The following is a 112032-nucleotide window of genomic DNA, read 5'->3' on the forward strand; positions in this document are numbered from 1 at the left end:
GTTGGCATCGCGCAGGTCCGGCACGGCCTCGATCTGGCGGGCCAGGCGCGAATCCTTGAGGATCTGGCGCAGGCCGACACGGGCGATATCGTGCGGTTCGACGATCAGGACATTGAGCATGGTGGGTGTTGCGGGTCAAACGCGGGCTCGCTTCGAGCTCTTCTTTCCGCCGGCAGGCCTTGGGCCGACTGGCGGGCTTGCAACTCCCCATCTGTGCCGTGTGTGGCGCTCTATATAGAGAGATGCAGGCGCCTATGAACTGGTCGAACGAGTATAGCCGAGGGCCTGCCGGCCAAGAAGCAGGCGCACCGCCTCTTTTGGAGGGGTGTCGGAAGTCAGGCGGCCGCAAGCCCAAACCGCCGCCGACGCACAAATTTGTCAAGGCGACCCTAAACTTTCCTCAGAGGCCACCGATAACCTGAGTACAACGCAGACCTGATCCCCTTCAAGTTGCAGGTCACGTTGCCCGGCCTAGCCGGAATTAGCAAACACGGGCAACAAACCATCGGGAAACTTAGGAGCCGTCATGTCCCTCAGCCTCAATACCAACATCTCGTCCCTGCAAACGCAGCAAGCTCTGTCGCAATCGCAGTCCGCTCTGCAAACGTCGCTGCAACGTCTGTCGACCGGCCTGCGTGTGAACAGCGCGAAGGACGATGCCGCTGCTTACGCTGTGGCTTCCAGCCTGACGACCACGCTGAACTCGCAAACCCAAGGTATCCAGAACGCCAACAACGCACAGTCGTACCTGCAAACGGCCGACTCGTACCTGGGCCAGGTTGAAAACAACCTGCAACGTATGCGCCAACTGGCTGTGGAAGCCAACAACGGCGGTCTGTCGACCACCGACCAGGCCAACCTGGACAAGGAATACCAACAGCTGGCCACGGCCAACAAGAACATCGAGACCAACGCCAACTACAACGGCGCCAAGCTGTTCGACGGCTCGGTCACCTCGACCACGTTCCAGTACGGCCAAAACTCGTCGACCGACGTCGCTACCGTGACCAACGCCAACCTGGCCAGCTTCGGTACGCTGTCGAGCACGAGCGTGACCTCGACCGCCAACGCAACGGCAGCCCAGGCCAAGATCGACGCCGACCTGGCCAGCCTGAAGGCAGCTCGCGCTGACCTGGGTGCACAGCAAAGCGGTCTCAGCTCGACGATCAACACGCTGACCTCGTCGAACACCGCCCTGTCGGCTGCAAAGTCGGCCATGGTCGATACCGACTACGCTTCGGAAACGTCGAACATGACCCGTCAGAACATCCTGCAGCAAGCGGGTACGGCGATGCTGGCGCAAGCCAACTCGGCACCGAACAGCATCCTGAGCCTGCTGAAGGGCTAATCAGGCAGTTGGATGCAGTCCAGCCGCTCCGGCGGTTGGGCCAAGGGCCGGCGCTCCTCGGGGCGTCGGCCTTTTTTCTTTTGTCGGATACCCCCCTTTTTCGTGGGTGGCGCCTGCATAACGTGCCCTAAAGAAGCGGCAGCCCGTGCCGTTGTGTAGAGAGACTTCCGCCGGCGCAGATGCTTATCGGACCCGATCATGGCGACTACCACTACCACCTCCTCGACCAGCAACTACGTTCCGCCGATCTCCATTCCCGGCATCGGGACGAGCATCGACGTCAACTCGCTGGTGACCAGCCTCATGAAGGTGGAAAGCCAGCCGCTGACGCAGCTGCAGACGCAGCAAAGCTCGTACCAGACGCAGCTGTCGGCGGTGGGCACGCTCAAGAGTGCGCTGTCGACCTTCCAGACTGCGCTGTCGAGCCTGACCAGTGCATCGAACTACAGCGCCATGAAGGCCAGCGGCTACGACACCTCGATGCTGAGTGCATCGGTGACGGGCTCGGCGCCTGCCGGTTCCTACGCCGTCAATGTCACGCAGCTTGCCCAATCGCAGGTGCTGGCGGCGCAGGGGCAGACGTCCACCACGACCGCCATCGGCAGCGGCGCATCGACCACGATTTCGTTCTCGTTCGGCGCGGTGTCGGGCGGCTCGCTTTCCGGCGGCAAGTACACCGGTTCGACGTTCACGCAGAACGGCAACCTCGCCGGCGGCTCGATCACGATCGATTCGTCCAACAACACGCTTGCCGGCATCCGTGATGCGATCAATTCGGCCAACCTGGGCGTCTCGGCCAGCATCGTCAACGACGGCAGCGGCAGCCCGTACCGTCTGGTGCTGACGTCCACCGCGGGCGGTTCCAGCTCGGAGATGAAGATTTCGGTGTCGGGCGACTCGACGCTGCAATCGCTGCTCTCGCAAGACCCGGCCGGCACGCAGAACATGACCGAGGTGACCACGGGCCAGAATGCCCTGGCCACCATCAACGGCATTGCCGTGCAAAGCCCAACCAACACGTTGTCGAACGTGGTGGATGGCACGTCGTTCACGCTGTCCAAGACAGGCAGCACCAACGTGACCGTGGCCAACGATCCGACCGCCACCACCACCGCCGTCACCAACTTCGTGAACGGCTACAACGCGCTGCGCACGCAACTGAATTCGCTCACCAACATCGACACCGCCAACAGTGCCAACAACGGCCCCCTGGCTGGCGATGTGAGTACCAAGACGCTGATCAACCAGATTACCGACGTGCTGGGCCAGGCGGTCGGCAACGGCAATTACCAGTCGCTGGGCAGCGTGGGCGTGACGATGAATTCCGACGGGACGCTGTCGGTGGACAACACCAAACTGTCGGCTGCCATTGCAAAGTCGCCCAGCCAGGTGGCCGGCTTGTTTGCCGGTACCGGCACGGCCACCGATTCGCTTGTCAGCGTGCCGACGTTCTCGAATTCCACGCAGGCCGGCAGCTATGCCGTCAATGTGACGCAGCTCGCCACGCAGGGCACGCTCACGGGTTCAGCGGCTGCCAATACGACCATCACCGCGGGTGTGAACGACACGCTCGCGTTCAACATCAGCGGCATGTCCGTCAACGTGACGTTGGCGGCCGGCAGCTACACCGCGACGACGCTGGCTGCGCAGATTCAAAGCCAGATCAACGCATCGACCACGCTGCAGAACGCCAAGGTCAACGCATCGGTGTCGGCCAATGCCAGCGGCGTGCTGAGCATTACCGACAGCCAGTTCGGCTCGGTGTCGGCGGTGTCGGTCTCGGGCGCGGGGGCTTCGTCGCTCTTCGGCGCAAGCCCGACGGCCACCAACGGTGTGGATGTCCAGGGCACCATCAACGGCGTGGCTGCGACGGGTTCGGGGCAGAACCTGTATGGGATCGCCGGTTCCGCCACCGACGGCCTGAGCGTGCAGATTGCCGGTGGCCCGCTGGGCGCCCGCGGCACGGTCACGGTCCAGCGCGGTTACGCCGCCCAGCTCAACACGGTGATGACCAATCTGCTGTCTTCCAGCGGCATGGTGCAGAACGAGACCGACTCGATCAACAGCTCGCTGACCTCGCTGGCCAACCAGATCACCGCCATGAAGACGCGCCTGGATAACAAGCAGGCGCTGTATTACACGCAGTTCAACGCGCTGTCCGCTGCGGTGGCCAGCATGACGAACACCAGCAATTACCTGACGACGCAGCTCGCGGCGATTGCAAAGCAGACTTCGAGCAACAACTAAGCCGCGTTTAGGTTTAGAGCACAACCCAAAACAAAACAGACTACAGCGAGGACCTTTTCCATGTACGCTGCACGCCGTGCCATCGGTGCCTATGCGCAAGTCGGCATCGAGACGTCCGTGGTTGACGCCAATCCGCACCGCCTGATCGCCATGCTGTTTGAAGGCGCGCGCGCCGCCATCAACCTCGCGAGCGCCGCCATCCAGCGCGGCGACGTGCTGGCCAAGGTGCGGGCGTTCGACAAAGCCATCTCGATCATCGGTCAGGGCTTGCAGGCCAGCCTGGACCACCAGCGCGGCGGCGACATCGCCGTGCAACTGAATACGCTGTACGACTACATGCTGCGCCGCCTGCTGGTGGCCAACGGCACCAACGATCTGACGATCCTCGCCGAGGTGGATGCTTTGCTGGTCCCGCTGCAGGATGCGTGGCTTGCCATCGGCCAGACCGGCCAACCGGCTGCCGCCGTGGCAAACAGCCACCTGAGCGTTGTGAGCTGATTGCCGGTCGTTTGTAGTCAGGCGACCTTTGACTGAATTCGGCCCAACTGGAGCCACTATGCACCGCAACATCCCGATCAAGGACAGCGAAAGTCTGTTCACCTGCTACGAAGCCATTGCGCGCCTGACCGCTGAAATGGTCAGCGCGGCCGAAGTGGGTAACTGGGAAGTCGTCAGTACGCTGGAACGCGAAAGCGCCGCCTATGTGGATGCGCTGCGCCGTTCCGAGCCGCATCCGCAGCTCTCGCGCGCAGACGTGGAGCGCAAGCGCACGCTGCTCGTGCGCATTCTGGAAGATGACGCACGCGTGCGCGCCATGGTGTATCCGCGCCTGGACCGCCTGCAGAAGCGCATCGACACGGCGCGCCGCGCCACCACCGCAAGCAACGCCTACGGCAGCATGGCGCGTTATTGAGACGACGCGTCTTGCAGCTGTTTTGACAGCGTCAGATAGTGCTCGGACTTGCGTGCGAGCGCTTGGCTCTGCATCTGGTACACGATCGCCAGTTGCTGCGCAGCGAGGAAGCTGCCCCGGCCGATGACGCTGCCGTCCATCTCCGGCTGATCGCCGATCTCCAGGCAGCGGTTGAAGACCTGTTCTGCCAACGGTAGCCACCGCACGCCTGCCTCGTCAGGGTGCTTGGCCGCCGCATCCAGCAAGACCAATCCCAGCGCAAAGCACAGATCCGGAAAGTCCGGCCACGTCTGGATGGCGACGTCGCCTTGCGCGAGTGCCTCGTCAACGCGGTCGGCCTTGCCCAGGCTGTACACATAACGCAGTGCCAGGTTGCGGCGGTACGGCGCATCTGCCGGCGCCAGGCTGAAGGCGCGCGCGTAGTACGTCGCGGCCTTTGCGTAGTCTTCGTGATGCAGCTCGGTTTCCTTGCCGAGCTGATACAGCACATACGGATCGTCCGGCCGATGCGCGAGTTCATCGAGCAGCAGTTGCGTATTGCGCTCGCCTTTCTTCTGCATCTTGGCCGCGGTATAGCCGTCGTGGCGCACCACGATCGGCACGCGCGTCGCCGGCAAGGACGACACCGGCTGCTCATGGATACGCCCCGTGTAGTGCACGCCACGCGGCAGCAGCCGCGGAATCCACGCAATCAACTGGCTGGCGGATTCGGTTGCATCGGTATCGTTCTTGACGCACACCACGCCGACGGACGGCTCCGCGCCGCCGAGCGTGCGCAGGTGCTCGCCGCCGCTTTCCAGCCATTCGTCTGCGTCGAGGATGAGGTTCCAGTCGGCATTGGCGGCCTGCAGCGCCGTGTTGCGCGCGGCCGAGAAGTCGTTCGTCCACGCCATGTGGCTGACAAGTGCGCCGCACGACTGCGCAATGGCGACGGTGTCGTCAGTCGACCCCGTATCCAGCACCATCATGCGATCGACAAACGGCTTGGCACTGAGCAGGCAGCGCGCAATGCTGGCGGCTTCATTGCGGGCGATGACAACCAGCGCCAGGTCGGCGGAAGCGGACGGTGCGCTCATTCGCGATCGTCCGCTGTGGCCAGTGCGTCGAGCAGCTTGCGCAGCACGTTGCGCGTGGCGCCGATCTCGTCCAATTCCAGCGGAATCTTGCAGGCCAGGGCTTCGGGCACCTTGGCGGCACGCTCGCGCAAGGCGCGGCCGGCCTCGGTCAACTCGATGACGACGCGGCGCTGGTCATCGGGATCGCGTGTGCGGGTGACGAGGCCTTGTTCTTCAAGCCGCTTGAGCAGCGGTGTAAGGGTGCCCGTATCGAGGTAAAGCGTGCGGCCGAGGTCACCCACTGCGCAGGGCGCCTGCTGCCAGCACGCCAGCATCACCAGGTACTGGGGATAGGTCAGGCCCAGTTCATCGAGCAGCGGGCGGTAGAGGCGCGTCAGCAAGTGGCCGGCGGCATACAAAGGAAAGCAGAGCTGCTGATCGAGCGCCAGCACGTCGTTCACGGAAAACTCCCGGGGGGAACGGCCTGGCGCTCGAGCGGCGAGTGCCGCGTCGGCCCAACAGGGCTGAGCGAGAGGCTCAGCGCGTGACCGTGTTCAATTGGACGTCAATATTGCCACGGACGGCATGCGAATAGGGGCATACGCCATGCGCCGCAGCCACAAGCGCTTCAGCCGTCGCCTGATCGACGCCGCCCAGGGTGGCCGACAGCGACACCGTCAGCGCAAAGCCGCCGTCTTCCCGCGGGCCGATGCCGACCGTGGCCGTGACCGATGTCGACGCCAGCTTGATCTGCTTGGCACGTGCCACATGCAGCACTGCATTTTCAAAGCAGGCCGCATAACCGGCGGCAAACAGTTGCTCAGGATTGGTGGCCGCACCGCCTGCGCCGCCCAGTTCGCGCGGCAGCGAGAGGGGCAGGTCGAGCGTGCCGTCGGCGCTGCGAACATGGCCGGCGCGGCCGCCCTCAGCGGTGACTTGTGTCTGGTAAAGCGTCTTCATGGTCGGGTCCTCTTATGGGGAAACCCGGTCGGCGACATGTCGGCCGGGAGATCGATCTAGAAATCGATGATGCAATTATATTGTGTGCAATATAAATGACAAGAGGAACCCGAAACCCTTCTCCGCGACGGGGAAAAGGGCGGGGCAGCGTGATGTCAGATCGACATGCTCATGATGCTTTGATAGGCCGAGACCAGCTTGTTGCGCACCTGCACGGCCGTCTGCATGTCGATGTTGGCCTTCTGCAGCGAGAGCATGACGTCGTGCAGGTCGACGTCGTTATTGCCCATTTCAAAGCTGCGGGAAATGGATTCGGCCTTCTGCTGTGAAGCGTCGACGCGGTCCAGCGACGACTTGAGCACGGAGCCGAAGTCGACGCTGGGTTTGCCTGTTTCGCCGCTGGCGGTGCTGCCGCCGACAGTGGAGGGCGCCAGCACGCTGTTCATCAGCGAGACCACGGAATGAGCGTTGGAGAGATCCATGTGGGTGTGACCAGTGACTCAGGGAAATTTGGCGAGCGTTTCGAGTTCCGACACGAAGCGGACTTCACGACCCGCCGGCACCGCAATGTCCATCGGGATCGGCGTGACGACGATGGTGTGGTGCGGAATGGCGTCATCGTCGTCGAGCACCAGAAGCTCGGTGTCGGCAAAGCCGTGCGCGTGGTGGAAGACCTGCAACGGTGCGCGGCGCAAGGTAGCGTACTTCGGCGGCTCGGGCTTGAACGGATCGAGCTTGGTCACGTATTCGAACGCGGCATTGACGCGGTACAGGTCATACGGCGCCGGCAGATCGGACACTTCGCCCAGCGCGCGGACGCGGTTGGCGATGTAGTAGTTGTCGATCCAATTGCCGCCTTCATGCGTGCGCAGGCGCAGCGCCACCTTCATGCGTGCCAGCACGAATTGGTTGATGGCGTTCAGCCATTCAGGGCGCTCGGCAGCCGGCAGCGTGTGCGAGAACTTGCCGAACAGGTATTCCAGGCCGCCGCGATAGCGGTCCCACGCGTGTTTCACTTCTTCGTTGCCGGCCTGCGCGCGGGTCTCGTCGGCAAAGTAGCGCGAGACCGAGCGATAGAACGGCGTCTTGCTGAAGTACACCGCGCTGGAGCCGAGCATTTCCGCCGCATGCACGAACGCGTAGAACGCAGGCTCGGGCGCGCTGAAGTAGATGCGGTCCATCACCTCGCGGCGCGCCAGGTAGATCTCCGGAAAGAGGTGGTGCGACAACACCAGCGCCAGCAGCTTGGCGTAGTCGTGCTGCTCGATCAGGTAGTTGTCGTCCTGGCGATAGAACATCGTGACGTCCTGCCGCGTCGGCAGGTCGTGAATGAACCACGGCGCAAAGATGACATCCACGCCCGGGTTGCGCTCGAAGATGTCGATGTTGTTGTTGATCTCGGCCAAGATCGGCAGGTCGTCGTCGGCGTGATACAGCACGTACTTGCCCTGCGCGCTGCGATAGAGCTGGTTCAGGTTTTCTGCCGAGCCGAGGTTCGACGGGCGGCGGAAATACCGGATGTTCAGCTTGTCCTGGTAGCGGCCCACGACTTCTTCGGTGGCATCGGTCGAGCAGTTGTCGCCGATCAGCAATTCGTAGCTGAACTTCAGCTCGCCGATCTGCGAGACGAGTTCTGCAAGCAGATTCTCGAGATAGCGGGCGCGGTTGTAGGTCGGGATGCAGACGCTCAGCGCAACCTGCTGGATGACCTCCGCCTGCTTCACGGGCGCCACGTCTTGCGGCGCTTCGGGTTGGATTGCTTCGATTTCACTCATTGGATGAACTCGCGCCAGTGGAGGGTCTGAGGGCACATGTACTGCTTGCCGGCCGGGCCATGATTGGCAATCAGGTCCAGGCTGCTGACAAACGGGGTGAACGCACCATGCAATTGCGGATACGGCCGCATGGCGTAGTTCATGTATTCGACGGCAACGCCTTGCTGCTCGAAATCGGCGTGGGCCAGGTAGTTCTTGGCGCCGTGTCCGGTGATGTAGGTGTCGCCTTGCAGCTTCTTCACGATGGCGAGCACGCGGTCGGTGTTGCGCCCGGGAATGTCCAGCTCCGGCGCGTCGACAAACTTGCGGTCCAGCTCGATGCCCAGGTAGCGGCACACCGCGCGCATGGACGCCAGTGCCAGCGCACCCATGTTGGTGTAGTCGGCTTCGTACACGGAGCGCACGAGCGCCAGCATGTCGCTTGCATGCGGCGCGGCCTCGTAGGCCTGCTCCAGCATGCGCAGATGCTGCGCTCGCCAGTCGACGTTGGTGGCGGGTTTGACTTCGTCGATGCGCGCACCGAGGTGAAACTTCTCCAGCGGCACCGTCATCCAGCGCGTGCCGGCGGGCTCCTTGATCTGCACGCGGTTGGTGAAGCTGCCCTTGGAGAACTGAACGTCAGCGTAATTGACGAGCACGTCGGCCAGCATGATCTGCTCGAGCAGACCGACCCACGGGAACAGCATCGGTTGTGTGATCACGACCTTCATGACGCGAGCATCCGTTCCATGAGGACAACGTCGTGCCAGCGGTTGTCTTGCAGGTAGTGGCCGGCCAACGTGCCGACGGTGCGGAAGTCGAGCTTCTCGTACAGCGCGATGGCGCGCGTGTTTTCGGCCAGCACTTCCAGCGTGATCTTGCGCAGGCACAGCGTTTCGCTGGCGTAGGCAAACGCGGCTTCGCATGCGGCCCGCCCGTGGCCCTTGCCTTGCGCGGATGACGCCAGGCAGATGCCAAGCGAAGCGTGTCGGTTGACCGCATCGATGTGGTTCAGCTGCAGGTAGCCCAGTACGCTGTCATCTGCCTGGCTGGCAATGACGAAGAGCACCAGGTCGCTCTGCTTCGATTTTGCGATCAGCCAGTCGCGCACGCTCGCGGCCGAGTTGGGCCGCGGACGCGTCATGAGTTGCAGCTGCGTCGGCACATCGTTGCGCAGCGGCAGCAGTTGGGCGATGTCGCTCTCGCGCCATTCCCGAAGGACGAGGGAGCCGCGCGCGATCATGGCTGGAAGCGGAAATAGCGGAAGCGATTCGGATACGCGGCTTCCACGGTGTGCCGCACTTCATCGGCAATGACCGGATTCACGGCCAGGTACACCACTTCGACTTCGTCCGGAATGCTGTCCAGCGCCACCACCGGTTTGCCCGCCAGGGAGGACCCTTGCAGGTACGGGTTCTGATCGACAAACGCGCGCAGGGCATGCGGCTGTTGCAGGTTGCTTGCCGTGTAGGCGCCATAGAAACCCGCGCCGTAAATGACGGCGGGGGCGCTGCCGTGCTGCGCTTCAAAGTCCGTCAGATGGCTGGAGGCCTGTTGCCAGAAGTGGGCGAGCTTGCGAGCGGCGCTCTGCGTGTCGGCCAATGCTTGCGCATCGAGCACCGGCGCGACTTTGCTGTCGCCAGGACGGCGTACGGCGGTTACGACGAACGCGCCACGGTGGCTGTTCGCGTCCGCCTCGAGCAAGTCAAACCCGTGGTTGGCCAGCAGCGTCTGCAGCGACGTGTGCGTGAAATGGTTGACGTGATCCGCCACCAGAAAATCCACCGAATTGGTGAACGTGTTCGGCACGATCGCGTACAGCACGCCACCATCGCGCAGCAACCCGTGAATGTTGTGCAGCGCCGTCGTCAGGTCGGGGATGTGTTCGAGCGAGAAGAACGAGCTGACGACATCGAAAGAACGCTGCCATGCCGTCGGGATCGTGTACGTCGCCCATTGTTCGGGGCTCAGGAATTTTTCCCAGAAGCCGACGTAGCGGTCGCTGATGTCGAACAGATGGACGTTCACGTCGGGGCGCTGCTGCTTGAGCAGGCGCATGGTGGCGCTCTTTGCGCAGCCGAAGTCGACTACACGCGCGCCCTCATGCAGCGCACCTTGCAAGGCCAGCTTGCGCTGGAACGTGGCGACCTGGTGATCGGCACGGAAGATCTTCTGGCCGTTTTCGACCGCATAGATCTGATCTTCTTCCTCGCTGTTGACGAGGATGTCGTACTCGGTGTCGTAGAAGCTGCCGTTGTCGCACAGCTCGGCGGTTTGGATGTGGCCGCACGCGGCGCAGCAGAACACTTCCAGCGTGCCGTCCATGGCACGACGCAGGGAAGACAGCGAGCTTTGCGGCGCCGCGCGGTAAATCGGCTCGGCCAGCGGCTGCTGGCAGACATTGCAGGGCAGTGCAGCTTGGGTCATGGTCAGGCTTCCACGGAGAGTTCGGGGTGGACGGTACGGAAGTCGACGCCGTTGGCGTACGAACCCTTCCAACCGTGCGAGCGCCCGGTCGGCTCGCAGAAATTGAAGTAGCGGAACTGCATCGACCAGCGCGAACGCTGGCTCGTGTTGTGTCCCGAGGCGTGCAGCACCAGGAAGTCGACCATCACCAGGTCACCCGGCTTGGTCAGCGGTTGCACGTGCGGATAGCGCGCGAGGTAGCTCGCCTCGTCCTTGATCAACAATGCGTAGGCGCCTTGCTTGCCCGCGTTGTCCGGGTCCGCGCTGAAGACGGGCAGCGGGCCTTCGACGTGCGAGCCGGGGCAGAACTCCACCGGCCCGATCTCGGGCGTGATTTCGACGAGCGGGCTCCAGAACACCACGCCGTCCAGGCTGCGCAACTGGGCCGGATATTCCTGATGCCAGTTGGCGCGAAATTTCTCTTCACGCGGGTTGTCGATGCGGATGCCGGAGCCCGCGTGCGCAATGCCCGGCAGCGCGCCAGGGCGCACGCTGCGAACGAGCTGCTCATGGCGCTCGTCGCCCAGCAGGCGGACAAACGCGGGGATCTGCTTGACGGCGTCATACACCTCGGCGCCGTATTTGCGATTGGCCTTGATGACCGCCTGATAACCGTCGTCGAACCGTTCCGGCGCAAACGGTGCGCGGTCGATGTCGAGACGGTATTTGTCGATCACCAGACCGATGATGTCGTAGATGGCGCGCTGGATCGGCTCGACCTGCGACGGCGCGTAGAAGTCGCGCAGGATCAGCAGTCCGTCGCGCTGGAAGGTCTCGATCTGGTCGGGGTTCAGGATGCCAGGCATGTCAGCGTCTCCTGGTGGGCTTTCACGAGATCGAGCACCACGTTGCACACCGTCGCGATGTTCTCGCTCGACATGTCGTGATACGACGGCAGGTTGATGGCGCGCTCGGCAATGGCGTAGCTGTTGGGTGCGTTGCGGCGCGCGGTGGCCTCGGACGTGCCGAACAATTCCGTCTGGCTCAGCGGATAAAAGAACACGCGTGCATCGATGCCGCGCCGCGAGAACGCGGCCAGCAGCCCGTCGCGCGTAATGCCCAGCGCTTCGTCGAACACGACGGTGGGCATCCAGTAGCTGTTGAGCGTGCCGGGTGCCTCGGGGTTGAGCGCAAGGCCGGCAACGCCGCCAAGGTGCACCTGATACTCGGCAAAGATCTCGCGCTTGCGGGCAACCAGCGCGTCGATGCGCTCAAGCTGCGCGCAGCCGATGGCGGCCTGCACGTTGGAAATGCGGTACTTGAAGCCGATGAAGTCGGACCAGAACTGCTTGCCGCCCGGCACGCGGCCATGGTTGTTCAGCGTCATGACGCGGTCGTACAGCGCGCGGTCGTTGGTGACGAACATGCCGCCTTCGCCCGTCGTCATGGTCTTGGTGCCATGAAACGAGAACGTGCCGAAGATGCCTTGCGAACCCGTTGCGTGGCCGTGCCAGCGCGAGCCCACAGCCTCCGCCGCGTCCTCGATGACGGGAAGGCCGTGGCGCTTGCCGATGTCCAGCAGGCGGTCCATCTCGCACAGGTTGCCGTAGAGGTGCGTGGCGATGATGGCTTTCGTGCGCGGCGTGATGGCTGCTTCCACGAGCGCCGGGTCCAGGCACCATGTGTCGGGCAGGATGTCGACAAACACCGGCGTCGCGCCCACGTAAGTGATGGGCGATGCCGTGGCGATCCAGTTCGTGTCGGCCAGGATCACCTCGTCGCCGGCGCCGATGCCGAGCGCGGCCAGGCCCATGTGCATGGCCCCGGTGCAGCTTGAGGTGGCAATGGCGTACTGCGTGCCGACAAATTCCGCAAACTGCTTTTCGAAGCGGTTGATGTAGGCGTAGCACTGGTCGCCCCAGCCGTTGCGTGCGGCGTCGGTGGCGTATTCGACTTCCAGCTCGGTGATCGACGGCTTGGAGTACAGAATTTTCTGGGTCATGGCTGTTCCTGCAGTTCAGGATTCTGGGCGCGCAACGTGATGCCCGCAAACGCGTCGGTCAGCGGCGGATGGTTGCGGTCCCGGTCGGAGCATTCGGTCATGTCGAGCGGCCAGGCAATGTTGAGCCGGCTGTCGGTCGGGTTGAGACCGTCTTCAGCGGCTTGCGCGTACGGCGTCGAGGTCAGATACAGCAGCTCGCAATCGTCTTCCAGCGCCTGGAAGCCGTGGGCAAACCCGCGCGGCACCAGCAAGCTGTTGTGGCGGTCGGCGGACAACTCCACCGCATGCCATTGCAGGAACGTCGGCGAGCCTGCACGCAGGTCAACGGCCACGTCGAACACGCGGCCGCGCACGCAACTCACCAGCTTGATCTCGGCATGCGGCGGGTACTGAAAATGCAGCCCACGCACGGTGCCGCGCTTGGCGGAATACGAGTGATTGATTTGCGCGATCGGGCTGTCAAAGCCGGCGGCGGCCAGTTCGTCTGCGCAGAAGAAGCGCGTGAAGTAGCCGCGATGGTCACCGATTACCTTGCGGTTGATTTCGACCACGCCGGCCAGCGGCGTCGGTTGGATGGCGAAGCGGCTCATGCGGCGCTCCTGCGTGTGGCAGCGGACGCGGCGGCGGTGAAGCGGTCGATCTGCTGGTCGCACAGCGTGCGCGCATCCGCGGTGTTTTCATGCAGATGCCGATACCACGCGGCGGTCTGTTCCAGCGCGGTCTCGAACGGCCACGCCGTCTGCCAGCCCAGTTGCTGCCGTGCCCGGCTGGCGTCGAGATGCAGCATGCCGGCTTCATGGCGGCCGGCGGCGGCATTGGCGTCCAGTTGCCAGATCAGCGCGGGCCAATGGTGTTGCAAGCCTTGCAAGACCTGTTCGACCGTGCGCGTGGCGGCGCTGTCCGGGCCGAAGTTCCAGGCGGTCGCGCACGCGGCGTCACCGGCCAGCAGCCGTTGCGCGAGCACCAGATACCCATGCAGGCAATCCAGAACGTGCTGCCACGGCCGCGTGGCGTGCGGTGAACGGATGACCAGCGGCGTACCGGCACGCATCGCGCGCTCGGCATCGGGAATAAGGCGGTCTTCCGACCAGTCGCCACCGCCGATGACATTGCCTGCACGGCCGGTGGCCAGCAGCGGGCCGTTGGCGAAAAACGCGCGCCGGTAGCTTGCGGCCACCAGTTCGGCGCAAGCCTTGGACGCGCTGTACGGATCATGGCCGCCGAGTGCGTCGGTCTCGCGGTAGCCCCAGGCCCATTCGCGGTTGTCGTAGCACTTGTCGGTGGTGGCCACCACGATGGCCGACAGGCCGGCGCAGGCGCGCGCGGCTTCCAGCACGTTCACCGTGCCCATCACGTTGGTGGCGTAGGTGCCGGCCGGGTCCTGATACGACGCACGCACCAGCGGTTGCGCGGCCAGGTGAAACACCACGTCGGGTCTCGCCGCGGTCATGGCGGCACGCAAGGCATCCGCGTCACGGATATCGCCCAGCGTGTGGCCGGCCAAGGCGGATTCCGCCTCCGCCAGCGTAAAGAGATTCGGGTGCGTTTCGGGCGCCAGGCTGTAGCCGGTCACATCGGCACCAAGCTGGCGCAGCCACAGTGCCAGCCAGCTGCCCTTGAAGCCAGTGTGCCCGGTCAGGAAGACGCGCTTGCCTGCCCACGCACGGGGGTCGAGCGTCACCACTTTTTCCACGGTGCACTCCCCGCTTGCCAAAGGGCTTCCAGACTGTTCTTGTCGCGCAGCGTGTCCATCGGCTGCCAGAAGCCGTGATGCTCGAACGTGTTCAGTTCGCCCATCTCGGCCAGGCGCGCCATCGGTGCGCCTTCCCACGGCGTGTCTTCGCTCGCGATGTATTCAATGACGGACGGATTGAGCACGAAGAAGCCGCCGTTGATCCAGCTGCCGCCGTCGCCGGGCGGCTTTTCGGTAAAGCCGGTCACGCGTGCGCCGTCGCGCTGGAGCATGCCGTAGCGGCCCGGTGGCTGCACGGCCGTCACGGTGGCCATCTTGCCGTGTGCGCGGTGGAAGGCGATCTTGCTCGTGATGTCGATGTCCGACACGCCGTCGCCGTAGGTGAAGCAGAACGGCTCGTTCGGGTCCAGGTAGGCGGCTACGCGCTTCAGGCGCCCGCCGGTCTGCGATTGTTCGCCCGTGTCGACCAGCGTGATGCGCCACGGCTCGGCATGGCGCTCGTGCACGGTCACTTCGTTCTTCGACATATCGAACGTCACGTCCGACATGTGCAGGAAGTAGTTGGCGAAGTACTCCTTGATGACGTAGCCCTTGTAACCGAGGCAGATGATGAAATCGTTGATGCCGTGGGCGGCATAGATCTTCATGATGTGCCAGAGGATCGGGCGGCCACCAATCTCGATCATCGGCTTGGGCCGCAGGTGCGATTCTTCGCTGATGCGCGTGCCGAGGCCCCCGGCCAGGATGACTGTCTTCATGATTGCGTACTCATGCGGCGGCGACTGCGCTGCGTTCCTGCATCTGCCGCGCGAGGTCGGAATATTGGTTCGACTTGATGGCCAGCGTGTCGGCCAGGGCGCGGTAGGTCAGCGCCAGGTACTTTGCGGCGGCAAAGCTGCCGCGCCCGAATACGGCGGCGTCCAGCTTGGGCTGCTCGCCAATCTCCAGGCACTTCAGGAAGGCGTTTTCCGCCATCGGCAGCCATTGTTTTTCGGCCTCGGCCGGGTGCTTGGCAGCGGCTTCAAACATGAGATGGCCGAGCAGGTAGAAGTAGTCCGGCGAGCCCGACCATTCGTCCATCCACTCGCCGGCCAGGGTGATGGCCTCGTCGAGTTGTCCGGTCTGGCTCAGGCACGCGAGCAGGCAGATACACAGGTCGTGCCGATAGGGCGACTGCTTGGGTGCCGTCGCCACGGCGCGGCGGTAATACTCTGCGGCCTGGGCGGCGTCGCCCTGGTTGATCTGGAAATCCTTGCCGAGCTGGTAGAGCACGTACGGATCGTCCGGACGCGCGGCCAGTTCGAGCTGGAGCAGGGTGTGGTTGCGCCCGCGCTTCTTCTCGAGCTTGACGTCCAGGTAGCCGTCGTGGCCGATCACCAGCGGCAGGCGAACGCGCTGCAGGTCGGCATCGGGCTGCTCGTGGATGCGGCCCTTGTAACGCACGCCGCGCGGCAGCAGGCGCGCAATCCAGCTGTTGGATTGCTCCACCTTGCCCGAGACTTCAAACCCGCTGCGGATGCACACCACGCCCAGCAATGGGCCGAAGGTGCAGGCGTCGCGCAGCTCGTCCGTGCCGGCCTCGATCCATTCGTCGGCGTCCAGCACGAGGTTCCAGTCCGCATTGGCGGCGGCCAGCGCGGCGTTGCGGGCGGCCGAAAAGTCGTCCACCCACGTGAAATGGTGCACCTGGGCGCCGCACGCCTTGGCGATCGCCACGGTGTCGTCGGTCGAGCCGGTGTCCAGCACGATCATGCGATCGACGTGCGGCTTGGCGCTCATCAGGCAGCGCTCGATGCAGGCAGCCTCGTCGCGGGCGATGACGACCAGCGCAAGACTGCCCCGGGCGGGCTTGGCGCGGTGTTTGGCGTGTTTGGACATGCGGCGCGAAGAAAAAAGTGAATCTATAGAAGTGACGTCAAATCGACATGCTCATGATGCTCTGGTACGCCGAGACAAACTTGTTGCGCACCTGCACCGCCGTCTGCATGTCGATGTTGGCCTTCTGCAGCGAGAGCATCACGTCATGCAGATCCACGTCGTTGTTGCCCATTTCGAAGCTGCGCGAGACGGATTCGGCCTTCTGCTGCGAGGCATCCACCCGGTCCAGCGACGACTTGAGCACCGCGCCAAAGTCGACGCTGACCTTGGCGTCGTCGCCGGAGGCGGCGCCGCCCGCGCCAATGCCGCCCACCTTGGTGGAGGGCGCCAGCACGCTGTTCATCAGCGAGACCACTGAATTGGCGTTCGTAATATCCATGTGAAGTCAACTCCTCTTTGCTCGTATTGCTTGCGGCGCCGCTGCTTGGCTGCCTGGGCCGGCTTTCCTGGGCGCTTTCCGCCCGGGCCGGCTGGTCGCTATGGCGCCACGGTGATGCAAAGGTAGCCGCCCGGCCGCCGTTCCCAAGCGCCCAAAAGAACGGGAAAAGGCCCTCTTCTTGGCAATTTGCTTGCGCACCCGCTGCCGATAATGGCAACCACGGAGCCATGCCCAGACGTTGGGCGAGCGCTCAAGCAACGTAGTCAGTCAGGAGATTTGGGATGCCAACGACAGCCGATTCGGTTGCTGTCGCCGACACGCTCGGTACGGTGGATATGCCGGCGGTGGGCCAGGGCGCGATGACGCGCCAGAACGCGGGAGGTGCAGGTGCGCTGGGCGCCCTGGGCCCGCTCGGCCGTCTGTCGCCGCGCCTGCTGATGATGATCGGCGGGGCAGCGCTGGTGGCCGTCATTGCCGCCGCGATGCTGTGGAGCCGCGGTCCGGACTATCGCGTCCTGTACAGCAATGTGTCCGACAGCGACGGTGGGGCGATCATCGCCGCGCTGCAGCAAATGAACGTGCCGTACCGCTTTGCCGAGGGCGGCACCGCCATCATGGTGCCCGAGACGAGCGTGCATGAAGCCCGCCTGAAACTGGCTTCGCAAGGTCTGCCCAAGGGCGGCCAAGCGGGCTTCGAGCTGATGGAGAACCAGAAATTCGGTACCAGCCAGTTCACCGAGCAAGTCAATTACCAGCGCGCCCTGGAGGGCGAACTGGCCCGCACCATCCAGGCCATGCAGGAGGTGCAATCCGCCCGCGTGCATCTGGCGATGACCAAGCCGTCGGTATTCGTGCGCGAGCAGGCCAAGCCCAGCGCGTCGGTGCTGCTCAAGCTCTATCCGGGCCGCATGCTCGACCGCTCGCAGGTGCAGGCCATTGGCCACCTGGTGTCGAGCAGTGTGCCGAACCTGCCGCTGGCCAACGTGACGGTGGTCGACCAATCCGGCCGTCTGCTGTCGTCGTCGTTCCAGGACAACGCCTCGGGTCTTGACCCGACGCAGCTGAGCTACGTGCGCGACGTCGAGCAGGGCTACATCAAGCGCATCGAAGCCATCCTCGGCCCCGTGGTGGGCGAAGACAACGTGCGCGCGCAGGTAACGGCCGACGTCGATCTGGACAACACCGAGCAGATGGCCGAGACGTATCGTCCGAACCAGGATCCGGCCAACGCTGCCGTGCGCAGCACGCATACCGCTGAAGCCACGCAGAACAAGGCCGACGCCCAGGGCGGCGTGCCGGGTGCGCTGTCCAACCAGCCGCCGACCGCGCCGCGCATGCTGCCGACCGCACCGGCTCCGGCCTCGGCGTCGCAACCGGCTGCGACCGGCCCGAACGGCCAACCGCAGCAAGCGGCCGCTGCCAACACGAGCGGTACCGCAACCAACGGCAATTCGTCGAGCACCCGCGACACCACGACCAATTACGAAGTCGACAAGACCGTGCGCCGCACCCGCGCCGCAGTGGGCACCGTACGCCGCCTGTCGGTGGCCGTGGTGGTCAACTACCGTGGCGACGGCAAGACCTGGAAGCCGTTGTCGGAAGCCGAGATGGTCAAGCTCAACGCACTGGTCAAGGACGCCGTCGGCTTTGACGCCAAGCGTGGCGACTCCGTGAACGTGGTCAACAGCCAGTTCTCGGGCACGCTGCCCACGCCCAAGGACGACCTGCCGCTGTGGAAGCAGCCGGAGATGATCCAGTACGGCATTCAGGGCGCCAAGTATCTGGCACTGGCCATCGGTTTCCTGATCCTGGTGTTTGCAGTGATCCGTCCGGCGATCCGCTCGATGGGCAAGAAGGACGAGCCGGCCACGCCCACGTTCGTGGGCCGCGAAGGCGAAGACCCGAACGCCCCGATCATCACCGGCGCCGCGGCTTCGGCCGGGCCGGAGCTGGAAGGCCCGGCGGCTGCCGGCGCCGAATCCGAAGAGCTGCCGGACGCGCTGCCGCAACTCAAGAACAACGACTTCGAGAAGAAGCTCGAGACCATGCGCCGCGTGGCGCAGAGCAACCCGCGCGCCGTCGCGGCCGTCATCAAACAATGGGTGAGTAACGAATGAGCGCCGAAGGACTCCAACGCAGCGCCATCCTCATGATGTCGCTGGGCGAAAGCGAAGCCGCCGAAGTGCTCAAGCACCTGGGCCCGCGCGAAGTGCAGAAGCTGGGCGCGACCATGGCCGCGCTGAAGAACGTCTCGCGCGAGCGTGTGCTCGATGCGTTTGACGCGTTCTTCGTTGAAGCCGAAGACCTGCCGCTGGACGTGGATTCGAACGAGTACATCCGCACCGTTTTCCGCAAGGCACTGGGCGACGACCGCGCCGCCAACATCATCGACCGCATCCTGTCAGGCGGCGACACCAGCGGCATCGAAGGCCTGAAGTGGATGGATGCATCGTCGGTGGCCGAACTGATCCGCAACGAACACCCGCAGATCATCGCCACGATCCTGGTTCACCTTGACCGCGATCAGGCTTCGGAAATCCTGACCTATTTCACCGAGCGCCTGCGCAACGACACCATCCTGCGTATCGCCACGCTCGACGGCATTCAGCCCAGCGCCCTGCGCGAGCTGAACGACGTGCTGACCAAGCTGCTGCAAGGCAACGACCACCGCAAGAAGAACGCGATGGGCGGCGTGCTCACGGCAGCGGAAATCCTCAACCTGGTGCCGAGCGCCGTGGAAAGCTCCGTTATCGAAGGCGTGCGTTCGCGCGATCCGGAACTGGCCGACGCCATCGTTGAAAAGATGTTCGTGTTCGACAACCTGATCGATCTGGACGGCCGTGCGCTGCAGACGCTGCTGCGCGAGATCAGCCAGGACGTTCTGGTGGTGGCGCTCAAGGGCGCCAAGCAGGAGTTCCGCGACAAGGTGTTTGCCAACATGTCGCAGCGTGCCGGCACGATGCTCAAGGAAGAGCTGGAAGTGCTGGGGCCCGTCAAGGTGTCGGAAGTCGAAGCGCAGCAGAAGGAAATCCTGGTCGTTGCGCGCCGCCTGGCAGACGAAGGCGAAATCACCATCGGCCGCAAGGCGGAGGACGCCTATGTCTGACCGTGCTGGCCGCTTTGCTGTGACGGGGCGCTGAGATGCCGCGTCCGCCGATCATCCCGCGCGACACGCTGGTCGAATACCAGGCGTGGGAGCCGACCGACTTCCGGCGACAGGCCGCAGAGGCCGCTGCTGCAGCCGCGCCGCCGCCTCCGCCGCCCGAGCCCGAAGAGCCGCCGATTTCCGAAGAGGAATGGCAGGCCGCGCTTGACGCGGAGCTTGCCACCGCCCGCGACGAAGGCCGCCGCGATGGTTTCGCGCAAGGCTTTCAGGATGGCTTTGAACAAGGCCGCCGCCAGGGCGAGGAAGATTCCAAACACATCGCCGCGCTCATGCAATCCGTGCGCGAGGCGATCGACCAACTGAACGGCAGCGTTGCCGAAGAGCTGGTCGATCTGGCGCTGCAACTGGCGCAGCAGTTTCTGCACGGCGCGCTGCATGCGCAGCCCGAACGGATCCTGCCGATGGTTCGCGAAGTGCTGGGCGATGCGCCCACCGCCCCGGCGCCCGCCATGTTGCGCGTGCATGCCGATGACGCCGAGCTGATTCGCCAGACGCTGGGCACGGAGCTGGCCGCCGCCGGCTGGACGCTCATCGTCGACGCCGCCATTGAGCGCGGCGGCTGCCGCGTGCAGACCCGCTTTGGCGAAACCGATGCCACGCTGCAAACCCGTTGGGCCGAATTGACCCGCGCGCTGGGCCGCGATACCGCATGGCTTGCCAGCGAACGCTCGGAAGCCGAACGCGTTGCAGGAGGCGCACTCCATGTCGCCTGAGACCGTGCAGCCCGCCGCCAACAATCCCAACCTGCGCGTGTGGCAAGCCCACCTGCAGCAGACCGCGCAGCGTGCGCGTCTGGCGCGCCCGGTGGTGACGTGCGGCAAGCTCACGCGCGTGGCCGGCCTGGTCATGGAAGCCGTTGGCCTGAAGCTGCCGGTGGGCAGCGCATGCCGCGTGGAACTCCCGCACGGCCGCCACGTGCTGGCCGAAGTGGTCGGCTTTGCCGAAGAGCGCGCCTTCCTGATGCCGCAAACGGATCTGGTGGGCGTGGTGCCCGGTGCGCGCGTGTTCCCGCTGGAGCCGCAACGCCTGCCGGTGTCGAGCGAAGACGGCGCCGACCCGACGATTTCGCACAGCAAGTTCCTGCCCGTGGGCCCGCGCCTGCTGGGCCGTGTGGTGGACGCCAACGGCGAGCCGCTCGACGGCAAGGGGCCGCTGGGCGCGCATGAAGATCTCGCCTGGGGCACGCTGAACCCGGCACCGCTGAACCCGCTCAAGCGCAAGCCGATCGAGCATGTGCTCGACGTGGGCGTGCGCGCCATCAATGGTCTGCTGACCGTTGGCCAGGGCCAGCGTCTGGGCCTGTTTGCCGGCTCCGGCGTGGGCAAGAGCGTGCTGCTGGGCATGATGGCCCGCTACACGCAGGCCGACGTGGTGGTGGTCGGCCTGATCGGCGAGCGCGGCCGCGAAGTGAAGGAATTCATCGACGAGATTCTTGGCGACGAAGGCCTGGCACGTTCAGCCGTGGTGGCTGCGCCGGCCGACACCTCGCCGCTGATGCGGCTGCAGGGCGCCGCTTACGCCCACACGATTGCCGAATACTTCCGCGACCGCGGCTGCAACGTGCTGCTGATCGTCGATTCGCTCACGCGCTATGCGATGGCGCAACGCGAGATCGCCCTGGCCATCGGCGAGCCGCCGGCCACGAAGGGCTATCCGCCCTCGGCCTTTGCCAAGCTGCCGGCGCTCGTTGAGCGTGCCGGCAACGGCATGGTCGATGCCAACGGCCGCGGCGGCTCCATCACCGCGTTCTACACGGTGCTGGCCGAAGGCGATGACCAGCAGGATCCGATTGCCGATGCGGCCCGCGCCATTCTGGACGGCCACTTCGTGCTCTCCCGCAAGCTGGCGGAGCAGGGCCACTACCCTGCCATCGATATCGAACAGTCGATCAGCCGTGTGATGTCGGCCATCGTGCCGCGCGAGCAGCTCGACACGGCGCGCCGCTTCAAGCAGCTCTACGCCCGCTACCAGCGCAACCGCGACCTGATTGCCGTGGGCGCCTACGCGCGTGGCAGCGACCCGGTGACCGACCAGGCCATCGCGCGCTACCCCGACATGGAAGCGTTCCTGCAGCAAGGCATGTTCGAGAACGAAAGCCGCGAGCACACGCTGGAGAAGATGCAGGGAGTGCTGGCGTGATGTGCCCGCTTGGCACTGTGAAGCCGCAAGCGTTGCGCAAGCCGAAGGCTAAAGCCGCCGGGTTTGCGTCCGATGGGTTGATGTAACGGGAAGCTGGAGGGTCCACCGATGACCACCATGAACAAGCCGTTCCGCCTCGAAACCGTGCTGGAACTGGCCCAGAAGGACACCGAAAAAGCCACGCAGGAAGTCGGCCGCCTGATGAATACGCGCGAGGCCGCCACGCAAAAGCTGGCACTGCTGTCCGACTACCGCAACAACTACCACCAGCAGATGCTGAGCACCGCTGAAGGCGGCATGGACGTCACGCGTTTGCGCAACTACGCGGCCTTTATCGACCGCCTGGGCAACGCCGTGCACCAGCAGAAGGGCACCATCAGCGCGCTGGAGCAGCAGCTTGCGATGAGCCGTGCCAACTGGCTGGAAAAGCAGCGCCGCGAGCAGTCGTTCGACATCCTGCGCCAGCGCCACATTGAAGAGCAGCGCCTGGACGAAGAACGCCGTGCCCAGCGCGACAACGACGAACACGCCGCCAAGGTGATCCGCATGCGTGCGGCACAGGGCGGCAATTGAAGACCAACGCGAACACGCAGTCGCAAGATGGAGTCAACGTGGGCTTGAGTGCCACCCCCAACGCCGCTGCCAAAGACCTGGGCGCCATGCTGTCGGCCGGCAATACTGCCGCCGCCGACAAGACGCAGGCTTCCTCGTCCGGCACCGATACCTTCGGCAATCTGTTGTCGGACCGCCTGGCCCAGGACGCCGCACGCCGTCGCGCGGACGCACAGTCGGCCGCCGACGAGGCCGGCCGCCGCGCCGATATCGCGCGCAAGGACGCGACGCGCACCAGCGCCGCGAGCAACGGTCAGGACGCCAAGCCGGCCGACGACAATACGCCCGTGCCGAGCATCACCACGCCTGCCGCCAGCACCGCCGATACGGCCAATGCCAAGCCGGCCCAGCCGGCCAGCGCCAAGGACCTCGATACCGCGGCACAGCAGGCGGTGGTCGACCCGGCTGCCCAACTGGCGGCTCAGATCGAAGCCGCACGCCAGGCCGCGCAGCAGGCGGCCGCAGTCGTGCAGCAGCCGGTTGCGCAACCGGCGCCCCAAACGAATACCAAGGCCGATACCGACGCCGCAACGCCGGTTGTCGCCAAATCGTCTGCAAATGACGCTGCTGCTCTGGCTGCCGCAAACGCCGCGGCAAACGGGGTGGCCAACGCGGCACAGGGCGCCGCTGACCCAGCCATGACTGCACAAGCGGCCCCGGCTGGGTTGCCGGCTGCGCAGGACGCCAAGGCCAACGCTGCAAACACGCCGACGCCACCGGCCACCGCGCTGCCCGACAGCGGCACGCTGGCCCAGACCATGGCCCGCACGCGCGCCGTTGCCGACAACACGCCGCCCGCCGTGCGCCAGCTCGGCAGCACGTCGTCTGCGCAGGGCGCGAATGCCGACCACGGCCTGCCGCGCCGCAGCGACCTGAGCGCACACAACACCGTCACGCAAACGGCCGCGACCGCCGTCGCTGATGCCACCAGCCACGCCAGCAATGGCGGCAACGCCGGCAACACGGACAACGCCGGTACGCAAGCCAATGCGCAGGGCAGCGGTACGCTGTTCCAGGGCGCACTGTCGCGTGCCAATGGCGATGCCGGCATGGCCGCCGCACCGACCTTTGCGGTGGGTGGGGCCAACGCAGGCGCTGCGACAGGTGCATCGATCACGCCGCAGCAAGTCCACACGCTGCCCACCTTTGGCGACGCCGCATGGCCGCAGAGCATGGCGAGCCAGCTCGCCTTCATGCAAGTGCACCGTCAATCGTCTGCCGAACTGCAGTTGAACCCGGCCGAGCTGGGCGGCATGCACGTCAAGCTGGAAGTGGACAACGGTGCCGTCAACGCGAGCTTCGTCTGCCAGCACCAGGCGGTGGCCGAACTCGTGCAGGACGCCATGCCGCGCCTGCGCGACGCCATGCAGCAAGGCGGGATGCAGCTTGCGCAAACGTCGGTCAGCACGGGTGACTTCAGCCAGCAGCAGAGCGCATCGCAGGGTTCATCGGCGCAAAACCAGGGCAGCGGTTCGGGCAGCGGGAATAGCGGCAGCCGTTATGGCGGCGGCTCGCAAGACCGCGCCGATACGCTGGCGGTGGCACCGCGTCGTGTGTCCACCCACGAAGGCGCTATCGACACGTTTGCCTGACCGGCCGCTGGCCCCGCAGCGTCTAAAGTTCGGTGCAACCCTGCCGTTAATACGCAGGAGTGCCATGCAAAAATGGCCAGCCGCAAGGCAATGAAAGAAGGACGGGAAATAACAACGCGAGCACGCCGCGCATAGGTTTGACGCGGCAGCGTTGCAAATGAATAACAAGGGGGTCAAGTCCGACTGGCGAAGAAGGGATCAAACGGGGATCATTTCGCCACATCCGTCTTCGGGCGGATGCACACGGACCGATGCGGGGTGTCCGAGCCGGGGGGCTGGCGCACCGCATGTTTGCCGTACTTACGGGAGAGCGCACCGCGAGGTGCGCTTTTTGTTTTTGTGCGTCTGCTTCGTCGCCGCGGCGCACATGCGGGCCAGCCTCAGGCGCCCGCTTCCGCCGTCGTCAGTGTGGCGGGCGTGACCGATACCACGTGCTCCACGCCATAGCCGCGCTCCACCCATGCGTCGATACCGCCATGCAGCGGACGCACGCGCTTGAAGCCGCGGCCCATCAGCGTGCGCGCCAGCATCACGGCAGACGCCTCGTTGGGGCAGGCGCAGTAGATGATGATCTCGCGGTCGGGGCCGTCGATCTCGATCGCGCGATTGCTGCTGGACATGTCATACAGCATGGCCCCCGGAATGCGTTGCGGCTGTAGCATGCGCGAGCTGTCTGCCCGCACGTCGATGATGACGGGTGCCGCGCCCGATTCGATCAACGCATGCAACTCGTCGGGCGAGATGCGCGCCATCTCCAGCATCTTGCGAAAGCGCCAGCGCTGCAACCAGCGCGCCGCTACATATACCGCTGCCAGCAACGCGATCAGCAGCACGGCGCGCGTGCCCAGCAGGTCGAGTTGGCGCAGCGCCTGGTCGATGCTGTCGTGCGCCAGACGGCCCAGCAGCAACCACAGCGTGGCCCACACCGCCGAGCCCACCAGGTTGTACAGCGCAAACGTGCTGAAGGGCGTGCGCATCGTGCCAAGCAGCGCTGACGACACGGTCGACAAACCCGGAATGAACTTCGCGATCAGCAGCATCGGGGCGCCCCAGCGCTCGAATTGCGTGCGCGTGCGTCGCACGCAGGAATCGGGCGACAGCGATACGCGGCACAGCAATGCCATGACGTGCCGGCCATAGCGCTTGCCGGCGAAATACCACAGGCCGTCGCCAAGCAGCGCGCCCGACACGGCGGCCGGTGCCAGTTCCATCACGTAAAGCGGTCCGTGGAAGGTGAGCGCGCCAGCCACGAGCAGCGTCGGCACGGCCGGCAGCGGCGCGCCGGCCTGCGTCAGCAGCACATTGAGGAACACGGCAAACGCGCCGTATTCGGCGATCAGGGGAAACAGGTCATGCATGGCAGGAAGGGCGCAGCGGGGCAAATGCGTTTGCCAAGTTACCGCATTCCGGCGCTGCCCGATAGCCATGTCACCGGAATGCGCTCGGCGATCTGCGGTTTGCGTGAAATTGGCGTGACAATGAACGCTTCACACCGCTTCCACATCCTGCCGCCATGTCTTCTGCAATGCCCATCGATGCTTCCCGGTCCGTACGCGAATCGGGTGCCGTTGCCATTCGTCCAGCCACCGAGGCGGATCTCCCCACTATCGTCGGTATCTACGCGCATCACGTGCGTACTGGCACCGCCAGCTTTGAAATCGATGCCCCCGATCTAGCCGAGATGACGCGCCGCTTCCACGCATTGCGGGATGCCGGCATGCCTTATGTGGTGGCCGAAGCGGGCGGCGTGCTGCTCGGCTACGCGTATGCCGGTCCGCATCGCGCGCGGCCCGCGTATCGCCACACGGTGGAAGACTCCATCTACCTTGATGCCACCGCGCAGGGGCGGGGCGTTGGGACATTGCTGCTGGAGGCGCTGATCCGCGAATGCCAGACGCGCGGTTTCAAGCAGATGGTGGCCGTGGTGGGCGGCGGCCGCGAAAACCCGGGGTCAGCCAAGCTGCACGCGCGCTGCGGGTTTCGGGAGGTGGGCGTGCTGGAGGCGGTGGGCTACAAATTCGGCCGCTGGCTGGATTGTCTGTTGATGCAGCGCGCTTTGTGACCCAAGGGTGGCGTTGCCGCGTCGCGCGGCCGGCAGGCCCCATGCTTTGCGGGTCGCTTCAAGAATCCGGTGGAGTGTTTCGGTTTCAGTCATTCGGTTTGCGTGAGGTGGCTGAGCGCAGCGCCCTTAAGGGGTGGCGCGCGCGAGTACGGTGAGGTGCGTTCTGTCCCGCTATTTTAGATATTTCTAACATTTTGTCAAGAAATGTCTACTGCGGCGGTTTAGAAGCACACCTTTGGGCAAGAAAAAACCCGCCGAAGCGGGTCTGCATGTTGAGAAGCGGGCGCGGGCGTCCGCTCAGAAATCGCCCATGCCGGACCGGTACTTGACCCGACCCACGATGTCGATGTGTTCGAGCTGGTCTGGTGTCACGATGAACGGATCGTGCTTCTCCTTGTTGTCGCTCACCACCCGGATCGAGCCGTCGGGCAGGCGGAACAACCGCTTCACCAGCATCTCGCCGCAGTAGACCAGGGCGAACACGCCGCCGCCCGTGGGGATGCGCCGGTCCGCCTTGTCGACGACCACCGTGTCGTCATCGAACAGGCGCGGCTCCATGCTGTCGCCGCGCACCTTTACCGCCACGAGGTGCTTGGGGCTGGCGTCCAGCCGGCGGACGTAATCGGCCTGGAACGGCAGCGGTTCCTTCTCTTCAACGTGCCAGGTTTCGCGCCCGTTGCCGGCAGAAAGGGCCACGTCGACATGCGTGATGAGGATGGTCGTCTCGCTCGGCAGTTCGTCCAGGCTGTTGTACGTGGTGATGGGCCGCGCGGGAAAGCCCTTGCTGTGCGCGGACGCGCCTGCGCTTGTGCGGACGAGATCGCCCGCGCTGCCGCCGGCAGCCTGCGCGGCCGCGTCGGAGAACGGGGTGTCCATCACACGGTCGGCAAACCCCAACTTTTTCTCAAGACGACGTGCGGCGATGTCGCCGATGCTGCGGCCATCCTGGTAGGTGCGCGACAGGAACTGCGCGACCTGCGAGCGCGAATACCCGTACAGACGCTCGAACGCCGAGCGGTCTCCGTTGACGAGGGTCTGGATCCAGTAGGTCAGCCACTGGCGGCGGTTGTCGTAGATGTCCATGGGTCGCATTAGAGCAAGAAATTTCTAATTTGTGTACCAGGAGTTTCTTGACGCAACAGTTTAGAACAATCTAAACTTCTCCGCACGACCTGATCTCCGCCGCTGCCTACTGCAGGCGGCCCGGGTCGAACCGAATCTGTTCAATCCGCGCGCCTGCTCGCGCCGACTGGAGCCTCTTCCCATGACTGTCACCCAAACTTCGATGGATGCTTTTCGACGTAACCGCGCCACGTCCACGGCCAAGCTGCAGTGCGACCGCATCGCCGACTACGTCGCCCGCAGCGGCACCGCCACGATTGCCGAAATCGCGCAGGCGCTGCGCATTGAGAAGTCGAGCGTCTCTGCGCGCCGCAGCGAATTGATCGCCGCCAAGCGGCTCGAGCTGGACGAGGAACGCAAATGCGGCGTCACAGGCCGCTGGGTGCAGTCGGTGCGTGCGGTGGGCGCCGGGCCTGCGCAGGTGCGCGTTTTCCAATAGGCGCATGCGTCATCGCGTTTTCGGCTGTCTTCGTCTTCCGTCAGTGCGGCGACAGCGCGAGAGGCGGGTGACGCAAGCCGATATCGGCATCCACACGCAACAAACATACGAGGACAAGGGACATGGGAATCGAAGACCGTTTGGAGAACTGGAGTCGCGTCGTGCGCGACCCGAGCTGGCAACCGCAGTACTGCGCATCGTGGGCACGGTTGGCCGTCGCCATGCGCGATGCAGAATGCGGCGCGCCGCAAGCCATCGTCAGCATCGACGTGAATGACGGCTGGCTGGTCGAGCAGGCGTGGCAGAAAATTGCCGACCCCGTAGCCAAGCGGCTACTGCAGTATCACTACGTGCATCGCATGCCGGCAGAGATGGTGTGCCGCATTCTCGTGCGCAAGTACGGCGCATCGCCGCATACGCTCAAGCACTGGAAGGTGCGACTTGCGAAGGCGCAGTCGATCATGTCGCACGTCATCGATTCGGAAGTGGCGCGCGCGCAGATGACGAAGGCCGTGCGTGCAGCGGCCGCTGCCGCGACTGTGACGGCGGCTCCGCTGGCCGCCTGAAAATTTTTTCGGAATTTTTTCTTCAGCCCACTTGCACGGTTTATATCCCCTTCGTATTCTGTTTCCCAGATGTTCGATTGCCCTCGCGGCGTAACCGGTTCAGACCGAGACATGCACCCCACTGGGGTGCATTGATTTACCCAGACGAAGCGCAGACATCGCGAAGAAAAGCCCGCCACGCAGCGGGCTTTTTTGTTTCTCGGCTTCGCTTGCTGACGTATTCCCACGCAATACATGCCTCGATGTCGCTACACGGTGACGAACCGTTCGCGGCTGTCTCAATCCTGGATACAACTCACTCGATCGATCACGCATTGCAGCGCGCATCGATGAAGGCGCTTGTCTTATGGCAGATCTCTCTGACGTTTCCACTGCACTCGTCACGCTGGTCACCGGCGTGGTTTATCCGAACGGAATCGGCCAGCCGTCGATCACGGGCAATCCTGTGGTGGTCTACAGCGGCTGGCCCAACATGACGCAACTGAAGACCGACCTGCAGGCCAACAAGGTCCATGTGTCGATCTTTCCGATCACGAGTCATCAACGTCACGCCAACACTGCGTTCTCGGATTGGACCGTCGCCACACCGCCGGCGAACACGCTGGCCTTGAGCGTGACGGCACAGACCGTCATGGTGAACGGTATCGTCAGCACGCCGCAGAACGTTGTGCTGTTGGTGGACGGCCGCGCATATGCCTATGCCGTGCAGGCCAGCGATACACCGGCCAACATTGCGACGTCGCTAGCCGCGCTGGTGGCTGTTGACCGCCCGGCAACGGCCACTGGCTCGTCGATCACCATTCCGAATGCGACATACATCTCGCCGCGCGTGGGTGGCATCGGCACCGTGCAGCGCGAGACGCGCAGGCAAGAGCGCACCTTCCTGATCTCGGCGTGGGCGAATGGCGCGGCGCCGCGCGACCTTATCGTCGGCAAGATCGATGCGGTGCTCTCGGGGATCGTGCGCCTGACGTTGCCCGATCAGGGCGCGGCGCTGCGTTACAAGCGCGGCCATCAGCATGACGACCTGACGAATGGCATCTACCGGCGCGACCTCCGGTATGCCGTCGAGTACGCAACCATCGTGACCGACACCGCGTACCAGATTGCGACTGGGGTCGAGAACGTGACAGCCGGGGCGTCAATGGGCGCGCAGTTTCCTGTCCGGGCCATCGCGCAGTAGCGCGGTCGTGGTCGCCCATGGCCGGGTTCGCCTGGCCGCATTGCAGTGGAAGTCCATCAACCGTAACCGTGCCGCCCTTTTTGTTCGGGCGGTTTTTTTATTGCCGGCCGCCTTCGTGCGGCCATTTTGTTCTCTCACTTGGAGGCACGCATGCCGATCGTCCAGCAGGGCAGCATCAATACCACTGCACTCATCGTTCCGGACCTGTACGTCCAAATTGTTCCGCCGCAGGTCACCCTGCTCAACGGCGTTCCCACCAACGTGCTCGGCGTGGTCGGTACCGCGGCCTGGGGGCCCGTCAACTCGCCGACGCTGATCGGCAACATGGCCATGTACGCGCAGACGTTCGGCGCGATCCAGAACCGCACCTACGATATGGGCACGGCCGTGGCCGTGGCGGTTCAGCAGGGCGCCAACAACTTCCGCTGCGTGCGCGTGACCGATGGCACCGACACCGCTGCCACGGTGGTCGCGCAGACGAACGGCGTGACGTTCACGGCCAAGTACACGGGTTCGCTCGGCAACACCGTCACGGTGGCGCTGGCGGCAGGTTCGGCTGCCAACACGTGGAAGGTGACCGTGGCCGCTCCGACGCTGGCGCCCGAAGTGTTCGACAACATCGGTGCCGGTCAGACCGGCAATGCGTTGTGGATCGCAATTGCCAACGCCATCAACAACGGCGTGAGCGTGATGCGCGGCGCGTCGCAAATCATCACTGCCACCGCCGGCGCGAGCACCACCGCACCGACGGCCGCCACGCTGCAACTGGGGGGCGGCACGGATGGCGCGGCCACCATCACCGGCGCCGTGCTGCTCGGTCAGGACACCGTGCCGCGCAAGGGCATGTACGCGCTGCGCAACCAGGGCGTGTCGATTGCCATGCTCGCCGACTGCACCGACGCAACGACCTGGCCGACCCAGGTGGCGTTCGGCCTGTCTGAGGGCATCTACATGATCGGCACGGGCCCGAGCGGCGACACCATCGCCAATGCCGTCACAGCCAAGAGCACCGCTGGCATCGATTCGTACGCCTTCAAGCTGTTGTTTGGCGATTGGGTGTATTGGCTCGATACCGTCAACGGTGTGACGCGCCTGGTGTCGCCGCAAGGCTTTGTTGCGGGCTTGCTGGCCAACCTGTCCCCGCAGAACAGCAGCCTGAACAAGCAGATCTACGGCGTGGTGGGCACGCAGAAAACGTTCGCCAACCAGAGCTACAGCTCGGCCGAGTTGCAGGCGCTGATCCAGGCCGGCATCGATGTCGTGACGAATCCGGTGCCGGGCGGTGCGTACTTCGGTTGCCGTGCGGGGCACAACACCAGCTCGAACGCGCTCACGCAGGGCGACAACTACACGCGCATGACCAACTACATCGCCAGCACGATCAACGCGGGCATGGGCAAGTACGTCGGCCAGCTGCAGTCGGCCACGGTGCGCGCGCAGGCGGCGGCCACGTTGTCGAACTTCCTCAGCTCGATGGAGCAGCAAGGGATGATCGGTGCGGTCAATGGCGGCCCGGCGTTCTCGGTGCAGATCGATGCGAACAACAACCCGATGAACCGCGTTGCGCTGGGCTACATGCAGGCCGATGTGAAAGTGGTCTACCTGTCCGTCATCGAGAAGTTCCTGGTGAACGTGGAAGGCTCGCAGGCCACGGTGATCCGCACGTCGACGGCAAATCAGTAACACACGCATCAAGCGCGTTACCCCTCGCATACCCATCAACCTTCTCGCCCCGCACGACGTGGGGCGTTTCTTTTGGAGAACGTTATGCCGATTCAAGGCTACTCCGTCGGTCGCGACTACACGCTGGTCATCCAGACCGCAAGCGGCACGCTGCAACCGAACAAGATCACCGCATTCAAGAGCAAGCAGGACGTAACCGACGTGCGCGTCAAACGCCTGGACGGCATCACCGACCATGTGCGCTTCTTCGACGGCTGGTCGGGTTCGTTCGACGTGGAGCGCCAGGACGCGACGCTCGACAACTACTTTGCGCAGCTCGAAGCGGGCTACTACGCGGGCCTGAACGAAGCCCCCGCGCAGATCTACGAAACGATCCAGGAGGCCAACGGCTCGGTCTCGCAGTTCCGCTATGACGGTGTGCTGATGACGCTGGCGGACGCAGGCAATCGCGCCGGCGACGCCACCATCAAGCAGTCCGTCAACTTCGTGGCTTCGCGCCGCATCAAGGTGTCCTGATGACCAACGTGACGACCACTCCCTCCGAACAGATCATCAAGGCCGCCACGAAAGAGCTGGTGGTTGACGATGCATTGGGCCGCAAGATCACGCTGCGCAAACCGAGCCCGCTGGCGAATCTCGACTTTGCCAAGGCCGCGGGCGGCAGCGAGCTGAACATGCTGTACCTGGCAGAGGTCGCGCATCTGAAGTTCGTCTGCGCCATCGATGGTGACCCGGTGCCGACGCCAGCCTCGGAAGCCCAGTTGCGTGCGCTGTATCAACGCCTGGGCGAAGAGGGCAACGAAGCCGCGCAGCGCGGTGTCGCGGCCAGCTTCATCAACGTTGCCACGTCGGAGTCCGAGCTAAAAAACTCCTGACGAACGGCCCGTTTCACGAGGCGATGTGGCTCGTGCATAACGGTGTTCCGTTCGACGTGGCGTTTTCGCTGGACGACACCATGCGGCAGGCGATGGCGATCAAATGCAGCGAATTCCATGGCGCGCAGTTCGACCTGAAGACGATGTCTTTCAAGGAGCGCGAATGAACCTTTCGTTAGCAGAGATGGCGCGTCGCCTGATCGAGTTGGAGGCGCGCGTGCCGCAAGCGTTGTCGCAGGGGCTGGACGCGGCCGCTGCGGCACTGGAGCTGGCAGCTAGCGCCAAGGCGGTGGAAAGCGCGGCGGCCGCCGGCATCGCAGATGCGGCGCTGGTGAATGCGCTGCGCGATTCCATCGGCCGGGAGGTCAAGGGGTTGGAGGCGGCCATCGGCTCCAACGCCAACCAGGCTGTCGTTCTGGAGCTGGGCAGTGTGCAGACGCCACCGCATCCATTTTTGGGTGCGGTGGCAAACGAGCACGCCGACGCTGTGCAACAGCGTGTGGGCGATGCGGTGACGGCGGTGCTGGAGGGCCGCCCATTGGCTTCCACCGCAAGCGCGCACAAGTGAGATCGGTGGCCTCAACAGACGAACAAGGATTCCTATGAGCCTCGATGCTTACAAGATCGGGATACAGATTGCGTTGGTGGACAACGTGTCGCGCGGGTTGTTGGCGATGGCCGCGCAGTTCGAATCCGTCAACAAGAGTGCGGAGAAGTTGGAGACCCGGCTGGAGAGGGTCAAGAAGCTCACCGAGTTCGGCAGCGGTCTGTTCAAGGCCGGCAACGAAGCCGCCCACATGTGGGACAAGCAAGTGGATGCTGCTTCGAAGTACCACGCAGTACTTGAACGGATCAGCCGTTTTGACGCCGGCGCTGCGGCGGCGAACGAGACGTTCCTCAAAGGGCTCGACATCAAGGGCATGTCGCTCACGGATGTCGGACAGCTGTTTGGTGGAGCACAGACCATTCTGCAGAGTTCGACCCAGGCGCAGGACGTGACGAAACTGCTGGCCCAGGCGCGGACGGCCTTTGGCTCGGCAACCGGCGTCAAGGACGGCGCGCAACTCGACAGCATGGCGCTGACTGCACTGAAGGTCGCGCAGATGCGCGACGGCGTGATCGGCAAAGACGGCAAGATCGATACGAAGAAGGTGGAAGAGACCTTCAACATGCTCGTCAATACGGCGCTGGCGAGCGGCGGTGGCGTGCTGCCCAAGGACTACCTGGAGGCCATGCAAGGCGGCAAGCTGTCCGGCGCACTGAAGCCGTCAGAGGCCGCGGTGTTTGGGCTGAAGCAGTTCATGCAGGCCAATGGGGGCTCCAAGGCTGGCGTTGACGCCATGTCGGCGCTCCAAGGCTGGGTGGCAGGGAATATGCCCGCCACGGTCGCGCGTGAGCTTGAACGCGTCAAGCTGCTGGACCCGAAGGCCGTGCATCGCGACAAGGCCGGGCACATCACCGGTGTGGATGCAACCGGCATGACGGACGCGCGGGCCTTCACCGAGAATCCGCTTCAGTACGTGACGAGTGTGATCGTGCCGGCGCTGCAGAAGAGCGGATACAGCGGAGATGCGCTCAACACGAAGTTGGGCAACCTGCTCGGCATGAAGGACGAGAAAAACATCCTGGAGCAGCTTCAGCATGACAAGGAGCGGGCCGGGTTGTACCTCGCGAACGCCGGAAAAGGACTTGGCGCAGCAAAGCTCTACGAGAAGGACAACGAAGGGCTCGAAGGCAAGCTGAAGGACTACGAGGCCAAGAAGACGAACCTCAATATCGCGCTTGGCGAACATGTTTTGCCGTTGGCGATTTCGGGCTTGGAGAAGTTCAATGGCCTGATTGAGCGCATCACACACCTTGCACAGGAGTTTCCGGGCACAACGAAGGCGATCATGGCGTTCGCCACAGGACTCGCTTTTCTGCACAAGGTCATCTCGACGCTGTCGCTGCCTTTGCCGGGCGGCGGAGGGAAGGGTGGCGGTGGTTTCGCGCGCGGCGTCGGGCGTATTGCGAAGTCAGCAGCCAACGGCGCGCTTCGCCTGGGGGCTGGCGTGGGGCGGTTTGGCCTGTCTGTGCTTCGCGCTGGTGGTGGCGTGGGCCGCGGTCTGCTGAGCGCGGCAGGAACGCTGATGGAATCGCCGCTTGCGTCGAAGGCTCTGGGAGTGCTGGGGCGGGGTAGCGGCCTTATCAGTGCGGCATACGGCGGCTACAAGCTCGGTGGCTACGTTAACGACAACGTCATTAGCCCATTGATCGAGCGGGTCAGCGGGGTCAAGGGAGCGACGCTGGGCACGTTCCTGTACGACGTACTTCACGGAGACACTGGCAAGAAATTGCCCGCCACCAAGCCGGACTCCAGCCATGGCGCAAGCGCGCCCAGCACCGCCGTGAAGGTCGCCGAGCCCAAGCTCGTCTATCTCAAAGGCGACGTGACCATGGACGGCCGCTCCGTTGGCCAGGTGGTCTGGAAGCAGATCGAAGGGCACCTGGCGCGCCCGCAGACTGGCTCCAGCACTTTCAATACCGGCATGCAGCTCATGCCATCCGGACTCTGATCGACCATGCCCGACTTCGCTCTTAAACTCGGAAACTTCCAGTTCAGGGATCTGGAGGTCCCTGAAAGCATCCCGTTTGGTGGGACGCAGAAACTCGCCATGCACGACTTGGTGGGTGGCACGCGCGTGATCGATTCGATGGGGGCGTTCTGCGGCCCCGTCGAATGGTCCGGGTGGCTGCTCGGCAAGGATGCGTTGGCGCGTGCGCGGCAGTTGGACGATCTGCGCGAACGCGGCGCATCGTTGTTGCTGCAGTGGTCCGAAATCTACTACGCCGTCGTCATTCGCGACTTTCGTGCGGATTTTCAGCGTGCCTACAAGATCCCGTACAAGATCACCTGCGAAGTGGCGAGCGATCTGTCGAAATTTGCAGGCAGTGATGCAGACCAGAGCATCGATGGCCAGATCAAGAGCGATGCAGCGGCCGTGACGGACATGGGCAGCGCGATTGGCGACGGCACGTTGTCTGGCCTGATCGATTCGGCGAACTCGGCGATCGATACCGTAGCGAGTTTTGCCAACGCAGCGCAGTCAACACTCAGCAACGTCCTGCAGCAAGTGACAGCGGTGCGTGATCGTGCTCAAGCGCTGATCGCATCGGCCAATACCACGCTGACAAAGGTGACGACGCTGGGCGGCATCCTGCCGAATAACCCGGTATCGCAGCAGGTGGAAAAGCTGGCTGGCCAGATGACGTCGGCATTGAACCTGCCGGTGCTGGTTCAGCTTGATCGTGTTGCCGGCCGCATGCAGAAGAACATCGAGTCCGTCTACAAGAGCGCCAAGCATGTGGTGACGGTGGGTGGCGATCTCATGAAGATGGCGGCCAAGGAATACAACGACGCGATGGCGTGGACGAGCCTGGCAAAGGCGAACCCGGATCTCCTGTGGGACCCGCTTGTGCAAGGGGTGAAAAACCTGATCGTGCCACCCAACAAGGACCGTGCCGGCGGCTTGCCAAAGCCCTAGCGAGCCGCTTTCATCAACCAGACAGCCCCGCAGCGCGGGGCTTTTTTCTTATGAGCCTGAACAAGCTACCCGTGATCGCCGGTGTGCGGCAACCGCGCTCGATCGTGAAGGTCGGCGGCGAGCGCATTCCGGCGTGTGTGAGCTGGTCGGTCCTGAGCAATTCGTACGAGCAGGCGGATACGTTCCAGGTCACGTTGGCAACAGCTGCCTTGCCGCCAGATCGCGATGCGAACTGGTTTTCCGGTCAGCGTGAATTGCTGGTCGAGATCTTCGCCGGCTTTCCCTCGAACCCCATGCAGTACGACGAGGCTAATCTCGAAAGCCTGATCTATGGCCGTGTCGACGGCGTCGAGCTGGATCCGGTTTCCGCCCAGCTCACGCTGAGCGGCCGCGATTTGACCGCGCTATTTATCGACGAGAAGGTCACGTTGCAGTTCCAGAACCTGACTGCCTCGGACGTGGCTGCGCGGCTGGCGAGTGCGCATGGTTTGCAGGTTGCAGGGCCGCCGACCAAACAGCGCATCGGTAAAGCCTATGCGCATGACAACGTAAGCCTGACGCATCAGCAAACCGAGTGGGATTTGCTGGCAGCGCTGGCGCGGGCCGAAGGGTTTATCTGTTACGTGGCCGGCAAGACGCTGCACTTCGAACCGCGTCCGCCGGCCGCTGCGGAACCGTACGAGCTGCGTTGGGGGCGCGATGAGAAAGGCAACGCCCAGGCCAACACGGCAACCCTGCAACTGTCGCGCGATCTGACGGTTGCAAAAGGCGTCACGGTCGAAGCACGCTCGTGGAATGCGAAGCAGGGCAAGCGATTCTCCGCCCGCTACACCAATGCGCCAGGTGGCGATCAGGGCCAGAAGCCGACGCACACCGTGGAGCGCAATGGACTCGACCAGGCCGGAGTCAAGCGCCTGGCCAAGCAGAAGTACGACGAAGTCGCACAGCACGAAATGAAGCTACGCGCCCGCCTGCCTGCAGATCAAATCCTCACGCCCACCGACACGCTCCGTCTGACAGGTACGGGCACCGGTTTCGATCAGGACTACCTCATCGACAGCATCACACGCAGCATGAGCCTGAGCGAGGGCTATGTGATGGACATATCGGCCAAGAACATCAACAAGGGAACGAGCACATGATCCAGCAGCTTCGCAACCAGATGGTGCTCGCCGCGATGATGGCGCAGTCCAATCGCGCAGAGAACCGCATGGGCATCGTCACCAGCTACGACCCCGGGACGGCGTCTGCGCGGGTACGCCTCCAACCTGAAGACCCCGCCGACCCAGCGCGCTCGCTGACCGGCTGGATGCCCGTTGCCTCTGCCTGGGTCGGCAATGGCTGGGGTATCGATGCGCCGGTCAGCCCGGGCGATCAGGTGGAGGTGCAGTTTCTGGGCGGCGACATCGAGAACGGCTACATCTGCGCGCGTTTGTTCAGCGATCAGGCGCGGCCGACCGGTGCGCAGTCGGGCGAGTTCTTTCTGACGCACGCGTCGGGCTCCAAGCTGCAGTTTCACAACGACGGCACGGTTACGCTCATCAGCGCGGGCACGCTCAGCAGCCAGGCGCCGCAGTGGAATCACAAGGGCCCAGTGCAGATCGACGGCGCGTTGCTGGTCACACAAACCATCACCGGACAAGCCGGCATGGCGGTGTCGGGCAACAACGGCACCGGCAACTCGATGAGCATCAGCGGCAATACGCAGTTCAGCGGTCAGGTCTCGGCAAATGGGCACCGGATCGACGATACGCATCGCCATACCGGTGTGCAGCCCGGGGCCGGCAATACAGGGAGCGTGGCATGACGCAGCAACTTCTGAACGACGTGAACCACTGGGTGGGGGGCGACATGACCGTGTCGCCCACTGGCGATCTAGGCCTTGCCAGTGCCGACCTGCGGACGCAGCAACGCATCGTGCGGCGCCTCGTCACCAACCCGGGCGACTACATCTTCCACACCGACTACGGCGCGGGGCTGCCGCAGAAGATCGGCGAGACGCTCGACGTGCCCGCGCTGCGGGGGTTGATCCGCTCGCAAATCCTGCAGGAAACCGGGGTCGCGCAAGACCCGGAGCCGCAGGTGGACGTGGCCGCCATCACAGGCGGCGTGAGCGTGCGCATCTTGTACAGCAGCGCGATTACGCGCGAGCCGGTGTCCCTTCAATTCAATGTGAGCAAGTGATATGTCCATTCAGACGCAAGACTGGGTGACGCTCGTGCGCAACCAGGTGGCGGCCATCCAGGGCTACGCCAAGGTGCTGGTCGACTTGACCGTCGGATCGGTGCTGCGCGCCGTCGTTGAGGCCAATGCGGCGGTCACGGTGTGGCTGCAAGGGTTGATCCTGCAGGTGCTGGCGATTACCCGGGCGGCAACCTCGAGCGGCGCCGATCTCGATACGTGGATGGCCGATTTCGGCTTGACACGCCTGGCCGCCGTGCCGGCCACGGGCAGCGTCACGTTCTCACGCTTCACGGTCACGCAGCAAGTGCTGGTGCCGCTGACGGCGGTGGTGCAGACGGGCGACGGCACGCAGCAGTTCAATGTGGTGATCGATACGACCAACCCCGCCTATAGCGCCACGCTTGGCGGCTATGTGATTGCCGCCGGTACGGCCAATGTGAGCGTGCCGGTCCAGGCCGTCACGCCGGGCGCAGCGGGCAATGCGGTGGCGGGCGCGGTGTCCACCATCGTAGGTGCCATCTCCGGTGTGGATACCGTGAGCAATGCAGCGGCCTTCGTCAACGGCGCGGATGCGGAGCCCGATACCGCATTCCGTTCGCGCTTTATCGCCTATGTTGCGAGTCTGTCGAAGGCGACGAAGACGGCTATCGGCTCCGCCATCGCCAGCGTCAAGCAGGGGCTGACGTATGTGATCCTGGAGAACCAGACCTACGCCGGCCTGCCGCAGAACGGCACGTTCATCGTGATCGTCGACGACGGCACGGGCGCGCCTACGTCAACGCTGCTTGTCAGCGTAAGCAACGCCGTGGATGCCGTGCGCCCTGTGACGAGCACGTTCTACGTATACGGACCTGTCGTCGTCAACGCCACTGTATCCATGAGTATCAGCACGGCCGCCGGCTACACGCATCAGGCCATTGCTGTACAGGTGCAGGCGGCTTTGCTGGCCTACATCAACAGCCTGCCGTTGGGTGCGGCGTTGACGTATTCGCGGCTGGCGCAGGTGGCGTATGACGCGTCGCCGGCCGTCACCAACGTCACGAATACGCTGCTCAACGGCAGCACGGCAGACCTGCCGGCCACGAGCCTGCAGGTCATCAAAACCACGGCCAACTCGATCACGGTGACGTAATGGCAACCGGTGACCAACAAGACATCTTCGCGCGCATACGCGGGTATCTGCCGCGCTGGTTTGGCGATGCGGCGCAGTCGCCGATCATCAACGGGCTGCTGCAGGGCCTGGCTTATAGCGGTGCCTACGTCTACAGCCTGTATGCCTATGCGAAGCAGCAGACGCGCATCCTGACCGCCTCCGATGGCTGGCTCGACATGATTGCGGCGGATTTCTTCGGCCTGTCGATCAAGCGCAGGGCCGGGCAGTCCGACGCATCGTTTCGCGCCAACATCGTCGCCAACCTGTTTCGTGAACGCGGCACGCGCAACGCGATCATCCGCGTGCTGACCGATCTGACCGGGCGCGCGCCAACCGTCATCGAACCAAGCCGACCCGCAGACTGCGGCGCCTACGATGCGCCCAACAGCGGCTACGGCATGGCGGGTGCATATGGGCAGGTCTCGCTCACGTATCAGGCCTTTGTGCAGGCGTATCGGCCGCTCGGCAGCGGCATCCCGAACGTGGCCGGCTACAGCATCGTCACCACCGGCTACAGCGCGCCGTCGCAAGGCGAATACGTTGACGCGTCGATGAGCAGCAACACCGTGTCCGACGCTGACATCTACGCCGCCATCGAATCGGTGCGGCCAGCGGCCTCGATCATCTGGACGCGCATCAGCTCCTAGGTGCGCACACACGCCTTCCTAACCACCGACAGCCCGGCACTACGCCGGGTTTTTTCTTTTGGAGAACAGTCTTGGATCGTCAGATTGTCTACAGCGGCCAGGTGCCGCAAACCACGGACCTGCTGAACACGAACCGGCAGACCATGATCGCGCTGGCAAAGCTCTGCGCTGATCTGTTCGGCACGTCCACCGTCATCTCGGGCCTGGGCTGCGTGCCCACCACGCCCGCCTCGATGAGCGTGACCGTCAACCCAGGGCAAATCTATCAGCTTGCCAATGTGGACGGCACGCCGTACAGCGCGCTGCCGCAAGATACCGCGCACAGCCTGCTGAAGCAGGGGATCCTGATGGACGCGCAGTCCTTCGTCCTTGCGGCGCCGGCCACGTCGGGCTATAGCCAGAACTACCTGATCCAGGCGGCCTACCTTGAGAGCGACGTCAACAACGTCGTGCTGCCGTACTACAACAGCGCGAATCCGTCGCAAGCGTTCAACGGGCCGGGCGGCAGTGGCAATGCGCAGCCGACCACGCGGGCGGGGCAAGTGTCGTTGCAGCTCGTGGCCGGCACCGCCGCAGCCACCGGCACGCAGACGACGCCTGCGGTAACGGCCGGCTATGTTGGTCTGGCGGTCGTCACGGTAGCCAACGGCCAGAGCACGATCACCAACGCCAGCATCGTCCCGTATCCGAACGCGCCGACCGCACCGACGGGCGGCTTCCTTGCAGCTATTGGTGAGCGATATTCCAGCATTCAGAACGTCGCCATATCGAGCACGCTCAGCACGGCGGCGCTCGGCGCACTGGTGAACGTCACGGCCACTGGCCAGACCGTCACGCTGCCCCCCGCATCGAACTGCCCCAACGGCACGAGCATCTGCGTGACGTACATGCAGGCGAGCGGTTCGACGACCGTCACGCGCAATGGCACCGACACGCTGGCGTTCGGCCAAGGCAGCAGCGCAAACAGCCTCACGCTCAATCCCGGCGAGGCGGTGCAGTTTGTGTCGAACGGCGTGAATGGATGGGTCAGTGCCGGCCAGACGTTGACGACGGGGGTGACGCCTGCGCAGTTTGATAACAGTACGAAGTTGGCTACGACGGCGTTTGTGAAGACCGCAGGTCTACAGCTGGGGGACTACGTCGGGTTCAGCGTGAGCACCACATTGCCTGCATCAGTCTGCGGCAAAGTGGTCACGGTTGTGGGTAACGGAATCACGTTGACATTGCCTCTGCTGTCGTCGGTTCCCGTTGGATCAACCATCACCTTTCACCCAGGTGGTGCTTCAGGAACCGTCATTCAGCGTCAAGGTGCGGACAATATCTTTGGCGCCGGTGGGAATGTGGCGTCGTTTCCATTGGGGGGGACCGATTCAGTCACCCTGCTTGCCTCGACCATTAGCTGGATTCCGATTTCGGGCTCTGGGCAGGCCCAGTTTTCATCTTTTTTTGGGGCGTCGCTGCAGGGGAACGGTTATCAAAAGCTGCCAAGTGGATTGATTTTCCAATGGGGGATGAACCAGGGAACTACAGCGTCCTATCAGACGTATTCGTTTCCGATTGCATTCCCGAACAACGTCTACTCGATGGTTGCCACCACCAACAACGTCACTACGTTGTATACCGGCCGCGTCAACGTCCTTTCACTTTCACAATTCCAAATCGGTAACTCCAACGGTCAGGGATCGTGGGCCGCCGACTTCGTTTCCTGGACTGCAATTGGACGCTAAATCATGAAAAAATTCGCAGCATACGATTCCCAAGGCCACATCACCGCCTACTACGACAGTATCGACAGCCCGGTTCCTCCCAGCGTGACCAACGTCATCGAGATTACACAAGACGAATGGCTCGCCTGTATCAATCAGCCCGGCTACACAGTGGTGAACGGTGCATTGGTCTCACCATTGCCGCCGACGAATAAGGAACTGCTGGCAAAAGCGAAAGCGTTGCAAACCACCAAAGCCAGCACCGCCTGCGCCTCAGCCCTCACCACCGGTTTCCCCTCATCCGCACTCGGCACAGCGCATATCTACCCATCCCAAGACGACGACCAACGCAACCTCCAAAGCGCCGTCAGCGCCGCGGTTGCCGCACCGTCAAACTGGACGACACCCATCTGGTGCGCCAACAGCAGCGATGCCTGGTCCTTCACGGCGCACACCACCGCGCAAGTCCAGCAAGTCAACGCCGACTGGCTGGCCCATCGCGTTGCCACGCAGCAGAAATACGCCGATCTGATCGCCAGGATCAACGCTGCAACCAGCATTGCAGAGGTGCAAACCATCGACTGGTAAGCACACCCATCTCAGCAACACAGCCCGCCTTTGCGCGGGCTTTTTCATTTCCGGGAGACACCATGTCAGAACCCATTACCAGCACCGCCGCAGCGGGGGTTGCCGGTGCGGCGGCCTTCAAGGCGCTTGGCGGGTTCGCAGCCGTGGCCGGCGCTGCGACTGTGCTCGCCACCATCGTCGTCATGGTGATGACGTTGCCGCGCGCTCGCGGCGAGTGGGCCGTTGCGCTGATCTCGACGGTCATCGCCAGCCTGGGCGGCGGCGCCACCGTCATCCAGTACTTCGGGGTGGCGCATTGGATCGGCTCGAGCAACGGCGCCATGGCGCTCGGCGGCATCTATTTCATCTGCGGCCTGCCCGGCTGGGCGTTTGTGCGCTGGGTCTTCAACTTCATCAACAAGCGGCGCGATGCCGACCTCGCCGAGGTCGTCGACGACGTGCGCGAGTCCCTGCATAAGGCAAACCATGGCTGAACCGCTTCTGACCGCGGCGCAACTGCGCGCCGTCATGCCCAACGCCGGCGGGCGCGCCGATGTGTTCGCCCCCATCCTGGCCGATGTGCTGTTGTTTCGGCAGATCAGCACGCCCGCACGCATCGCCGCGTTCCTCGCCCAGGTCGGGCACGAATCGGGGCAACTGCGTTACGTGCGCGAACTGTGGGGCCCGACACCTGCGCAGCGCGGCTATGAAGGGCGCTCCGATCTCGGCAACACGCAACCCGGCGACGGCAAGCGCTATCTCGGGCGCGGCCTCATTCAGATCACCGGACGCGCCAACTACCGTGCCTGCGGTATCGCGCTGGGCCTCGATCTGGAAGCGCAGCCCGAGCTGCTCGAGACGCCCGCGCACGCCACGGCATCGGCCGCGTGGTTCTGGCTGACCAACGGGCTCAACCGCTTTGCCGATCAGGAGACCGACACCGCGTTTGTGCAGCTCACGCGCCGCATCAATGGCGGCACGAACGGCCTGGATGATCGGCGCGCGCTGTGGTTGCGCGCCCGCGCTGTGCTGACTGGAGGGGCTGCCTGATGAGCCTGTTCGACCCGCGCTTCTGGGCCAGCGCCTTCCTGGCGTTGGTGCTCACCTTTGGCCTCGGCTATGGGGCTGGCGATCTGCATCGGCTTCGGGTCGAGCGATCCCACGCGTTGCAAGCCAAGGTGGCCGCCGCGCAAACAGAAACCCGCCAGGCCAACGTCAGCGCCCAGGTGGCTGATCAAGCCGCCCAGGCTCAGACGCGCATCCAGACCGTCTTCCGAGACCGCATCCTTTACCGAGACCGTGAGGTGCCCCATGAAATCGTTGTGCACGACGACGCTGCTTGCCGCATCCCAGGCCGTTTTGTCGGCATGTGGAACTCCGCCAACCGCGCCGAGCTTCCCACTGCCGCCGGCCTCCTTGATGAAGCCCCCAGTGGCGTTGTCCTCTCTGACGTTGAAGCCCAGCACGAGCGCGAGGCCGAAGCTTTCCACAGCAACGCCCGGCAACTGAAAGACTTGCAGGATTGGGTGACTCAGCAGGAGGAGGCCGCGAAGCCTCAATAGAGAATAGAGAAGAGACCGAGCTTGCTGCGCCCGGTCAGGCTCAATCAATCGATGATGTCCGCGCAGGCGTCGGTGGGCGCGGCCGCCACATGCCCGACCAGCGGCACCATCTTCAGGCCCGCCGATGCCACGCGGCACGGCGCGGCCACCACACCGCAGCCGGAAATGCATGCAGCACCAAGCAGGGACACAGCGAGCAGAAGGCGTTTCATCGTGGGCGAGTTCGAAAGCGAATGCCGCGCAGTGTGACACAGAGTCATTCACCAACCTGTGCGCGTTTGTATCGGGAAATGACAATCTGTGCGCGTTCCAAAACCATGATGCGATGCGTCAGAACGCAACAATGCGACACGTTCGAAGACCGCACAACGCTGACTTTAGGCGAAAAAGTCACATCCTCGGTTTGCGCAAATCGAACCGCCGGCCGTTGCTGCAGGCCGCAAAACCACTGTTGATGCGGGTTTTCCCGCAATTTCACAAACCGCAACAATAAATTGTCTGTCGCGACATTTATTGTCTGAACAGGCTCGCCTACGATGGGTTCATCGAATGCGGCGCCGCAGCGAAAAAGAAGACCCGGGAAACGCCCGGATCACCTGCCCGACGCGCTGCGCCCATCTGGAGAAGACATCATGAAAGCCCAACGCACCCTGATCGCTGCCCTGATCGCCCTGGCAAGTGTGCCGGCCCTGGCAGCAGCCAAGTTTGACGTGTACACGCAAGGCGCCGCGCAAGTCGGCCAACGCTTCGACGTGTATTCGGATGGCGCCAAGGTTGGCGACAAGTTCGACCCGTACACTCAAGGCGCAAAGGTCGGCGACAAGTTCGATCCGTACACCCAAGGTGCCAAGGCCGGCAGCAAGTTCGACCCGTACACCGAAGGCGCCCTGGCCCGCGTCGGCAAGTTCGATACCTATACCGAAGGCGCCAAGGCTGGCAGCAAGTTCGACCCGTACACCGAAGGTGCGCTGGCCCGCGCAGGCAAGTTCGACACCTACACCGAAGGTGCCAAGGCCGGTAGCAAGTTTGATCCGTACACCGAAGGCGCCGTGGCCTGAGCCCGGTTTCTTCCGCAAGGACGCCCGCACACAGCGGGCGTTTTTATTTGCGTCACCGGAAAGCGCAATGATTGCGAACTGAGTCGCCCTTGCTGCGTCTCACTGTCATCGCAACCAGGAAGCCATGATGATTCGTTTCCGTCGTCCAAACCGCTCCCACCTGTGCCTGGCGCTCGCTGCGGCCGCCATGCTGGCCGGCTGCGCGACCGTCACGCCGGGCCCATTCCAGATCACCGTGCGTGATGCCGATGACACCGTACTGGAGCAATTCCAGTTCCAGGCCGGCTCGCAGGGGTCGCTTGAGACCGCCATGATCGGCATGTGCCGCGTGTATCCGGACGCCACCGTCATCGCGGAGCAGCTCTCAACGCACGAGCGTCTGCAGGAGCGCTGCAAGCGCTCTTTCGCTTCCATGCTCTCGGCGTCCTGATGCGGCGCTGAAGCGGCTACCATGTCGCCTCATCGGCTGGCGTTGCCGGCCTTGTGTGAACACCCCCGAGGCACGCACTTGAGGCGCATGTGAACCCGCAAGACAAGTCTTCCGAGATTTCCCAGCTTTCCCGCTTCGCTGCGACGCGACCGCGTCTGTTGTCTGCGTTCGCGCTGGGCGCCGTCGCGGTCGCCGTCGTACCGGCGCATGGTTGGCTCGCGCGCCTGCTGCTCGGCTGGGACATCGCCGTGTGGGCGTACCTGATCCTGATCACGGTGATGATGTTGCGCGCCGATCCGCACCGCATCCGCGCCGTTGCCCGCCGTGAAGACGAGCGCGCTTCTGCGGTGCTGGCGGTGGTCTGCCTCGGCGTGGTGGCCAGCATGGTGGCCATTGCCTTTGAACTGGCCACAGCCAAGTCGGCGGGGCATGCGCAGACGTCGCACTATGTGTTTACCGGCATCACGGTGTTGGGTGCGTGGCTCATGGTGCCGATGATGTTCACGGTGCACTACGCGCATTTGTATTACCGGGCGCCGCACGAGCCGCCGCTGCGGTTTCCCGATGATCAGCTCGAGCCTGATTACTGGGATTTCCTCTACTTCTCCTTTACGATCGCGGTCGCCAGCCAGACGGCCGATGTCAGCATCCGTTCGGGCGCCATGCGGCGGGCGGTGCTGGGGCAATCGCTGCTGTCGTTCTTCTTCAATACGAGCATCCTCGCGCTCTCCATCAACATTGCTGCCGGCCTGTTTTCATGACGATGCTGCCTCCCGAGCTTCCACCCAACGCGCACACGCGCCCAATCAACGCCATCAGCTATGTGCTGGTGGCCGCCATGATTGGGGCCGTGCTGTGGCTGCATTTGCTGCCGGCCGCTATTGCCGGCTTTCTTGTGTATGCGTTGGCGCGCAAGCTGGAGGCGCGCCTGCGTGCGCGGCACACGGTTTCCAAGCGCGCCAGGGCGATTGCGGTGATCTGTGTGTTCGTGATTGCCGCGCTCATTCTTGCGGCGCTAGGCATCGGGATCGGCCGCCTCGTCGAGCACGGGCATGGGCTCGAAGGCATGCTCACACGCATTGCCGATGTGCTCGACAACCTGCGCGAGTCGCTGCCGGCGGCGGTCGTCAACTATGTGCCGCAGTCGGTGACCGAGCTGCGTGTGCAGCTGGTGCAGATGATCAAGGAGCACGGCCACCAGGTGTCGACCATGGGTATCGACGGCCTGCGCGCCAGCGCATTGATGCTGGTGGGGCTGATCCTGGGGGCAATGGTGGCCTGGTCGGAAACGCCTGATGCCGAGCACCACAAGCCGCTGGCCGCCGCACTGGTGAACCGGCTGAGCCGGCTGACTGATGCGTTCGAGGCCGTGGTGTTTGCGCAGGTGAAGATCTCGGCGCTCAACACGGCGCTCGCCGCCATCTACCTGCTGGGCGCGCTGCCGCTGTTCGGGCAGCACGTGCCGTATTCCAAATCGCTGATCCTGTTGACCTTCGTGGCGGGGCTGATTCCGGTAGCGGGCAACCTCATCTCCAATACAGCGATCGTGGTGATGAGCGTCACCGCCTCATTGGAGCTGGCAGTGGCATCGCTCATCTTCCTCGTGGTGGTGCACAAGCTGGAGTACTTCGTGAACGCGCGCATCATCGGCAGCCGCATCGATGCGCGCGCGTGGGAACTGATTCTCGCGCTGATCGTGATGGAGGCGCTGTTTGGCGTGGGCGGCGTGATTGCCGCGCCAGTGCTGTACGCCTACATGAAACGCGAGCTGACGGACGCCGGGCTGATCGGCTGACGCGTTTCTCGCTGATGCGCGGGGTGACCCGCCAGCGCCCCCGCGCTGACGGCATCGGCAGAAAAGAGCGCGCCCTACGGGACGAGGGGCGCGCAATAACTCGCTGACCGAGAGACGTCAGCGAGCCGAGGGTCGGTACACGGGGACGAAGCGGGCGGCGGGCGCGTGGCGTTGCCGGTGACATCCACGGCTTCGGACGTGACGAAGCAGCAGACGACCCGGTCGTCGAGCAGGGCTTGATAGAAAAGGTCTCCCATCGCGCGGCATAGCGTTCCCGTTAGCAGGATCATCATGGCTTCCCCTCCCATGTTGGCCGATGTGCGGCATCGTCGATGCGGGTCATCGGTTCGGGTTGCGGATCGTCGTGCGCGTGAAGTCGCTACGCATCGGTCTCCGTCAGGCCGTCGGCACTGGCGCCTGACTGGTATTCCGGCGTCGTGCTGCAGTCCATGCTGGCGAGTATAGAAAGCGTCTCCTGAGCGGCCATGCTCCGAACGGAGTAGCCCCGCGCGAGAAAACGGCTAACACGTTAGCTGCCTGCCAGGGCAAGCGGGGCAAGGGTTTGCGGGAAGATGCCCCATGTTTGGGTGAAACCGGCACGGCGTGGGGTGACGCTTCTGCCCCGACAATAAATTGTCCGGTTTGCGCTAATCGTTGTCGAATTTGCGGTAACACGCCTGCACCGTTTAGGCGCAAGATTGAGCGCTTCCTCGCCTCAACCTCGTGACCTTAAACATCATGCAAACCACCGCAAACGGCACGGCCGCTGCATCGGCGACGCCCGCCGCGCAGGCCGACAAGACCGGCTTTGGCGTGATCGGCGCCATCAGCTTCGCGCACTTCCTCAACGACATGATGCAGTCGTTGATCCTGGCGATCTATCCGCTGCTCAAGGGCAATTTCCATCTCGATTTTTCGCAGATCGGGCTGATCACGCTCACGTATCAGATCACCGCCTCGCTGCTGCAGCCGATGGTCGGGCTGTATACCGACAAGCATCCGAAGCCGTATTCGCTGGCGGTGGGCATGGGCTTTACGCTGGTGGGGCTGCTGCTGCTGTCGGTGGCGCCTAACTTTGGCACGGTGCTGCTGGCGGCAGCGCTGGTGGGCACCGGCTCGTCGATCTTCCATCCGGAATCGTCGCGCGTGGCGCGTATGGCGTCGGGCGGACGTCATGGGCTGGCGCAGTCGCTGTTCCAGGTGGGCGGCAATGTGGGCAGCGCGATGGGTCCGCTGCTCGCGGCAATCATCATCATGCCGTATGGGCAGCACAGCCTGGCGTGGTTCTCCATCGCTGCGCTGATCGCCATCTTCGTGCTGTATCACGTGGGCGGCTGGTACAAGCGTGAACGCGCTGCAGGCCACGCCCGCAAGGCGGGCGGCCGCGCACATGCCGCGGTCAAGCTGTCGGGCGGGCAGGTCGCGTTTGCGATGACGCTGCTGGTCGTGCTGCTGTTCTCCAAGTACTTTTACCTCGCGAGCCTGAACAGCTATTACACGTTTTTCCTGATCACCAAGTTCCACCTGTCGGCGCAGACGTCGCAGCTGTTCCTGTTCCTCTTCCTGTTCTCGGTGGCGGTGGGCACGATCGTGGGTGGTCCGATTGGGGATCGCGTGGGCCGCAAGGTCGTGATCTGGGTGTCGATCCTTGGGGTGGCGCCGTTCACGTTGCTGTTGCCGTACGCCAACCTGTTCTGGACGGCTGTGCTGACGGTGATCATCGGGCTGGTGCTGGCCTCGGCGTTCTCGGCCATTCTCGTGTATGCGCAGGAGCTGATTCCCGGCAAGGTCGGGATGGTGTCGGGCCTGTTCTTCGGGTTTGCGTTCGGGCTGGGCGGCATTGGCGCTGCGGTGCTCGGCAAGCTGGCCGATGCAACCGACATCTACAACGTCTATCACCTGTGCTCGTTCCTGCCGCTCATCGGCTTGCTGACGGTGTTCCTGCCGGATATCGAACGCAAGCGCCAACAGGCGGCGTAACGCGACACACGTCGCACACGGATGCAGCGCGGCGGACGTCCCCTCCCGGACGATCCGCCGCTTTGCTTTCTGCTGTTGGGCGTTACTTCTCGATGGCGTGAGTCGGGCCCGGCCACACGCCGGTCATCTCGATTTCGCGCCGGCCGGTCAGCCATTGGCCGAGCGGGCTGGGCCAGCGGAATGAATAATTGTCGCTGTTCACGACGCCCTGGAACTTCACGTCGACCTGGATATCGGTGGCGTTGAGCGGGATGTTTGCGACCGTTTTCGAGATGCCGCCGCTGAGCGAAAACTCATCGCTGCGCGGGCCTTGCGGCGTGTTGAAACGCAGCTTGATGTGCGTGACGTAGGTGCAGCCCGGCTTGTTGTTGAAGTAGATCTCGAAGCCGCCCAGGCGCGTGATCCAGTTCGGGATCAGCAGGTTGCCGTCGAACGACGCAAAGGTGTAGGCCACCGGAATGGGCGCGGGCGCCTGCTTGCCGGGCTCGAACGGCCACAGATGCTGATCGACGCTCTTGGTCTGGTTGACCGACACGAACGATCCCTTGCCGGTCGCGCTGCCGAGCATGTCATGCACAGCGCCCGCCGAGCCTGTGATCGAGAATGACGAGTTGTTGTCTTGCGAGCCCACGTTCAGCCCGCTGTTGGCCAGAATCACGCTGGTCACCACGCCGAAGCCCTGCGCGATGTTCCCGCCCGAACCCATGCTGACGGACTGGGCCTGCTCGGCCAGCCACTTGATCGTCTCGGGCCGCGTGAGCTGCGTGAGGTCGCTGATGTACGACTCCGAAGCAATGCCGAATTCCGAGGCAATCGACCCGACCGCCGAGAACTCCCATTTCACTTCCACGCCGGCGTTGATCTTCGTGCCGCTTTCAGGATCGGTGGCCGAGCCATCGAGCTTGACGTTGGTCTCGGTGCGGTGGACGTTGTTGGTCGACAGCTTCCATTGGTTCGGGACGGTGCGCGTGTTGATCGCCACGCCCGGTGTTTCGGGCTTGACGGGCGTGAAGTCGCCGGTGTCGGGCGACACAAAACCGACGGCGCCGGGTTTGATTGTGGGGGCAAGGGTCCAGTTGCCCCAGTAAGCTGCGCGGCCGTTGCGGATGAGGTCGGTGAAGGCGCGATTCCATTGCATGGTTGCACTCCAGGCTTGAGGTTGTGCTGCGAGTCAGCGGGTTTGCGCGGTGGTCTCCATCGCCACGTAGCGACGGGCAGGGCGCGAGGGCACTGTCTCAAACGGGCTGGCGCCTGTTAATGCAGCAGAAGACCTGGGATGGAAGGCATGGGCGCAGGCATGGGAAGGCCGCCGTGCGTGGCATCACGCAAGCCGCGCGAGCCCCAGCGCCAATCCCAATCCGATCAGGATCACGCCGATCACGCCGTCCACGATGCGTTGCCGTGCCAGCAGCGAACGTCGCAACGCGCCTGACGCAAACACTGCGGCCACCAAGGCAAACCACACCGCGTGCGCAGCCGACATGAACACGCCGTAGCCGAACTGCGCGAGCAGCGGCGTGCTCGCGTGAACAACCTGCGTGTACGTGCTGACCACGAAGAGCGTTGTTTTTGGATTGAGCGCATTGGTGAGAAAGCCCATGCGCAGCGCTGCGAGGGTCGAAAGCGTCGGGGTGCCGACGCTGTCACTGGCAGTCTCTCCGCTGGGCAACGGCTTGGCCGACAGCGTCTTCCAGCCAATCCACACCAGGTACGCCGCGCCCACCAGCTTGATGCCGTGCAGAAGCGTTGGCGCGTGCGCAATCAGCAGCCCCACGCCGAACATCGTATAGAACACGTGCACCTGCACGCCGAGCGCAATGCCCAGCGCGCACAGCACGCCGGCGCGCCGCCCATGCAGCAGGCTGTTGCGCGTGACCATGGCAAAGTCCGCGCCCGGGCTGATGACGGCCAGGATGGTGATGACGGCAACAGCAAGGAGTTCGGTCATGTCCGGCGCAATCGCAAAGTGGAGGTGCGCCGATTCTCGAGGCATCCGTCATCGCTGAAAATCGATTTATGATGCCGTTTTTCGGTGAGAAAAACTGACAGATGGCACTGCCTCCACTGAATACGCTGCGTGTGTTTGAAGCTGCGGCACGGCACGGCAGCTTCGTGCGGGCGGCGCAGGAGCTGCACGTGACACATGGTGCAGTTAGCCGCCAGATACGGCAGTTGGAAGCGTCGTTAGGCGTGGACTTGTTCGAGCGTCGCAATCGGGCGGTCTTCCTGACATCGGCGGGCGAACAACTGCATGCCGCTGCCACCGATGCGTTTGGAATTCTCACCGATAGCATCGACCGGATTGCCCGTCGGGCAACGTCATCGGCGCTGGTGGTGTCATGCGAACCGACGCTGGCGATGCGATGGTTGATCCCGAGGCTGTCGCGCTTTCAGGCCCGGCATCCGGCCATCCAGGTGCATCTGTTCGCGGCGGGCGGCCCGATCGATTTCGCACGCAGCGGTGTGGACGTCGCCTTGCGCCGTGACGACTTTGCATGGCCCGCGCACGTGCATGCAGCACCCATTTGCGACGAGTGGATCGGCCCGGTGCACGCGCCGCAAGCGGATCCCGCCGCGCGCCGACGGCTGCTGCACACCGCCACTCGCCCCGACGCATGGCAGGCGTGGTGGCGTGCCAGCAGCACGGCCCGACCGCGCGGCCGGTTGCCCGAGGCGCGCTATGAACATTTCTATTTGAGTTTGCAGGCGGCCCTGGCCGGGCAGGGCACGGCCATCGCGTCAAAGCTCATGGCCGGCGACGATTTGAAAGATGGACGGCTGATCGCGTCAGAAGGGTTCCGGCGCGACGGCTCTGGCTACTACTTGCTGGCCGATGCACCTATCGCTTCCGACAGCCCGGCCGGCGCTTGGCTGGCCTGGCTGCGTGAAGAGACGGCCGCCACGCTGGCGGATTAACGCAAACCGGCGTTACGCCGCCGCGTGCCCGCCGCCCAGAATGCGGCGAATGGTGGCCAGATAGGCTTCTCCCACGGCCCGGTTGAGCGGTCGCGCACGGGGTGCTGCGCGTTTGCGCGGCGGCGTCAGGCCCAGCGTGCGGCAGACTTCCGACGCATAGGGCCGCCCACGCACATCCATGCGCAACACGACTTCGTTCAGCGCCTGTTCACCCAGACGCTCGCGCAGCCAGAGCACCGTCTGGCGGTCGTACTCGTTTTCGATGCGGATCAGGTCGTCCATGGCAGTGCTGTATAAATTTACAGTTACTGTAAATATATACAGGTATCCACAGATTTCAAGGACGATGTTGCGGCCGCGCCGCACTAGCGTGACGGGCGGCTCAGTGGATGCTGTAAACGCCCAGTGTCAGACCGTCATGCCGCCATCGACGACGATGCATTCGCCGTTGGTGTAGCTCGCCGCATCCGACACGAGATAAAGCACCGTGCCCGCCATCTCGCGCGGTTCGGCGTGGCGGCGCAGCGGGATTTCGCTGATCCAGCGGTCGTATGTGGCCTTGTCTTCAAAGAGGGCGCCTGCGAACCTGGTCTTGGTCAGGCCCGGCAGCAGCGCGTTCACGCGAATGCCGAAGGGCCCGCATTCCTTGGCGAACGCGCGCGTCATGTGGGCCACGGCGGCCTTGGTGATGGAATAGATGCCCTGCTTGTCGCCCGGGTGCAGCGCGTTGACCGATGCGGTGTTGACGATCGCGCCGCCGCCCTGGGCCTTCATCATCTTGCCGGCTTCGACCGACATGAAGAAGTAGCCGCGGATGTTCACTTCCACCGTCTTCTCGTAGGCTGCCAGATCCGTGTCGAGGATGTGGCCGAAGTGCGGGTTGGCCGCGGCGTTGTTGATGAGAATGTCGAGCCGGCCGTGCGTGCGGCGGATGGTGTCGAACGCCGCGGCAATGTCTTCCATGCGGCCGACGTGGCAGGCGAGGGCTTCAGCTTTGCCGCCCGCGGCGCGGATGTGTTCGGCCACGATTTCGCAGTCGGCGAGCTTGCGGCTGGACACGATCACGTGTGCGCCTTGTTCTGCCAGCAGCTTGGCAATCTCTTCGCCAATGCCGCGGCTGGCGCCGGTGACCAGGGCGATCTTGCCGGTCAGGTCGAACAGGTTCGTGCTCATGGTGTGCTCCTCCAATGGTGATGTGTTGTGGGCGTCTGCGCGTAGGCGTTCAGCCGTAGGTCTGGAACGCGCGCCGCGCCGGGTCGTCCAGATGCGGGATGCCGTTGAAGGTGGCAAGCTGGAACGATTCGGCGTTGAAGAAATACTGCGAGACACTGCTGTTGCGGATCTGCAGGTTCAGCGCGATGGCGCTGGTGGGCGGTGCGGCCAGCACCTGCTGTGCGGTCACTGCAATGGGGCCGCCGGAACTGATCGCCAGCACACGCTGGCCGCCGCCAGCCTGGATGGCCGCGCGGGCATCGGCCACGCGCTGCTGGAAGGCGGCCCACGTCTCGGGCAGCGGCCCGCGGATCTTGTCGTCCGACCACAGATGCAGCACCTGCTTGAGCGCCCGGTAGTGATCGCGCATCGACCCCGAAGCCAGCTGTGTCAGCTCCGGAAAATCCTCGCCGAGGGCGGCAAACAGCCCTTGGAAGTCGTATTCATTCAGCCCGGCATGCTGCTCATACGCCGCGCCTGAAATGCCCATGCCCCGCAGGATGCCGTCGACGGTCTGCTCATGGCGCCGCAAGGTGCCGCAAATGACGCGATCAAAAACAATGTCCTGCTGCGCGAAATATTCACCAAGCCAGACGCTCTGCTGCTCGCCGCGCTCGGAGAGCCGGTCGTAATCTGCCGCGCCAAACGAGGCCTGTCCGTGCCGTACGAGATAAAGCTCCGCCATCGTCTGCTCGCCAAAATCAACAGGGGAGCCAGATTAGCGGTGCGACCATTATTTGTGAAATTTATTCTTTGAATGACCGGTAATGCATGCAATGAATAGTTGTGCGACTGCATGAGTTGCGCCGCGAGAGCAAGCTGCGGGTGACGACCGTGCGCCGCACGCAACATGGCTGCCCGTGCGCGCCGATCTTGTGTGTAATGGTTGTTTCGCCACTCGCTACAAAGGTCCTGTATGAAACCGTCTCGCCTTGCCGTTGCTGCGCTGCTGCTGTGTGTCTCAGGTCTGTCTTGTGCCGCCGATGCCAATCCCAAGGTGCTGTCCGCCGCCGAGGGCTACCGCGGCGATGCGCTGCAATTGCTGGAGCGCCTGGTGAACATCGACTCGGGCACGGGCAACGAAGCGGGGCTCAGCCAGATCGGCACCATCGTGACCGACGAACTGCGCAAGGCCGGCGCCCAGGTGGAAACGGTGTCTGCGGCGCCGGCAGTGGGCAACAACATCCTGGCGACCTGGAAGGGCACCGGTAAAACGCGCATTCTGCTGATGGCCCACATGGACACCGTCTTCAAGGACGGCACTGCCCGCGCCAAGCCGTTCACCATCAAGGACAAGCGCGCCTATGGCCCCGGCGTGATGGACGACAAGGGCGGCGTGGTGGCGGGTTTGTATGCGATGAAGATCCTGCAGCAGCTCGACTTCAAGCAATACGGGCAGGTCACGCTGCTGCTCAACACCAACGAGGAAACCGGCTCCAAGGGCACGCGCGCGTTGATCGAGCGCGAAGCCAAGCAGCATGACGTTACGCTCAATCTGGAGCCGGGCCGCCCCGCCGATGGGCTGGTCGTATGGCGCAAGGGCAGCGGCACGGCGGAGGTGGACGTGAAGGGCAAGGCGGCACACGCAGGTGTGGCGCCCGAATCGGGCCGCAACGCCGCTAACGAACTGGCGCACCAGGTGTTGCAGCTCGGCAAGCTGGGCGACAGCGCCAAGCAGACGACCTTCAACGTCACCGTACTCAAGGCTGGTGACGCGACCAACGTTATCCCGGACCACGCAACGGCTTACGCAGACGTGCGCGTGGCCGTGCCGGAAGAATTCGACCGCGTGGAGCGTGACCTGACGCGCGTGTCGGCCAACAAGCTGATCCCCGATACGGAAGTGAAGACCTCGCTGGTGCGCAGCTTCCCCCCGATGCCGCGCAATGCTGCGTCGGACCAGCTTGCCGCCCGGGCACAAGCCATCTACGGCGAGATTGGGCGCAAGCTCACACTGGAAGGCAGCGGCGGCGCGGCCGATTCCAGCCTGTCGGCCGGTGTCGGCACGCCCACGCTCGATGGCTTCGGGATCGTCGGCGGCGGCATCCACACGCCGGAGGAATACGCGGAAGTGGAGAGCGTCGTGCCGCGTCTCTACCTGCTGTCGCGCATGATCATGGAGCTTGCGGCGAACAAGTAAGCGCCGCGCCGACGGTAAGCAACAACGAACGGGTGACGGCGCCGCGCTGTCACCGGTTTTTTTTTTGACCGCGTGAGACGCTACGCAGGCACTGGTGAAAGCAGGCCAAGCCACGCCACCAGCGCCAAGATCAGCACGGCGAGGCAGGTTTCCGCCTGTAGGCTTCTATGCAGCGTTTTCACCGCACCTGTGGCATCGCCCGTGCGAATTGCAGCCGCAAGCCGCGGGCTCAATCGATAGCGATTGCCCGCCGCCAGCGCAAGCATCAGCGCAAACAGCACGAGCTTGCCGAGCAGCAACCGCCCATACGGCGTGGTGAACAGCGCATCGAACGTCGGGCCGGCAACCAGCACGTAGTTGACGACGCCCGTCGCAATCAACATCGCGACGATGCACGTGCCGATGGTCGCGAAGCCGCTGGCGGCACGGCTGAGCGTTTGCACCGTATGCGGCGTGCCGGTCCGGCGAGCCGACGACAGCACCACGAAGGCGACCAACGCACCCACCCACATGCCAGCCGCGAGCAGATGCGTCACGTCAGCGGCGAGATGCAGCACGCCGCGCAAGCCGTCGTCCATGGCGCCGTGCCCCGCCCATGCAAGCGTGGCCAGCGCGATGGCGCCCGACGCGGCCAGCCCGATCTGTCGGCGGCGCGCATTTCGGCGCCACGCGTTTGCCGCGACCACGCCCGCTGCAAGCACTGCTAGCCGCACCAGCCAGGCCGCGCCGACTGCCGTGCCGGTCAGGATCATGTCGAAAATATGGCTGGTCAGCTCGCTGTAGCGCGTCGCGCCGCTCATCGACTCGGCCATCGCCACCACGTCCCAGATCGACAGCACGATGCCAGCCAACGCCGATGCGTTGGTCATCCTGCCGTACAGCCGAGCGATGCCCGACGATGGATCGGTCGGCCCGAGCGCGTAAACGCTGAAAAGCGATACGCCAAAAAGCACCATCAAATCCAGATACAGCGCAAAGCGCAGGGTGACGGCCAGCCAATCCTCCGGCATCGCGTTACTTCACCTGGAACGTCAGGTTGCCGGCTACGCGGTGCGTGTCTGCGGCCACGACATGCCAGTCGACGCGGTAGGCCCCAGGCGCGAGCGGCTGCGTGGGCGAGACGGTCAGCGTCCGCCCGTCGGTGCTCGTGGCGACCTTGGCGGCCACATTCGTCGTCGAGCCGGAGCCTGCGTTCATGACCAGCGTGGCATCGCAGAACTGGGCAACGAGTTTTTCCGAGAAATGGAGCGCAATCTGGGCCGGTGCCGGGCCAACGGACTTGTCGGCGGGACTGGCCGAGAGCAGCTTCGGATGGGCCAGCGCCAGCGAGGCAGCGAGGGCAGCGGCAACGGCCACGCACGCGTGGGCGGTGCGTGAAGGGTTGAGCATCGGCATTGGAGACCTGCGGAGTTCGGGGCTGACGGCTAGCGTAACGCATTGTTTCGGCCCAGGGCGCCGAAGCGGGGATGCGCGCCCGCCCATGTGCGCGCTGCAGCGCAACGCCAAAGTAGATGTAAACGACCACATCCCGCAGCCCGCATTGCCGGGCCGATGTGCTATCGTCGCCGCCACGAAAAATTTACAAATTCCGGGTATGCACGACGTCGTCATCAGCGGCACGGGCCTGTGGGTCGCGCCCGAGGTCATCACCAACGAGGAACTGGTCGCCTCGTACAACGCCTACACCCAGCTCTACAACGCGCAGCACGCTGCGGCGATTGCGGCGGGCGAGCTGCCGGCGCTGGCGGAATCGTCGGCGGAGTTCATCGAGAAGGCTTCGGGTATTCGACAGCGCTACGTGATCGACAAGGCCGGCGTGCTGGACCCGATGCGCATGCGCCCGCATCTGACGCCGCGCCCGGACGATGCGCTGTCGCTGCAAGCCGAGATTGGCGTGGCCGCTGCGCGCGACGCATTGGCCGCTGCCGGACGCGACGCCGCCGACGTCGACATGCTGCTTTGCGCGACGTCCAACTTCCAGCGCCCGTATCCGGCGTTGGGCGTGGAAATTCAGAACGGCATTGGCGCGGGCGGTTACGCGTTCGACATGAACGTCGCGTGCTCGTCGGCCACGTTCGGGCTGGAGCAGGCCATCAACGCCGTGCGCAGCGGCACAGCGCGCGCCGCGCTGGTGGTGAGCCCGGAAATCACCTCCGGCCACCTCGATTGGAAAGACCGCGATTGCCACTTCATCTTTGGCGACGTGTGCACGGCCGTGCTGGTCGAGCGCGCGGAAGACACGCGCTCTGCGGACGCCTGGCGTGTGCTGGGCACCAAATGCGCGACGAGCTTTTCCAACAACATCCGCAACAACGCCGGCTACCTCTCGCGCAGCGAAGACCGCAACCCCGACGACCGCGATCAACTCTTCCGCCAGGAAGGCCGCAAGGTCTTCAAGGAAGTCTGCCCGATGGCGGCGGAGCACATTGCCGGCCATCTGCAGCAACTGGGCCACGCGCCGGCCGACGTGCGCCGCTTCTGGCTGCATCAGGCCAACCTGGCGATGAACCAGCTGATCGGCAAGCGCTTGCTTGGGCACGACGCATCGGCCGACGAGGCGCCGGTCATTCTGGATGAATTCGCCAACACGGCATCGGCGGGTTCCATCATTGCGTTCCACCGCCACCGTGCCGACCTGAAGTCGGGCGACCTCGGCATGATCTGTTCGTTTGGCGCGGGCTATTCGATCGGCAGCGTGGCGGTGCAGAAGCAGTAATCGATCTGCACCGAATCGCGGGCGACGCTCAGGTCTGACCGGGCAGCGTCGTCGCGAAAAAATCCAGCGCCCGGCGCACGGCCCGGGCATGCACCGCATCGCGATCGACGCCGGGGTTGTCGTTGCACAGCAGCGGCACATGGGGTGCGGCACCTGGCAGGCACGTGTCCACGAACGTGTAGTGCGACGCCCCCGGCACCAGCAGCAGATCGGCCTTGGGCAGCATCTTGGCGACGCGTCGTACGTTGGTGTCGACGGGCACGGTGACATCCGCGTCTCCGGCCATCAGCGAGACGGGGATGCTGATGTTGCCAAGCGACATGGCGTCCATCGCCATGCCCAGCGCGGGGCTTCATGCGGCAAAGCATAGTCGCCCCGCCGCCGTCGCGCGGTGCAGCGATTGCGCAAAATGCGCGTGCGGGAGGGGCGTCCCGCTACCGTCCGCCCGTGGCCCGCAAGGTGGAGGCGAAGGTCCGCAGCGCCTTCTTTGCGGCTGGATCGGCGAGCCGTGAATGCAGCACCACGCTGCGCGACGGAAGCGGCGGCAGGCCAAGCGCATCGCCCACATCGATGGTGCCGGTGGGTGCCACGCGTCGGCTCAAGGCCGCCACTGCAAGGCCGGCCGCCACCGCCGCGCCGATGGTAGCCACGCCACCACCGATAAACACCTCTTGCCAGGCGATGCCCGCGGCGTCCAATGCCGTCGTTGCCATCTGCCGGATGCGGCACGTTTCGGTCTGGTTGGCCAGGCGGACCGGTTCGCCCGCGCGGTGCTCAAAGTCGGGTGCGGCCATCCAGCCGAAAGGCTCTTCCATGAGGACTTCGCCGTCGGTGCGGCGGTTGTCGTGGCGCAGCACGATGGCGGCATCCAGCACGCCGCCTTCGAACATCTCCAGGACTTCCCAGGAACTGGCGATGCGGATCTCCAGTGTGAGCGTCGGTTCGGCCCGGCCCATCTGTCGCAACAGGCGCGGCAGTTCTGCGCCGACGATGTGGTGGCTCATCCCGACCGACAAGCGCCGCCGTTCCACGCCAAACGAGCCCAGCGCGCCTTCGTGCGCAGCGACCAGGTCACGCGCTGCCGCGAGAAACGCCGCGCCATCCTGCGACAGCCGCACCAGGCGCGGCGTGCGCTCCAGAAGCCGGCGGCCCAGTGCATCTTCCAGCCGCTTGATCTTCAGGCTCACCGCGGATTGCGTGGAGTCCATGGCCTCCGCCGCGCGCGTGAAGCTCTTCAGATCGGCCGTCAGCACGAAGGCCTGGACAGCCTCCAGGTCGAGCATTCTCATGTTCAATCATTTTGAAATCGAATGATTGAAATATCTTAGGATGTCTTTTTGCAATGAGCAATGTGAGGCATGCTGTGGTCACTGCAAACCAAGGAGTGGACCATGCCCCTCGTTCAAGTGTCGCTGCGGCGCGGCAAGCCTGCCGCTTATCACCAGGCCATTTTCGACGGCGTCTATCGCGCCATGCGCGAAACATTCAACGTGCCGGAAGACGACCGCTTCATGACGCTGACCGAGCACGACGCGAGCACCTTCAGCGTCAGCCCGACCTACTTCGGCATCGCGCGCAGCGACGACGTGGTGATCATCCAGATCACCGCCAACAACACGCGCAACCGTGAGCAGAAGCAGGCGCTCTATCGCCGCATCGTCGAGCTGCTGGGCGACAAGCCCGGCGTGCGGCCCGAAGACGTATTCATCAACCTCGTAGAAGTGCTGCCCGAGAACTGGTCGTTCGGCCACGGCATCGCGCAGTACGCAGTGGACCCGCGCTGAGAGGGGAGGGCGCCGCATGCTGCTCGCTCACTACGTCCACCATCTGCCTGCCGATTACGACATGGCGCGACTGCATGCGCGGGCAAGTCAACGCGGCCCGTTGTGGGATGACGCGCCTGCCTTGTTCTTCAAGGCTTTCCTGCTGCGCGAACGTGGAAAGGTGGGCGCGACGGCCAATCAGTATGCGTCGCTGTACCTGTGGCAGCAGGATGCGGCCTTCCGCGATTTCCTCGTCAACGGCCGCTACCACGTGGTGACGGAAAGCTTCGGCCGCGCCGCCATTCGCACACACGTTGCACTCGACGCGCGCAAAGGCCCCGCCCATGCGGCGCGCTTTGCGTACGTTGAAGAGGAAGACATCGCCCCCGATGTGGAACTCACCGGTGTCTTTCGCCAAGCCATCGAACGCAACCGTGCAGCGGCGGAGCAGGCGGGAACGGTGGCCGCGGTGATTGGCGTCGATACGGCGGCGTGGCGCTTGACGCGCGTGCGCTTGTCGGAGGCGCCGCCCGCTGACGATGAGATCGCGGCCTGCCACCAGTTGCTGCACCTCGCGCAGCCGTTGCTGGAGACCTTGCCATGACCACGCGTCAGATCCTGTTCGCCTATGTGGGCGGCTTGCTCTGGGGAATGCTGCTCATCGTCGGCGCGGCGGTCACGTTGGCGGCCGTCGCGCGCGACGTGTTGCCGAGGCTCAGTCCTTGAGCGAATTGCCCAGCATGTCGAGCAGGAACTGCGTGCCGCGCTCGCGCGATCCGGAATCGTCGTAGCCATCCAGGAAGGCGCCTTGCTCGGTCATGACGAGGTGCGTGCCGCCGGAGCCGTCCTTGGGCTCGCGCAATTCCAGCGTGGCGAGCGAGGCGGAGATCTTGCGATCGTCCAGGTGCATCACATACGAATAGACGACGCGTTCGTTCGGGATGACGTCGTGATACAGCGCCTCGAAGCTGGAGACGACACCGCTGTCCCACCGGCCCTTGACGACTTCGCGGCCGCCGGGCGTGGCATCCATTTCACGCACGAGCAGCGTGTAGCCGTTGCCGCCGGCAAACCACTTGGCCTTGGCGGCCGGGTCGGTCAGTGCCTTGAACACGCGCGAGCGCGGTGCGTCGTAGGTGCGTTCCACCGTAAAGGTGGCATGCACCACGGAGCGCTGGATGCCATCGGCCACCGGCACGCTTGCGGCTTCGCGTTCCAGCTTGTCGAGCGTCTGCTTCCAGCCCTCGGATGCGCCCTTGATCATCATCTCGGCAATCGGTGCGAGCGGCGTGTGGGTCTGCGTGACTTCCATGCGCGTGCCGCCGCCGGTTTCCTCGGCAAATGTGACGACGGTGTGGGCGTTCATCAGCGGGCGGTTGTCGCCGTCCACCACGTTCATGTCGATGACGAGCCGCGCGTTGGGCACGATCTCGAGAAAGTGGCCGCGCGACCAGTGGTCTTGCCCCTCGGGCGAGCGCATGCAGACGTCAAACTTGCCGCCCACGCGAAACTCGACTGTTGCGTCCGGCACCGTGAAGTGCGTCGGGCAGAACCAGCGCTTGATGTGGTCGGCGGTGCTCCAGGCCTTGAAGACCCAGTCGCGCGAAACGGGGAAGGTGCGTGAGATCACGAGGGGGCGCAGGGTCGTGCCGGCGGGGCTGTCAATGGTCGTCGTCATGCAAGTCTCCTTGGGTTTTGAGCGTTTCCAGATAGGCGCCCAGGCGGTCGAAGTGCTGTTCCCACTCCAGGCGTCGTTGGTTGATCCACTGCTCGGCGAGGCTCAGCGCCTCGGGTTCGATACGGCAAGTCCGCACGCGGCCCACCTTTTCCGATCGCACGAGACCGGAGTTCTCCAGCACCGACAGGTGCTGCATCACCGCGGGCAGCGAGATGTCGAGGGGTTGCGCAAGTTCGCTCACCGACGCCGGCCCGCGCACGAGCTGCACCAGCATCGCGCGCCGGTTGCCGTCGGCCAGGGCCTGGAAGGCGAGATCGAGGGAAGTGTCATGGTTAAGCATGTGGTTAACTATAGCGACTCTGAATAGTTAAGCAAGTACTTTATCTTTCTGTCGTTGACACACCGATTTACTTCGCATACAAAGTAAAACACTTCGCATGCGAACTAAACCGACGTCATGGACAGCACACCGCACACCATTCCCGCCACAGACGGCTATCGCCTCGGCGCCATGCTCTGGACGGCTGCCGGCGCGCCGCAGGGCGTGGTGGTCATGCACCCGGCCACCGGCGTGCCCCAGCGCATCTACCAAGCCTTTGCCAAGTTCCTGGCCGAGCACGGCTTCCACACGATCACGTACGACTACCGCGGCATCGGCGCATCGCGGCCCAAGAGCCTGCGGCGGTTTACTGCCCGCATGCGCGACTGGGCGCTGCTCGACGCCGAAGGTGTGATGCGATGGGCAAGGGTGCGCTATCCGGAGTTGCCGCAACTGGCGGTGGGGCACTCGGTGGGCGGCCACGCCATCGGCCTGTGCTGCGCCGACTGGGATGTCGCGGGCGTGGTGCAGGTGGCCTGCCACACGGGCAACTCGCGCTTCATCCGCCAACGCGGCGAACGTTGGCGCGTGGAGTTGATCCTGCGCGGTGTCGGCCCCTTGATGGCGCGGTTGATGGGCTACGTGCCGGGCAAGCGCATGGGCCTGGGCGAAGACCTGCCGGGCGGCGTCGCCATCGAATGGGGCGCATGGGCCGGCATGCAGCGCTACTTTTTCGATGATCCGACGCTCGGCGCCATCGAGCGCTTCAACCGCGTCACGCATCCGGTGCTCGTCTACGGCTTTGACGATGACCCGTGGGCCACGCCCGCCGCCATCAACGCATTGACGATGCACTTCACGAACACGTGGGTCGAGCGGCGGCAGATCACGCCTGCCCAGGCCGGCGGCGCGGTGGGGCACATGGGCTTCTTTCGCGCGCAGTTCGCCACCACGCTGTGGCCGGGTCTGGTGGATTGGCTGCGCGAGCGTGCCGCTGCCACACGCAGCGAAGCGGAGGCTGCATGACAGCACCCGACCGCCGCCTTGTGTATCTGATCAGCGTTGGACAACGCCGCTTGCAGCGCTGGATTCAATCGCGCACCGGCGAGGGCGTGACCGCCGCGCAATCCGGCCTGCTGTTCTTCCTGGAAAAGAACGACGGCGCGTTGATGCGCGAAGCCGGCGCCGCGTTGGACCTCGGCCCCTCTGCCATGAGCGGCCTGGTCGATCGCTCAGTCGACGCCGGCCTCATCGAGCGACGCGCCGATGCCAAGGATGGCCGCGCCTGGCAACTCTGGATCACCCCCGCAGGCCGCGACGCCTTGGCCGAAACACGCACCGGCCTGGCTGAGCTGAACGCGCGGCTGACCGACGGTTTTACCGACGCCGAGATCGACGTCGTCGCACGCTGGCTGGCCAGCCTGCAAACCAAGTTCCCCAACGGAGACGAGCAATGAGTGAACACATCCAGAGCCACAACGCCGACGGCGTGCTGACGCTCACCCTGGCGCGCGCCGACAAGAAGAACGCCATGACCGACGCGATGTACGGCGCACTGGCCGATGCGCTGGACGCCGCCGAGCGCGACAACACCGTGCGCGTGGTGCTGCTGCGCGCCGAAGGCGACATGTTCTCCGCCGGCAACGACATCACCGAATTCGCATCGATTGCCATGACCGGCGGCAAGGGCAACAAGGGTGACGCCGAGCGCAACGTCGTCCGCTTCCTGCATGCGCTGGCCAGTGCCACGCGCCCGCTGGTGGCGGCAGTGCAGGGCCGCGCGGTCGGTATCGGCACGACCATGCTGCTCCATTGCGACTTCGTGCTGTTGGCGGACAACGCGCAGCTGTCCACGCCGTTCGTCAATCTGGCGCTGGTGCCCGAAGCCGCATCGAGCCTGCTGATGCCGGGGCGCCTGGGCCACGTGCGCGCGTTCGAGATGTTCGCGCTGGGCGATGCGGTGAGCGCCGAATCGGCACTCGCGTGGGGTTTGGCGAATCGGGTGGTGCCGCTGTACCAGCTCGGCACGGAGGCGCAGGCCATTGCGGCGCGGTTGGCGCGCCAGCCGCTGGGCGCCCTGACCGAAACCAAGCGCCTGATGCGCGATGCTGAACTGCTCAAGCAACAGATGGATGCGGAGAGCGCCTGCTTTGCGCGGCGGCTGCAATCGCCAGAGGCGCATGAAGCCTTCCGGGCGTTTGCTGATCGACGGCCGCCCAATTTCAACGCCGTGGCGCACTGAGCGCGGCGGTGTCTCCTTCGGCGGCCCTGGTCCGGCCGCCTTTTTTCATTCAAACCGCCAATCGCCCTTGCGTGGCTGCCACGGAAATCGTCGCTTCCATGCCGGCGGTAAAACGCAGGTAATCGGCCTCCATGCCGTCGGAAAAGATCACGCCGTTCTCCGGCATGCGCGAGCGCAGCTTGAGCGGTTGGTCTGCATCCACACGGCCAAACACGAGCGTGGCCTGCGATGCGCGGCTCGGAAACGGCTCGCGCACAGCGAACGTTAGTTGCGGGGTGTCCCACGGTTCGGGTTCGTAGCGGAAGCCATCGCCGCCGGCATGCATGGCGCGTGCGACGCCCATCGAGCCGGTCACGATGCTCTTCAGCCACGCCGTCGAACCGAGCCCCGTGGCGACGATAATGCCCGACGACGATTGCGCTTCACGCCGCTCACCCAGTTCGATTTCATACAGCGCAGACGCATGCGTGCGCGGCCCGATGAACAGGTCGTTGACGGCGCGCAGCACCTGCCCGTCAGACAGCCGTGCTTCGGCCATCGTCACCGCTTTGATGGGGCGCCTGTCGCGCGCCACGTCGGCCAGCACGGTGCCGAGATTTTTCGGCTCGAAGGGCAACAGCACGCCGTCCCAGCGGCCGGGCTCCGGGTTCAGGCCAATCAGCGGCTGGCCATCGAGATACTTCATCGAGTTGGCGACCAGCCCGTCTTGCCCGAGCGCCACGACGATATCGTCCGGCGCAAAGATGAAGTTGGGCAGGTAGCCGCGATCCACCACCTGATAGCGGCCCCAGGCTTCCAACGCGCGCACGGTGATGTCGAGGCTGCGCGCGTAGGCGGCGTTCTCGGCCAGGTAGTCGGAAAAATCGGCGCCCAGGTGTTCGAGGTAGAACTTCGCCTGCGCCAGCGTGTGGTGGCGCGCCACCAGCTCTTCAAGCCGGGTGCGGCGCGTCACCAGTACGACCTTGCGGCCTTCGGTGCTCATGACGCGACCCGTGCGGTGGCGTTGGAGGCGGTGGCGTTCATCAGCCCTTGCAGCAGGTCCGGCGACACGTTCAATTGGCCGATGCGTTCTGCACGTTCGGCAATGCCGCCAAAGGCCTGCGCGATGAGCTGGCCAGGCTGCATGCCGGCTGCAGCCAGCGCGTTGACGATGCGCGGGTCTGCCTTTTCCAGCGCCTGCATGACGGCGGCCACGCGGTAGGCCTCGGCTTCTGCCAGCGTGCGGCTGTTTTCGGCCTGCCCGGCCACGAAGGCCTTGCGCTGGCCTTCGAGTTCCACATCGGCGGCCATCTGTTCGTTGCGCAGGGCATTTTCCTTGCGCATCAGTGTGGCCTTGGCTTCCATCTGCGTCTCGCGGATCTGGCGCTTCTTCTGCTCAACCGCAATGTCGGTGTCCAGCTCGTTCTGGCGAATGGCGCGTTCGTTTTCCACGGCCGACATGCGACGCAAGTAGACGGCGTCATCCGCGGCCTTGAGGTTGGATTCGCGAGCTTCGGCTTCCAGCGCGCGGGCGATGTCCGGGGTCGGCTTGACCGCCATGACCGACACGCCCAGGATCTCCAACCCCAACGCGGCAATTTCAGGCTGCGCAGCCAATTCGGCTTGCGCGGTGCGCGCGATGGCCGCCGATGCGCGCAGCGCGGCCTTCAGCTCCATCGCCTGCACGGCTTGCTGCACGATCACTTCCACTTGCTGAGCCACGCGATCGCCCAGACGCTTCGGGTCTTCCGACACGTAGGTCTGGCCGTTCTTGGCGAGCGAGAAATCCATCATCGCGGCGGTGCGGCGCGGATCGCTGATGCGGTACGTCACCTGGCCCTGCACGGTCACGCTCTGGAAGTCGGCCGTCACCAGTTCAAGGATGAAAGGGCGGTCCTGACTCGCTACCGGCACCGCCACCAGCGTGGTCGTCGGGCCGTAGTAGAAGAACGACAGGCCCGAGCCTTCGCGCACTACCTTGCCGGCGCGGAACTGCATGAGATGAACGGTGGGCTGTGACTTGATGAAGCGGATGCCGAACATGATGACCTCCTGTTTTGTAAGTTGTACAGTACAACTTGTATGGGTTGGACAATACAACTTACTATGGGGGCCGTCAAGACATTTGTGATGCGCCATGGCTACCCGAACTTCTGCGAAGACCTTCCCGCTGCCGTTCACCACCGTCGATGTCGTCATCTTTACGGTGCTGGACGACGTGTTGCGCGTGCTGCTCGTGCAGCGTCCCAATACGGAAGGGGAGCCTTTTCCCGGCGCATGGGCGCTGCCGGGGGGCTTTGTCGATACGGCTGTCGATGCCACGCTGGAAGACTGCGCGCGCCGCAAGCTGCTGGAGAAAACCGGTGTGGGCAGCCCGTATCTGGAGCAGTTGGGCAGCTGGGGCGGTGCGACGCGCGACCCGCGCGGCTGGTCTGCCACGCATGTCTACTTTGCGTTGATGCCCGCGCAGGGCGTGGCGCTCGCCAAGGGCGCCAATGCGGCCGACGTGGCGTGGTTTGCTGTGGACGACGTGCTTCGCGCGCCTGAACTGGCCTTCGACCACGCGGACATCCTGCGCGCCGCCGTTGAGCGTTTGCGCAGCAAGGTCGAATACACCTCGTTGCCCGCCTTTCTGCTGGCCGAGCCGTTTTCGCTGCCGCAGTTGCAGCGCATGTACGAAATCGTGCTCGGCCGCCCGGTCGACAAAAGCGGTTTTCGCACCCGCATGCTGGCCGCCAACTTTCTGGAAGAGTCCGGCGTGGCGGAAGGGGATTCGTACCGTCCTGCCAAGGGCTACCGGCTGATTGACCGCAGCCAGCCGGTCGTTTTTCCGCGCACGTTCAGCCCGCGCGGTGGTGATTCAAACGCCTGAGCGCGCCTGGGGCTCAGGCTCTGGGGGGCGGACGTGTTGAAGCGCCTGCTAAGGCTGCTCATCGTCTTCCAGCGAAAACCGCTGTGCAGCGCGTGTGCCGTTGCGGGCCGTTTCATCGACCACGCCTCGCATGACCACCCGCTGGCCGGGCTCCGCAGCGATGGTGGGGCGCCCCTGGTTGGGCCGGCTGTCGATCCCGGCGATGGGGGCTTCCGGGTCCGGCTCAGGGCGGCTGTTGTCGAGGGACGCATTCGAGTAGATGACGTTGTCTTGCCACTGTGACGCGCTCTTCGCAGCCTCCAGGCCCTTGCCGTCGGTGTCGACGGTGTTGTCCGTCGCTTCGGCGCCTGCAGCGTCGACGGAAAGGATGCGGCGGGAGGCGCGCGCAAGCGGGTCGTTGCGCGGCGAATCGGGTGGCGGTTGCGTCAGCTTGGCGCCTTCGGGCTGGCGCGTCACGGGTTCTTCGGGCTGAGGCTGCGCTTGGTTGTGCTCGGCGTTGTGCATGATCGGGCTCCTGCGCCGCTGCATGCGGCATGAACCCCTGCAGCACCGCAACGTGCGTGCCCGGCCTCGTACCTCAGGCGCGTTTGCGGCCCGGCCGGCGCCCGGCTTCTTGCAGGAAGGCCACCGCACGCGGCTCCGTCGCATAGGCGCTGTTGATGCGCACCCACGGCGAGACCTCCAGGTTCGGGCGGAAGTAATGGCCGGGCGCCAGCGTCACGCCGTGCTTTTCTGCGGTGGCTGCCAGATCGCGCGAATCGTCCACGTGCGGCACACGCGCCCAGAGGAAGTTGCCGCCCGACGGATGGTGAAACACCTCCCAGCCGGCATCGGCCAACACATCCAGCGAGGCGATGACAGAGTCACCTGCGCGGTGGCGCAGCCGCTCCACATATTTGCGATAGGCACCGCGTTCCAGCAGCGTGCTGACCACGGCCTCGGCAAAGCGCGAACCGCCCACGCTGGTCAGCATCTTCACGTTGGTCAGGTCATGTACCAGCTCGCGCTTGGCAATCAGGTAACCCACCGGCAGCGATGCCGACACCGTCTTGGAAAACCCGCCCACGTAGATCACATGATCCAGCTGGTCCAGCGTGGCAAGCCGTGCGGTCGGATCGGCCTGCAGGTCGGCAAAGATGTCGTCTTCGAGAAACGTGAAGCCGTGGCGCCGCGCCAGTTCAAGCAGGCGGAACGCGACCGGCGGTGACACCACCGAGCCCGTGGGGTTCTGCAGCACGCTGTTGATGAAGAACAGCTTGGGACGGTGCTCGCGCAGCATTGCTTCGGTGACTTCCACGTCGGGCCCGTCGCTGCGGCGCGGAATGCCGACCAGCTTCACGCCGTGCAGCCGCAGCAGCCCAAACACGGTGTAGTAGCCAGGGTCTTCCACGAAGACCGTGTCGCCCGGTTTGAGCAGGTGCCGCATCACCAGGTCGATGGCCTGGCTCGTACCGGCGGTGATGAGCACATTGGGCTGGTCGGCCTGGATGCCGAGCTGGCGGGCACGCATCATGACCTGATGCCGCAGCGCCGTGTTGCCCAGCGGGGAGGAATAGTCGATCACCGCGTGCGTGTCGGTGCGCGACACCTGGCGGATGGCCTGCGTCAGGCCGTCGACGTCGCGCCAGTCGGCCGGCACGAACCCGCCGCCGAGCTTGAGCATGCCGTCGGGGTAGCTGAACTGCTCGAAGATGTGTTTCGACTCGGCCTCCGCGCGGCGCGGGTCGGACCAGCCGCGCCCGTCGCGCCCGGTCAGGTTGCTCTCCGCCACGTAGAAGCCGGAGCCGTGACGCGAGTCCAGCAGCCCCAGCGAGACCAGCCGGTCATACGCCTCGATCACGGGGAAGCGGCTGATGCCGTAGTCGGCCGCCAGTTGCCGGATCGACGGCAGCTTGGCGCCGGGGCGCACGTCGTTGTCGCGAATCCACGCCTGCACGCCGGCCACGATCTGGTCGGCAATCGGTACGCGGGTACTGGCATCGATGAGGAGTTTCATGGCGCGGGTCGGGTCGGTGGGGCGGAAGATGCCGAACAGTCATCTCAAACTGTTCAGCAGTGTTCGTATTGTAGTGGGACCGCGTGCAACGGAAAGCCGATCGCCCGGGCGAGGCGCCGGGGGCTCGCTTATGCATTGGGCAACCATCGAAGGGCGGTTTTATTCGTTTTGGCAAATATCACCCACGGCTAGAGTGGGCTTGTCCGTCACTCATTGCGCGCTCGTTGCGATTATTCAGTCGGAGGTTCGATGTCTGCCACCACCATTCAAACTGCGCCACGCGACCCGGCTGTGCAGGCCGTGCTCGATAGCGTTCTGTCTACACCCTCGTCAACGCTGCTGGAGCGTGCACGCAGCCACGCCAGCGCGCAGGGGTTGCGCTATGCAGGCGGCCTGACGCCGGCTGAAGCGTGGGCCTTGGTCAGCCGTGGCGATGCCGTACTCGTGGACGTACGTACCGCAGAAGAACGGAAGTTCGTGGGTCGTGTGCCGGATACCCCGCATGCGGCGTGGCAGACCGGCCCTGCCATGATCAAGAACCCACGCTTCCTGCGCGAGCTGGAGAAAGCGGCGCCCAAGAGCGCCGTGGTGCTGCTGCTGTGCCGCAGTGGCAAACGCTCTGCTGCCGCTGCGGAAGCCGCCACCGCCGCCGGATTCCAGAACGTGTTCAACGTTCTGGAAGGCTTCGAGGGCGACCTCGACGAACAGCAGCAGCGCGGCGAAGCCGGCGGCTGGCGCCGCTGGGGCCTGCCCTGGCAGCAGGACTGAGCGCCGCGGCACCGCCAACAACCAAACCAACAAAACAGGGGAGCGACGATGAGCGATCGCGTCATCGCGGGGAGGCCTGCGCCCGCGCACGACCCAGGCTGGCAATTGGACCGCATCGTCAGCGAGCTGCGTGCGGCCCGGGCCGATTGGCGCGCCCGCAACGGCCGTACCGAAGTCACGGGCCGCGAGTTGCCCTCGCGCGAGGCGGTGCGGCAGATTCTCGAGGCGCTGCGTGGGGCACTGTTCCCGATGCGGCTCGGCCCCACGGACCTGCGTGAAGAAAGCGAAGACTTCTACGTCGGCCATACGCTCGACGCGGCACTCAATGCGCTCGTCGCACAGGTGCGGCTGGAGCTGCGTCACACGGTGCGCCAGGCGCGTGCCGTGGATCGCGATCCCGATGCCGAGGCGGTGCAACTCGTGCGCGACTTCGCGTCGGCACTGCCCACGCTGCGTCGCCTGCTCGACACCGACGTGCTGGCTGCCTACCACGGTGATCCGGCAGCGCGCAGCGTCGACGAGGTGCTGCTGTGCTACCCCGGCATCCTCGCCGTCATCCATCACCGGATTGCCCATCACCTGTACCGCGCAGGCTTGCCGCTGCTCGCGCGCATGGTGGCCGAGACTGCGCATGCCGACACCGGCATCGACATCCACCCTGGCGCGCAGATCGGCAGCGGCTTCTTCATCGACCACGGTACGGGCGTGGTGATTGGTGAGACCGCCGTGATTGGCGAGCGCGTTCGTATCTACCAGGCGGTGACGCTGGGGGCCAAGCGCTTTTCCGCCGATGCCGATGGCCACCTCGAGAAGGGCGCCCCACGCCACCCGGTGGTGGAAGACGACGTCGTCATCTACGCCGGCGCGACCATCCTCGGCCGGATCACCATCGGGCGCGGTTCCTCCATTGGCGGCAACGTGTGGCTCACGCGCAGCGTGCCGCCCGGCAGCAGCGTCACCCAGGCAAACGTGCAGAGCGGCATTCAGGACGGCGTTCAGGACGCCGTTCGGGAGGGCGTTCGGGACCCTCGGCCGCACACGCACAGCGACAGCGAGGCACACCCCGCCCGCCGATCCGTCTGACACGCCTTTCGCACCGGTTTTATCCACCGCACCCGCCAGAGAAACGGGGGCATTTTTTCAAATGAAGTTGGGAGTCATTGCATGGCAGAAGCAGATACCCAGGACGTGCGCACTGCGCTAGGCGACAGCGCCGCACGCCAATTGGCGAACGCGACCAAGACCGTTCCGCAGCTTTCCACCATCAGCCCGCGCTGGCTGGTGCACCTGCTGCAGTGGCAGCCGGTGGAGGCCGGCATCTTCCGCCTGAACCGCGTGAAAAATCCGCGCGATGTGCGCGTTGCCTGCTCGCAGCGCGACGAGGCAGAGCTGCCGCAGACCTTTGTCGACTACGACGAACATCCGCGCGAGTACTTCCTCAACGCGGTCACGACGGTGCTGGACGTGCATACGCGTGTCTCCGATCTGTACAGCAGCCCGCACGACCAGATTCAGCAGCAGCTGCGCCTGACCATCGAGACCATCAAGGAGCGTCAGGAAAGCGAGCTGATCAACAACCCCGACTACGGCCTGCTGGCCAACGTGGATGAAACGCAGCGCATCTCCACGCTCACCGGCGCGCCCACGCCTGACGATCTGGACGAGCTGATCACCAAGGTCTGGAAAGAGCCGGCGTTCTTCCTTGCGCATCCGCTGGCGATTGCCGCGTTTGGCCGCGAATGCACGCGCCGTGGTGTGCCGCCGCCGACCGTCAGCCTGTTCGGCTCGCAGTTCCTGACGTGGCGCGGCCTGCCGCTGATTCCGTCGGACAAGGTGCCCATCGACGAGAACGGCCGCACGAAGATCCTCCTGCTGCGCGTGGGCGACAAGCGCCAGGGCGTGGTCGGCCTGTATCAGCCGGGTGTGGCGGGCGAGCAGAGCCCGGGGCTGTCGGTGCGCTTCATGGGCATCAACCGGAACGCCATCGCGTCGTATCTGATTTCGCTGTATTGCTCGCTGGCCGTGCTGACCGAAGACGCGCTGGCAGTGCTCGAAGACGTGGAGATCGGCAAGTACCATGACTACCCCGACACCTACAAGTAATGCGCCCGGCGTGAGCGGTCTGGCACCGCCGGCGGGTTTGCCTGACCCGGCCGCGCTGGCGCAGTTGGCCAACGCGTTCTTCACGGCGCTGCCCGGTCGTGAACCCGAACCCGAGCCGGCACCCGCTATCGATCTGACACCGGTGGGCGCATCACCGCAACTCAGTGCGTTGCCCGTTGCGGAGACCGCACCGAGTGCACCACAGGTGCCTGTGCTGGGCGTGCCGACGCAGTACGCGGCAGCATTGCCGCAGGCGGCATCTGGCCACGGTTTGCCGGGGCCTGCGCATTCCGTCTCGGCACCGAGTTCGCCGTACTACTTCCTGGGTGAGGCGAGCGGCTATCAGTCCGCTGCGCCGCATGCGGGGGTGGCGGCGTCGGAGGTGGGTGTGCCGGAGGATCGTGTCTCGGCGCAGCCGTTTCAGCTGCCGGGCACCGATGCGCTGGCACGGCTGATCGATGGCGCATCCGGCACGCCGCCTGCGGGGCCGGAGGCATTGCGGCAGCCCGGCGGGGCTGCGCAGGCGGGGCAGTTCTACTTCCTCGCGCCAGCCGGCGGTCCGGCCGCACCCGCGCTGGAGGCACCGCGCAATACGAGGGACGAGCAGAGCCACCAGCCGCATCGCGTTGGCGCCTTCGATGTGCATGCCGTGCGGCGGGATTTTCCGATCCTGGCCGAGCGCGTCAATGGCCGGCCGCTGATCTGGCTGGACAACGCTGCCACTACGCACAAGCCGCAAGCGGTGATCGATCGGCTGGCGTATTTCTACGCGCACGAGAACTCCAACATCCACCGCGCGGCGCATGAGTTGGCCGCGCGTGCGACGGATGCGTACGAGGGTGCCCGCAACAAGGTTGCGCGGTTCCTCGGTGCGCGGTCGGCAAGCGAGATCATCTTCGTGCGCGGCGCCACCGAGGCGATCAACCTCGTTGCGCAGACGTTTGGCCGTCAGCACATCGGCGCGGGGGACGAGATCATCGTCTCGCACCTGGAGCACCACGCCAACATCGTGCCGTGGCAGCAGCTGGCCGCGCAGGTGGGCGCGCGCATCCGCGTGATTCCGGTGGATGACAGCGGCCAGGTGCTGCTGGATGAGTACCGCAAGCTGTTGAGCAGCCGGACGAAGCTGGTGTCTGTCACGCAGGTGTCGAATGCGCTGGGGACGGTGACGCCCGTGCAGGAGATCATCGCACTGGCGCATGCGGCCGGCGCGCGCGTGCTGGTGGACGGCGCGCAGGCGGTCTCGCACTTGCGTGTGAACGTGCAGGCGCTGGACGCGGATTTTTACGTGTTCTCCGGCCACAAGGTCTTCGGCCCGACGGGCATTGGCGTGGTCTACGGCAAGCAGGATCTGCTCGACACGCTGCCGCCGTGGCAGGGCGGCGGCAACATGATTGCCGACGTCACGTTCGAGAAGACGCTGTACCAGCCCGCGCCCGCGCGCTTTGAAGCCGGCACCGGCAACATCGCCGACGCGGTGGGGCTGGGCGCTGCGCTCGATTACGTCGAGCGCATCGGCCTGGAACACATCGCGCGCTACGAGCACGACCTGCTGGTCTATGCCACGCATGGGCTGTCGCGCATTCCTGGTGTGCGGTTGATCGGCACGGCTGCCAACAAGGCCAGCGTGCTGTCGTTCACGCTGGCCGGGTACCGCACGGAAGAAGTGGGCGCGGCGCTCAACCGCGAAGGCATTGCCGTACGGTCGGGCCATCACTGCGCGCAGCCGATCCTGCGGCGCTTTGGGGTGGAGGCGACGGTGCGGCCATCCCTGGCGTTCTACAACACGTGCGAGGAGGTGGATGAACTCGTGCGCGTGGTGGGGGCGCTGGCTCGGCGGTGAGGGGTTTTGGGCTGTTGAAGAAGAACGCCCTGTTGGTCCGATGCATCACGGGCTGGCGGGGCGTTTTTTTTGTTTTGGCTTTTGGCTTTTGGCCTTTGGCGGGGCGGGGGTTGGTGGTGCATCTCTTTTTCTCCCCCTGCCGGGGGCGACTTACTTTCTTTGTCTTGCCAAAGAAAGTAAGCAAAGAAAGGCGCGCCCGAGATGGCGACTTCCCCTTGGATTTTTGTAACCGGGCGGAGACGGGAAAAACTCGCTTCGCTCAGACAGTTTCCCGTCTTTTTTCCGCCCGCTTACAAAAATCCAAGGCGCCATCAAGGGCAGGAACGTCAAAGGCCACACCGACGGTGTGCTGGCCTCGGTGGCTCTTGTTCGTTGCGGTGTTGCTCGCTCTGCTTCGCGTTGTGCTGCGGAGTCCTACTGCACTCGTGGTCGATGGTTTGGCCTTTGACTTTCCCTGCCCTATGCGGCGCCTTGAATTTCTGTTGCAAGGAGGAAAAAGGAAGGGAAACTGTTTGAGCGAAGCGAGTTTTTCCCTTCCCCTCCTTGCGACATAAATTCAAGGAGGGGGTCGCCGCATCGGGCGCGCCTTTCTTTGCTTACTTTCTTTGGCAAGACAAAGAAAGTGAGTCAGCCCCGGCAGGGGATGAAACAAGGGATGCACCACTAGCAAAAAAAATCAACACGCCCTCAACGCGCTCTCAACGCGCCTTAAGCCGCCGCACCGAGACATCCCCCACCCACTGCACCAGGCTCACCAGCCCGATCAGCACCACGATCACCACCGCCATGACGGTGGTGTCGAAGCGCTGATAGCCGTAGCGGATGGCGATGTCGCCCAGCCCGCCTGCGCCGACGGCACCCGCCATGGCCGATGCGCCAATCAACGACACCACGGTCAGCGTAAAGCCGCCGATGATGCCGGGCAGCGCTTCGGGCAGCAGCACGTGCCAGACGATGTGGCGGCGTTCGCAGCCCATGGCCTGCGCGGCTTCCATCAGGCCGCGGTCGACTTCGCGCAGGCTGATCTCGGCAATGCGCGCGAAGAACGGTGTGGCGCTGATCGACAGCGGTACGACCGCTGCCCATACGCCAATGGTTGCGCCCACCACCAGCCGCGTGAACGGCAGCAGCGCCACCAGCAGGATGATGAACGGCGTGGCCCGAAAGCCGTTGATGAGCGCGCCCAGCACGCGGTGCACGCGCGGCGATTCCAGCGCATTGCCCGGCGCCGTCAGCACCAGGATGAGCGCCAGCGGAATACCGGCCAGCACGGCGATCAGCGCGGAGGCCGACACCATCGTGAGCGTGTCGAGCAAGCCCTGCCAGATGCGATCAATCGTGAGCGGCGACATAGCCGAGGCTCCGGGTGTGTTGGGACAACTGCAGCGCGGCGAGCGCGTCGGCCGACAGCGTGCTGCCCGCTGCTGCCACCAGCAGGCGCCCTTGCGTGCGGCCCTGAATGCGGTCAAGGTCGGCGCGCAGCAGGCGGGTGGGTTGGTGCAGGGCCTGGGCAATCTGCGCGAGTTCCGGCACAGCGGCGGCGCCGGTGTAGCTGAGTTCGATCAGTTGCTCGAACGGAGCGCGCGCGGGCGGCGTGGGCTGCAACCGCAAGGCCACGTCTTCGGGCAGGCCGCCGCGCAGCGGCTCGAGCAGTGCCCGTGTTGCGTCGTGCTGCGGGTCGCCAAAGACGCGCCAAACCGGGCCTTGCTCGGCAATGCGGCCAGCTTCCAGCACGAGCACGTTGTCGCAGATATCGCGGATCACGCCCATCTCGTGCGTGATGAGCACGATCGTCAACCCCAGGCGGCGGTTGATGTCGCGCAGCAGGGCGAGGATGGCGTCGGTCGTCTCGGGGTCGAGCGCGGAGGTGGCCTCATCGCACAGCAGAATTTCGGGGCGATGCACGAGCGCGCGCGCAATCCCCACGCGCTGCTTTTGCCCGCCGGACAGGCGCCCCGGATACACGTGCTGCTTACCCTCAAGCCCGACCAGTGCGAGCAGCGCATCCACGCGCTGTGCGATCTCGGCAGCCGGCACACCAGCCACCTTCAGCGGCAGCGCGACGTTTTCCCATACCGTCTTGGCGGAAAGCAGGTTGAAGTGCTGGAAGATCATGCCGATGCGCCGGCGCAGCTGCACCAGTGCGGCCCTGCCGAGCGTGCCGACATCGACGCCGTCCACCAGCACTTGCCCGCTGGTGGGCTGTTCCAGCCCGTTGATGGTGCGCAGCAGGCTGGATTTGCCCGCACCGCTGCGCCCGATGATGCCGAAGATGCCTCCAGCCGGAATGTCGAGGTCGATGCCTTGCAGTGCATGCACATCGCCCGCCGCTGCGCGATACGTCTTGCCGACGTTGCAGAACGTGATGGTGCCGGCAGTGGGGGCGGAGATTGCGGCATCGGCGTGTCTGGCATGCGGCGCGATCGCGTCGGTCCAGATGTGCGTGGGGTTCGAGACGAGTGTGGTCATGGCCTTGGCGCTTTACCGTTTTACCGTTTCACCCAGGGCAGAGTGAAGAGCTTGTCGTCGTTGGCATAGGACGTGCGCACTTGCTGGCGCACGGCTGGCGAATCCTGGTACAGCTTGATGAAGCGGGCGATGCGTGGGTCGTTGGCGTTGTCGTTGCGGGCAACGAAGCGGATGGCGAAGTACTCGTCGTCGATGCCCGAATACAGCAGGCCGGCGCTCGCGACGTCCGGTTTGCCGGCGTTGACGAAGTGCGCGGGGTAGCCCTGGGCAAGGTCCACGTCATCCAGCGCGCGTACAAGCTGCGGGCCTTCGATTTCGACAAACTTCAGCTTCTTCGGATTGCCGACCACGTCGTTGAGCGTGCCGCGCGCACCCACGCCATCGCGCAGTTTGATCAGCCCCGCCTTCTGCAGCAGCAACAGCCCACGGCCCTGGTTGACAGGGTCATTGGCCACGGCCACGCGCGCGCCGTCCTTCAGATCGCTCAGGCGTTTGATCTTGCTGGAATACAGGCCGATATTGCCCAGCACGCCGATGCCGACGCTCTTGAAGGCATAGCCGCGTTCCTTGATCGCGTTGTCGAGAAAGGCCTGGTGCTGGAAGTAGTTGAGATCCAGGTCGCCCGAGGCGAGTGCGACGTTGGGGGTGGTCCAGTCGGTCAACTCGACCACCTTGACTTCAAGCCCCTGCTTGCGGGCTTCGGCGGCGGCCACCTCCACGGAATCGGCCAGTGCACCCGGCGTGACGCCGATGCGCAGTGGCGCCGCCTGTGCGGCAGCTGTCATGCCGAGGACAGCGAGGGCCATCACGGCCGGAGCGATGAAATGCGCGAGTCGTTGTACGAGTTTCATGGGCGTGGGGCATGGTTGCCGCAAAAGGAACATGCGGTGATTCCAGCATGGCAACGCGCCCCATTCCCACGAATATTTGCGTAGATGGTTACTCGGTCTGGGTTAGGGCGATACTTGCGGTCGGCCGTGGTCGTTCAATCAAAAAGGAGGGGACTTTTCAATGCATGCATCTTTTAAACGTCGCCGGACAAGGACGGGGCGGGTGGTGGGGCGTCTGCTGTTGGCAATCGCCGTCATCCTGGTGGGCCTTGCGGCGGTTGTGGGGGTGAATACATGGCGACACGACTCGCGCCAGCTGGATGTGCCGGCCGTCACGCCGGTTGCGGTGGATGGCCCGGCCGCAGCGGCGCACCTGGCCGAGGCCGTGCGCGCACGGACCGTGTCGAGCGCCGCCGATGCGCAACTGAATGCCGACCAGTTCCGCCAGTTGCATGCCATGCTCGCGGCGCGCTACCCCCAGGCGCACGCCGTGCTGCAGCGTGAGCAGGTGGGCGACTTCGCGTTGCTCTACACCTGGAAGGGCACTGACCCGTCGCTCAAGCCCATCATGCTGATGGCGCACCAGGATGTCGTACCGATTGCTCCCGGCACCGAAGGCGACTGGACCCAACCGCCGTTCGACGGTGTGGTGAAAGACGGCATGGTCTGGGGCCGCGGCGCGTGGGACGACAAGGGCAACCTGATCTCGCAGATGGAGGCCATCGAGCTGCTGGCCGCCAGCGGCTTCAAGCCGCGCCGCACCATTCACCTGGCGTTTGGTGCCGACGAGGAAGTGGGCGGCGACCGCGGCGCCAAGCAGATCGCCGCACTGCTCAAATCGCGCGGCGAGCGTCTCGACTTCGTGATCGACGAAGGGCTGCTGATTACCGAAGGCGTGCTGCCGGGGCTCACCAAACCGGCGGCGCTGATTGGCGTGGCGGAGAAGGGCTTTCTTTCCGTCCAACTCAAGGTCGGGGCCACGCCGGGGCATTCGTCGATGCCGCCACCGCACGGGCAGAGCGCCATCGCCATGATGAGCGCCACGCTCAAGCGCCTGGATGACGATCAGTTGCCCGCCGGCATTCGCGGTGTAGCGCAGGAGATGTTTGCAACGCTGGCGCCCGAGATGCAGGGTTTCAGCCGCGTGGCACTGTCGAACCTGTGGCTGTTCGGGCCGCTGGTGCAGAAGCAACTGGAGGCGTCCGGCAGCTCCAACGCCATGCTGCGCACCACGACTGCGCTGACCATCGTGCAGGCCGGCAATAAGGACAACGTGCTGCCTGGCCGCGCCGAGGCCACGGTCAACTTCCGCCTGCTGCCGGGCGACACCATCGCCTCCGTCACCGCGCACGTGGAAGACGCCGCCAAGGCGGCAGCGCCCCACGGCAAATTCGAACTGAGCCGGCTGCCGGGTTCCAGCGAAGCCTCGCCGGTGTCGCCCACGCAGTCGGCGTCGTATCAGTTGATCAACAAGACGGTGCGCGAGCTGTTCCCGGGCACGGTCGTGGCGCCCGGGCTGATGATCGGTGCGACGGATTCGCGCCACATGATCGAGATTGCCGACCACGTGTATCGGTTTTCGCCGGTGCGCGCCAAGCCGGAAGACCTGCCGCGCTTTCATGGCACCAACGAGCGGATCACCGAGGCCAACCTGGTGGAGCTGATCCGGTTCTACCACCGGCTGGTGCAGCAGGCGGCTGGGGCTTGATATCAGTGGGTCAGTGGGCGTTGGCCACCAGCGTGTCGATGTGCGCGTCGTTGGTGGCTTCGGGGCGGCGCAGTTGCGTGCTGCGGCTGCCGTCCACTGAGATGGCTGTGTCGCCGTGCACGGTCACGCGGCGTACCAGGCGCGGCTGGTTGCCGTAATCGTTGATGGCGTAGTGCTGCGTGGCGCGGTTGTCCCAGATGGCGACGTCGTGCTGGCGCCATTGCCAGCGGACGGTGTTGTCCAGCCGCGTCACGCGGTTCTGCAGCAGTTCGAACAGCCGCGTCGATTCGCTGCCCGGCAGGCCGGTGAAGCGCTTGACGAAATGCCCGAGCAGCAGGGCGCGCTCGCTGGTCTCGGGGTGCACGTGCACCACCGGGTGCGAGGCTTCATACACCGAGGCGGTAAACACATCGCGGTGGTGCCGCAGGCGTGCGCTGTCGATCTGCGTGCGTTCGGCACCGTAGTCGTAATCGTTGGTGTGCACGGCCCAGAGCTGCTCGGCAAGCTGCTTGAGCGGGTCGGGCAACTGCTCGTAGGCGCGGGCGGTGTTGGCCCAGACCGTGTCGCCGCCGTAAGCCGGAATCGTCACCGCGCGCAGGATCGAGACCTTCGGAAACGCATCGAGAAACGTCACGTCGGTGTGCCACGAGTCGGCACGGCCGCCGCCCTTCGACGCGTCCAGTTCAAACAGGTGCGTGCCGGTGGGCGCCGGCACGGTCGGGTGGGCGACGATGCGGCCGAAGCGCTTGCCGAAGGCCTGGTGCCGGTCATCGTCCAACTGCTGCTGGTCGCGAAAGAACAACACCTTGTACTTGAGCAGCGCCGCATACAGGCTCGCGAACGTGTCTTCCGCCAAGTCGGCGCCGAGCTTGAGGTCGAGCACCTCCCCGCCGATATGTCCGGCCACGCGGCGTACGCGCAGGGTGCCGAACGTGGTGTCGATGGCGGTGTTGTGATCGTCTGGCATGGCGGCTCCGGCAGAAATGGCGATGGATCATGCTAGCCACCCGATGCCCAGCCGAAAACGAACGGTTTGACATATCCAAATGCAGTTCTGTCGGTCATGCCGATGAACTGTTCGCGAAAGATGCTGAACAGTTCAGCCAAACTGTTCACAACTGTTCATGTCAACTCGTTGCGCTGCCGCGCAAGATGGAACCGTGCCGATCCGCAGTCCCCATAAAAACCCACCACGAACCCCGGCACAGGAGTCTCAATCATGCGCGAAATCAGAATCTTCGAACTGGACCGGCCGGGCGTGCCGGTGAGCTGGCGGTCGGCACGGGCCCAAACCATCGCCGCACAAGCCGGGCTGTTGTGGGTCACGCAAGAGCATCAACGCCAGGACATCTGGCTCAAGCCCGGGCAGGCGATCGACGTGCCGGCGGGCGTGCGCTTCTGGCTATCGGGTGAGCCGGTGGACGGCACGCCGGCGCGCTTTTCAGTGACCGAAGACATCAATGCGCCGCGCCGCCTGCTGCGTTTTATCGGCGCGATGGTCGTGGCTGCATATCGGCAGGTTCTGCGCGACGACGGGCAGGATGCCGCGCGTATACCGTCGGCGCAGCGGATTGGCACCTGAAGCCTGGCGTCAAACCGGAAACACGAGCCGGAACTCGGTCCGCCCACCCGGCGGGCTGCTGGCCTGCACGCTACCGCCGTGCAGGTCCATGATGGTTTTGACGATGGCCAGTCCCAACCCGGTCGACTGGCTTGATTGCGCCCCAGACTGCGCCCCGGACTGCGCCCGCGAGGGGTCGCCCCGGTAGAACCGCTCGAACAGCAGCGGCAGGGCGGTCGGCGCAATGCCCGGCCCAGGGTTGTGCACGGCGATTGCGATGCCCTGCGGCGCTGTCTCGATCGTCACGTCGATGCGCTCGCCGGTGGGCGTGTGACGCAGCGCGTTGTCGAGCAGGTTGTTGATGGCCCGGCGCAGCAACGTGGCGTCTGCGTGCAGCCGCGCATCGCCGCGCACGTCGATGGCGATGTCGCGATCGGCAGCCACTGCCTCGAAATAATCGACCAGCACCTGCACCTCGTGGCGCGCATCCAGCGGCTCGATGGACAGCGCCACGCGGGCATGGTCGGCGCGTGCCAGAAAGAGCATGTCTTCGATCATGTGCGACAGGCGCGCGTATTCCTCCAGGTTGGATTCGAGCACGCTGCGGTATTCCTCGCCCGTGCGCGGGTGTGCGAGCGTGACTTCGGTCTGGCCCACCAGATTCGCCAGCGGCGTGCGGAAGTCGTGCGCCAGGTCCGCAGAGAACTGCGACAACCGCGCAAAGCCGTCCTGCAGGCGCGTGAGCATGGCGTTGAGCGATGCCAGCAGGTCGGCCAATTCGCGCGGCGCGCCCTGCAGGGTGAGACGCGTGTCGAGCTGGCTCGGCACCACGGCCGCAGCCTGACTGCCGATGCGCGCCAACCCGCGCAGCGTGCCCCGCACGAGCAGCAGGCTCAGCAGCGCCACCGCCGCCACGCCGCCCATGACGGCAAAGACGATGTGGCGCTGGTACTGGGTCAGCAATGCCGCGCGGCTATCGCCATCCTGCGCGACCAGCACGATCACTTTCGCGTTGTTCTGGCCCAGCCAGGCCTCCGCCGCTGCAGCGCGCGAGGCCATGCCGGTCATCGACGTCCATGTCTGTACGGACGACTCCGACGGCGGCACCGCAGCCGCAACCACGGGCGGCATCGTCACCTGTTCGCCCTCGGGGTTCACTTCGACCAGCGTGCGGCCTTCCGGCGTGGCAATGCGCAGGATCAATCCATCGTGGCCCGACACCACATCGGTATAGCGGTGCGCGGTACGCACCAGATCGTCGGCGCTGGGTACCTCGCTGGCGAGGTGGCGCAGCTGGGCGATCTTGCCGATCAGCATGGCATCGTCGGTCGCGCGCAGCTGTGCGTTGAGCGCGAAGTACAGATACGTGCCAGCTGCGGTGAGCGTGACCGATGCCACCACCACAAACGCCAGCACGAGCCTGCCCGCAAGCGATGTGGGCCAGCGCATGAGTGTGCCGTTGAGCGACGCCATCAACGGCCCACCGCGTCGAGCACGTAGCCCATGCCGCGCAAGGTGTGGATCAGCTTGTGCTCGAACGGATCGTCCACCTTGGCGCGCAAGCGCCGGATCGACACATCCACCACGTTGGTGTTGCTGTCGAAGTTCACGTCCCATACCTGCGAGGCGATCAGCGAGCGCGAAAGGACCTCGCCCGCGCGCCGCGCCAGCAGATGCAGCAGCGCGTATTCCTTGGCGGTCAGGTCGATGCGTTGTCCTGCCCGCGTCACGCGGCGTTTGATCGTGTCGATCGTCAGGTCGGCAATTTCGAGGATCTCGCTTTCGCGCAGCGGGCCGCGCCGCAGGATGGTGCGCACACGCGCCACCAGTTCGGCAAAGGCGAAGGGTTTGACGAGGTAATCGTCTGCGCCCAGCTCCAGGCCTTTCAGGCGGTCGGCCAGTTCGTCGCGCGCGGTCAGGCACAGCACCGGCGTGCTCTTGCGGCGGCGCAGTTCCTGCAGCACCTGCCAGCCGTCCATGCCGGGCAGCATGATGTCGAGCACGATCAGGTCGTACTGATGCTCCATGGCCTGGAAAAGGCCATCGGGGCCGGTGCGGGCCAGGTCGGCCACAAAGCCGGATTCCGTCAGGCCCTTGAGCAGGTAATCGCCCGCTTTGGGCTCGTCTTCAACAATGAGCAGTCGCATGGTGAAAAGTGGCGCGCTGGGTGTCTGCGCCAATGCCGCCAAGATATGCCAAAACCTCAGGCCCGGGCACAAAGATGACAAGTTTGTCATCTTCGAGTCATGCCCGCGTGGTGCACCGCTCCCTAGACTGGCCTCACTGACATCGCCCCCCAATCCCCCTTGTTTGCTGATGTCAGGCCTTTTCAAGGAGATCCTCATGGCGATTCGATTCCAACGCGTGCTTCCCCTGGTTGCCCTGGCCGCAATGCTGGCAACCGGCACGGCCGTGGCCGCGCAAGGCGATCACGATGCGTGCTGCGCGCCGCAGGCCACGTCGATGCCCGCGCCGCTGGCCAAGGCTGGCGCCCGCGACCCGTACACCGATGGCGCCCGGACCGGCACGCGCGACCCCTATACCGATGGCGCAAAGGCCGGCGCGCGTGATCCGTACACGGACGGTGCAGCGCAAACCGCGCTCGATGCCCGCGTCGGCACACGTGACCCCTACACCGATGGCGGCTTGAGCAACCCGCGCAGCCCGGATCCGTACACCGACGGTGCGATTGCGTAATGCGCGGTTTCCAGCTCACCGGGGCAGCCCTCGCATGCCTTCTGGCTGCCCCGTTGGCCACCGCAGCGGCGACTGACTCCGTCGCTCCGGTGGCCGTTTCCATGTCGGGTGCCTCCGTGGTTGCGGCAACGGAGCGCGTGACGCTGCAGCAGGCCGTTGAGCGTGCGCTGCAGACGCATCCGGCGCTGGCCGCTGCGGGCTATGAAGTGGCCGCCAGTGAGGGCGCGCTCGACCAGGCCCGTCGGTTGCGCAATCCCGAAGCGGCCTTCACGACGGAAGACGTCCGCCGCGACCGCGCCACGATGACGGCGCAACTGAATATCCCGTTGGAACTGGGCGGCAAACGCGGGGCCCGCACACGCGCCGCAGAAGTGGCACGAGACGCCACCACGCAGGATGCTGCCGTGCTGCAGGCCGAGTTGCGTGCGGACGTCACACGCGCGTTTTTCGATTTGGTGATCGCCCAGGAGCGCCTGTCGCTCGCGCAGGCGTCGGATGCGTTGGCCGCCCAGGCCGAATCCGCCGCCGCGCGCCGCGTGCAGGCAGGCAAGGTGTCACCGGTGGAGCAGACCAAGGCAGGCGTAGCGCGTGCCAGCGCAGCCATCGAACTGCGTGATGCGAATGCCGAGTTGCGGGTCGCCCAACGCGCCCTGGCGGCCTTCTGGGGCACGCCTTCTGCCGCGCCCGAAGCCGACGGAAGCGCAGAGACGCTGCCCGCCGTGCCGCTCGAAGCGCGCCAAGCTGCCGGCACGTTGGAAAACACGCCCCGCGCCATCCGCGCCCGTCTGGAGATCGACCGCCGCCAGGCACTTGCCAACGTGGAGCGCAGCAAGCGCGTGCCCGACGTGACGCTCACGGTGGGCGCCAAGCGCGACAGCGCCGCGAACAACAACATGGCGGTGCTCGGCATTGCCGTGCCACTGCCGTTGTTTGATCGCAACCAGGGCAGCCAGCTTGAAGCGCAGCGTCTGGCCGACAAGGCGTTTGAAGACTACCGCGCCCTGCAGCTTGAACAGAACGCCACGCTCGCGCAGGACGTGGCGCGGCTCGATGCGGCGCGCGCCGCCGTGCAGTCGCTGCGGCAAGACGTGTTGCCCGGCGCGCAGCGCGCGTATGACGCTGCACGTATCGGCTTTGATGCCGGCAAGTTCAATTTTCTCGATGTGCTGGATGCCCAGCGCACGCTGTTTCAGGCGCGCGCGCAATACCTGGCCGCGCTGTCGCGCGCGCATCAGGCGGCTGCCGGCATCGATCGCATCCTCGGCCGGTAGCGCGGCCTTTCTCTTTCTGCTGACATGACACTTCCACCGCAACAACGGCGCGCCATCGCGCTCATCGTCGTGCTCGGGGCGCTGGCCGCTGTCGGGCTGTGGTTCGGCATGGGTGCACGCCAGGCGCCGACGGCCGATGCTGAGGCAGCACCCGCACCGGCCGCCACCGAGCAAGCCGAGGCGCCCCACGCCGAGACGCTTGCCATGACGGCCGACGCCATCGCCAATGCCAAGATCGGCGTGGACACCGCCGGGGCTGCCGACTTGCGAACGCAGGTGGTCCTGCCCGGCGAGATCCGCCTGAACGAAGACCGCACCGCGCACGTGGTGCCGCGCGTGGCGGGTGTGGCCGAAAAGGTGGCGGTGGAACTGGGCCAGCCGGTGACGCGCGGCCAACTGCTGGCCGTGCTCTCCAGCCCCGCGCTGTCGGATCAGCGCAGCGAACTGCAGGCTGCCCAGCAACGCCTTGCGCTCGCGCAGGAAACACACGCACGCGAAAAGCGCCTCTGGGAGCAGGGCATCGCCGCCGAGCAGGATTACCAGCAGGCGCGCACGTCGCTGCAGGAAGCGCGCATTGCTGCGGATAACGCACGCCAGAAGCTGACGGCCATTGGCGCAGCACCGGCGGGTTCGGCGCTGAATCGCTTCGAGTTGCGTGCGCCGTTTGATGGCGTCGTGGTCGCGAAGCATCTGTCGCAGGGTGAGGCCGTGCAGGCGGAGACAGCCGTTTTTACCGTGGCGGACCTGCGCACCGTGTGGGCGGACTTTTCCGTCACCGCCAAGGATCTGGAAGCGGTCACCACCAACGCTGCCGCCACCGTGCGCGCCACGGCCACGGGCACCGCCGTGCAAGGCAAGGTCTCTTACGTTGGCACCTTGCTGGGCGAACAGACCCGCACCGCGCCCGCCCGCGTCACGCTCGACAACCCGAAGCTCGCTTGGCGGCCCGGCATGTTCGTCAACGTGTCGGTCGAATCGGGGCGCGTGCAGGTGCCCGTGGCCGTGCGCGCCGATGCCGTGCAGACCGTCGATGAGAAACCCTCGGTGTTTGTGCCTGTGCCCGCCGGCTTTGAAGTGCGCCCCGTCAAAACGGGCCGCACCGACGGCACCTGGACGGAGATTCTCGAAGGGCTTCCCGCCGGCGCGCGCTACGCCGCGACCAACAGCTACGTGCTGAAGGCCGAAGCCGGCAAGTCCGCCGACCACGGTCATTGAAAGGAGGCGCCATGTTTGAACGCCTCTTGCGCACCGTCATCGCCCAGCGCTGGCTGGTGCTGCTGGCCGTGCTGGCCGCCGCCGCGTTCGGCGCGTACAGCTATACGCGTCTGTCGATCGACGCGGTGCCCGACATCACCAACGTGCAGGTGCAGATCAATACGCCCGCACCGGGCTATTCGCCGCTGGAGACCGAACAGCGCATCACCTATGCGCTGGAAACCGCCATGGCCGGCTTGCCCAAGCTGGAGCAGACGCGCTCGCTGTCCCGCTACGGCCTGTCGCAGGTGACGGTGATCTTCAAGGAGGGCACCGACATCTATTTCGCGCGCCAACTGGTGAGCGAACGCCTGCAGGCCGCAAAGGAGCAGTTGCCCGACGGCATTTCGCCAAGCATGGGGCCGGTCTCCACCGGCCTGGGCGAGATCTACCTGTGGACCGTAGAGGCCGACGCCAACGCGCGCAAGCCCGACGGCACCGCCTACACCCCCGCCGACTTGCGCGAGCTGCAGGACTGGGTGATCCGCCCGCAGATCCGCAATGTGCCGGGCGTGACGGAGGTCAACACCATCGGCGGTTTTGCCAAGGAATTCCTGGTGGCGACGAGCCCCGAACGCCTGGCGTCGTACAAGCTCACGCTGGCCGATGTGGTGACCGCGCTGGACCGCAACAACGCGAACGTCGGGGCCGGCTATATCGAGCGCAAGGGCGAGCAATACCTCGTGCGTGCGCCCGGCCAGTTGCGCGATGCGGCCGACATCGGCAACGTCGTGCTCGCCAGCCCGAACGGCACGCCGGTGCGCTTGCGCGACGTCGCCAGCATCGAAAGCGGCAGCGAACTGCGCACGGGCGCGGCGACCAGCAACGGGCGCGAGGTGGTGCTCGGCACGGCGTTCCTGTTGATGGGCGAGAACAGCCGCACCGTCTCGCAGGCCGTGGACAAGCGCATGCAGGAGATTCGCAAGACGCTGCCGGCGGGCATTCGCGTGGAGTCGGTGTACGACCGCACGGTGCTCGTCGACAAGGCCATCGCCACGGTCAAGAAGAATCTGCTGGAAGGCGCCATTCTCGTCATGGCGGTGCTGTTCCTCTTTCTGGGCAACCTGCGCGCAGCCGTGCTGACGGCGCTGGTGATTCCCTTGTCGATGCTGATGACGTTCAGCGGCATGGTGTCGGCCAAGGTGAGCGCCAACCTGATGAGTTTGGGCGCCCTGGACTTCGGCATCATCGTCGACGGCGCGGTGGTGATCGTCGAGAACTGCGTGCGGCGCCTTGCGCATGCGCAGGAATTGCGCGGACGCCCGCTCACGCGCGCCGAGCGTTTCGACGAGGTGTTTGAAGCCGCCCGCGAAGCGCGCCGCCCGTTGCTGTATGGCCAGCTCATCATCATGGTGGTGTACCTGCCGATCTTTGCGCTCTCGGGTGTGGAAGGGAAGATGTTCCACCCGATGGCGATCACGGTGGTGCTGGCGCTGGCTGCGGCCATGATTCTCTCCATCACGTTTGTACCGGCCGCCGTGGCCTTGTTCATTGGCGAGCGCGTCGCCGAGAAAGAGAACCGCCTGATGGGTTGGGCGCGCCGCATGTATGCCCCGCTGCTCGAACGCGTGCTGGCTGCGCCTGCCGTGGTGTTGACGTTTGCCGCGGTGGCGGTGTCGGTCTCGGTGGTGGCAGCCACGCGCCTGGGCGCCGAGTTCGTGCCCAACCTGAACGAAGGCGATCTTTCCATCCAGGCCATGCGCGTGCCGGGCACCGGCCTGGCGCAATCGCTGGACATGCAGATGCAGATCGAGCGCACGCTCAAGACGAAGTTTCCCGAGATCGAGCGTGTGTTTGCGCGCACCGGTACCGCAGAGGTCGCGACCGACGTGATGCCGCCCAGCATCTCTGACGGCTACATCATGCTCAAGCCCGAGCGCGACTGGCCCACCGGCGCCGATGGCAAACGTCGCAACCGGGATCAGTTGCTGGCCGACATTCGCACCACGGTCGAAGCGCTGCCCGGCAACGCGTACGAGTTCTCGCAGCCGATTCAGTTGCGCTTCAATGAACTGATTTCGGGCGTACGCAGCGATGTGGCCGTCAAGCTCTTCGGCGACGACATGAGCGTGCTGGAAGCCCAGGCCAAGCGTATTGCGGCGCAGCTCGGCAAGCTGGCCGGCGCTGCCGAGGTGAAGATCGAACAGACCGGCGGCCTGCCTTTTCTGAACGTCGACATCGATCGCGACAAGGCCGCGCGTTATGGCCTTTCCATCGGTGCGATTCAGGACACGGTGTCCGCCGCCATCGGGGGTAAGGATGCGGGCACGGTATTCCAGGGCGACCGTCGTTTCGGCATCGTCGTGCGGCTGCCGGAAACTGCGCGCAGCGACCCGGCCGCGCTGGGCCGCTTGCCGCTGGCATTGCCCAACGGGCAGGGTTACGTGCCGCTATCCGAGGTGGCCACGCTCAACGAGGTGACCGGTCCCAACCAGGTCAGCCGCGAAGACGGCAAGCGCCGCATCGTCGTCAGCGCCAATGTGCGCGGGCGCGATATCGCCTCGTTCGTCGAAGAAGCGCAGGCGGTGCTCGATGCGCAGGTGCGCCTGCCGGCCGGTTACTGGATGGCGTGGGGCGGGCAGTTCGAGCAATTGCAGTCGGCCACCGGGCGCCTGCAGATCGTGGTGCCGCTGGCGCTGGCCATGGTGTTCACGCTGCTGTTCATGATGTTCGGCAACCTGAAGGACGGCTTGCTGGTGTTTTCCGGCATTCCGTTTGCGCTGTCGGGCGGCATCCTGGCGCTGGCGTTGCGCGGTATTCCGCTGTCGATTTCCGCGGCGGTGGGCTTCATCGCGCTGTCGGGCGTGGCAGTGCTCAACGGGCTCGTGATGCTGAGCTTCATCCGCAGCCTGCGCGAGAGCGGCAAGCCCGTCGACGAGGCCGTACGTGAGGGCGCGCTGACGCGCTTGCGTCCGGTGCTGATGACCGCGTTGGTGGCATCGCTGGGCTTCGTGCCCATGGCACTGGCAACCGGCACGGGCGCTGAAGTGCAGCGGCCGTTGGCCACGGTGGTGATCGGGGGGATTCTGTCGTCGACGGCGCTGACGCTGCTGGTGCTGCCGGTGTTGTATCGGCTGGCCTATCGACGGGGTGCGCAGCCAGGAAGAGGGGACGCACCCGCGCCCGAAGCGTCATCCGCCTGACTGCGGTGCGTCCTTTCTGGCTCGGTGTGCCGCGCTCAACGCCACAGGCCGGCGATGTGCAGCAGCGCTGCGCATGCGCCGACCGCTACGAGGAACAGGCCCGCCCCGATGGGCGAGCCCCAGCCATACCAGCTCAGGGCCTTCTCGGCATTCGGGTCGAACGGAATGGATGACGAATGCGTGTCGCGCGGCACGGTTTGCGATGAGGTCTGCATGACGACTCCGGTTTCACTGCGTTGACGGTGGCCCGGCTCAGGCCGGCCCGGTAGTGGAGGCGGTCTTCTCGGCCGCCGCGCGCTGCTGATGCCAGCCGCGCCAGAGGTCCAGCCCGCCCAGCGTGCCGGCCTCCATCTGGGTGATGAGTCCGATCACGAACTGACGTTCTGCCAGCAGCAGCGCGCGCTGGTATTCGGACTCAATCAGAAACAGTTGCGGCACTTCCTGCGCGGCACCCGTCGTCAGCTCGGCATCGACTTCTGCGATGAGCGGATCGAGGCGCGCCAGGCGGTCGCGCAGCAGGTCGATCACGTGATCGGGCGGCAGTGCGGGCAGCAGCGATAACCCGGCTTCGAAGCGCAGGTATTCCTTCTCCGGCCGCGCGATCCATTCACGCAGCCAGTCGTTCATCTCGGCGCGGCCGGCAGGGGTGATGGCGTAGACGGTCCGCTCCGGGCGAGCGCCATCTCGCACGGTTTCGGTTGGCACGATCAGCGCGGCGGCTTCCAGCGAATCGATCACGGTGTACAGCGAGCCGTAGCGCAGCTTGATGCTTTTCTCCTTGCCCCGTGCACGCATGGTTGACGCCATCTCATACGGATGCATCGGTTTTTCAAACAGCAGCACAAGGACCGCAAGGGCCAACGGACTGGTCGGACGCTTCATATTTGCTCGGTTGCGTATATCCGCCGACGAATATACGCAACCGGCTGGGTAAACGCAAGAACGATGCGGAGTCGGTACAGCGGGGGGGGGCGAGATTGAAAAGGGAGGAGGTTCGCGAGGCCGGCTGGTGCGGCCTCGGCGTGTGGGGTGACGCTTATTCGGCCTGCAGTGCGGCGATGATCTTTTCGGCTTGGGCCTTCAGCTTGTCGGTGTCGGCCTGCACGCGGGCGTGCGGTTGCAGCGGGGTGTCGCTGTAGCGCGGCAGCACGTGAAAGTGCACGTGCGGCACCGTCTGTCCGGCAGCGCTGCCGTTGAGCTGGAAGATGGCGATGCCCGGCGGCGTGAACGCGGCGCGCACGGCGCGCGCCAGCTTGCGCGTGGTGCGGATGGCAGCTGATGCCGCGTCGTCGGACAGGTCGAACAGTTCCGCTGCGCCTTCCTTGGGCAGCACGAGCACGTGGCCGTCGGCCTGCGGCATGATGTCCATGAAGGCGATGGTGTGGTCGTCTTCGTACACCTTGATGCACGGCAGCTCGCCGCGCAGGATCTTGGCGAAGATGTTCTGGTTGTCGTAAGTCGCGTCAGGCATGAAGTGTCTCCAGTAAGCGGGAAAAGCACAGGAAAGCGCTGCGCGAAAGTATATAGGCGACCGGCGGCGACGCGCCGCGCACAGGTTTAGCGCAGATCAAGCCGGGGTGTCATCAAGCGACAACGGCGCAGCCACGTGTTCCAAGGGTTTGCGCTCCGCGGCCGTCCCCCAGAGCGCCTGAACCGCGGCCGCCAGCAGCATCAGCACGGCGCCGAATGCATAGCCCCCGAACACGGCACCGCGCGAGTGCGTATCGATCAGCCAACCGAACAGCGCAGGCCCGGCCACGCCGCCGAGCCCGGTGCCCACGGCGTAGAACAACGCGATGGCAAGGGCGCGCACCTCGAGCGGAAAGGTCTCGCTCACCGTCAGATACGCCGAGCTGGCGGCGGCCGATGCAAAGAAGAACACCACGGTCCACGCGATCGTCTGTGTGGCGCTGTCGAGCACACCGGCCTTGAAGAGCGCGCCACTCACCAGCAACAGCAGGCCGCTGATCGCATAGGTGGCAGCAATCATCGTGCGCCGGCCCACTACGTCAAACAGCCGCCCCAGCAGCAGCGGCCCGAGGAAGTTGCCCAGCGCGAACGGCAGCAGGTAGGTGCCGACCTTCGTCGCGGGCACGTCGTAGAAATCGGTCAGCACCAGCGCGTAGGTGAAGAAGATCGCGTTGTAGAAAAACGCCTGCGCTGCCATCAGAGCGAGGCCCACCAGCGCGCGTTGCCGATGCTGCACGAACAGCACGCGGGCGACTTCGGTCAAGCGTGGATGGCCGCGGCTGCGCATGCGCAATGCCGGCAACGGCGCCGTATCGAAGCGATGGCCGCGCGATGCAATCTCGCTTTCGATATCGCGCACGATGGCCTGGGCTTCTTCGTGCCGGCCGCGCGTGATGAGCCAGCGTGGGCTTTCCGGAATCCAGAAACGCATGACCAGAATGATGAGCCCCAGCACTGCGCCGATGAAGAAGCACAGCCGCCAGCCCGTATCCACGCTCATGTGTGCGGGGTCCAGCAACCACAACGAGGCGCCCGCGCCCAACGCCGCCCCGACCCAGAACGTGCCGTTGATGGCGAGGTCCGTCCAGCCGCGCACGCGTGCGGGCGTCAACTCCTGGATGGTCGAATTGATGGCCGCGTATTCGCCGCCGATCCCTGCGCCCGTGAGCACACGAAACACGACGAGGCTGGCAAAGCTCCACGAAAACGCCGTGGCGAACGTGGCGAGGATGTACACGCCCAACGTGATGAAGAACAGCTTGCGGCGGCCGAGCCGATCCGTCATCCAGCCGAACAGCAGCGCGCCGAACACCGCCCCAATCAGGTAGGCACTGCTGGCAATGCCGACCTGCGCATTGGTGAGATGCAGGGCTGGGCTTTGCTTGAGGGCGCCCGCCACGGCACCGGCCAGCGTCACCTCCAGGCCGTCGAGCAGCCACGTAATGCCCAGCGCAATGACCACGCGCGTGTGAAAGCGGCTCCACGGCAGACGATCGAGCCGGCTGGGCAGGTCGGATGTGTGGAAGGCTGGCGATTCGGGCATCGCGGCGCACTCGAGCTGGAATGCGCACGACGCAGCACGAATTATTCCCGCACAGGTGCGGCCGAGTCTTCTTGCGATGCGCCGGCGAGCAGCGTGTCTTCAAAGAAGCGGCGGCGCGCGTCCTTGTCGGGCTTGCTGCCCTGGTGCCAGAGCGTGGCCTCCGACAGCTGGTAGGCGTACAGCATGAAGGCGCGCGTCTTGGCGTCCTTGCGCGTAAAGCCGATCGCCTGGAAGTGCTGGACGTAGTAATCCATGCGGTGTTCATCGACGGCTTCGACGGCCTCTTGCGCCATCGGGTCGCGCCGCGCCCAGGCACGGATGGCGAACTCGATCATGGCTGTGCGGCGCGCGCTGCGTCCGCGAAACGGCAGTGCGAGCAGATCGCGCACCAGGCCCTGCACCGATGCGTTCTGCCGCTCCAGCTTGGGGCCGATGCGCGTGCGCTCGCTCCAGTCCTGCAGCACCTGGTGCAGCAGGTCGTCGCGGTTCTTGAAGTGCCAGTAGAAACTGCCGCGCGTGACGTCCAGCTGCTTGGCGAGCACGTCCACGCGCACCGCATCGATGCTCTTGGTGACGAGCAGATCGGTGGCGGCGCGCACCCAGTCGTCGGGCGTGAGCTGGGCACGCGGCGCGGCAGGGGTGGAGGTTTCGGCATCGACGTCCACGGCAGCGTCGTGTTCGTCGATCAGCAAGGAAGGCTTGGGCATGAAGGCGGATTCTAGTCCCGCTGACAAGGCTGTCCAGCGCTTAAATCATGCTGACGCCCCCAGGTTTGCGCGGGTTGACACGGCAATAAACGCACTCCTACCATGCACATACGTTTGTGTATGGAAGGATCGAGCTACCGTAAGCCTCGGTTTGCGGTTTAGTACAAGAACCATGCTCGACGATGCCTTCTGCACGGCGTCTAACGATAAGACATCAGGAGACATTTGCATGAAGGCATTCCGACTCGCGCTGTGCGCGGCGGCAGCAGTTGGCACATTTGCGGGCGCATTCTGCCCGACCATCGTCCACGCCGAGACCGTCAAGATCGCGTGGATCGATCCGCTGTCCGGGCTGATGGGGGCGCTGGGCCAGAACCAGCTGCGCAGCTGGCAATACGCGGCCGATCTGGCCAACCAGCAGAACTGGAGCGGCAACGGCACCAAGTTTGAAGTCGTCGGCTTTGACAACAAGGTGTCGCCGCAAGAAAGCCTGACGATCCTCAAGCAGATCACCGACCAGGGCATCCGCTACGTCGCGCAGGGCGACGGTTCCAGCGTGGGCATGGCGCTGCAGGACGCGATCGCCAAGTACAACGACCGCAACCCGGGCAAGGAGATCATCTATCTCAACTACGCCGCGGTCGATCCGGACATGACCAACAGCAAGTGCAACTACTGGCACTTCCGCCTGGACGCCAACTCCGACATGAAGATGGAGGCCCTGACCAGCTACCTGGCCAAGGACCCGAACATCAAGAAGGTCTATCTGCTGAACCAGAACTACTCGTTCGGGCACCAAGTGGCGCGTGCGGCCAAGGAATACCTCAAGCGCAAACGCCCGGACATCCAGGTGGTGGGTGAAGACCTGCACCCGCTGGCACAGGTGAAGGACTTCTCGCCGTATGTCGCGAAAATCCGCGCATCGGGCGCCGATACGGTCATCACCGGCAATTGGGGGAGCGATCTGGCACTGCTGATTCGGGCGTCGAAGGATGCGGGCCTTACCACCAACTTCTATACGTACTACGCAGGCACCACCGGCGTGCCCACGGCGATGGGGGCGTCCGGCGCCGACCGCGTGAAGGTCATCAGCTACTTTGCCCCGAACGACGGCAACGCCAAGACGAGCGCCGTGCTCGACGGCTTCAAGAAGAAGTACAACGACGACTTCTTCAACGCCGATGTCTACACCGGCATCGCCTTCCTGGCCAAGGCCATCAAGACCAGCGGTTCGGCGGAGCCGGCCAAGGTGGCCAAGGTGATGGAAGGCATGACGGTCGATGGGCTCAACGGCCCGATCGAGATGCGCAAGACCGACCACCAGGCCCAGCAGACGCTGTACGTGACCACCTGGGTGAAGGCCGACGGCAAGAAGATCAAGTACGACCAGGAAAACACCGGCTACGGCTGGCGCACTGACGTCACGCTGGAACCGCACCTCGCGGCCCAGCCGACGTCGTGCCAGATGAAGCGTCCGGCGTCGTAACGGCGTGATCGAGGTGTCCCCGGGTCAGATCCTCAGACCGGGGACACCACGCCTGTGCCCGCCAGGTGTCCGCGGGCGTTCTCCAGAAAGCGATCCACCGTCGCCTGCACCGATTCCGGCGACCAGCCCGCAATGTGCGGCGTCAGCACGACCTGCTCCAGGTCCAGCAGCCCGGCCGGCGGCTTGGGCTCGCTCTCATACACATCCAGCCCCGCGCCGCCCAGCTTGCCTGCGCGGATGGCCGCTTCCAGCGCCGCCGTATCCACCACGCTGCCGCGCGCAATGTTGACCACGTAGCCGCTCGGGCCCAGCGCCTCCAGGATCGTCTGGTTGACCAGATGCTTCGTCTGCGCACCGCCCGGCGTGGCAACGATCAGGAAGTCCGCCCACTCCGCCATGTCCTTCAGCGCATCGAAGTAGCGGTATGACACGCCTTCGCGCGGCTTGCGATTGTGGTAGCCGATCTGCATGTCGAAGCCGGCAGCGCGGCGCGCGATCTGCATGCCGATGGTGCCCAGGCCGACGATGCCCAGTCGTTTGCCGCATACGCCGGGCTGCAGCGGAATGTCGTCGCGCCAGACGCCGTTGCGTGTGGATCGATCCAGCTTGGGAATGCCGCGCACGGTGGCCAGCAGCAAGCCAAAGGCGTGGTCGGCCACGCAGGCGTCGTTGGTGCCGGCACCGTTGGCTACGGCCACGCCACGCGCGCGGGCGGCGTCCACGTCGATGTTCTCGTAGCCGGCGCCCAGCGCGCAGGCAAGTTCCAGCTTGGGCATCGCGGCGATCTCCGCGCCCGTCAGGCCCGTCGAGCCGTTGGTGAGGACGATGCGGACATCCTGCCCGTGGCGCGCGATCGCGGCGTCGCGTTCGGCGCGGGTGGGCGCATGGATGACGTGGAAATGTTCAGCGATCTGCGCCACGTTATCGGGCGTCATCGCAATGAGGAGCAGCAGGGTCGGTTGCATGGGTAAGGAGGGGAGGCGGAGCGCAAGAATAGGGAGACGCCAGTAAACAGGTAACAGGTGCGTCGCGCGGCGCTTGGCGATGATAACGCGCGACCCGCCAGCCTTGCTCGAAGCCATGCCCCGCATGCGGTTACACGCCGTTACCGATGAGCAGGTTTGGTTGCACGGGTTTGCCAGGCTGCGGCATAGACTTTGCGGCAAGAGGCGCATGGCCGCAGGCCGCAGACCAGACCGCAGGTCGGCCCAGACGCCTCGTTCACCAGACGGGAATCATCATGCGAGCAACGAACAAGTCGGACCGTGCAGGGCACGCAGCGCGTTGGGTGGCAGCGGCCGCATTGGCGGCGGTGGCAGCCGGGCTGACGGGCTGCGTGACGGCGCCGGCGTACCCCGGTTATGGCGCGGGCTACGGTGCAGGGTATGCCGCGGGCAGCAATGCTTACGCGAACAGCACAGGCCCGACCACCTACAGCAGCGGCTATACCAGCGGGTACGACAGCACGTACAACAACGCGTACAACAACGGCTACGGCAGCTATGACCCCAACGCGCCGCAGCCCTATCCGCAACAGCCTGCGCCGGCGTACTCGCAGCCGAACTATTCGCCGTATCCGGGCAGCAGCGACCCGTCTTATCAGGCGCCGGCGGATAACCGCTACGGCGTTGTCGAATACGTCGAAGCCGTGCCGGTGCGCGGTCAGCCGAGCGGCGTGGGAGCGGTGCTGGGCGGCGTCGTGGGTGGCTTGCTGGGCCACCAGGTGGGCGGCGGACGCGGCAACACCGTGGCCACCATTGGCGGCGCCGTGGCCGGCGCCATGGCAGGCAACGCCGTCGAGGGCAACACGATGGTCGGCCAGACCTACCGCGTCACCCTGCGGCTGAACGACAACTCCCGCGTCACGCTCACGCAGAACAATCCGAACGGCTTGCGTACGGGGGATCGCGCCCGTATCGAAAACAACATGGCTGTGCCGTACTAACCACATCGTGCATGGGCGGCCGCCCGGCCCGGCGTTGAACGGGCTTCAGAAACGGCGCGGGGCGGCCGATATAGCGGGGGCAATAACCCGCGGTGACTCCCATGCTCAATCGACTTTCCATCCGTTTCCGACTCAACGCAGCGCTGGCGGTCCTGGCCGCGCTACTGGCGGCCACCGGCACCATCGGCGTGGTCGGAATGCGCGCGTCCGACGCGAACATCAACGAGATCTACACCAATCAGCTCGCTTCGACCTCGCTGGTCGGCAAGTCGCAGCTGAATGCGGCGATCGTGCGTACAACGCTGGATCGCGCGGTCTTCCATCCGGATGCGGCCGACGTGCCAGCCATCCTCGACAAGGCTAACGGCTACCGCGCCAAGTCTGACGACGCGTGGAAGCAATACAAGGCGCTGCCCATGAGCGCGGATGAAGCGCGCCTGGCTGCGGACATGGAGGCCAAGCGCAACGCGCTCTTCCGCGACGGGATCGAGCCGTTGATGAGCGCATTGCGCGCCCGCGATGCCGCAGCCGCCGACAAGGTGGTGATGAACGTCATCCCGCCGCTGTCCGTGGCGCTGACTGCTGCTGCCGACGCGCTGGACCGCAGCCAGGTCGAACAGGCCAAGGCCGCTTACGAAAGCGCGGCGGCCCGCACGCACGCGTTTCTGATGCTGATCATTGGCGCCATCGTGGTGGGCATTGCAGCGGCACTCGGCTGCGCATTCGGCCTGCACCGCGCGATCTCGGTGCCGCTGTCGAAGATGCTCGGGCACTTCAGCGCGATCTCGAACGGCAACCTGACGGAACGCATCACTGTCAGCAGCAAGGACGAAATGGGCGCGCTCACGCAAGGTCTCATCAACATGCAGAACGGCCTGATCCGCACCATCCTGACGATGCGCGGCGGTAGCGAATCCATCGCCAGCGCGACCAAGCAGATCGCGGCCGGCAACATGGACCTGTCGCAACGCACCGAGGAGCAGGCGTCGTCGCTGGAAGAAACCGCGTCGAGCATGGAAGAACTGACGAGCATCGTGCGCCAGAACGCCGACAACGCGCGTCAGGCCAGCCAGCTTGCAGGCAACGCGTCGGACATCGCCGTGAAGGGCGGTGAAGTGGTGGGCCGCGTGATCGAGACGATGTCGGGCATCAACGACAGCAGCAAGAAGATCGCCGACATCATCGGCGTGATCGAAGGCATTGCCTTCCAGACGAACATCCTGGCGCTGAATGCGGCAGTGGAAGCTGCCCGCGCGGGCGAGCAGGGACGCGGCTTTGCGGTGGTGGCCGGCGAGGTGCGCAGCCTCGCGCAGCGCTCGGCCACGGCGGCCAAGGAAATCAAGGAACTCATCAGCGATTCGGTTGGCCGCGTTGAAAACGGCACGACGCTGGTGGCCGAAGCGGGCAGCGTCATCGACGAAGTGGTGGTCGCCGTCAAGCGCGTGACCGACATCATGGGCGAGATCAGTTCGGCATCGGACGAACAAAGCGCCGGCATCGAGCAAGTCAACCAGGCCGTCACGCAGATGGATGAGGTGACGCAGCAGAACGCCGCGCTGGTGGAAGAGGCGGCGGCCGCTGCGCAATCGCTGGAGGAGCAGGCCGGCGTGCTGCGCGAGGCCGTGGCGTCGTTCCGGCTGCCGGCGGCGGGTGCGCATGCGGGGCCGGTGCTGGCTCCCGTTGCTGCCAACCCCGTGAACGTTGCGAAGGTGGCGGCAGCGGTATCGGCGACGCCCGCTTCGTCCAGCACGACAGCGAAACCAGTCGCGCGCAAACCGGCCGCAGCGACAGCACGTGCAGCACGCAAGCGCCTGGCAGCGCCCGTCAAGCCGGTGGCTGTGCCGGCTCCGGATGCGAAGGCAGTCCCTGCTGTGGCAGCTGAGCCCAAGGCAGGCAAACTTGCCCTGGCTGCAGTGTCCAGCGATGCCGACGACTGGGAACAGTTCTGACACGCAAGCCGAGACGCTCTTTTTAACAAGCCGCGCCCTGAGCGCGGCTTTGTGTTTCAGCGCTGCAACCGATTTGCCGAATCGCTTGGGCCGATGTTGTCGGTCAGGCCGGCGATTTGCGCGGGGCAGTCGCTGCCGCTTCGCTCGTCCGCGCCGTCGGCCGTCTCCCAGGGGCGTTTCGTCTGGCAGACCCTTTGCGCATCAGGCTTTGCAGCCTGCATGCCGTTGCACGCCGCCGTCCCTGCGCCAACATGCGCGCCCCGCTCGTCAGGTGCACTTCCCGCTCGCCTAACCCAAACACCCTGTACTTGATCACCCACCACCTCCGTCATTTGTATGGAGGCCTTGTCCACTGCCCGGACGAATGTCCATCACGTCAGGCCGCACTGCATGCCGTGGCGTTGATCTTGGCACGCGCGCCGCGTGCGTCTTGCGTTCACGCATGCAACAACCCGACGCACCTATTCACCGCCTGAAGACGCATGCGGCGTGCTGCACCGCATAACGGCGCGCCTCGGCGGGTGTTGGTATGGTCCTCGCGTTCCTCCTCGCGAGAAGCAGGCTAGAGGGCGACGCGTCGATCCGATTGACAGCAGGCGATTGGGCCGGATGCCGCGGCGCAAGCGGTTGCGTCGCACGTCGAAGAAGACCTTGGGGGAAGCATGAGCGCCACAGCGCAAGGCGGGGGGTACGCCGGACACTGGCAACGCGTCCACTGGGCCGGGGCAGGGGAGCGGCCATGAGCGATCTGCCATGGGAGCTTTACCTCGCCTTGCTCAACACCTTGACGGTGGCGACCACGCTCGTCATCTTCATCAGCACCGCCGACGACTTTTTCCTGGATGCCTTCTATTGGGTGCGCGAACTGTGGCTCTGGCCGCAGCGCGGTCGCACGCCGGTCACGATCTCGGCGCAATCGCTGCGCGAACGTGAAGAGCAATGGCTCGCCATCATGGTGCCAGCGTGGAAGGAATACGACGTTATCGCCAAGATGGTCGAAAACACCCTGGCGACGATGGAGTACACGCGCTTCATCATCTTTGCCGGCGCGTACCGCAACGATGCGGAGACCACCACCGAAGTCGAGCGCATGGTGCGCCGCTACCCGGGCCGCGTGGTGCGTGCCGCCGTTACGCACGATGGCCCGACGTGCAAGGCCGACTGCCTGAACACCATCATCCAGACCATCATCCGGCACGAGGCCGGCCACGGCATCCGCTTTGCGGGCGTGATCATGCACGACTGCGAAGACGTGATCCATCCGCTGGAGTTGAAGTACTTCAACTACTTCATCCTCGATCAGGATCTGGTGCAGCTGCCCGTGCTCTCGCTCGAGCGCAAGTGGTACGAGTGGGTGGCCGGCACCTACATGGATGATTTTTCGGAGACGCACCAGAAAGACCTCGTGGCGCGCCAGGCGCTGACCGGCACGGTGCCCGGCGCAGGCGTCGCGCTGTGCTACAGCCGCCGTGCGATTGAAGCCGTGATGAAGGTGCGCGGCGATTCGCCCTTCAACACCAGCACGCTCACCGAAGACTACGACTTCAGCTTCCGCCTGCGCGAACTCGGCATGCGCGAAGCGTTCGTGCATTTCCCAATTTGCGAGAACGCAGAACCGGCCGAAGACGCCGAAGGCAAGGCGCGCACACGCTGGCGCCTGGGGCGGCGCAAGGGCGCGCGCCCCCAACTGCTGGCGACGCGCGAGTACTTTCCAAGTACCTTCCGCACGGCGTACCGGCAGCGTGCGCGCTGGGTGCTCGGCATCGCGTTCCAGGGATGGCTGCAGATGGGGTGGGACGGCAACCTCATCACCCGCTACATGTTCTTCCGGGACCGCAAAGGCGTGCTTACGGCGCTGTTCTCCATCCTGGCTTATGTGCTGTCGCTGAACTATCTGGCGCTGGGTGCGCTGATGGCCAAGGGCGTGGTCACGATTCCCGATGGAACGTTCGTGGTCGGCAGCCTCTGGATGCAGGATCTGCTGGCCGTCAACGCAGCGCTGCTCTTCAACCGGCTGGCGCAGCGCGTGTACTTTGTGGGTCGGCTCAACGGCCCGCTGCAGGGCGTGCTGTGCCTGCCCAGGCTGGTGGTGAACAACTTCATCAACTTCTTTTCGGTATGCCGGGCGTGGAAGATCTTCCTGATCTACTGCCTGACCGGCAAGCCCATCGCCTGGGACAAGACGCAGCACACCTATCTGTCGAACGACGCGCTGGGCCGCACGCGCTGCAAGCTGGGCGAAACGCTCATCAAGTGGGAAGTTCTCACGCAGGCGCAGCTCGATGCCGCCCTCGCCATTCAGAGCCAGACCGGGCGCCGGCTGGGGCAAGTGCTGGTCGAGCAGGGTTTGGTCACGCCCGACACGCTGGCCGATGCGCTGGCCGAGCAGGTCGACCTGCCGCGCGTGAGCCTGACCAACGTCGTGCTCGGCGCGCTGGCCGATTGCCTGCCGCGTGACCTGGCTGTGCGGCATCACGTGGTGCCGTTCTCGATCGGCGAAGACGGCTCGCTCAACATTGCCGTGTCGGAGCTGCCCAACGGCGAAGTGCTCGAAGAGCTGGCCCGTGCGGCGGGCCGCAAGGTCGCGTGCTTCATGGCGTGCGACCACGAGATGTCGGCCGAGCTGGCGCAGATGGCCGACCCCAACCGCCGTACCACGGTCGTGTTCGGACCGTCGGCGCATTCGGCCATGCTGGCCGTCGAATCCATGACGGGCGCCGGCCCAGGCATTGCAGCCGGCACGGCACCCGCACCCGAGGCTTCCACCATCCCCCCGATTCCTGTGCCGCCGGATCTGCCCCCTGGGGCAGGGCCGCGGCCGAACCCATCTGTTGCGGGAGGTGTGGCATGACACACGAGAGAGCCAACCGTTTAACCGTACGCCGTTTGCGCTGGCCGATTGCTGTGGCAGTGTGGGCGCTGTGTCATGGCGTATCGCTCGCCGAGCAGCCCGCGCCGTTGCCGCCCGACGCCTACTTTCGCGCCGACCGCGCCTACCGCGCCATCGACGCCAACAAGCTCGACGATGCCGAAGCCGCCACGCGCGCAGCATTGGCCGCGCAGCCAGACAGCCTGCAACTGAACCTGCTGCTGCTGGATGTGCTGACGCGCAAGGGCCAGTTGGATACGGCACGCGCGCAGGCCGATGCGCTGCTGCGGAAGTATCCCGACGAGCCCCGTGTGTTTGCACAGCACGGCTTCCTCGCGCAGAAAGCGAACGACCCCGCTGTCGCTGAACAGGACTTTGCACACGCCGTGCAAGGCACCGACTGGACCGCCCAGGAGCAGCGCAACCTGCATCTGGCCTGGTCGGACAGCGCATATTCCGCCAAGCATCCGCAGGCTGCCATCGATGCGCTCAGCGGCATGAAGGACGAACCCGATGCCGACGTGCAACTGCGCCTCGCGCAATCTCGCCTGCAGCTGGGCGATCGCGATGGCGCAACGCAGGCCGCCACGCTGGCTGCCGAGCACGCGACCGACCCGGCGCGACAACGCTATGCCAAGGCACTGCTTGCCCAGGCGATGGCGCCCGAAGCGCAGGGCGATGCCACGTCTGCCAATGATCCGCGCGTGATCGGCCAGCGCGAGTTGAATGAGGCCTACAGCCACCTGCGCGCGCGCGACGACCGTGCCGCGCTCGCAGCGTTCCAACGTGGTTTTGCGACGGGTCAGGGCAGTTGGACTCACTACGCCGATGCCGCCTATGCAGCGAAGCGCCAGGGCGACAACCCGACCGCCATCAAGCTCTTCCGCGAAAGCCTCGACCGCGCCGATGCCGACGCCAAGAGCGAAAGCGGCGGCAATGGCGACGACCGACTTCCGCCGGATCGCCGCTTCGGCTACCGGCGCGAAGTCGAGCAGATGCAGCGCACGTTCGGCATGGTCCTCTCCGGCGCGTATCAAACGTCTGCGTTCGGTTTGCCCAACACGGTGAGCGCGGGGCAGGCCGGCGCGGAGGTGTACTGGCAACCGCCCGGCATCGGCTACCGTGACGGCAGCATCTTCCAGTTCTTCGTGCGTGGCTACGACAGCGTGTACGACCGCAACGGCAGCACCGGCCTGCCGACCGCGCAGGGCTCCGTTGGTGCGCGCTACAAGCCGATCAAAGACGTCAACCTGGTGTTCACGGCCGAGCGCCTCTTCCGCATTGGGCAACTGACGACCAACGACACGCTGCTGCGCATCGGGTTCTCGACCGACCAGGGGCTCGACCTGCAGGTCCCCAAGCCGCGCTGGCAGACCTGGCAGGTGTATGGCGAGGGCGCCTATTTTCTCAACCAGGGCCGGATGATCATCAGCACGGAAATGCGCTACGGACACACGTGGCTACTGAACTCCATCAGCGATCGCCTCACGGTCTACCCGCACATCGTGCTGGCGGGCGATCACGACAACAAAGCGATCGGCCAGCAGCTTGCGCTGGGTGTCGGCCCAGGCATCAACTTCCGCTATTGGTTTCGCGAGTCGCACTACGCAGCGCCGGCCAGTTGGCTGGACTTGACGTTGCAGTACCGCCTGCCATTGACGCACGCGGATCGAGCAAAGGGGGTGGTCGCGCGCGCCATTCTTTGGTTCTAAGGCAACCCCGATTCAAGCAGACCCCAGTCAGAGGTGTCGCAGATGAAACGTTTTTGACCGCCGAGGGAAACGGGTAACAAAGAGAAACGGCAGCGACGTCCGCTGGATGGCGTCGCTGCGCCATGGTGAGTCAAAGCGGGATGCATGGCACGGCCTTCGCTCAATGGCGAAGTCTGCGCCGGCGTCAGAAGCGACACGTTCGTCGTCGCGCTTTGCGTGCGCCGATGCAGATGACTGGGGGGAATCATGACAGGGAAAATTCTGACCGTATTCGGCACGCGCCCGGAGGCCATCAAGATGGCACCGCTCGTGCAGGCATTGCAGGCCGAGGCAGGTTTTACGTCGGCGGTCTGTGTGAGCGCGCAGCACCGGCAGATGCTGGATCAGGTGCTGGAACTCTTCGGCATCGTGCCGGAGTTTGACCTCAACCTGATGCGGCCTGGGCAGACGCTGTCCGATATCACGTCCAACGTGCTGGGCGGCATCGACGGCGTGCTCGACGCCTACAAGCCCGATGCCGTGCTCGTCCACGGCGATACGACGACCACGCTGGCGGCAAGCCTGGCCGCGTTCTACCGGCGCATTCCGGTCGGGCATGTGGAAGCGGGTTTGCGTACGGGCAACATCTGGTCGCCATGGCCGGAAGAGCTGAACCGGCGCGTCACCGATTCCGTCACCACCTGGCACTTCGCACCCACGGCAGAGTCCCGCCAGAACCTGCTGGACGAGGGCGTCGACCCGGAGCAGGTCACGCTCACCGGCAATACCGTCATCGATGCGCTGCTGGCCGTGAAGCAACGGCTGGACGCGGATGCCGCGCTGTCGGCGCAGATGGCGGCGCGCTATCCGTTCCTGGAGGCCGGCCGGCGGATGATCCTGGTGACAGGCCACCGCCGCGAGAACTTCGGCGAGCCGTTCGAGAACTTCTGCGTGGCGCTGCGCTTGCTGGCGGCGCGCCATCCGGATGTGCAGGTGGTCTATCCCGTCCACCTGAACCCGAACGTGCAGCAGCCGGTCAACGCCATCCTTTCGGGCCACGACAACGTCCATCTGATTGCGCCGCAGGACTACTTGCCGTTCGTCTATCTGATGGACCGCGCCTACCTGATCGTCACGGATTCCGGTGGCATTCAGGAAGAGGCGCCCGCGCTGGGCAAACCGGTGCTGGTGACGCGCGACACCACCGAGCGTCCGGAGGCGGTGGCTTCGGGCACCGCGCGGCTGGTGGGCACCGACACGCAGCGCATCGTCGACGAAGCCGAAACGCTGCTCAACGATGCGGCCGAATACGAACGCATGGCGCAGGCGCACAACCCCTATGGCGACGGTCAGGCCTGCCTGCGCATTGTTGATGCATTGAAGCAGGCCTTTACCACGCAGCCGAAGAATGTCGCGCGCGGCCCGCAACTCACTCGCAAACCGGCCACCGAGGCCGAGATCATCGATCTGGAAGCGGCGCGTGTGACCGCGCAAGGGTCGTCAACACAGCACCGCCTGAACGGTTAGGAGGCTTTGATGAAAGCGAAGCAAATCGGGGGCGGCGTATTGGTTGCCTCCGCACTTGTCGCCGGTTGGCTGATCGTTGCACCGCCGGGAGGCCGGGATGGTGGCGTACCCCCCATCGTGACTGGCGCGACAGACCAGCGCACCCCCGGCGCCGACACGGACAAGAAAGCCCCATCCCCCGCGTCTTCAAAGGCGACGGCCATGACGGCGCAACCCGTGCAGCCCACCGTTGTGGCAGCAGTAACACACAGGCCCGTGACTGGAGGCGCGCGCGCCTACGGGTACGGCGTCATGGATGAGAACGGACAGGTCATCCCTCCACCGCGCCCAGCGGTCATGACTGAAGTCCGGCCCGGTATACCGGACAACGAGACAGCAGGCACAGACCGTGGTCACGATCGTGGCCCTAACTTCAACCTCGGGCTCTACCGCCAAGCGGACGGCTCGTTCTATCGCCCATGATTGCCATGAGTCGGAGAGTCATCATGAAGACATTGCTACGTAAGTTCCTGTGCGCGCTCGTCTTTGCGGGCGGCCTGCTCGGGGTCTCGCTGACAGCGCCAGCGCAGGCCGCCACTTGCACGATCGGGCTTGGGCCCATCTGCGTGACGATCGGTGGATCTGCGTCGGCCCAGACGGCACCTGCCCCGATGCTCGTGCTGTACGACGCGCCACCGAATGACCAGTACACCAACCTCGGCAAGTCGTACGCGATCATGCTGTACAACCTGCTCGCGCACTTCAACACCACCATCACGCTGCTGCCTGTGCAGAACTACACGGCCGGCATGACCGAGCAGTACACCGCCATCTTTTACATGGGGAGTTACTACAACAATCCCATCCCGGCAGCGTTTCTGTCGGACGTGACGACCACGCAGAAGACGGTGGTCTGGTTCAAGTACAACCTATGGGAACTTGCCTGGAATACGGCGTATCCGTTCACCTCGCGATACGGCATCACGTTCTCCAACCTGGCGGGCATGAATGCGGCGCCGTCAGCCAGCGCACCAAATCCTGGATTCTTTGACACGATTACGTACAAGAACCAGACGATGACGAAGTACTACGCCTTCGACGCCACGACCGGGGCGGTTTCCGCAGACCCCGATATCGGCGTGACGGCGGTGGCCGATGCCACCAAGGCGACGAGCCTGGTGACGATCACCAACTCGGTGACCAAGGCAACGGCTCCGTATGTGATCCGCTCTGGCAATTTCTGGTACTTCGCCGACATGCCGTTCTCGTACATCGGACCACGCGACCGCTATCTGGTGATCTGCGACATGCTGCACGACATCCTGGGCACCAATGCGGCGACGTTGCACCGTGCACTGGTGCGCCTGGAGGACATCAACGCCACCAACACGGTGACGTCCATCAACACCCTCACGGACTTCCTGTACAGCAAGAAGATTCCGTTCTCGCTTGCCACCATCCCGCTGTACAAGGATCCGAACGGCGTCTACAACGGCGGCGTTGCGCAGACGATCCACCTGGTCAATGCAACGGGGCTCAAGTCGGCGCTCAACCATGCGCTGCCACGTGGCGGGAAGATCCTGATGCACGGCTACACGCACCAGTACAGCAACATCCCGAACCTCATCAACGCCGTCAGCGCGAACGACTTCGAGTTCTGGCTCGCCACGCAGAACCGGCCCGTGAACGAAGATTCAACGCAATGGGCAGCGGGGCGGTTGTCGTCTGGGCTGCTGGAGTTTCAGCTCAACGGCTACGCGCCGTTCGCGTGGGAGGCGCCGCACTATCAATCGTCTCCGCTGGCCATCAAGGCGGTACCGCAGTACTTCAAGAACACGTATCAGCGCGTGGTGTACTACACCTCCGACAATCCGCAGACGCTGAATGCCTCGACGCCGGGTCATGATTTCTCGGTTGGCCAGTTCTTCCCGTACATCATTCAGAAGGACTACTACAACCAGCGCATCATTCCGGAAAACCTGGGCAACGTGGAATACAACATCTGCAATATCGATCCGTCGTCGTGCCTGACCTACACCGCACAAGACATCCTGACCAATGCGACGTATGCGCAGGTGGTGCGAGACGGCTTTGCCTCGTTCTTCTTCCACCCGTTCTGGCTTGAACCGGAGATCGGCACGCCGGGCTATGCGGATTTCCAAACCATCATCAACGGCATCACCGCGCTCGGCTTTACGTGGGTCGATGCCAGCACGGCGCAGTAGGCCATGCTGCGGATGCGCTCGGGTCTGGCGGCAGCCATGCTGGTCTTGAGCGCATCCACCCAAGCTGCAGGGCCGGTGGGCGCGATGCCTTCCGGCCCTGCGCCGTTGTATGGCGTGACGATCGATGCTGTCGACAACGTGCCCGCCGTGGTCGACGCGCTGTCGCACCTGTCGCGCACGCCCACGGTGCGCGTCGTCTTTGATGAGGGCATGGATGCGCCGCATTACGTCGGGCCCGTGGTCGCCATCCGCGACGTGGCTTACGTGATGGGCGAACTGGCCGATTCATCCACGCTCAAGCAATACACCGCGCCGCAACTGCGCCAGCGCGCCGCCGCATACCTGCACACGCTCGGCAGCAACGTCGACGTTTGGGAAATCGGCAACGAAATCAACGGGGAGTGGACCGGCACCACACGCGATGTTGTCGACAAGACGATGGCCGTCTACGAGGTCATCAAAGCGGGCGGCGGCCGCACCGCGCTCACGCTGTACTACAACGAGGGCTGCGCCGAGCAGCCGTCCCGTGCGATGTTCGATTGGGTGCAGCACAACCTGCCGCCACGCCTGCGCGGTGGGCTGGACTACGTGTTCATCAGCTTCTATGAGGACGACTGCAAGATCGCCCCGCCCGATTGGAACGCCGTATTCACCCGCCTGGGAGAACTGTTTCCGCATGCCGCGCTGGGCTTTGGCGAAGTCGGGACGCGGCATGCCATGCGCAAGGCCGCGCTCGTGGCGCACTACTACGGGCTCACGATCGCGCATCCGCGGTTTGTCGGCGGGTACTTCTGGTGGTACTTCCGGCAGGACATGGTGCCGCGTTCGAGGCCGCTGTGGCGCAGCCTCGATGCGGCGTTTCTCGGCATGCCGGTTAGCCGCTAGCCCGCGCGCTGACGCGCTGGGCGTTGGCTGTTGACTTGCGGTCTGCTAGCTCTTCGGGTTGAACGGGTTCGCCGTCACGGCGCACGAGCTGGATCGTGCGCGTGGGCAGGGCGAACGAGGTGCCCAGATTTTCCAGCCCTTCCAGGATCGTCAGGTTGATGCGCTGCTGGATATCCATGTACAGATTGAAGTCCGGATCGGTCACGAAATAGACGACCTCGAAGTTCAGCGCGTTCTCGCCAAACTCCTTGAAGTGCGCACGATCGAAGCGCGTGTTGCCGGCGGCTTCCACGGCATGGCGAACGATGTCCGGAATCTTCTGCAGCTGCGCGGCGCGCGCATCGTAGGTCACCCCAAAGGTGAAGACGATGCGTCGTTCCGACATCCGTTTGTAATTGTGAATCGTGCTTTTGAGCAGCGCCGTGTTGGAAGCGATGATCTCTTCGCCCGACAGGCTGCGGATGCGCGTGGTCTTGAGCCCCACGTTCTGCACTGTGCCGGCAATCGATTCGAAGACGATGAAGTCGCCGATCTCGAATGGCTTGTCCAGCCCGATCGCCAGCGACGCAAACAGGTCGCTCAGGATGCTTTGCACTGCCAGCGCCACCGCCACGCCGCCCACGCCCAGGCTGGCAACGAAGGCCGTGATGTTTACGCCCACGTTGGCCAGGATGGCCAGCAGCAGCATCGACCACAGCGCAAACCGCAGCACCCACGCGGTCATCGACGTGATCACCGGGTTGCGCGTGGCGTGCGTCTGTGTCGACAGCCGGTCGCGTGCCCACAGCTTCACGCCGCGGTTGAGCCACAGTGCAATCTGAAAGCCGATGATGACGAACCAGATGTGGTCGAGCTTGTTGGCAATGCGCGTGGGCAGATCGATGAAGTACGACCCGGCAAGCAATGCGGCCAGTGCAATGAAGAGCGGATGCGTATCGCGCAGCACTGCGGTGACGAGAATGTCAAAGCGATGGCCGGTACGGCGCGCCCGCGCATCAAGCCGGTTGCAGATGAGGCGCAACACGCTTGACAGCACCGCATACGCGGCGATGACAGTCAACGTAGCGGCGGCCCAATCGCGGGCCGGCACGCGCAGGAAGGTGTGGGCGTTGAGCCACTCCATGGGTTTCTCCGTGCAGACAACACGGATGCTGCGCCGCACATAGCGTGCCTGCGCTACGGCGGCAGCGTTGCCGCCGGGTCAGCGTCGGTCGATACGCACACGCGATTGCGGCCCTGGCGCTTGGCCTCCATCAGGCCCAGATCGGCATCGGCCAGCAGGCGCGCAAGGTCTTGCCCGGGGCGCAGCGCCGCCGCGCCCACGCTCACCGTCAGCGGCCCGACGGGCGTTTGCGTGCGGGCCACGGCAGTCTTGAGCCGTTCGACCACCGCAAGCGCGCCCGTCAGGCCGCAGCCCGGCAGCAGCACGGCAAACTCGTCGCCGCCCAGACGGCCGAAGAGGTCGGCTGGGCGCAGCACCCCCGCCAGCGCATCGGAGAGCGCAACGAGCGCTTCGTCGCCGGCGGCGTGTCCCCACGTATCGTTGATGGATTTGAAGTGATCGACGTCGAGGTACAACGCGCACAACGGCTCGGCATGATGCTGCGCGCGCTCGACCGCGAAGCTGCCGAGTTCAAAGAAGCGCTGCCGCGCGAGCATGCCGGTCAGGTGGTCCGTGTTGGCGCGATCGGCGAGGCTGCGTTCGGCCGCAAAGTGCCGGGCCATGGCGCGCAGCAGGTAGTGATGAATGACCGCCGCCGCGGCAATGCAGATCGGCAGGTAAAGCACCAGACCGAGCCAGCCGTGGCGGATTGCCGCGGCCGGTTCCGGCGCGATGAGCAGCGCGACGAGCGGCCCGGCGGCGCACATCACCATGGCAATGCAGAAATCGCGCCGGGTGAGCCACGCGGGGCTGGTGGCAAGCGGCATCAGATAGAACGCCGGGAGCACCCATTGGAGCCCGGCCTGATAACCGAACGCGATGATGGCCACCTCTTCGGCAAACAGGTGCGTGAGCGCCAGCAGCGCCCACAGGCCGGTATGCCGATGCCGCTGCGCCGTCACCACGATCGCCATCAGCAAAAGCAGCAGTCCAAGCAACGGCTCGGGCCGATGCAGCAGCCCGACCGACCAGCCCAGCATGATGGCGAAGCCGTAACCCAGCACGCCGCATTTGCTCAGCGCGAGGATCATCGGCACGAAATGGCGCGCCTGATAGTCGAGCGAGGTCGTGCGGGCGTCGGGCAGGTCGGAGGCGGTAGGCAGGTTCGCGCTCAAGGCAGGACAAGAGAGGCCTTCTGGCGCGACGGGATGATGCGGGCGCGGGCGTGGCCGGATTGCGCAACAAAGCGCGCATTCTAATGGCGGCGGGCAGCCCCGTGCGCGGATTTTTAGTGGGGGGAATCCCGCAATGCGCGTATCAGCCCGTCAGTACCTGCCATACCAGCCATACATTGGCGACGCCGATGACGACGAACAGACCCCACGCCAGCCACGACGTGAATCGGGTGTTAACAAAGACGCCCATCAGGGTGCGATCGCCCGTCATGCGGATCAGCGGAAACATCGCAAACGGCAACTGCAGGCCCAGCACCACCTGGCTGATGACCAGCAGCTTGCCGATGGCGTGGTCGCCCAGCATCGCCACGCCGATGAACGCGGGAATCAACGCCAGGGCCCGCGTGATCAACCGCCGCTGCCAGCACGGAATGCTCAAATCGAGGAAGCCCTCCATGAGGATCTGCCCCGCGATGGTGCCGGTAAAGGTCGAGCTTTGCCCCGCCGCCAGCAACGCGATACCGAACAGCAACCCCGCCAGCGCCGTCCCGACGACGGGCTCCAGCAGGTGATAGGCATCCTGGATGTCCGCCACGTTCTGATGGCCATGCGCGTTGAATGCCGCGGCGGCCAGGATCAGGATCGCGCCGTTCACCAGCAGCGCCAGCCCCAGCGACACGATCGTGTCCAGCCGCGACAGGCCGATGGCCTCGCGCTTGGCGGCTTCGGTGTTGGCCGTCATGCGGGTCTGCACGATGGATGAATGCAGGTAGAGGTTGTGCGGCATCACCGTCGCGCCCAGGATGCCGATCGCCAGGTACAGGGGCTCGCGCTGGCTCACGGCCTGCCACGACGGCACCAGCCCGGCCGCCACCGAAGGCCAATGCGGCTTGATGAGCACCAGTTCAACGAAATAGCAGAGCCCGATCGTGAGGATGAGCCCCAGCACGATGGCTTCCAGCTGGCGAAAGTTCTTGCCCTTCAGGCCCAGCACGATCAGCGTGTCGAGCGCGGTGAGCGCCACGCCCCACAGGATCGGCACGCCCAGCAGCAGGTGGAAGGCCAGCGCGCAACCGAGCACCTCGGCCAGGTCGCAGGCAATGATGGACAGCTCCGCCAGCAGCCACTGCACGCGCAACGCGCCGGGCTGATAGCGGTTGCGCGACGCCCGCGCCAGGTCCATGCCGGTGACGATGCCCAGCCGGGCCGACAGGCACTGCAGCACCATCGCCGCCAGGCTGGAGAGCACCACCACAAACAGCAGCGCATAGCCGTAGCGCGAACCGGCTTCGATGTCGGTGGCCCAGTTGCCCGGGTCCATATAGCCGACCGATACCAGCAGCCCCGGGCCCGCAAAGCGCAGCAGCTTCTTCCACAGCGGCAGGCCGGGCGGGACGGCAACGGTGCCGCGCACCTCTGAAGGACAGAAGGGCGCGGTGGCGGTGGTGGGCAGGCGGAACATGCGCGGTGGATTAAGGAAAATGCAATCGGAATTTCGGAATGATAGCCAAATGCCCCGTTGCATGCCCGAACCCGCGCCGGGGATGTGTTCGTGGGGCGACTTCCTCGTCACGTGTCTCCACACATTTAAGGCAAAGCTCAGTCCGTTGCGGTAGATTTCGAGCTTCGCCGGCGCCTGTTTTCCAGGTGCCGGTTGTCCGTTTACCGTCATTACCGCCGCCGAGATTCCCGCGCATGAACGCCATCCTCCTTATCGAAGACGATTTGCCGCTGGGCACTGCGCTGGCCCGCGCGCTGCGTCAGGCCGGCTACAACGCGACCTGGGTGCGCCGCCTGGTCGACGCGCAGAAATGGATCACCACCAACACCTTCGAAGCCATCGTGCTCGACCTGGGGTTGCCCGATGGTGAGGGCCATACCTTCCTGGAAGAACTGCGCGCGGCGCACAGCGACGTGCCTGTCATCATCGCCAGCGCGCGCGATGCGCTGTCGGAGCGCCTGAAGGGGCTGGATTCCGGCGCGGACGATTTTCTGGTCAAGCCGTTTCCCGTGGACGAACTCATCGCCCGCCTGCGCGCCGTGCTGCGTCGCCATGCAGGGCAGAGCACCAATCAGTGGAACGTCGGCAACCTGGTGGTGGAGCCCTCGCAGAAGCGCGTGACGCAGGAAGGCCAGATCATCGAACTCACGCCGCGCGAATATCAGCTGCTGCTCGAACTTGTGCGCCGGGCCCACCGCTGGGTGCCGCGCGAAACGCTGATGGACGCGCTCTATCGTGAGGGCGACAGCGTCAGTGCCAACGCGCTCGAAGTCGTCATCCACCACCTGCGCCGCAAGCTCGGCAACGAAACCATCCAGACCATTCGCGGTGTCGGCTACATGATCGGCGGCAACCGCGGGGCCGCCCAATGAAGCTGGCGGTTCCAGCCATCCTGCGGGTTCGCTCGCTGTCGTTTCGCCTGTACGTGCTGATCCTGTTGGCGCTGGTGTTGATGCTGCTGGTGCAGCTCGTCATCGCGCATCTGGAGATCTCGCGCACCAACAGCCGCCAGGTGGTGAGCGATCTGCGCATGTCGGCGCAGGCCTATGCGGACCTCACCACGCTCAACATGGACGATGTGCCGCGCCGCGAAGAATTCCTGCGCCGGCTCACCGACATCAAGCTGGGCCTGTCGCTGCCCAACATCCTGCCGGGCGAATTCCGCTACGTGCTGTGTGATCGCGCGGGCCACGTCATCACTGCGTTTCCGGGTGCGCCCACCATGCCGTGCGGCAAGGCGCACGACACCGTCGTCGAGATCATGCTTGAAGGCAAGCCGTGGCGCAGCTACACGGTCGACAGCGTCGACGGCAAGATTTCCGCCACGGTGGCGCAGCCGCTCACGGCCTATGAACGCGCCATCCGCGATCTGTTCCAGGAAGTGGCGGTGGCGCTGGCCATCCTGGCGAGCGCGCTGATGGTGATGGTCGGTTGGGCCGCGCACCAGGGCCTCAAGCCGCTGCGCACGCTCACGCGCCAGGTCGAGGCGCGCGACTCCGCCGACCTCGACCCCGTGCAGAGCGTGGAACATGCCGAGCTGAAGCCGCTGGTCGAAGCCTTGAACGGCTTGTTCGCGCGCGTGCGTCGCGGCATCGAGGCGGACCGCCGTTTCTTTGCCGATGCCGCGCACGAACTGCGCACGCCGCTCGCCGCCATTCAGGCGCAGGCGTATGTCGTGTCGCATTCCGACAGCGAAGACGACCGTTCGACCGCGCTGCGCGAATTTGATCGCGGCATTTCGCGCGCAACGCAGTCGCTTGCCAAGCTGCTCGCCATCGCCCGGCTGGACGCGCGCCGCGTCGAGGCGCAACTCGCGCA

The 112032-nt window shown here is 64.8% G+C and carries 115 protein-coding genes (2 of these 115 cut by a window edge); 66 read left to right on the top strand and 49 right to left on the bottom strand.

Features of this window, described 5'->3' with window-relative positions:
• Positions 1 to 120, bottom strand: the 5' end (the start) of a protein-coding gene (locus N511_RS0113970) for a LuxR C-terminal-related transcriptional regulator (RefSeq protein ID WP_027679879.1). The gene continues 516 nt to the left of window position 1, outside the view; the window shows 120 of its 636 coding nt (coding positions 1-120); its start codon is at positions 118 to 120; the stop codon falls past the left edge of the window.
• A gap of 406 nt (positions 121 to 526) precedes the next feature.
• Here N511_RS0113970 and N511_RS0113975 point away from each other — a divergent pair, with 406 nt between their 5' ends.
• From N511_RS0113975 to N511_RS0113990, 4 genes are all read left to right on the top strand, one after another.
• Positions 527 to 1348, top strand: coding sequence for a flagellin N-terminal helical domain-containing protein (locus N511_RS0113975; RefSeq protein WP_027679880.1), 822 nt, complete (start codon positions 527 to 529; stop codon positions 1346 to 1348).
• A 198-nt stretch (positions 1349 to 1546) separates the two neighbouring features.
• The gene (gene fliD / locus N511_RS0113980) at positions 1547 to 3595 is read left to right on the top strand and encodes a flagellar filament capping protein FliD (protein ID WP_027679881.1); all 2049 of its coding nucleotides are present in this window, start codon (positions 1547 to 1549) and stop codon (positions 3593 to 3595) included.
• A gap of 60 nt (positions 3596 to 3655) precedes the next feature.
• A complete protein-coding gene (fliS, locus tag N511_RS0113985) occupies positions 3656 to 4093 on the top strand; it encodes a flagellar export chaperone FliS (protein WP_027679882.1) in 438 nt (145 codons plus the stop codon).
• Between the two features lie 58 nt (positions 4094 to 4151).
• The gene (locus N511_RS0113990) at positions 4152 to 4508 is read left to right on the top strand and encodes a flagellar protein FliT (protein WP_027679883.1); all 357 of its coding nucleotides are present in this window, start codon (positions 4152 to 4154) and stop codon (positions 4506 to 4508) included.
• Here N511_RS0113990 and N511_RS0113995 read toward each other — a convergent pair.
• The 15 genes from N511_RS0113995 to fliE (N511_RS0114065) form a co-directional block, all read right to left on the bottom strand.
• Entirely contained in the window at positions 4502 to 5584 is a 1083-nt protein-coding gene (locus tag N511_RS0113995; RefSeq protein ID WP_027679884.1) for a glycosyltransferase family 2 protein, read from the bottom strand. The genes N511_RS0113990 and N511_RS0113995 overlap by 7 nt on opposite strands.
• Positions 5581 to 6024, bottom strand: coding sequence for a MarR family winged helix-turn-helix transcriptional regulator (locus tag N511_RS0114000; RefSeq protein ID WP_027679885.1), 444 nt, complete (start codon positions 6022 to 6024; stop codon positions 5581 to 5583). Before N511_RS0114000 ends, N511_RS0113995 begins: the two co-directional genes overlap by 4 nt.
• 76 nt (positions 6025 to 6100) lie before the next feature.
• Positions 6101 to 6523: an organic hydroperoxide resistance protein gene (locus N511_RS0114005; RefSeq protein ID WP_027679886.1), complete on the bottom strand. Its 423-nt coding sequence runs from the start codon at positions 6521 to 6523 to the stop codon at positions 6101 to 6103.
• A 155-nt stretch (positions 6524 to 6678) separates the two neighbouring features.
• Positions 6679 to 7005 (bottom strand): flagellar hook-basal body complex protein FliE, encoded by a 327-nt coding sequence (fliE, locus tag N511_RS0114010; protein WP_027679887.1) that lies wholly within the window; start codon positions 7003 to 7005, stop codon positions 6679 to 6681.
• Between the two features lie 18 nt (positions 7006 to 7023).
• Entirely contained in the window at positions 7024 to 8298 is a 1275-nt protein-coding gene (locus N511_RS0114015) for a glycosyltransferase family 2 protein (RefSeq protein ID WP_027679888.1), read from the bottom strand.
• Entirely contained in the window at positions 8295 to 9008 is a 714-nt protein-coding gene (locus N511_RS0114020; RefSeq protein ID WP_027679889.1) for a WbqC family protein, read from the bottom strand. Before N511_RS0114020 ends, N511_RS0114015 begins: the two co-directional genes overlap by 4 nt.
• Positions 9005 to 9520: a GNAT family N-acetyltransferase gene (locus N511_RS0114025; protein WP_027679890.1), complete on the bottom strand. Its 516-nt coding sequence runs from the start codon at positions 9518 to 9520 to the stop codon at positions 9005 to 9007. Before N511_RS0114025 ends, N511_RS0114020 begins: the two co-directional genes overlap by 4 nt.
• Positions 9517 to 10704, bottom strand: a complete 1188-nt coding sequence (locus N511_RS0114030; RefSeq protein WP_027679891.1) for a class I SAM-dependent methyltransferase — start codon at positions 10702 to 10704, stop codon at positions 9517 to 9519. The genes N511_RS0114025 and N511_RS0114030 overlap by 4 nt, the downstream gene beginning before the upstream one ends.
• Positions 10705 to 10706: 2 nt before the next feature.
• The gene (locus N511_RS0114035; RefSeq protein WP_027679892.1) at positions 10707 to 11549 is read right to left on the bottom strand and encodes a phytanoyl-CoA dioxygenase family protein; all 843 of its coding nucleotides are present in this window, start codon (positions 11547 to 11549) and stop codon (positions 10707 to 10709) included.
• Positions 11534 to 12685 carry a DegT/DnrJ/EryC1/StrS family aminotransferase gene (locus N511_RS0114040; RefSeq protein WP_027679893.1) on the bottom strand — a complete coding sequence of 384 codons (1152 nt, stop codon included), beginning with the start codon at positions 12683 to 12685 and terminating at the stop codon, positions 11534 to 11536. The genes N511_RS0114035 and N511_RS0114040 overlap by 16 nt, the downstream gene beginning before the upstream one ends.
• Positions 12682 to 13275, bottom strand: coding sequence for a dTDP-4-dehydrorhamnose 3,5-epimerase (rfbC, locus tag N511_RS0114045; protein ID WP_027679894.1), 594 nt, complete (start codon positions 13273 to 13275; stop codon positions 12682 to 12684). Before rfbC ends, N511_RS0114040 begins: the two co-directional genes overlap by 4 nt.
• Positions 13272 to 14378 (bottom strand): CDP-glucose 4,6-dehydratase, encoded by a 1107-nt coding sequence (gene rfbG / locus N511_RS0114050; protein ID WP_027679895.1) that lies wholly within the window; start codon positions 14376 to 14378, stop codon positions 13272 to 13274. The genes rfbC and rfbG overlap by 4 nt, the downstream gene beginning before the upstream one ends.
• A complete protein-coding gene (gene rfbF, locus N511_RS0114055) occupies positions 14363 to 15136 on the bottom strand; it encodes a glucose-1-phosphate cytidylyltransferase (RefSeq protein ID WP_027679896.1) in 774 nt (257 codons plus the stop codon). The genes rfbG and rfbF overlap by 16 nt, the downstream gene beginning before the upstream one ends.
• Before the next feature lie 10 nt (positions 15137 to 15146).
• Complete coding sequence (locus tag N511_RS0114060) at positions 15147 to 16256, bottom strand: glycosyltransferase family 2 protein (protein WP_027679897.1); 1110 nt, start codon at positions 16254 to 16256, stop codon at positions 15147 to 15149.
• Positions 16257 to 16293: 37 nt separating this feature from the next.
• Positions 16294 to 16635, bottom strand: a complete 342-nt coding sequence (fliE, locus tag N511_RS0114065; protein ID WP_027679898.1) for a flagellar hook-basal body complex protein FliE — start codon at positions 16633 to 16635, stop codon at positions 16294 to 16296.
• Between the two features lie 281 nt (positions 16636 to 16916).
• Between fliE (N511_RS0114065) and fliF the strand changes: the two genes are divergently transcribed.
• The 6 genes from fliF (at position 16917) to N511_RS0114100 (ending at position 24144) form a co-directional block, all read left to right on the top strand.
• Positions 16917 to 18752 carry a flagellar basal-body MS-ring/collar protein FliF gene (fliF, locus tag N511_RS0114070; protein WP_027679899.1) on the top strand — a complete coding sequence of 612 codons (1836 nt, stop codon included), beginning with the start codon at positions 16917 to 16919 and terminating at the stop codon, positions 18750 to 18752.
• Positions 18749 to 19741: a flagellar motor switch protein FliG gene (gene fliG / locus N511_RS0114075; protein ID WP_027679900.1), complete on the top strand. Its 993-nt coding sequence runs from the start codon at positions 18749 to 18751 to the stop codon at positions 19739 to 19741. The genes fliF and fliG overlap by 4 nt, the downstream gene beginning before the upstream one ends.
• 35 nt (positions 19742 to 19776) lie before the next feature.
• Positions 19777 to 20514, top strand: coding sequence for a flagellar assembly protein FliH (fliH, locus tag N511_RS0114080; RefSeq protein ID WP_027679901.1), 738 nt, complete (start codon positions 19777 to 19779; stop codon positions 20512 to 20514).
• A complete protein-coding gene (gene fliI / locus N511_RS0114085) occupies positions 20504 to 21940 on the top strand; it encodes a flagellar protein export ATPase FliI (RefSeq protein WP_027679902.1) in 1437 nt (478 codons plus the stop codon). Before fliH ends, fliI begins: the two co-directional genes overlap by 11 nt.
• Positions 21941 to 22048: 108 nt before the next feature.
• Positions 22049 to 22513, top strand: coding sequence for a flagellar export protein FliJ (fliJ, locus tag N511_RS0114095; protein ID WP_027679903.1), 465 nt, complete (start codon positions 22049 to 22051; stop codon positions 22511 to 22513).
• A 38-nt stretch (positions 22514 to 22551) separates the two neighbouring features.
• Positions 22552 to 24144, top strand: a complete 1593-nt coding sequence (locus N511_RS0114100) for a flagellar hook-length control protein FliK (RefSeq protein ID WP_027679904.1) — start codon at positions 22552 to 22554, stop codon at positions 24142 to 24144.
• A 380-nt stretch (positions 24145 to 24524) separates the two neighbouring features.
• Here the strand turns inward: N511_RS0114100 and N511_RS0114105 are convergent, their stop codons facing one another.
• The gene (locus N511_RS0114105; RefSeq protein WP_027679905.1) at positions 24525 to 25502 is read right to left on the bottom strand and encodes a DedA family protein/thiosulfate sulfurtransferase GlpE; all 978 of its coding nucleotides are present in this window, start codon (positions 25500 to 25502) and stop codon (positions 24525 to 24527) included.
• Between the two features lie 167 nt (positions 25503 to 25669).
• Here N511_RS0114105 and N511_RS0114110 point away from each other — a divergent pair, with 167 nt between their 5' ends.
• Positions 25670 to 26206 (top strand): GNAT family N-acetyltransferase, encoded by a 537-nt coding sequence (locus N511_RS0114110; protein WP_037026916.1) that lies wholly within the window; start codon positions 25670 to 25672, stop codon positions 26204 to 26206.
• Positions 26207 to 26503: 297 nt separating this feature from the next.
• Here N511_RS0114110 and N511_RS24615 read toward each other — a convergent pair whose 3' ends face one another.
• Entirely contained in the window at positions 26504 to 27289 is a 786-nt protein-coding gene (locus N511_RS24615; RefSeq protein ID WP_051530927.1) for a S24 family peptidase, read from the bottom strand.
• Between the two features lie 181 nt (positions 27290 to 27470).
• On the opposite strand from N511_RS24615, the gene N511_RS0114120 reads away from it, so the two are divergent.
• From N511_RS0114120 to N511_RS0114215, 20 genes are all read left to right on the top strand, one after another.
• The gene (locus N511_RS0114120; RefSeq protein WP_037026685.1) at positions 27471 to 27767 is read left to right on the top strand and encodes a hypothetical protein; all 297 of its coding nucleotides are present in this window, start codon (positions 27471 to 27473) and stop codon (positions 27765 to 27767) included.
• A gap of 122 nt (positions 27768 to 27889) precedes the next feature.
• The gene (locus tag N511_RS24245) at positions 27890 to 28333 is read left to right on the top strand and encodes a hypothetical protein (RefSeq protein WP_051530928.1); all 444 of its coding nucleotides are present in this window, start codon (positions 27890 to 27892) and stop codon (positions 28331 to 28333) included.
• A 346-nt stretch (positions 28334 to 28679) separates the two neighbouring features.
• A complete protein-coding gene (locus N511_RS0114130) occupies positions 28680 to 29516 on the top strand; it encodes a hypothetical protein (RefSeq protein ID WP_027679908.1) in 837 nt (278 codons plus the stop codon).
• A gap of 150 nt (positions 29517 to 29666) precedes the next feature.
• The gene (locus N511_RS0114135) at positions 29667 to 31199 is read left to right on the top strand and encodes a tail protein (protein WP_027679909.1); all 1533 of its coding nucleotides are present in this window, start codon (positions 29667 to 29669) and stop codon (positions 31197 to 31199) included.
• An 84-nt stretch (positions 31200 to 31283) separates the two neighbouring features.
• Complete coding sequence (locus N511_RS0114140) at positions 31284 to 31715, top strand: hypothetical protein (RefSeq protein ID WP_027679910.1); 432 nt, start codon at positions 31284 to 31286, stop codon at positions 31713 to 31715.
• Positions 31715 to 32074, top strand: a complete 360-nt coding sequence (locus tag N511_RS24250; protein ID WP_051530929.1) for a hypothetical protein — start codon at positions 31715 to 31717, stop codon at positions 32072 to 32074. The genes N511_RS0114140 and N511_RS24250 overlap by 1 nt, the downstream gene beginning before the upstream one ends.
• A 32-nt stretch (positions 32075 to 32106) precedes the next feature.
• Complete coding sequence (locus N511_RS25600; protein WP_257878166.1) at positions 32107 to 32241, top strand: hypothetical protein; 135 nt, start codon at positions 32107 to 32109, stop codon at positions 32239 to 32241.
• Complete coding sequence (locus N511_RS24620) at positions 32238 to 32642, top strand: hypothetical protein (protein ID WP_155954048.1); 405 nt, start codon at positions 32238 to 32240, stop codon at positions 32640 to 32642. The genes N511_RS25600 and N511_RS24620 overlap by 4 nt, the downstream gene beginning before the upstream one ends.
• A gap of 34 nt (positions 32643 to 32676) precedes the next feature.
• The gene (locus N511_RS0114160; protein WP_027679911.1) at positions 32677 to 34629 is read left to right on the top strand and encodes a phage tail tape measure protein; all 1953 of its coding nucleotides are present in this window, start codon (positions 32677 to 32679) and stop codon (positions 34627 to 34629) included.
• 99 nt (positions 34630 to 34728) lie between these two features.
• On the top strand, positions 34729 to 35598 hold the full coding sequence (locus N511_RS0114165) for a hypothetical protein (RefSeq protein ID WP_231479619.1): 870 nt from the start codon (positions 34729 to 34731) through the stop codon (positions 35596 to 35598).
• A complete protein-coding gene (locus N511_RS0114170; protein ID WP_231479620.1) occupies positions 35481 to 36740 on the top strand; it encodes a phage late control D family protein in 1260 nt (419 codons plus the stop codon). The genes N511_RS0114165 and N511_RS0114170 overlap by 118 nt, the downstream gene beginning before the upstream one ends.
• On the top strand, positions 36737 to 37405 hold the full coding sequence (locus N511_RS0114175; RefSeq protein ID WP_027679914.1) for a phage baseplate assembly protein V: 669 nt from the start codon (positions 36737 to 36739) through the stop codon (positions 37403 to 37405). Before N511_RS0114170 ends, N511_RS0114175 begins: the two co-directional genes overlap by 4 nt.
• Complete coding sequence (locus N511_RS0114180; protein ID WP_051530931.1) at positions 37402 to 37782, top strand: hypothetical protein; 381 nt, start codon at positions 37402 to 37404, stop codon at positions 37780 to 37782. Before N511_RS0114175 ends, N511_RS0114180 begins: the two co-directional genes overlap by 4 nt.
• A gap of 1 nt (position 37783) precedes the next feature.
• Positions 37784 to 38914 (top strand): baseplate J/gp47 family protein, encoded by a 1131-nt coding sequence (locus N511_RS0114185; protein WP_027679916.1) that lies wholly within the window; start codon positions 37784 to 37786, stop codon positions 38912 to 38914.
• Positions 38914 to 39582, top strand: coding sequence for a hypothetical protein (locus tag N511_RS0114190; RefSeq protein ID WP_027679917.1), 669 nt, complete (start codon positions 38914 to 38916; stop codon positions 39580 to 39582). Before N511_RS0114185 ends, N511_RS0114190 begins: the two co-directional genes overlap by 1 nt.
• A gap of 71 nt (positions 39583 to 39653) precedes the next feature.
• Entirely contained in the window at positions 39654 to 41309 is a 1656-nt protein-coding gene (locus tag N511_RS25260) for a gp53-like domain-containing protein (RefSeq protein WP_051530932.1), read from the top strand.
• A gap of 3 nt (positions 41310 to 41312) precedes the next feature.
• Positions 41313 to 41876: a DUF4376 domain-containing protein gene (locus tag N511_RS0114200; RefSeq protein ID WP_037026687.1), complete on the top strand. Its 564-nt coding sequence runs from the start codon at positions 41313 to 41315 to the stop codon at positions 41874 to 41876.
• A 62-nt stretch (positions 41877 to 41938) separates the two neighbouring features.
• Positions 41939 to 42349, top strand: a complete 411-nt coding sequence (locus N511_RS0114205) for a hypothetical protein (RefSeq protein WP_027679919.1) — start codon at positions 41939 to 41941, stop codon at positions 42347 to 42349.
• A complete protein-coding gene (locus tag N511_RS0114210; protein ID WP_027679920.1) occupies positions 42342 to 42905 on the top strand; it encodes a glycoside hydrolase family 19 protein in 564 nt (187 codons plus the stop codon). Before N511_RS0114205 ends, N511_RS0114210 begins: the two co-directional genes overlap by 8 nt.
• Positions 42905 to 43417, top strand: a complete 513-nt coding sequence (locus tag N511_RS0114215) for a hypothetical protein (RefSeq protein WP_027679921.1) — start codon at positions 42905 to 42907, stop codon at positions 43415 to 43417. The genes N511_RS0114210 and N511_RS0114215 overlap by 1 nt, the downstream gene beginning before the upstream one ends.
• A gap of 44 nt (positions 43418 to 43461) precedes the next feature.
• Here N511_RS0114215 and N511_RS24960 read toward each other — a convergent pair whose 3' ends face one another.
• Complete coding sequence (locus N511_RS24960) at positions 43462 to 43629, bottom strand: DUF6726 family protein (protein ID WP_175402352.1); 168 nt, start codon at positions 43627 to 43629, stop codon at positions 43462 to 43464.
• A 420-nt stretch (positions 43630 to 44049) separates the two neighbouring features.
• Here N511_RS24960 and N511_RS0114225 point away from each other — a divergent pair, with 420 nt between their 5' ends.
• The 5 genes from N511_RS0114225 to N511_RS0114250 all read left to right on the top strand — a co-directional run bounded on the left by N511_RS0114225 (position 44050) and on the right by N511_RS0114250 (position 48680).
• Positions 44050 to 44475 (top strand): hypothetical protein, encoded by a 426-nt coding sequence (locus tag N511_RS0114225; protein WP_027679922.1) that lies wholly within the window; start codon positions 44050 to 44052, stop codon positions 44473 to 44475.
• A gap of 127 nt (positions 44476 to 44602) precedes the next feature.
• The gene (locus tag N511_RS0114230; protein ID WP_027679923.1) at positions 44603 to 44905 is read left to right on the top strand and encodes a hypothetical protein; all 303 of its coding nucleotides are present in this window, start codon (positions 44603 to 44605) and stop codon (positions 44903 to 44905) included.
• Positions 44906 to 44994: 89 nt separating this feature from the next.
• Positions 44995 to 45666: a DUF1345 domain-containing protein gene (locus tag N511_RS0114235; protein WP_081785375.1), complete on the top strand. Its 672-nt coding sequence runs from the start codon at positions 44995 to 44997 to the stop codon at positions 45664 to 45666.
• Positions 45663 to 46700, top strand: a complete 1038-nt coding sequence (locus N511_RS0114240; protein WP_027679925.1) for an AI-2E family transporter — start codon at positions 45663 to 45665, stop codon at positions 46698 to 46700. Before N511_RS0114235 ends, N511_RS0114240 begins: the two co-directional genes overlap by 4 nt.
• A gap of 738 nt (positions 46701 to 47438) precedes the next feature.
• The gene (locus N511_RS0114250; RefSeq protein ID WP_027679926.1) at positions 47439 to 48680 is read left to right on the top strand and encodes an MFS transporter; all 1242 of its coding nucleotides are present in this window, start codon (positions 47439 to 47441) and stop codon (positions 48678 to 48680) included.
• A gap of 82 nt (positions 48681 to 48762) precedes the next feature.
• Here N511_RS0114250 and N511_RS0114255 read toward each other — a convergent pair whose 3' ends face one another.
• Together N511_RS0114255 and N511_RS0114260 are read right to left on the bottom strand one after the other, a co-directional pair.
• Positions 48763 to 49818 (bottom strand): hypothetical protein, encoded by a 1056-nt coding sequence (locus N511_RS0114255; RefSeq protein WP_027679927.1) that lies wholly within the window; start codon positions 49816 to 49818, stop codon positions 48763 to 48765.
• 183 nt (positions 49819 to 50001) lie between these two features.
• A complete protein-coding gene (locus N511_RS0114260; RefSeq protein WP_027679928.1) occupies positions 50002 to 50628 on the bottom strand; it encodes a LysE family translocator in 627 nt (208 codons plus the stop codon).
• A gap of 101 nt (positions 50629 to 50729) precedes the next feature.
• Here N511_RS0114260 and N511_RS0114265 point away from each other — a divergent pair, with 101 nt between their 5' ends.
• Positions 50730 to 51596, top strand: a complete 867-nt coding sequence (locus N511_RS0114265) for a LysR family transcriptional regulator (protein WP_027679929.1) — start codon at positions 50730 to 50732, stop codon at positions 51594 to 51596.
• Between the two features lie 12 nt (positions 51597 to 51608).
• Here N511_RS0114265 and N511_RS0114270 read toward each other — a convergent pair whose 3' ends face one another.
• The 3 genes from N511_RS0114270 to N511_RS0114280 all read right to left on the bottom strand — a co-directional run bounded on the left by N511_RS0114270 (position 51609) and on the right by N511_RS0114280 (position 53493).
• Positions 51609 to 51878 carry a hypothetical protein gene (locus tag N511_RS0114270; protein ID WP_027679930.1) on the bottom strand — a complete coding sequence of 90 codons (270 nt, stop codon included), beginning with the start codon at positions 51876 to 51878 and terminating at the stop codon, positions 51609 to 51611.
• Positions 51879 to 52004: 126 nt separating this feature from the next.
• A complete protein-coding gene (locus tag N511_RS0114275; protein WP_027679931.1) occupies positions 52005 to 52769 on the bottom strand; it encodes an SDR family oxidoreductase in 765 nt (254 codons plus the stop codon).
• 49 nt (positions 52770 to 52818) lie between these two features.
• Positions 52819 to 53493, bottom strand: coding sequence for a histidine phosphatase family protein (locus N511_RS0114280; RefSeq protein WP_027679932.1), 675 nt, complete (start codon positions 53491 to 53493; stop codon positions 52819 to 52821).
• A gap of 231 nt (positions 53494 to 53724) precedes the next feature.
• Here N511_RS0114280 and N511_RS0114285 point away from each other — a divergent pair, with 231 nt between their 5' ends.
• The gene (locus N511_RS0114285; protein WP_027679933.1) at positions 53725 to 54948 is read left to right on the top strand and encodes a M20/M25/M40 family metallo-hydrolase; all 1224 of its coding nucleotides are present in this window, start codon (positions 53725 to 53727) and stop codon (positions 54946 to 54948) included.
• Between the two features lie 80 nt (positions 54949 to 55028).
• Here N511_RS0114285 and copD read toward each other — a convergent pair whose 3' ends face one another.
• Positions 55029 to 55958, bottom strand: coding sequence for a copper homeostasis membrane protein CopD (gene copD, locus N511_RS0114290; RefSeq protein WP_027679934.1), 930 nt, complete (start codon positions 55956 to 55958; stop codon positions 55029 to 55031).
• Between the two features lie 4 nt (positions 55959 to 55962).
• Positions 55963 to 56343, bottom strand: a complete 381-nt coding sequence (gene copC / locus N511_RS0114295) for a copper homeostasis periplasmic binding protein CopC (RefSeq protein ID WP_442965436.1) — start codon at positions 56341 to 56343, stop codon at positions 55963 to 55965.
• A gap of 199 nt (positions 56344 to 56542) precedes the next feature.
• Here copC and N511_RS0114300 point away from each other — a divergent pair, with 199 nt between their 5' ends.
• Positions 56543 to 57664, top strand: a complete 1122-nt coding sequence (locus N511_RS0114300) for a beta-ketoacyl-ACP synthase III (RefSeq protein ID WP_027679936.1) — start codon at positions 56543 to 56545, stop codon at positions 57662 to 57664.
• A gap of 28 nt (positions 57665 to 57692) precedes the next feature.
• Here N511_RS0114300 and N511_RS24270 read toward each other — a convergent pair whose 3' ends face one another.
• Complete coding sequence (locus N511_RS24270; RefSeq protein WP_027679937.1) at positions 57693 to 58001, bottom strand: hypothetical protein; 309 nt, start codon at positions 57999 to 58001, stop codon at positions 57693 to 57695.
• Between the two features lie 97 nt (positions 58002 to 58098).
• Positions 58099 to 58953 (bottom strand): LysR family transcriptional regulator, encoded by an 855-nt coding sequence (locus N511_RS0114310; protein WP_027679938.1) that lies wholly within the window; start codon positions 58951 to 58953, stop codon positions 58099 to 58101.
• A 102-nt stretch (positions 58954 to 59055) separates the two neighbouring features.
• On the opposite strand from N511_RS0114310, the gene N511_RS0114315 reads away from it, so the two are divergent.
• Genes N511_RS0114315 through N511_RS25605 form a run of 3 tightly spaced genes read left to right on the top strand, consistent with a single transcriptional unit; the run spans position 59056 to position 60153 of the window.
• Complete coding sequence (locus N511_RS0114315) at positions 59056 to 59448, top strand: tautomerase family protein (RefSeq protein ID WP_027679939.1); 393 nt, start codon at positions 59056 to 59058, stop codon at positions 59446 to 59448.
• A 16-nt stretch (positions 59449 to 59464) separates the two neighbouring features.
• Complete coding sequence (locus N511_RS0114320; RefSeq protein WP_027679940.1) at positions 59465 to 60031, top strand: DUF4865 family protein; 567 nt, start codon at positions 59465 to 59467, stop codon at positions 60029 to 60031.
• On the top strand, positions 60028 to 60153 hold the full coding sequence (locus tag N511_RS25605; RefSeq protein WP_269321395.1) for a hypothetical protein: 126 nt from the start codon (positions 60028 to 60030) through the stop codon (positions 60151 to 60153). Before N511_RS0114320 ends, N511_RS25605 begins: the two co-directional genes overlap by 4 nt.
• On the opposite strand, the gene N511_RS0114330 is transcribed toward N511_RS25605, so the two are convergent.
• Positions 60143 to 61105, bottom strand: coding sequence for an SRPBCC family protein (locus N511_RS0114330; protein WP_027679941.1), 963 nt, complete (start codon positions 61103 to 61105; stop codon positions 60143 to 60145). The genes N511_RS25605 and N511_RS0114330 overlap by 11 nt on opposite strands.
• Positions 61089 to 61445 (bottom strand): ArsR/SmtB family transcription factor, encoded by a 357-nt coding sequence (locus N511_RS0114335; RefSeq protein ID WP_027679942.1) that lies wholly within the window; start codon positions 61443 to 61445, stop codon positions 61089 to 61091. Before N511_RS0114335 ends, N511_RS0114330 begins: the two co-directional genes overlap by 17 nt.
• A 117-nt stretch (positions 61446 to 61562) precedes the next feature.
• On the opposite strand from N511_RS0114335, the gene N511_RS0114340 reads away from it, so the two are divergent.
• From N511_RS0114340 to N511_RS0114350, 3 genes are read left to right on the top strand one after another with little or no spacing between them, the layout of a single operon-like run.
• On the top strand, positions 61563 to 62450 hold the full coding sequence (locus N511_RS0114340; RefSeq protein WP_027679943.1) for an alpha/beta hydrolase family protein: 888 nt from the start codon (positions 61563 to 61565) through the stop codon (positions 62448 to 62450).
• On the top strand, positions 62447 to 62881 hold the full coding sequence (locus N511_RS0114345; protein ID WP_027679944.1) for a MarR family winged helix-turn-helix transcriptional regulator: 435 nt from the start codon (positions 62447 to 62449) through the stop codon (positions 62879 to 62881). The genes N511_RS0114340 and N511_RS0114345 overlap by 4 nt, the downstream gene beginning before the upstream one ends.
• Complete coding sequence (locus N511_RS0114350; protein WP_027679945.1) at positions 62878 to 63666, top strand: enoyl-CoA hydratase; 789 nt, start codon at positions 62878 to 62880, stop codon at positions 63664 to 63666. Before N511_RS0114345 ends, N511_RS0114350 begins: the two co-directional genes overlap by 4 nt.
• 49 nt (positions 63667 to 63715) lie before the next feature.
• Here N511_RS0114350 and N511_RS0114355 read toward each other — a convergent pair whose 3' ends face one another.
• Entirely contained in the window at positions 63716 to 64648 is a 933-nt protein-coding gene (locus N511_RS0114355; RefSeq protein WP_027679946.1) for a sugar kinase, read from the bottom strand.
• Complete coding sequence (locus tag N511_RS0114360; RefSeq protein WP_027679947.1) at positions 64645 to 65688, bottom strand: SPFH domain-containing protein; 1044 nt, start codon at positions 65686 to 65688, stop codon at positions 64645 to 64647. The genes N511_RS0114355 and N511_RS0114360 overlap by 4 nt, the downstream gene beginning before the upstream one ends.
• 94 nt (positions 65689 to 65782) lie before the next feature.
• Here N511_RS0114360 and N511_RS0114365 point away from each other — a divergent pair, with 94 nt between their 5' ends.
• Positions 65783 to 66517: an NUDIX hydrolase gene (locus N511_RS0114365; RefSeq protein ID WP_027679948.1), complete on the top strand. Its 735-nt coding sequence runs from the start codon at positions 65783 to 65785 to the stop codon at positions 66515 to 66517.
• Positions 66518 to 66565: 48 nt separating this feature from the next.
• Here the strand turns inward: N511_RS0114365 and N511_RS0114370 are convergent, their stop codons facing one another.
• The gene (locus tag N511_RS0114370) at positions 66566 to 67021 is read right to left on the bottom strand and encodes a DUF3005 domain-containing protein (protein WP_027679949.1); all 456 of its coding nucleotides are present in this window, start codon (positions 67019 to 67021) and stop codon (positions 66566 to 66568) included.
• 73 nt (positions 67022 to 67094) lie between these two features.
• The gene (locus N511_RS0114375; RefSeq protein WP_027679950.1) at positions 67095 to 68513 is read right to left on the bottom strand and encodes an aminotransferase-like domain-containing protein; all 1419 of its coding nucleotides are present in this window, start codon (positions 68511 to 68513) and stop codon (positions 67095 to 67097) included.
• A gap of 249 nt (positions 68514 to 68762) precedes the next feature.
• Here N511_RS0114375 and N511_RS0114380 point away from each other — a divergent pair, with 249 nt between their 5' ends.
• The 4 genes from N511_RS0114380 (at position 68763) to N511_RS0114395 (ending at position 73227) form a co-directional block, all read left to right on the top strand.
• Positions 68763 to 69281, top strand: coding sequence for a rhodanese-like domain-containing protein (locus tag N511_RS0114380; RefSeq protein WP_027679951.1), 519 nt, complete (start codon positions 68763 to 68765; stop codon positions 69279 to 69281).
• Between the two features lie 48 nt (positions 69282 to 69329).
• Positions 69330 to 70364: a serine O-acetyltransferase EpsC gene (epsC, locus tag N511_RS24275; protein WP_051530933.1), complete on the top strand. Its 1035-nt coding sequence runs from the start codon at positions 69330 to 69332 to the stop codon at positions 70362 to 70364.
• 81 nt (positions 70365 to 70445) lie between these two features.
• On the top strand, positions 70446 to 71384 hold the full coding sequence (locus tag N511_RS0114390; RefSeq protein WP_004631502.1) for a family 2A encapsulin nanocompartment shell protein: 939 nt from the start codon (positions 70446 to 70448) through the stop codon (positions 71382 to 71384).
• Positions 71359 to 73227, top strand: a complete 1869-nt coding sequence (locus N511_RS0114395) for a family 2A encapsulin nanocompartment cargo protein cysteine desulfurase (RefSeq protein WP_027679952.1) — start codon at positions 71359 to 71361, stop codon at positions 73225 to 73227. Before N511_RS0114390 ends, N511_RS0114395 begins: the two co-directional genes overlap by 26 nt.
• Before the next feature lie 698 nt (positions 73228 to 73925).
• Here the strand turns inward: N511_RS0114395 and N511_RS0114400 are convergent.
• From N511_RS0114400 to N511_RS0114410, 3 genes are read right to left on the bottom strand one after another with little or no spacing between them, the layout of a single operon-like run.
• A complete protein-coding gene (locus tag N511_RS0114400) occupies positions 73926 to 74579 on the bottom strand; it encodes a methionine ABC transporter permease (protein WP_004631504.1) in 654 nt (217 codons plus the stop codon).
• Positions 74560 to 75696 carry a methionine ABC transporter ATP-binding protein gene (locus N511_RS0114405; protein ID WP_027679953.1) on the bottom strand — a complete coding sequence of 379 codons (1137 nt, stop codon included), beginning with the start codon at positions 75694 to 75696 and terminating at the stop codon, positions 74560 to 74562. The genes N511_RS0114400 and N511_RS0114405 overlap by 20 nt, the downstream gene beginning before the upstream one ends.
• 20 nt (positions 75697 to 75716) lie before the next feature.
• The gene (locus N511_RS0114410; protein ID WP_027679954.1) at positions 75717 to 76547 is read right to left on the bottom strand and encodes a MetQ/NlpA family ABC transporter substrate-binding protein; all 831 of its coding nucleotides are present in this window, start codon (positions 76545 to 76547) and stop codon (positions 75717 to 75719) included.
• A 160-nt stretch (positions 76548 to 76707) separates the two neighbouring features.
• Here N511_RS0114410 and N511_RS0114415 point away from each other — a divergent pair, with 160 nt between their 5' ends.
• On the top strand, positions 76708 to 78234 hold the full coding sequence (locus N511_RS0114415; protein ID WP_027679955.1) for a M20 family peptidase: 1527 nt from the start codon (positions 76708 to 76710) through the stop codon (positions 78232 to 78234).
• Between the two features lie 10 nt (positions 78235 to 78244).
• Here the strand turns inward: N511_RS0114415 and N511_RS0114420 are convergent, their stop codons facing one another.
• On the bottom strand, positions 78245 to 79201 hold the full coding sequence (locus tag N511_RS0114420; RefSeq protein WP_027679956.1) for a TauD/TfdA dioxygenase family protein: 957 nt from the start codon (positions 79199 to 79201) through the stop codon (positions 78245 to 78247).
• Between the two features lie 252 nt (positions 79202 to 79453).
• On the opposite strand from N511_RS0114420, the gene N511_RS0114430 reads away from it, so the two are divergent.
• Positions 79454 to 79816: a DUF2917 domain-containing protein gene (locus tag N511_RS0114430; protein ID WP_027679957.1), complete on the top strand. Its 363-nt coding sequence runs from the start codon at positions 79454 to 79456 to the stop codon at positions 79814 to 79816.
• A gap of 9 nt (positions 79817 to 79825) precedes the next feature.
• Here N511_RS0114430 and N511_RS0114435 read toward each other — a convergent pair whose 3' ends face one another.
• Positions 79826 to 81268: a heavy metal sensor histidine kinase gene (locus N511_RS0114435; RefSeq protein ID WP_027679958.1), complete on the bottom strand. Its 1443-nt coding sequence runs from the start codon at positions 81266 to 81268 to the stop codon at positions 79826 to 79828.
• Positions 81268 to 81942 (bottom strand): heavy metal response regulator transcription factor, encoded by a 675-nt coding sequence (locus tag N511_RS0114440; RefSeq protein WP_027679959.1) that lies wholly within the window; start codon positions 81940 to 81942, stop codon positions 81268 to 81270. Before N511_RS0114440 ends, N511_RS0114435 begins: the two co-directional genes overlap by 1 nt.
• 196 nt (positions 81943 to 82138) lie before the next feature.
• On the opposite strand from N511_RS0114440, the gene N511_RS0114445 reads away from it, so the two are divergent.
• The 4 genes from N511_RS0114445 (at position 82139) to N511_RS0114460 (ending at position 88160) form a co-directional block, all read left to right on the top strand.
• A complete protein-coding gene (locus N511_RS0114445) occupies positions 82139 to 82492 on the top strand; it encodes a hypothetical protein (RefSeq protein WP_027679960.1) in 354 nt (117 codons plus the stop codon).
• A 101-nt stretch (positions 82493 to 82593) separates the two neighbouring features.
• On the top strand, positions 82594 to 83763 hold the full coding sequence (locus N511_RS0114450) for a TolC family protein (protein WP_231479622.1): 1170 nt from the start codon (positions 82594 to 82596) through the stop codon (positions 83761 to 83763).
• Between the two features lie 24 nt (positions 83764 to 83787).
• On the top strand, positions 83788 to 84978 hold the full coding sequence (locus tag N511_RS0114455; RefSeq protein ID WP_027679962.1) for an efflux RND transporter periplasmic adaptor subunit: 1191 nt from the start codon (positions 83788 to 83790) through the stop codon (positions 84976 to 84978).
• Between the two features lie 11 nt (positions 84979 to 84989).
• Complete coding sequence (locus N511_RS0114460) at positions 84990 to 88160, top strand: efflux RND transporter permease subunit (RefSeq protein WP_027679963.1); 3171 nt, start codon at positions 84990 to 84992, stop codon at positions 88158 to 88160.
• A 35-nt stretch (positions 88161 to 88195) separates the two neighbouring features.
• Here N511_RS0114460 and N511_RS24280 read toward each other — a convergent pair whose 3' ends face one another.
• From N511_RS24280 to N511_RS0114485, 5 genes are all read right to left on the bottom strand, one after another.
• Complete coding sequence (locus tag N511_RS24280) at positions 88196 to 88375, bottom strand: hypothetical protein (RefSeq protein WP_037026691.1); 180 nt, start codon at positions 88373 to 88375, stop codon at positions 88196 to 88198.
• A 37-nt stretch (positions 88376 to 88412) separates the two neighbouring features.
• Entirely contained in the window at positions 88413 to 89042 is a 630-nt protein-coding gene (locus tag N511_RS24285) for a PadR family transcriptional regulator (RefSeq protein ID WP_051530934.1), read from the bottom strand.
• A gap of 154 nt (positions 89043 to 89196) precedes the next feature.
• Positions 89197 to 89631: an HIT family protein gene (locus N511_RS0114475; protein ID WP_027679964.1), complete on the bottom strand. Its 435-nt coding sequence runs from the start codon at positions 89629 to 89631 to the stop codon at positions 89197 to 89199.
• 96 nt (positions 89632 to 89727) lie between these two features.
• Positions 89728 to 91173 carry an MFS transporter gene (locus N511_RS0114480; protein WP_027679965.1) on the bottom strand — a complete coding sequence of 482 codons (1446 nt, stop codon included), beginning with the start codon at positions 91171 to 91173 and terminating at the stop codon, positions 89728 to 89730.
• Positions 91174 to 91214: 41 nt separating this feature from the next.
• A complete protein-coding gene (locus N511_RS0114485) occupies positions 91215 to 91880 on the bottom strand; it encodes a TetR/AcrR family transcriptional regulator (protein ID WP_027679966.1) in 666 nt (221 codons plus the stop codon).
• A gap of 229 nt (positions 91881 to 92109) precedes the next feature.
• Here N511_RS0114485 and N511_RS0114490 point away from each other — a divergent pair, with 229 nt between their 5' ends.
• Positions 92110 to 93366, top strand: coding sequence for a branched-chain amino acid ABC transporter substrate-binding protein (locus N511_RS0114490; RefSeq protein WP_027679967.1), 1257 nt, complete (start codon positions 92110 to 92112; stop codon positions 93364 to 93366).
• A gap of 32 nt (positions 93367 to 93398) precedes the next feature.
• On the opposite strand, the gene N511_RS0114495 is transcribed toward N511_RS0114490, so the two are convergent.
• Positions 93399 to 94331, bottom strand: a complete 933-nt coding sequence (locus tag N511_RS0114495) for a 2-hydroxyacid dehydrogenase (RefSeq protein ID WP_027679968.1) — start codon at positions 94329 to 94331, stop codon at positions 93399 to 93401.
• A 275-nt stretch (positions 94332 to 94606) separates the two neighbouring features.
• Between N511_RS0114495 and N511_RS0114500 the strand changes: the two genes are divergently transcribed.
• From N511_RS0114500 to N511_RS0114530, 7 genes are all read left to right on the top strand, one after another.
• Entirely contained in the window at positions 94607 to 95311 is a 705-nt protein-coding gene (locus N511_RS0114500; RefSeq protein ID WP_027679969.1) for a glycine zipper 2TM domain-containing protein, read from the top strand.
• A gap of 101 nt (positions 95312 to 95412) precedes the next feature.
• A complete protein-coding gene (locus N511_RS0114505) occupies positions 95413 to 97260 on the top strand; it encodes a methyl-accepting chemotaxis protein (RefSeq protein ID WP_027679970.1) in 1848 nt (615 codons plus the stop codon).
• Between the two features lie 739 nt (positions 97261 to 97999).
• Positions 98000 to 100111, top strand: coding sequence for a glycosyl transferase family protein (locus N511_RS0114510; RefSeq protein WP_027679971.1), 2112 nt, complete (start codon positions 98000 to 98002; stop codon positions 100109 to 100111).
• Positions 100108 to 101841, top strand: coding sequence for an NfrA family protein (locus N511_RS0114515; protein WP_027679972.1), 1734 nt, complete (start codon positions 100108 to 100110; stop codon positions 101839 to 101841). The genes N511_RS0114510 and N511_RS0114515 overlap by 4 nt, the downstream gene beginning before the upstream one ends.
• A gap of 246 nt (positions 101842 to 102087) precedes the next feature.
• On the top strand, positions 102088 to 103347 hold the full coding sequence (gene wecB / locus N511_RS0114520; protein WP_027679973.1) for a non-hydrolyzing UDP-N-acetylglucosamine 2-epimerase: 1260 nt from the start codon (positions 102088 to 102090) through the stop codon (positions 103345 to 103347).
• A gap of 485 nt (positions 103348 to 103832) precedes the next feature.
• The gene (locus N511_RS0114525; protein ID WP_027679974.1) at positions 103833 to 105551 is read left to right on the top strand and encodes a DUF2334 domain-containing protein; all 1719 of its coding nucleotides are present in this window, start codon (positions 103833 to 103835) and stop codon (positions 105549 to 105551) included.
• Positions 105552 to 105554: 3 nt separating this feature from the next.
• Positions 105555 to 106436 carry a hypothetical protein gene (locus N511_RS0114530; protein ID WP_027679975.1) on the top strand — a complete coding sequence of 294 codons (882 nt, stop codon included), beginning with the start codon at positions 105555 to 105557 and terminating at the stop codon, positions 106434 to 106436.
• On the opposite strand, the gene N511_RS0114535 is transcribed toward N511_RS0114530, so the two are convergent.
• The 3 genes from N511_RS0114535 to N511_RS0114545 all read right to left on the bottom strand — a co-directional run bounded on the left by N511_RS0114535 (position 106426) and on the right by N511_RS0114545 (position 110175).
• Entirely contained in the window at positions 106426 to 107559 is a 1134-nt protein-coding gene (locus N511_RS0114535; protein WP_027679976.1) for a mechanosensitive ion channel family protein, read from the bottom strand. The genes N511_RS0114530 and N511_RS0114535 overlap by 11 nt on opposite strands.
• Before the next feature lie 53 nt (positions 107560 to 107612).
• On the bottom strand, positions 107613 to 108713 hold the full coding sequence (locus tag N511_RS0114540; protein WP_027679977.1) for a GGDEF domain-containing protein: 1101 nt from the start codon (positions 108711 to 108713) through the stop codon (positions 107613 to 107615).
• Positions 108714 to 108855: 142 nt separating this feature from the next.
• The gene (locus tag N511_RS0114545; RefSeq protein ID WP_027679978.1) at positions 108856 to 110175 is read right to left on the bottom strand and encodes an Nramp family divalent metal transporter; all 1320 of its coding nucleotides are present in this window, start codon (positions 110173 to 110175) and stop codon (positions 108856 to 108858) included.
• A 233-nt stretch (positions 110176 to 110408) separates the two neighbouring features.
• Between N511_RS0114545 and N511_RS0114550 the strand changes: the two genes are divergently transcribed.
• Entirely contained in the window at positions 110409 to 111086 is a 678-nt protein-coding gene (locus tag N511_RS0114550; RefSeq protein ID WP_027679979.1) for a response regulator, read from the top strand.
• On the top strand, positions 111083 to 112032 hold the 5' portion of the coding sequence (locus tag N511_RS0114555; RefSeq protein WP_027679980.1) for an ATP-binding protein. Its footprint extends 538 nt past the window's final position; 950 of the gene's 1488 nt are visible here — the first part of the coding sequence; its start codon is at positions 111083 to 111085; its stop codon lies beyond the right edge, outside the window. Before N511_RS0114550 ends, N511_RS0114555 begins: the two co-directional genes overlap by 4 nt.

The sequence above is a fragment of the Ralstonia sp. UNC404CL21Col genome (genome assembly GCF_000620465.1).
In the GTDB taxonomy this organism is placed as follows: domain Bacteria; phylum Pseudomonadota; class Gammaproteobacteria; order Burkholderiales; family Burkholderiaceae; genus Ralstonia; species Ralstonia flatus.

Bases quoted from the DNA above. Each gene is read 5' to 3' on its own strand.
- N511_RS0113975 (WP_027679880.1), top strand. From the start codon at position 527: ATGTCCCTCAGCCTCAATACCAACATCTCGTCCCTGCAAACGCAGCAA.
- fliD (WP_027679881.1), top strand. From the start codon at position 1,547: ATGGCGACTACCACTACCACCTCCTCGACCAGCAACTACGTTCCGCCG.
- fliS (WP_027679882.1), top strand. From the start codon at position 3,656: ATGTACGCTGCACGCCGTGCCATCGGTGCCTATGCGCAAGTCGGCATC.
- N511_RS0113990 (WP_027679883.1), top strand. From the start codon at position 4,152: ATGCACCGCAACATCCCGATCAAGGACAGCGAAAGTCTGTTCACCTGC.
- N511_RS0113995 (WP_027679884.1), bottom strand. From the start codon at position 5,584: ATGAGCGCACCGTCCGCTTCCGCCGACCTGGCGCTGGTTGTCATCGCC.
- N511_RS0114005 (WP_027679886.1), bottom strand. From the start codon at position 6,523: ATGAAGACGCTTTACCAGACACAAGTCACCGCTGAGGGCGGCCGCGCC.
- fliE (WP_027679887.1), bottom strand. From the start codon at position 7,005: ATGGATCTCTCCAACGCTCATTCCGTGGTCTCGCTGATGAACAGCGTG.
- N511_RS0114015 (WP_027679888.1), bottom strand. From the start codon at position 8,298: ATGAGTGAAATCGAAGCAATCCAACCCGAAGCGCCGCAAGACGTGGCG.
- N511_RS0114020 (WP_027679889.1), bottom strand. From the start codon at position 9,008: ATGAAGGTCGTGATCACACAACCGATGCTGTTCCCGTGGGTCGGTCTG.
- N511_RS0114025 (WP_027679890.1), bottom strand. From the start codon at position 9,520: ATGATCGCGCGCGGCTCCCTCGTCCTTCGGGAATGGCGCGAGAGCGAC.
- N511_RS0114030 (WP_027679891.1), bottom strand. From the start codon at position 10,704: ATGACCCAAGCTGCACTGCCCTGCAATGTCTGCCAGCAGCCGCTGGCC.
- N511_RS0114035 (WP_027679892.1), bottom strand. From the start codon at position 11,549: ATGCCTGGCATCCTGAACCCCGACCAGATCGAGACCTTCCAGCGCGAC.
- N511_RS0114040 (WP_027679893.1), bottom strand. From the start codon at position 12,685: ATGACCCAGAAAATTCTGTACTCCAAGCCGTCGATCACCGAGCTGGAA.
- rfbC (WP_027679894.1), bottom strand. From the start codon at position 13,275: ATGAGCCGCTTCGCCATCCAACCGACGCCGCTGGCCGGCGTGGTCGAA.
- rfbF (WP_027679896.1), bottom strand. From the start codon at position 15,136: ATGAAGACAGTCATCCTGGCCGGGGGCCTCGGCACGCGCATCAGCGAA.
- N511_RS0114060 (WP_027679897.1), bottom strand. From the start codon at position 16,256: ATGTCCAAACACGCCAAACACCGCGCCAAGCCCGCCCGGGGCAGTCTT.
- fliE (WP_027679898.1), bottom strand. From the start codon at position 16,635: ATGGATATTACGAACGCCAATTCAGTGGTCTCGCTGATGAACAGCGTG.
- fliF (WP_027679899.1), top strand. From the start codon at position 16,917: ATGCCAACGACAGCCGATTCGGTTGCTGTCGCCGACACGCTCGGTACG.
- fliG (WP_027679900.1), top strand. From the start codon at position 18,749: ATGAGCGCCGAAGGACTCCAACGCAGCGCCATCCTCATGATGTCGCTG.
- fliH (WP_027679901.1), top strand. From the start codon at position 19,777: ATGCCGCGTCCGCCGATCATCCCGCGCGACACGCTGGTCGAATACCAG.
- fliI (WP_027679902.1), top strand. From the start codon at position 20,504: ATGTCGCCTGAGACCGTGCAGCCCGCCGCCAACAATCCCAACCTGCGC.
- fliJ (WP_027679903.1), top strand. From the start codon at position 22,049: ATGACCACCATGAACAAGCCGTTCCGCCTCGAAACCGTGCTGGAACTG.
- N511_RS0114105 (WP_027679905.1), bottom strand. From the start codon at position 25,502: ATGCATGACCTGTTTCCCCTGATCGCCGAATACGGCGCGTTTGCCGTG.
- N511_RS0114110 (WP_037026916.1), top strand. From the start codon at position 25,670: ATGCCCATCGATGCTTCCCGGTCCGTACGCGAATCGGGTGCCGTTGCC.
- N511_RS24615 (WP_051530927.1), bottom strand. From the start codon at position 27,289: ATGGACATCTACGACAACCGCCGCCAGTGGCTGACCTACTGGATCCAG.
- N511_RS0114120 (WP_037026685.1), top strand. From the start codon at position 27,471: ATGACTGTCACCCAAACTTCGATGGATGCTTTTCGACGTAACCGCGCC.
- N511_RS24245 (WP_051530928.1), top strand. From the start codon at position 27,890: ATGGGAATCGAAGACCGTTTGGAGAACTGGAGTCGCGTCGTGCGCGAC.
- N511_RS0114130 (WP_027679908.1), top strand. From the start codon at position 28,680: ATGGCAGATCTCTCTGACGTTTCCACTGCACTCGTCACGCTGGTCACC.
- N511_RS0114135 (WP_027679909.1), top strand. From the start codon at position 29,667: ATGCCGATCGTCCAGCAGGGCAGCATCAATACCACTGCACTCATCGTT.
- N511_RS0114140 (WP_027679910.1), top strand. From the start codon at position 31,284: ATGCCGATTCAAGGCTACTCCGTCGGTCGCGACTACACGCTGGTCATC.
- N511_RS24250 (WP_051530929.1), top strand. From the start codon at position 31,715: ATGACCAACGTGACGACCACTCCCTCCGAACAGATCATCAAGGCCGCC.
- N511_RS24620 (WP_155954048.1), top strand. From the start codon at position 32,238: ATGAACCTTTCGTTAGCAGAGATGGCGCGTCGCCTGATCGAGTTGGAG.
- N511_RS0114160 (WP_027679911.1), top strand. From the start codon at position 32,677: ATGAGCCTCGATGCTTACAAGATCGGGATACAGATTGCGTTGGTGGAC.
- N511_RS0114165 (WP_231479619.1), top strand. From the start codon at position 34,729: ATGCACGACTTGGTGGGTGGCACGCGCGTGATCGATTCGATGGGGGCG.
- N511_RS0114175 (WP_027679914.1), top strand. From the start codon at position 36,737: ATGATCCAGCAGCTTCGCAACCAGATGGTGCTCGCCGCGATGATGGCG.
- N511_RS0114180 (WP_051530931.1), top strand. From the start codon at position 37,402: ATGACGCAGCAACTTCTGAACGACGTGAACCACTGGGTGGGGGGCGAC.
- N511_RS0114185 (WP_027679916.1), top strand. From the start codon at position 37,784: ATGTCCATTCAGACGCAAGACTGGGTGACGCTCGTGCGCAACCAGGTG.
- N511_RS0114190 (WP_027679917.1), top strand. From the start codon at position 38,914: ATGGCAACCGGTGACCAACAAGACATCTTCGCGCGCATACGCGGGTAT.
- N511_RS0114200 (WP_037026687.1), top strand. From the start codon at position 41,313: ATGAAAAAATTCGCAGCATACGATTCCCAAGGCCACATCACCGCCTAC.
- N511_RS0114205 (WP_027679919.1), top strand. From the start codon at position 41,939: ATGTCAGAACCCATTACCAGCACCGCCGCAGCGGGGGTTGCCGGTGCG.
- N511_RS0114210 (WP_027679920.1), top strand. From the start codon at position 42,342: ATGGCTGAACCGCTTCTGACCGCGGCGCAACTGCGCGCCGTCATGCCC.
- N511_RS0114215 (WP_027679921.1), top strand. From the start codon at position 42,905: ATGAGCCTGTTCGACCCGCGCTTCTGGGCCAGCGCCTTCCTGGCGTTG.
- N511_RS24960 (WP_175402352.1), bottom strand. From the start codon at position 43,629: ATGAAACGCCTTCTGCTCGCTGTGTCCCTGCTTGGTGCTGCATGCATT.
- N511_RS0114225 (WP_027679922.1), top strand. From the start codon at position 44,050: ATGAAAGCCCAACGCACCCTGATCGCTGCCCTGATCGCCCTGGCAAGT.
- N511_RS0114230 (WP_027679923.1), top strand. From the start codon at position 44,603: ATGATTCGTTTCCGTCGTCCAAACCGCTCCCACCTGTGCCTGGCGCTC.
- N511_RS0114240 (WP_027679925.1), top strand. From the start codon at position 45,663: ATGACGATGCTGCCTCCCGAGCTTCCACCCAACGCGCACACGCGCCCA.
- N511_RS0114250 (WP_027679926.1), top strand. From the start codon at position 47,439: ATGCAAACCACCGCAAACGGCACGGCCGCTGCATCGGCGACGCCCGCC.
- N511_RS0114255 (WP_027679927.1), bottom strand. From the start codon at position 49,818: ATGCAATGGAATCGCGCCTTCACCGACCTCATCCGCAACGGCCGCGCA.
- N511_RS0114260 (WP_027679928.1), bottom strand. From the start codon at position 50,628: ATGACCGAACTCCTTGCTGTTGCCGTCATCACCATCCTGGCCGTCATC.
- N511_RS0114265 (WP_027679929.1), top strand. From the start codon at position 50,730: ATGGCACTGCCTCCACTGAATACGCTGCGTGTGTTTGAAGCTGCGGCA.
- N511_RS0114270 (WP_027679930.1), bottom strand. From the start codon at position 51,878: ATGGACGACCTGATCCGCATCGAAAACGAGTACGACCGCCAGACGGTG.
- N511_RS0114275 (WP_027679931.1), bottom strand. From the start codon at position 52,769: ATGAGCACGAACCTGTTCGACCTGACCGGCAAGATCGCCCTGGTCACC.
- N511_RS0114280 (WP_027679932.1), bottom strand. From the start codon at position 53,493: ATGGCGGAGCTTTATCTCGTACGGCACGGACAGGCCTCGTTTGGCGCG.
- N511_RS0114285 (WP_027679933.1), top strand. From the start codon at position 53,725: ATGAAACCGTCTCGCCTTGCCGTTGCTGCGCTGCTGCTGTGTGTCTCA.
- copD (WP_027679934.1), bottom strand. From the start codon at position 55,958: ATGCCGGAGGATTGGCTGGCCGTCACCCTGCGCTTTGCGCTGTATCTG.
- copC (WP_442965436.1), bottom strand. From the start codon at position 56,343: ATGCCGATGCTCAACCCTTCACGCACCGCCCACGCGTGCGTGGCCGTT.
- N511_RS0114300 (WP_027679936.1), top strand. From the start codon at position 56,543: ATGCACGACGTCGTCATCAGCGGCACGGGCCTGTGGGTCGCGCCCGAG.
- N511_RS24270 (WP_027679937.1), bottom strand. From the start codon at position 58,001: ATGGCGATGGACGCCATGTCGCTTGGCAACATCAGCATCCCCGTCTCG.
- N511_RS0114310 (WP_027679938.1), bottom strand. From the start codon at position 58,953: ATGAGAATGCTCGACCTGGAGGCTGTCCAGGCCTTCGTGCTGACGGCC.
- N511_RS0114315 (WP_027679939.1), top strand. From the start codon at position 59,056: ATGCCCCTCGTTCAAGTGTCGCTGCGGCGCGGCAAGCCTGCCGCTTAT.
- N511_RS0114320 (WP_027679940.1), top strand. From the start codon at position 59,465: ATGCTGCTCGCTCACTACGTCCACCATCTGCCTGCCGATTACGACATG.
- N511_RS25605 (WP_269321395.1), top strand. From the start codon at position 60,028: ATGACCACGCGTCAGATCCTGTTCGCCTATGTGGGCGGCTTGCTCTGG.
- N511_RS0114330 (WP_027679941.1), bottom strand. From the start codon at position 61,105: ATGACGACGACCATTGACAGCCCCGCCGGCACGACCCTGCGCCCCCTC.
- N511_RS0114335 (WP_027679942.1), bottom strand. From the start codon at position 61,445: ATGCTTAACCATGACACTTCCCTCGATCTCGCCTTCCAGGCCCTGGCC.
- N511_RS0114340 (WP_027679943.1), top strand. From the start codon at position 61,563: ATGGACAGCACACCGCACACCATTCCCGCCACAGACGGCTATCGCCTC.
- N511_RS0114345 (WP_027679944.1), top strand. From the start codon at position 62,447: ATGACAGCACCCGACCGCCGCCTTGTGTATCTGATCAGCGTTGGACAA.
- N511_RS0114350 (WP_027679945.1), top strand. From the start codon at position 62,878: ATGAGTGAACACATCCAGAGCCACAACGCCGACGGCGTGCTGACGCTC.
- N511_RS0114355 (WP_027679946.1), bottom strand. From the start codon at position 64,648: ATGAGCACCGAAGGCCGCAAGGTCGTACTGGTGACGCGCCGCACCCGG.
- N511_RS0114360 (WP_027679947.1), bottom strand. From the start codon at position 65,688: ATGTTCGGCATCCGCTTCATCAAGTCACAGCCCACCGTTCATCTCATG.
- N511_RS0114365 (WP_027679948.1), top strand. From the start codon at position 65,783: ATGGCTACCCGAACTTCTGCGAAGACCTTCCCGCTGCCGTTCACCACC.
- N511_RS0114370 (WP_027679949.1), bottom strand. From the start codon at position 67,021: ATGCACAACGCCGAGCACAACCAAGCGCAGCCTCAGCCCGAAGAACCC.
- N511_RS0114375 (WP_027679950.1), bottom strand. From the start codon at position 68,513: ATGAAACTCCTCATCGATGCCAGTACCCGCGTACCGATTGCCGACCAG.
- N511_RS0114380 (WP_027679951.1), top strand. From the start codon at position 68,763: ATGTCTGCCACCACCATTCAAACTGCGCCACGCGACCCGGCTGTGCAG.
- epsC (WP_051530933.1), top strand. From the start codon at position 69,330: ATGAGCGATCGCGTCATCGCGGGGAGGCCTGCGCCCGCGCACGACCCA.
- N511_RS0114390 (WP_004631502.1), top strand. From the start codon at position 70,446: ATGGCAGAAGCAGATACCCAGGACGTGCGCACTGCGCTAGGCGACAGC.
- N511_RS0114395 (WP_027679952.1), top strand. From the start codon at position 71,359: ATGACTACCCCGACACCTACAAGTAATGCGCCCGGCGTGAGCGGTCTG.
- N511_RS0114400 (WP_004631504.1), bottom strand. From the start codon at position 74,579: ATGTCGCCGCTCACGATTGATCGCATCTGGCAGGGCTTGCTCGACACG.
- N511_RS0114405 (WP_027679953.1), bottom strand. From the start codon at position 75,696: ATGACCACACTCGTCTCGAACCCCACGCACATCTGGACCGACGCGATC.
- N511_RS0114410 (WP_027679954.1), bottom strand. From the start codon at position 76,547: ATGAAACTCGTACAACGACTCGCGCATTTCATCGCTCCGGCCGTGATG.
- N511_RS0114415 (WP_027679955.1), top strand. From the start codon at position 76,708: ATGCATGCATCTTTTAAACGTCGCCGGACAAGGACGGGGCGGGTGGTG.
- N511_RS0114420 (WP_027679956.1), bottom strand. From the start codon at position 79,201: ATGCCAGACGATCACAACACCGCCATCGACACCACGTTCGGCACCCTG.
- N511_RS0114430 (WP_027679957.1), top strand. From the start codon at position 79,454: ATGCGCGAAATCAGAATCTTCGAACTGGACCGGCCGGGCGTGCCGGTG.
- N511_RS0114435 (WP_027679958.1), bottom strand. From the start codon at position 81,268: ATGGCGTCGCTCAACGGCACACTCATGCGCTGGCCCACATCGCTTGCG.
- N511_RS0114440 (WP_027679959.1), bottom strand. From the start codon at position 81,942: ATGCGACTGCTCATTGTTGAAGACGAGCCCAAAGCGGGCGATTACCTG.
- N511_RS0114445 (WP_027679960.1), top strand. From the start codon at position 82,139: ATGGCGATTCGATTCCAACGCGTGCTTCCCCTGGTTGCCCTGGCCGCA.
- N511_RS0114450 (WP_231479622.1), top strand. From the start codon at position 82,594: ATGTCGGGTGCCTCCGTGGTTGCGGCAACGGAGCGCGTGACGCTGCAG.
- N511_RS0114455 (WP_027679962.1), top strand. From the start codon at position 83,788: ATGACACTTCCACCGCAACAACGGCGCGCCATCGCGCTCATCGTCGTG.
- N511_RS0114460 (WP_027679963.1), top strand. From the start codon at position 84,990: ATGTTTGAACGCCTCTTGCGCACCGTCATCGCCCAGCGCTGGCTGGTG.
- N511_RS24280 (WP_037026691.1), bottom strand. From the start codon at position 88,375: ATGCAGACCTCATCGCAAACCGTGCCGCGCGACACGCATTCGTCATCC.
- N511_RS24285 (WP_051530934.1), bottom strand. From the start codon at position 89,042: ATGAAGCGTCCGACCAGTCCGTTGGCCCTTGCGGTCCTTGTGCTGCTG.
- N511_RS0114475 (WP_027679964.1), bottom strand. From the start codon at position 89,631: ATGCCTGACGCGACTTACGACAACCAGAACATCTTCGCCAAGATCCTG.
- N511_RS0114480 (WP_027679965.1), bottom strand. From the start codon at position 91,173: ATGCCCGAATCGCCAGCCTTCCACACATCCGACCTGCCCAGCCGGCTC.
- N511_RS0114485 (WP_027679966.1), bottom strand. From the start codon at position 91,880: ATGCCCAAGCCTTCCTTGCTGATCGACGAACACGACGCTGCCGTGGAC.
- N511_RS0114490 (WP_027679967.1), top strand. From the start codon at position 92,110: ATGAAGGCATTCCGACTCGCGCTGTGCGCGGCGGCAGCAGTTGGCACA.
- N511_RS0114495 (WP_027679968.1), bottom strand. From the start codon at position 94,331: ATGCAACCGACCCTGCTGCTCCTCATTGCGATGACGCCCGATAACGTG.
- N511_RS0114500 (WP_027679969.1), top strand. From the start codon at position 94,607: ATGCGAGCAACGAACAAGTCGGACCGTGCAGGGCACGCAGCGCGTTGG.
- N511_RS0114505 (WP_027679970.1), top strand. From the start codon at position 95,413: ATGCTCAATCGACTTTCCATCCGTTTCCGACTCAACGCAGCGCTGGCG.
- N511_RS0114510 (WP_027679971.1), top strand. From the start codon at position 98,000: ATGAGCGATCTGCCATGGGAGCTTTACCTCGCCTTGCTCAACACCTTG.
- N511_RS0114515 (WP_027679972.1), top strand. From the start codon at position 100,108: ATGACACACGAGAGAGCCAACCGTTTAACCGTACGCCGTTTGCGCTGG.
- wecB (WP_027679973.1), top strand. From the start codon at position 102,088: ATGACAGGGAAAATTCTGACCGTATTCGGCACGCGCCCGGAGGCCATC.
- N511_RS0114525 (WP_027679974.1), top strand. From the start codon at position 103,833: ATGAAGACATTGCTACGTAAGTTCCTGTGCGCGCTCGTCTTTGCGGGC.
- N511_RS0114530 (WP_027679975.1), top strand. From the start codon at position 105,555: ATGCTGCGGATGCGCTCGGGTCTGGCGGCAGCCATGCTGGTCTTGAGC.
- N511_RS0114535 (WP_027679976.1), bottom strand. From the start codon at position 107,559: ATGGAGTGGCTCAACGCCCACACCTTCCTGCGCGTGCCGGCCCGCGAT.
- N511_RS0114545 (WP_027679978.1), bottom strand. From the start codon at position 110,175: ATGTTCCGCCTGCCCACCACCGCCACCGCGCCCTTCTGTCCTTCAGAG.
- N511_RS0114550 (WP_027679979.1), top strand. From the start codon at position 110,409: ATGAACGCCATCCTCCTTATCGAAGACGATTTGCCGCTGGGCACTGCG.